This window comes from Citrobacter enshiensis, assembly GCF_029338175.1.
In the GTDB taxonomy this organism is placed as follows: Bacteria; Pseudomonadota; Gammaproteobacteria; order Enterobacterales; family Enterobacteriaceae; genus Citrobacter_D; species Citrobacter_D enshiensis.
Genome location: NZ_CP119862.1, coordinates 2,071,936 through 2,187,278 on the forward strand (window position 1 = coordinate 2,071,936; position 115,343 = coordinate 2,187,278).

Annotated in this window: 78 protein-coding genes, 3 tRNA genes, 3 other RNA genes and 34 pseudogenes (2 of these 118 only partly in view); 58 read left to right on the forward strand and 60 right to left on the reverse strand. The window is 50.9% G+C overall.

The features are described 5' to 3' along the window. From nagZ to P2W74_RS10095, 4 genes and pseudogenes are all read left to right on the forward strand, one after another. Positions 1-437: pseudogene (gene nagZ, locus P2W74_RS10080) on the forward strand (beta-N-acetylhexosaminidase) (it extends 589 nt beyond the left edge of the window). Between the two features lie 38 nt (positions 438-475). After that, positions 476-1,018, forward strand: a complete 543-nt coding sequence (ycfP, locus tag P2W74_RS10085) for an alpha/beta hydrolase YcfP (RefSeq protein ID WP_276294839.1) — start codon at positions 476-478, stop codon at positions 1,016-1,018. Between the two features lie 237 nt (positions 1,019-1,255). Further along, positions 1,256-2,562, forward strand: a pseudogene (gene ndh, locus P2W74_RS10090) (NADH-quinone dehydrogenase). A 321-nt stretch (positions 2,563-2,883) separates the two neighbouring features. After that, a pseudogene (locus tag P2W74_RS10095) lies at positions 2,884-3,424 on the forward strand (glycine zipper 2TM domain-containing protein). A gap of 124 nt (positions 3,425-3,548) precedes the next feature. Here the strand turns inward: P2W74_RS10095 and P2W74_RS10100 are convergent. Next, positions 3,549-4,181: pseudogene (locus P2W74_RS10100) on the reverse strand (TetR/AcrR family transcriptional regulator). 241 nt (positions 4,182-4,422) lie between these two features. Between P2W74_RS10100 and bhsA the strand changes: the two are divergent. Beyond that, positions 4,423-4,683: a multiple stress resistance protein BhsA gene (gene bhsA / locus P2W74_RS10105; RefSeq protein WP_276294840.1), complete on the forward strand. Its 261-nt coding sequence runs from the start codon at positions 4,423-4,425 to the stop codon at positions 4,681-4,683. 81 nt (positions 4,684-4,764) lie between these two features. Here bhsA and ldtC read toward each other — a convergent pair. The 3 pseudogenes from ldtC to P2W74_RS10120 form a co-directional block, all read right to left on the reverse strand. Next, a pseudogene (gene ldtC / locus P2W74_RS10110) lies at positions 4,765-5,731 on the reverse strand (L,D-transpeptidase LdtC). A gap of 147 nt (positions 5,732-5,878) precedes the next feature. Further along, positions 5,879-9,330: pseudogene (gene mfd / locus P2W74_RS10115) on the reverse strand (transcription-repair coupling factor). Between the two features lie 92 nt (positions 9,331-9,422). Next, a pseudogene (locus P2W74_RS10120) lies at positions 9,423-10,531 on the reverse strand (acyltransferase family protein). A gap of 260 nt (positions 10,532-10,791) precedes the next feature. Here P2W74_RS10120 and lolC point away from each other — a divergent pair. The 7 genes and pseudogenes from lolC to cobB all read left to right on the forward strand — a co-directional run bounded on the left by lolC (position 10,792) and on the right by cobB (position 15,715). After that, entirely contained in the window at positions 10,792-11,991 is a 1,200-nt protein-coding gene (gene lolC, locus P2W74_RS10125) for a lipoprotein-releasing ABC transporter permease subunit LolC (protein WP_276294841.1), read from the forward strand. Further along, positions 11,984-12,688 (forward strand): annotated as a pseudogene (lolD, locus tag P2W74_RS10130) (lipoprotein-releasing ABC transporter ATP-binding protein LolD). The gene lolC and the pseudogene lolD overlap by 8 nt, the downstream one beginning before the upstream one ends. Beyond that, positions 12,688-12,888: a hypothetical protein gene (locus tag P2W74_RS23550; RefSeq protein ID WP_412767224.1), complete on the forward strand. Its 201-nt coding sequence runs from the start codon at positions 12,688-12,690 to the stop codon at positions 12,886-12,888. Before lolD ends, P2W74_RS23550 begins: the two are co-directional and overlap by 1 nt. A 52-nt stretch (positions 12,889-12,940) precedes the next feature. After that, positions 12,941-13,345, forward strand: a pseudogene (locus tag P2W74_RS23555) (ABC transporter permease); the annotation flags it as partial. Between the two features lie 223 nt (positions 13,346-13,568). Beyond that, positions 13,569-13,938 (forward strand): annotated as a pseudogene (locus P2W74_RS23560) (FtsX-like permease family protein). Between the two features lie 28 nt (positions 13,939-13,966). Beyond that, complete coding sequence (nagK, locus tag P2W74_RS10140) at positions 13,967-14,878, forward strand: N-acetylglucosamine kinase (RefSeq protein ID WP_276294842.1); 912 nt, start codon at positions 13,967-13,969, stop codon at positions 14,876-14,878. 15 nt (positions 14,879-14,893) lie between these two features. Beyond that, positions 14,894-15,715, forward strand: a complete 822-nt coding sequence (gene cobB / locus P2W74_RS10145) for a Sir2 family NAD+-dependent deacetylase (protein WP_276294843.1) — start codon at positions 14,894-14,896, stop codon at positions 15,713-15,715. Between the two features lie 104 nt (positions 15,716-15,819). On the opposite strand, the pseudogene potD reads toward cobB, so the two are convergent. From potD to potA, 6 genes and pseudogenes are all read right to left on the reverse strand, one after another. Beyond that, a pseudogene (potD, locus tag P2W74_RS10150) lies at positions 15,820-16,868 on the reverse strand (spermidine/putrescine ABC transporter substrate-binding protein PotD). 24 nt (positions 16,869-16,892) lie between these two features. Further along, positions 16,893-17,672 (reverse strand): spermidine/putrescine ABC transporter permease PotC, encoded by a 780-nt coding sequence (gene potC / locus P2W74_RS10155; protein WP_192612477.1) that lies wholly within the window; start codon positions 17,670-17,672, stop codon positions 16,893-16,895. Between the two features lie 224 nt (positions 17,673-17,896). Continuing rightward, positions 17,897-18,301 (reverse strand): hypothetical protein, encoded by a 405-nt coding sequence (locus tag P2W74_RS10160; RefSeq protein WP_276294844.1) that lies wholly within the window; start codon positions 18,299-18,301, stop codon positions 17,897-17,899. Positions 18,302-18,493: 192 nt separating this feature from the next. Beyond that, positions 18,494-18,781, reverse strand: a complete 288-nt coding sequence (locus tag P2W74_RS10165) for a hypothetical protein (protein ID WP_276294845.1) — start codon at positions 18,779-18,781, stop codon at positions 18,494-18,496. A gap of 502 nt (positions 18,782-19,283) precedes the next feature. Continuing rightward, entirely contained in the window at positions 19,284-20,147 is an 864-nt protein-coding gene (gene potB / locus P2W74_RS10170; RefSeq protein ID WP_276294846.1) for a spermidine/putrescine ABC transporter permease PotB, read from the reverse strand. After that, positions 20,131-21,281, reverse strand: a pseudogene (gene potA / locus P2W74_RS10175) (spermidine/putrescine ABC transporter ATP-binding protein PotA). Before potA ends, potB begins: the two are co-directional and overlap by 17 nt. A gap of 244 nt (positions 21,282-21,525) precedes the next feature. Between potA and pepT the strand changes: the two are divergent. After that, positions 21,526-22,753 (forward strand): annotated as a pseudogene (pepT, locus tag P2W74_RS10180) (peptidase T). Between the two features lie 58 nt (positions 22,754-22,811). On the opposite strand, the gene roxA reads toward pepT, so the two are convergent. From roxA to rluE, 9 genes and pseudogenes are all read right to left on the reverse strand, one after another. Next, positions 22,812-23,933: a [50S ribosomal protein L16]-arginine 3-hydroxylase gene (gene roxA, locus P2W74_RS10185; RefSeq protein ID WP_276294847.1), complete on the reverse strand. Its 1,122-nt coding sequence runs from the start codon at positions 23,931-23,933 to the stop codon at positions 22,812-22,814. A 91-nt stretch (positions 23,934-24,024) separates the two neighbouring features. Continuing rightward, positions 24,025-25,492: pseudogene (gene phoQ / locus P2W74_RS10190) on the reverse strand (two-component system sensor histidine kinase PhoQ). Beyond that, positions 25,492-26,165, reverse strand: a pseudogene (gene phoP / locus P2W74_RS10195) (two-component system response regulator PhoP). Before phoP ends, phoQ begins: the two co-directional pseudogenes overlap by 1 nt. A 171-nt stretch (positions 26,166-26,336) precedes the next feature. After that, positions 26,337-27,709, reverse strand: a pseudogene (gene purB / locus P2W74_RS10200) (adenylosuccinate lyase). Between the two features lie 3 nt (positions 27,710-27,712). Next, positions 27,713-28,354 (reverse strand): high frequency lysogenization protein HflD, encoded by a 642-nt coding sequence (gene hflD / locus P2W74_RS10205; RefSeq protein WP_162380591.1) that lies wholly within the window; start codon positions 28,352-28,354, stop codon positions 27,713-27,715. A 35-nt stretch (positions 28,355-28,389) separates the two neighbouring features. Further along, positions 28,390-29,471, reverse strand: a pseudogene (gene mnmA, locus P2W74_RS10210) (tRNA 2-thiouridine(34) synthase MnmA). 88 nt (positions 29,472-29,559) lie between these two features. Next, on the reverse strand, positions 29,560-30,021 hold the full coding sequence (locus P2W74_RS10215; RefSeq protein ID WP_276294848.1) for an NUDIX hydrolase: 462 nt from the start codon (positions 30,019-30,021) through the stop codon (positions 29,560-29,562). Between the two features lie 11 nt (positions 30,022-30,032). Further along, entirely contained in the window at positions 30,033-30,956 is a 924-nt protein-coding gene (locus P2W74_RS10220) for a hypothetical protein (RefSeq protein WP_276294849.1), read from the reverse strand. A 38-nt stretch (positions 30,957-30,994) separates the two neighbouring features. Then, positions 30,995-31,660, reverse strand: a complete 666-nt coding sequence (rluE, locus tag P2W74_RS10225; protein WP_276294850.1) for a 23S rRNA pseudouridine(2457) synthase RluE — start codon at positions 31,658-31,660, stop codon at positions 30,995-30,997. A 171-nt stretch (positions 31,661-31,831) separates the two neighbouring features. Here rluE and icd point away from each other — a divergent pair. Further along, positions 31,832-33,102: pseudogene (icd, locus tag P2W74_RS10230) on the forward strand (NADP-dependent isocitrate dehydrogenase). Between the two features lie 346 nt (positions 33,103-33,448). Here the strand turns inward: icd and P2W74_RS10235 are convergent. Then, positions 33,449-33,820 carry a hypothetical protein gene (locus P2W74_RS10235; RefSeq protein ID WP_276294851.1) on the reverse strand — a complete coding sequence of 124 codons (372 nt, stop codon included), beginning with the start codon at positions 33,818-33,820 and terminating at the stop codon, positions 33,449-33,451. Positions 33,821-34,541: 721 nt separating this feature from the next. On the opposite strand from P2W74_RS10235, the gene P2W74_RS10240 reads away from it, so the two are divergent. Beyond that, positions 34,542-35,216 (forward strand): hypothetical protein, encoded by a 675-nt coding sequence (locus P2W74_RS10240; protein WP_276294852.1) that lies wholly within the window; start codon positions 34,542-34,544, stop codon positions 35,214-35,216. A gap of 1 nt (position 35,217) precedes the next feature. Beyond that, complete coding sequence (locus P2W74_RS10245; protein WP_276294853.1) at positions 35,218-36,048, forward strand: ATP-binding protein; 831 nt, start codon at positions 35,218-35,220, stop codon at positions 36,046-36,048. 225 nt (positions 36,049-36,273) lie between these two features. On the opposite strand, the pseudogene P2W74_RS10250 reads toward P2W74_RS10245, so the two are convergent. Beyond that, a pseudogene (locus P2W74_RS10250) lies at positions 36,274-36,957 on the reverse strand (tyrosine-type recombinase/integrase); the annotation flags it as partial. Between the two features lie 2 nt (positions 36,958-36,959). On the opposite strand from P2W74_RS10250, the pseudogene P2W74_RS10255 reads away from it, so the two are divergent. The 3 pseudogenes from P2W74_RS10255 to P2W74_RS10265 form a co-directional block, all read left to right on the forward strand. Beyond that, positions 36,960-37,201, forward strand: a pseudogene (locus P2W74_RS10255) (KilA-N domain-containing protein); the annotation flags it as partial. Between the two features lie 7 nt (positions 37,202-37,208). Next, a pseudogene (locus P2W74_RS10260) lies at positions 37,209-38,201 on the forward strand (DUF968 domain-containing protein). A gap of 13 nt (positions 38,202-38,214) precedes the next feature. Continuing rightward, positions 38,215-38,634 (forward strand): annotated as a pseudogene (locus P2W74_RS10265) (antiterminator Q family protein). A 399-nt stretch (positions 38,635-39,033) separates the two neighbouring features. Here P2W74_RS10265 and cspF read toward each other — a convergent pair. Further along, on the reverse strand, positions 39,034-39,246 hold the full coding sequence (cspF, locus tag P2W74_RS10270; protein WP_075261945.1) for a cold shock-like protein CspF: 213 nt from the start codon (positions 39,244-39,246) through the stop codon (positions 39,034-39,036). A 310-nt stretch (positions 39,247-39,556) separates the two neighbouring features. Here cspF and P2W74_RS10275 point away from each other — a divergent pair, with 310 nt between their 5' ends. Continuing rightward, positions 39,557-39,763: a cold shock domain-containing protein gene (locus P2W74_RS10275; protein WP_276294854.1), complete on the forward strand. Its 207-nt coding sequence runs from the start codon at positions 39,557-39,559 to the stop codon at positions 39,761-39,763. Positions 39,764-40,172: 409 nt separating this feature from the next. On the opposite strand, the gene P2W74_RS10280 is transcribed toward P2W74_RS10275, so the two are convergent. Next, on the reverse strand, positions 40,173-40,340 hold the full coding sequence (locus P2W74_RS10280; protein WP_276294855.1) for a YnfU family zinc-binding protein: 168 nt from the start codon (positions 40,338-40,340) through the stop codon (positions 40,173-40,175). Positions 40,341-40,748: 408 nt separating this feature from the next. Between P2W74_RS10280 and P2W74_RS10285 the strand changes: the two genes are divergently transcribed. From P2W74_RS10285 to P2W74_RS10335, 11 genes and pseudogenes are all read left to right on the forward strand, one after another. Further along, positions 40,749-40,827 (forward strand) — tRNA-Ile (locus tag P2W74_RS10285). 254 nt (positions 40,828-41,081) lie between these two features. After that, positions 41,082-41,258, forward strand: coding sequence for a DUF4222 domain-containing protein (locus P2W74_RS10290; RefSeq protein WP_276295167.1), 177 nt, complete (start codon positions 41,082-41,084; stop codon positions 41,256-41,258). Between the two features lie 880 nt (positions 41,259-42,138). Next, positions 42,139-42,524: pseudogene (locus tag P2W74_RS10295) on the forward strand (putative holin). Beyond that, positions 42,514-42,681, forward strand: a pseudogene (locus P2W74_RS10300) (phage holin family protein); the annotation flags it as partial. The pseudogenes P2W74_RS10295 and P2W74_RS10300, both read left to right, overlap by 11 nt. Next, positions 42,650-43,084: pseudogene (locus tag P2W74_RS10305) on the forward strand (phage minor tail protein L); the annotation flags it as partial. The pseudogenes P2W74_RS10300 and P2W74_RS10305, both read left to right, overlap by 32 nt. Continuing rightward, positions 43,072-43,605, forward strand: a pseudogene (locus tag P2W74_RS10310) (phage tail tip domain-containing protein); the annotation flags it as partial. The pseudogenes P2W74_RS10305 and P2W74_RS10310, both read left to right, overlap by 13 nt. Before the next feature lie 154 nt (positions 43,606-43,759). Next, entirely contained in the window at positions 43,760-44,851 is a 1,092-nt protein-coding gene (locus tag P2W74_RS10315) for a prophage tail fiber N-terminal domain-containing protein (RefSeq protein ID WP_276294857.1), read from the forward strand. Then, a pseudogene (locus tag P2W74_RS10320) lies at positions 44,814-44,924 on the forward strand (phage tail protein); the annotation flags it as partial. The gene P2W74_RS10315 and the pseudogene P2W74_RS10320, both read left to right, overlap by 38 nt. An 82-nt stretch (positions 44,925-45,006) precedes the next feature. Further along, the gene (locus tag P2W74_RS10325; RefSeq protein ID WP_276294858.1) at positions 45,007-45,843 is read left to right on the forward strand and encodes a hypothetical protein; all 837 of its coding nucleotides are present in this window, start codon (positions 45,007-45,009) and stop codon (positions 45,841-45,843) included. Then, complete coding sequence (locus P2W74_RS10330; RefSeq protein WP_276294859.1) at positions 45,843-46,406, forward strand: DUF4376 domain-containing protein; 564 nt, start codon at positions 45,843-45,845, stop codon at positions 46,404-46,406. Before P2W74_RS10325 ends, P2W74_RS10330 begins: the two co-directional genes overlap by 1 nt. After that, a pseudogene (locus P2W74_RS10335) lies at positions 46,403-46,781 on the forward strand (DUF1353 domain-containing protein). Before P2W74_RS10330 ends, P2W74_RS10335 begins: the two are co-directional and overlap by 4 nt. Before the next feature lie 216 nt (positions 46,782-46,997). Here P2W74_RS10335 and P2W74_RS23565 read toward each other — a convergent pair. The 4 genes from P2W74_RS23565 to P2W74_RS10350 all read right to left on the reverse strand — a co-directional run bounded on the left by P2W74_RS23565 (position 46,998) and on the right by P2W74_RS10350 (position 52,327). After that, positions 46,998-47,714, reverse strand: a complete 717-nt coding sequence (locus tag P2W74_RS23565) for an autotransporter outer membrane beta-barrel domain-containing protein (RefSeq protein ID WP_412767225.1) — start codon at positions 47,712-47,714, stop codon at positions 46,998-47,000. Next, positions 47,680-50,604, reverse strand: a complete 2,925-nt coding sequence (locus P2W74_RS10340; RefSeq protein ID WP_412767226.1) for an AIDA repeat-containing protein — start codon at positions 50,602-50,604, stop codon at positions 47,680-47,682. The genes P2W74_RS23565 and P2W74_RS10340 overlap by 35 nt, the downstream gene beginning before the upstream one ends. Next, positions 50,597-51,817, reverse strand: coding sequence for an autotransporter strand-loop-strand O-heptosyltransferase (locus tag P2W74_RS10345; RefSeq protein WP_276294860.1), 1,221 nt, complete (start codon positions 51,815-51,817; stop codon positions 50,597-50,599). Before P2W74_RS10345 ends, P2W74_RS10340 begins: the two co-directional genes overlap by 8 nt. Before the next feature lie 198 nt (positions 51,818-52,015). Next, a complete protein-coding gene (locus P2W74_RS10350; RefSeq protein ID WP_276294861.1) occupies positions 52,016-52,327 on the reverse strand; it encodes a PapB/FocB family fimbrial expression transcriptional regulator in 312 nt (103 codons plus the stop codon). A 750-nt stretch (positions 52,328-53,077) separates the two neighbouring features. Between P2W74_RS10350 and P2W74_RS10355 the strand changes: the two are divergent. Next, a pseudogene (locus P2W74_RS10355) lies at positions 53,078-53,248 on the forward strand (NADP-dependent isocitrate dehydrogenase); the annotation flags it as partial. Between the two features lie 202 nt (positions 53,249-53,450). On the opposite strand, the gene P2W74_RS10360 reads toward P2W74_RS10355, so the two are convergent. Next, complete coding sequence (locus P2W74_RS10360; protein ID WP_276294862.1) at positions 53,451-53,729, reverse strand: YdgH/BhsA/McbA family protein; 279 nt, start codon at positions 53,727-53,729, stop codon at positions 53,451-53,453. 357 nt (positions 53,730-54,086) lie between these two features. Here P2W74_RS10360 and P2W74_RS10365 point away from each other — a divergent pair. The 5 genes and pseudogenes from P2W74_RS10365 to P2W74_RS23570 all read left to right on the forward strand — a co-directional run. Further along, positions 54,087-54,248: pseudogene (locus P2W74_RS10365) on the forward strand (hypothetical protein); the annotation flags it as partial. 166 nt (positions 54,249-54,414) lie between these two features. Next, positions 54,415-54,660 carry a YmjA family protein gene (locus P2W74_RS10370; RefSeq protein WP_276294863.1) on the forward strand — a complete coding sequence of 82 codons (246 nt, stop codon included), beginning with the start codon at positions 54,415-54,417 and terminating at the stop codon, positions 54,658-54,660. Positions 54,661-54,864: 204 nt separating this feature from the next. Next, positions 54,865-55,161: a glycine zipper family protein gene (locus tag P2W74_RS10375; RefSeq protein ID WP_276295168.1), complete on the forward strand. Its 297-nt coding sequence runs from the start codon at positions 54,865-54,867 to the stop codon at positions 55,159-55,161. Between the two features lie 450 nt (positions 55,162-55,611). Further along, entirely contained in the window at positions 55,612-57,069 is a 1,458-nt protein-coding gene (locus P2W74_RS10380; protein ID WP_276295169.1) for a TrkH family potassium uptake protein, read from the forward strand. Positions 57,070-57,075: 6 nt separating this feature from the next. Then, positions 57,076-57,267: pseudogene (locus P2W74_RS23570) on the forward strand (SymE family type I addiction module toxin). A gap of 62 nt (positions 57,268-57,329) precedes the next feature. Here the strand turns inward: P2W74_RS23570 and P2W74_RS10385 are convergent. From P2W74_RS10385 to P2W74_RS10420, 9 genes and pseudogenes are all read right to left on the reverse strand, one after another. After that, the gene (locus P2W74_RS10385; protein ID WP_276294864.1) at positions 57,330-57,839 is read right to left on the reverse strand and encodes an SMI1/KNR4 family protein; all 510 of its coding nucleotides are present in this window, start codon (positions 57,837-57,839) and stop codon (positions 57,330-57,332) included. A 3-nt stretch (positions 57,840-57,842) separates the two neighbouring features. Beyond that, positions 57,843-57,923, reverse strand: coding sequence for a hypothetical protein (locus tag P2W74_RS23575; RefSeq protein ID WP_412767240.1), 81 nt, complete (start codon positions 57,921-57,923; stop codon positions 57,843-57,845). Positions 57,924-58,222: 299 nt separating this feature from the next. Continuing rightward, a pseudogene (locus tag P2W74_RS10390) lies at positions 58,223-58,711 on the reverse strand (RHS repeat-associated core domain-containing protein); the annotation flags it as partial. A gap of 148 nt (positions 58,712-58,859) precedes the next feature. Next, positions 58,860-59,402: an SMI1/KNR4 family protein gene (locus P2W74_RS10395; protein WP_276294865.1), complete on the reverse strand. Its 543-nt coding sequence runs from the start codon at positions 59,400-59,402 to the stop codon at positions 58,860-58,862. Beyond that, positions 59,396-60,377, reverse strand: a pseudogene (locus P2W74_RS10400) (RHS repeat-associated core domain-containing protein); the annotation flags it as partial. The pseudogene P2W74_RS10400 and the gene P2W74_RS10395, both read right to left, overlap by 7 nt. A gap of 61 nt (positions 60,378-60,438) precedes the next feature. Beyond that, the gene (locus P2W74_RS10405; protein ID WP_276294866.1) at positions 60,439-61,002 is read right to left on the reverse strand and encodes a hypothetical protein; all 564 of its coding nucleotides are present in this window, start codon (positions 61,000-61,002) and stop codon (positions 60,439-60,441) included. 461 nt (positions 61,003-61,463) lie between these two features. Beyond that, the gene (locus P2W74_RS10410) at positions 61,464-61,799 is read right to left on the reverse strand and encodes a DUF7716 domain-containing protein (protein WP_276294867.1); all 336 of its coding nucleotides are present in this window, start codon (positions 61,797-61,799) and stop codon (positions 61,464-61,466) included. 27 nt (positions 61,800-61,826) lie between these two features. Then, the gene (locus P2W74_RS10415; protein ID WP_276294868.1) at positions 61,827-66,044 is read right to left on the reverse strand and encodes an RHS repeat-associated core domain-containing protein; all 4,218 of its coding nucleotides are present in this window, start codon (positions 66,042-66,044) and stop codon (positions 61,827-61,829) included. 17 nt (positions 66,045-66,061) lie between these two features. Then, positions 66,062-66,499, reverse strand: coding sequence for a DUF1795 domain-containing protein (locus P2W74_RS10420; protein ID WP_276294869.1), 438 nt, complete (start codon positions 66,497-66,499; stop codon positions 66,062-66,064). Positions 66,500-67,294: 795 nt separating this feature from the next. Here P2W74_RS10420 and sinH point away from each other — a divergent pair. The 3 genes from sinH to P2W74_RS10435 all read left to right on the forward strand — a co-directional run bounded on the left by sinH (position 67,295) and on the right by P2W74_RS10435 (position 76,221). Continuing rightward, complete coding sequence (gene sinH, locus P2W74_RS10425) at positions 67,295-69,505, forward strand: intimin-like inverse autotransporter SinH (protein WP_276294870.1); 2,211 nt, start codon at positions 67,295-67,297, stop codon at positions 69,503-69,505. 63 nt (positions 69,506-69,568) lie between these two features. Then, positions 69,569-70,546, forward strand: a complete 978-nt coding sequence (locus P2W74_RS10430) for a SinI family autotransporter-associated protein (protein WP_276294871.1) — start codon at positions 69,569-69,571, stop codon at positions 70,544-70,546. A 125-nt stretch (positions 70,547-70,671) separates the two neighbouring features. Continuing rightward, the gene (locus tag P2W74_RS10435) at positions 70,672-76,221 is read left to right on the forward strand and encodes an adhesion domain-containing protein (protein ID WP_276294872.1); all 5,550 of its coding nucleotides are present in this window, start codon (positions 70,672-70,674) and stop codon (positions 76,219-76,221) included. A gap of 366 nt (positions 76,222-76,587) precedes the next feature. Here P2W74_RS10435 and P2W74_RS10440 read toward each other — a convergent pair whose 3' ends face one another. From P2W74_RS10440 to pth, 5 genes and pseudogenes are all read right to left on the reverse strand, one after another. After that, positions 76,588-77,034 carry a selenium binding protein gene (locus tag P2W74_RS10440; protein WP_276294873.1) on the reverse strand — a complete coding sequence of 149 codons (447 nt, stop codon included), beginning with the start codon at positions 77,032-77,034 and terminating at the stop codon, positions 76,588-76,590. Positions 77,035-77,163: 129 nt separating this feature from the next. Further along, on the reverse strand, positions 77,164-77,379 hold the full coding sequence (locus P2W74_RS10445; protein ID WP_276294874.1) for a hypothetical protein: 216 nt from the start codon (positions 77,377-77,379) through the stop codon (positions 77,164-77,166). A gap of 524 nt (positions 77,380-77,903) precedes the next feature. Beyond that, positions 77,904-78,381 (reverse strand): annotated as a pseudogene (locus P2W74_RS10450) (tyrosine-type recombinase/integrase); the annotation flags it as partial. Positions 78,382-78,595: 214 nt separating this feature from the next. Then, complete coding sequence (gene ychF, locus P2W74_RS10455) at positions 78,596-79,690, reverse strand: redox-regulated ATPase YchF (RefSeq protein WP_203360980.1); 1,095 nt, start codon at positions 79,688-79,690, stop codon at positions 78,596-78,598. Between the two features lie 116 nt (positions 79,691-79,806). Continuing rightward, positions 79,807-80,391 (reverse strand): aminoacyl-tRNA hydrolase, encoded by a 585-nt coding sequence (gene pth / locus P2W74_RS10460; protein ID WP_192612443.1) that lies wholly within the window; start codon positions 80,389-80,391, stop codon positions 79,807-79,809. Between the two features lie 275 nt (positions 80,392-80,666). Here pth and ychH point away from each other — a divergent pair, with 275 nt between their 5' ends. Then, positions 80,667-80,945 (forward strand): stress-induced protein YchH, encoded by a 279-nt coding sequence (gene ychH, locus P2W74_RS10465; RefSeq protein ID WP_192612442.1) that lies wholly within the window; start codon positions 80,667-80,669, stop codon positions 80,943-80,945. A 65-nt stretch (positions 80,946-81,010) separates the two neighbouring features. Here the strand turns inward: ychH and dauA are convergent, their stop codons facing one another. The 4 genes from dauA to lolB all read right to left on the reverse strand — a co-directional run bounded on the left by dauA (position 81,011) and on the right by lolB (position 85,500). Further along, the gene (dauA, locus tag P2W74_RS10470; protein WP_276294875.1) at positions 81,011-82,690 is read right to left on the reverse strand and encodes a C4-dicarboxylic acid transporter DauA; all 1,680 of its coding nucleotides are present in this window, start codon (positions 82,688-82,690) and stop codon (positions 81,011-81,013) included. 124 nt (positions 82,691-82,814) lie between these two features. After that, positions 82,815-83,762 carry a ribose-phosphate diphosphokinase gene (gene prs, locus P2W74_RS10475; protein WP_001298109.1) on the reverse strand — a complete coding sequence of 316 codons (948 nt, stop codon included), beginning with the start codon at positions 83,760-83,762 and terminating at the stop codon, positions 82,815-82,817. Positions 83,763-84,028: 266 nt separating this feature from the next. Further along, positions 84,029-84,880, reverse strand: a complete 852-nt coding sequence (gene ispE, locus P2W74_RS10480; RefSeq protein ID WP_276294876.1) for a 4-(cytidine 5'-diphospho)-2-C-methyl-D-erythritol kinase — start codon at positions 84,878-84,880, stop codon at positions 84,029-84,031. Beyond that, the gene (gene lolB / locus P2W74_RS10485) at positions 84,877-85,500 is read right to left on the reverse strand and encodes a lipoprotein insertase outer membrane protein LolB (RefSeq protein ID WP_203360983.1); all 624 of its coding nucleotides are present in this window, start codon (positions 85,498-85,500) and stop codon (positions 84,877-84,879) included. The genes ispE and lolB overlap by 4 nt, the downstream gene beginning before the upstream one ends. A 306-nt stretch (positions 85,501-85,806) precedes the next feature. On the opposite strand from lolB, the gene hemA reads away from it, so the two are divergent. From hemA to kdsA, 6 genes are read left to right on the forward strand one after another with little or no spacing between them, the layout of a single operon-like run. Then, entirely contained in the window at positions 85,807-87,063 is a 1,257-nt protein-coding gene (gene hemA / locus P2W74_RS10490) for a glutamyl-tRNA reductase (RefSeq protein ID WP_276294877.1), read from the forward strand. Positions 87,064-87,103: 40 nt separating this feature from the next. Further along, the gene (prfA, locus tag P2W74_RS10495) at positions 87,104-88,186 is read left to right on the forward strand and encodes a peptide chain release factor 1 (protein WP_276294878.1); all 1,083 of its coding nucleotides are present in this window, start codon (positions 87,104-87,106) and stop codon (positions 88,184-88,186) included. Continuing rightward, positions 88,186-89,019: a peptide chain release factor N(5)-glutamine methyltransferase gene (gene prmC, locus P2W74_RS10500; RefSeq protein WP_276294879.1), complete on the forward strand. Its 834-nt coding sequence runs from the start codon at positions 88,186-88,188 to the stop codon at positions 89,017-89,019. The genes prfA and prmC overlap by 1 nt, the downstream gene beginning before the upstream one ends. Continuing rightward, positions 89,016-89,408 carry an invasion regulator SirB2 gene (gene sirB2 / locus P2W74_RS10505; protein WP_276294880.1) on the forward strand — a complete coding sequence of 131 codons (393 nt, stop codon included), beginning with the start codon at positions 89,016-89,018 and terminating at the stop codon, positions 89,406-89,408. Before prmC ends, sirB2 begins: the two co-directional genes overlap by 4 nt. A gap of 3 nt (positions 89,409-89,411) precedes the next feature. Beyond that, positions 89,412-90,221 (forward strand): invasion regulator SirB1, encoded by an 810-nt coding sequence (gene sirB1 / locus P2W74_RS10510; RefSeq protein WP_276294881.1) that lies wholly within the window; start codon positions 89,412-89,414, stop codon positions 90,219-90,221. A gap of 36 nt (positions 90,222-90,257) precedes the next feature. Continuing rightward, positions 90,258-91,112 (forward strand): 3-deoxy-8-phosphooctulonate synthase, encoded by an 855-nt coding sequence (gene kdsA, locus P2W74_RS10515; RefSeq protein ID WP_003020772.1) that lies wholly within the window; start codon positions 90,258-90,260, stop codon positions 91,110-91,112. Positions 91,113-91,201: 89 nt separating this feature from the next. Here kdsA and chaA read toward each other — a convergent pair whose 3' ends face one another. After that, positions 91,202-92,302: a sodium-potassium/proton antiporter ChaA gene (chaA, locus tag P2W74_RS10520; protein ID WP_276294882.1), complete on the reverse strand. Its 1,101-nt coding sequence runs from the start codon at positions 92,300-92,302 to the stop codon at positions 91,202-91,204. 532 nt (positions 92,303-92,834) lie between these two features. Here chaA and P2W74_RS10525 point away from each other — a divergent pair. Next, a complete protein-coding gene (locus P2W74_RS10525; protein ID WP_276294883.1) occupies positions 92,835-93,530 on the forward strand; it encodes a gamma-glutamylcyclotransferase in 696 nt (231 codons plus the stop codon). A 30-nt stretch (positions 93,531-93,560) separates the two neighbouring features. Here P2W74_RS10525 and P2W74_RS10530 read toward each other — a convergent pair whose 3' ends face one another. Both P2W74_RS10530 and P2W74_RS10535 read right to left on the reverse strand, forming a co-directional pair. Then, entirely contained in the window at positions 93,561-93,806 is a 246-nt protein-coding gene (locus tag P2W74_RS10530; RefSeq protein ID WP_276294884.1) for a DUF1883 domain-containing protein, read from the reverse strand. 324 nt (positions 93,807-94,130) lie between these two features. Then, positions 94,131-94,484 (reverse strand): DsrE/DsrF/TusD sulfur relay family protein, encoded by a 354-nt coding sequence (locus P2W74_RS10535; protein WP_276294885.1) that lies wholly within the window; start codon positions 94,482-94,484, stop codon positions 94,131-94,133. Between the two features lie 213 nt (positions 94,485-94,697). On the opposite strand from P2W74_RS10535, the gene P2W74_RS10540 reads away from it, so the two are divergent. Then, positions 94,698-96,104, forward strand: coding sequence for a YchO/YchP family invasin (locus P2W74_RS10540; protein WP_276294886.1), 1,407 nt, complete (start codon positions 94,698-94,700; stop codon positions 96,102-96,104). Here the strand turns inward: P2W74_RS10540 and narL are convergent, their stop codons facing one another. Together narL and narX are read right to left on the reverse strand one after the other, a co-directional pair. Then, the gene (gene narL / locus P2W74_RS10545) at positions 96,105-96,755 is read right to left on the reverse strand and encodes a two-component system response regulator NarL (RefSeq protein ID WP_079804583.1); all 651 of its coding nucleotides are present in this window, start codon (positions 96,753-96,755) and stop codon (positions 96,105-96,107) included. After that, a complete protein-coding gene (gene narX, locus P2W74_RS10550) occupies positions 96,748-98,544 on the reverse strand; it encodes a nitrate/nitrite two-component system sensor histidine kinase NarX (protein ID WP_276294887.1) in 1,797 nt (598 codons plus the stop codon). The genes narL and narX overlap by 8 nt, the downstream gene beginning before the upstream one ends. Positions 98,545-98,897: 353 nt before the next feature. Between narX and P2W74_RS10555 the strand changes: the two genes are divergently transcribed. From P2W74_RS10555 to narI, 5 genes are all read left to right on the forward strand, one after another. Further along, positions 98,898-100,289 (forward strand): NarK family nitrate/nitrite MFS transporter, encoded by a 1,392-nt coding sequence (locus P2W74_RS10555; RefSeq protein ID WP_276294888.1) that lies wholly within the window; start codon positions 98,898-98,900, stop codon positions 100,287-100,289. A gap of 391 nt (positions 100,290-100,680) precedes the next feature. Next, complete coding sequence (locus P2W74_RS10560) at positions 100,681-104,424, forward strand: nitrate reductase subunit alpha (RefSeq protein ID WP_276294889.1); 3,744 nt, start codon at positions 100,681-100,683, stop codon at positions 104,422-104,424. Continuing rightward, the gene (narH, locus tag P2W74_RS10565; protein ID WP_276294890.1) at positions 104,421-105,959 is read left to right on the forward strand and encodes a nitrate reductase subunit beta; all 1,539 of its coding nucleotides are present in this window, start codon (positions 104,421-104,423) and stop codon (positions 105,957-105,959) included. The genes P2W74_RS10560 and narH overlap by 4 nt, the downstream gene beginning before the upstream one ends. Further along, a complete protein-coding gene (gene narJ, locus P2W74_RS10570; RefSeq protein ID WP_276294891.1) occupies positions 105,956-106,666 on the forward strand; it encodes a nitrate reductase molybdenum cofactor assembly chaperone in 711 nt (236 codons plus the stop codon). The genes narH and narJ overlap by 4 nt, the downstream gene beginning before the upstream one ends. Then, positions 106,666-107,343, forward strand: coding sequence for a respiratory nitrate reductase subunit gamma (gene narI, locus P2W74_RS10575; protein ID WP_276294892.1), 678 nt, complete (start codon positions 106,666-106,668; stop codon positions 107,341-107,343). Before narJ ends, narI begins: the two co-directional genes overlap by 1 nt. Positions 107,344-107,564: 221 nt before the next feature. Here narI and P2W74_RS10580 read toward each other — a convergent pair. The 7 genes from P2W74_RS10580 to P2W74_RS10610 form a co-directional block, all read right to left on the reverse strand. Then, a non-coding RNA gene (locus P2W74_RS10580) (RtT sRNA) lies at positions 107,565-107,695 on the reverse strand. Between the two features lie 41 nt (positions 107,696-107,736). After that, positions 107,737-107,867, reverse strand: a non-coding RNA gene (locus P2W74_RS10585) — RtT sRNA. Between the two features lie 46 nt (positions 107,868-107,913). Next, positions 107,914-107,998 (reverse strand) — tRNA-Tyr (locus P2W74_RS10590). A gap of 37 nt (positions 107,999-108,035) precedes the next feature. Next, positions 108,036-108,120, reverse strand: a tRNA-Tyr gene (locus P2W74_RS10595). Positions 108,121-108,149: 29 nt separating this feature from the next. Next, positions 108,150-108,294, reverse strand: a non-coding RNA gene (locus P2W74_RS10600) — RtT sRNA. A 167-nt stretch (positions 108,295-108,461) separates the two neighbouring features. Then, the gene (gene purU, locus P2W74_RS10605; RefSeq protein ID WP_276294893.1) at positions 108,462-109,304 is read right to left on the reverse strand and encodes a formyltetrahydrofolate deformylase; all 843 of its coding nucleotides are present in this window, start codon (positions 109,302-109,304) and stop codon (positions 108,462-108,464) included. Between the two features lie 53 nt (positions 109,305-109,357). Further along, complete coding sequence (locus P2W74_RS10610; protein ID WP_276295170.1) at positions 109,358-109,813, reverse strand: YchJ family protein; 456 nt, start codon at positions 109,811-109,813, stop codon at positions 109,358-109,360. Positions 109,814-109,925: 112 nt separating this feature from the next. Between P2W74_RS10610 and rssA the strand changes: the two genes are divergently transcribed. The 3 genes from rssA (at position 109,926) to galU (ending at position 113,045) form a co-directional block, all read left to right on the forward strand. After that, positions 109,926-110,831 carry a patatin-like phospholipase RssA gene (rssA, locus tag P2W74_RS10615; RefSeq protein ID WP_276295171.1) on the forward strand — a complete coding sequence of 302 codons (906 nt, stop codon included), beginning with the start codon at positions 109,926-109,928 and terminating at the stop codon, positions 110,829-110,831. Positions 110,832-110,921: 90 nt separating this feature from the next. After that, complete coding sequence (gene rssB, locus P2W74_RS10620; RefSeq protein ID WP_276294894.1) at positions 110,922-111,935, forward strand: two-component system response regulator RssB; 1,014 nt, start codon at positions 110,922-110,924, stop codon at positions 111,933-111,935. A gap of 201 nt (positions 111,936-112,136) precedes the next feature. Beyond that, positions 112,137-113,045 (forward strand): UTP--glucose-1-phosphate uridylyltransferase GalU, encoded by a 909-nt coding sequence (gene galU / locus P2W74_RS10625; RefSeq protein WP_192612419.1) that lies wholly within the window; start codon positions 112,137-112,139, stop codon positions 113,043-113,045. A 135-nt stretch (positions 113,046-113,180) separates the two neighbouring features. On the opposite strand, the gene hns is transcribed toward galU, so the two are convergent. Further along, positions 113,181-113,594: a histone-like nucleoid-structuring protein H-NS gene (gene hns, locus P2W74_RS10630; RefSeq protein WP_192612418.1), complete on the reverse strand. Its 414-nt coding sequence runs from the start codon at positions 113,592-113,594 to the stop codon at positions 113,181-113,183. Between the two features lie 880 nt (positions 113,595-114,474). Here hns and tdk point away from each other — a divergent pair. Next, positions 114,475-115,092, forward strand: coding sequence for a thymidine kinase (gene tdk / locus P2W74_RS10635; RefSeq protein ID WP_276294895.1), 618 nt, complete (start codon positions 114,475-114,477; stop codon positions 115,090-115,092). Between the two features lie 247 nt (positions 115,093-115,339). Here tdk and adhE read toward each other — a convergent pair whose 3' ends face one another. Further along, positions 115,340-115,343 carry the 3' end of a bifunctional acetaldehyde-CoA/alcohol dehydrogenase gene (gene adhE, locus P2W74_RS10640; RefSeq protein ID WP_276294896.1) on the reverse strand. 2,675 nt of this gene lie beyond the right edge of the window, so the window shows 4 of its 2,679 coding nt (coding positions 2,676-2,679); its start codon lies off the right edge, out of view — the gene reads right to left on this strand; it ends in the stop codon at positions 115,340-115,342.

Below are 115,343 nucleotides of genomic sequence, written 5' to 3' on the forward strand. Positions count from 1 at the left end.
CCAGGCGTTGATCACCGGGAACAAGCTCGATGCCATTATGCCAGCCCATGTGATTTACAGCGATGTAGATCCGCGTCCGGCGAGCGGCTCTGCGCACTGGCTGAAAACAGTACTGCGCGGTGAACTGGGATTTGACGGCGTGATTTTCTCCGACGACTTATCGATGGAAGGCGCGGCCATCATGGGCAGCTATGCAGAACGTGGTCAGGCTTCACTGGATGCAGGTTGCGATATGATCCTGGTCTGCAATAATCGTAAAGGTGCGGTCAGCGTGTTAGATAATCTGTCGCCGATCAATGCAGAACGTGTTACACGTTTGTATCATAAAGGTTCGTTTTCGCGCCAGGAACTCATGGATTCTGAGCGCTGGAAAACCGTCAGCGGCCCAGCTTGTCCAACTGCATGAACGCTGGCAGGAAGAGAAAGCAGGTCATTAACACTCCCGTCAGGGGAGTCGGGTTTTGGTGAGGATGCGATGATTATCTATTTACACGGTTTTGACTCTAACAGTCCGGGTAACCACGAGAAAGTGCTGCAACTGCAATTTATTGACCCGGATGTCAGGCTGATCAGCTACAGCACGAGGCATCCTAAACATGATATGCAGCATCTGCTTAAAGAAGTGGACAAAATGTTGCAGCTCAACGTGGACGAACGCCCGTTGATTTGTGGTGTGGGTCTTGGCGGCTACTGGGCGGAACGGATCGGTTTTCTCTGTGATATTCGCCAGGTGGTGTTTAATCCTAATCTGTTCCCCTATGAGAACATGGAAGGCAAAATCGATCGTCCTGAAGAGTACGCCGATATCGCCACCAAGTGCGTAACCAACTTTCGGGAAAAGAACCGCGATCGTTGCCTGGTGATCCTTTCTCGCCATGATGAAACCTTGAACAACCAACGTTCGTCAGAAGAGTTGCACCATTTCTACGAAATTGTGTGGGATGAGGAACAAACCCACAAGTTCAAGAATATCTCGTCTCATTTGCAGCGAATTAAAGCCTTTAAGACCCTGGGTTAACACGACCAAACTGTTTTACAAGACCAGCCTTCGGGCTGGTTTTTTTGTGCGTATTGCCAGTGTTGTCTAACTTTTCAGCGAGAAAACTTGATGCACATCAATTTTGGTATGACCAATGCACCGTTCGTGTTATTCTCATTGTTGAAGTCGCTTTTCATTGTCGTAACTTGTTGTTAATTAAAGGCTATGCCTATAACGTTTAATTAACAATTGGTTAATAAATTTAAGGGGGTCACCTTGACTACACCATTGAAAAAAATCGTGATTGTCGGCGGTGGTGCTGGCGGGTTGGAAATGGCGACGCAGTTGGGCAAAAAACTGGGCCGCAAGAAAAAAGCGAAAATCACGCTGGTGGACAGAAACCACAGCCATCTGTGGAAACCGCTGTTGCACGAAGTGGCGACCGGTTCGCTGGATGAAGGTGTTGATGCGCTGAGCTACCTGGCGCATGCGCGCAATCATGGCTTCCAGTTTCAGCTTGGGTCGGTGATGGATATCGATCGGGAAGCAAAAACGATAACCATTGCTGAACTGCGCGATGAAAAAGGGGGAGGCTGTTGGTGCCGGAGCGTAAAATCGCCTATGGCACGCTGGTGATGGCGCTGGGAAGTACCTCCAATGACTTCAATACGCCTGGCGTGAAAGAGCACTGCATTTTCCTCGATAACCCACATCAGGCGCGTCGTTTCCATCACGAAATGTTGAACCTGTTTTTGAAATACTCTGCTAACCTGGGGGCGAACGGTAAGGTTAACATCGCCATTGTGGGTGGTGGCGCAACCGGCGTTGAGCTCTCGGCAGAACTGCATAATGCGGTGAAACAACTGCACAGTTACGGCTACAAAGGGCTGACCAACGAAGCGCTGAATGTGACGCTGGTTGAGGCCGGAGAACGCATTCTGCCAGCACTGCCGCCGCGTATTTCTGGCGCAGCGCATAGCGAATTGACCAAGCTGGGTGTTCGTGTGTTGACGCAGACGATGGTGACCAGTGCTGATGAAGGCGGACTTCACACCAAAGATGGCGAATACATTGAAGCCGATCTGATGGTGTGGGCGGCAGGCATCAAAGCGCCAGACTTTATGAAAGATATCGGCGGTCTGGAAACCAACCGTATCAATCAACTGGTGGTGGAACCGACCCTGCAGACTACGCGTGACCCTGACGTGTATGCCATTGGCGACTGTGCATCCTGTGCGCGTCCGGAAGGGGGCTTTGTGCCGCCACGTGCTCAGGCAGCACACCAGATGGCGTCCTGTGCAATGAACAATATCCTGGCGCAGATGAACGGCAAACCGCTGAAAGCGTACCAGTACAAAGATCACGGCTCTTTGGTTTCGCTGTCCAACTTCTCTACTGTGGGGAGTCTGATGGGGAATCTGACGCGCGGATCAATGATGGTGGAAGGGCGCATCGCCCGCTTCGTTTATGTTTCGCTGTATCGTATGCACCAGATTGCGTTGCACGGCTACTTTAAAACCGGGTTGATGATGCTGGTTGGCAGCATTAACCGTGTGATTCGCCCACGTCTGAAACTGCATTAATGATCCCTCTACTCACCGGCCATATGTGCCGGTGAGTTTTTACAGAAAATCCTCCCATCTGTTAACACCGTTCATTTAAGCCAATGAATGAGGGGAAACACCGGGATTTGGTTCCCGGAGGGACGCCAAACCCGGTGGTCGCCCCGGATATCCCGGTTTTAAACTAACGGCGTTATCCCGCCAGTCCTTGTTATGCGCTTCGGAGTACTCCGAATCCTCCTGTTTCGCCGCTCAAACCCCTACTTTTCATCCGTTGTCTGATTTGCTTACTCCTCCACCCGTTGCAAAATTGTTACTAATAGCAAAAAAGGAGGAGTTCCCGTGAATAAATCAATGTTGGCGGGTATCGGGATTGGCGTAGCGGCTGCGCTGGGCGTCGCGGCTGTCGCCGGTCTTAATGTCTTAGAACGTGGCCCGCAGTATGCTCAGGTTGTTTCTGCAACACCGATTAAGGAATCGGTTAAAATCCCACGTCAGGAGTGCCATAACGTCACGGTCACGCACCGTAAACCCGTACAGGATGAAAACCGTGTCGCCGGTTCCGTACTTGGCGCGGTTGCCGGGGGGGTTATTGGTCATCAGTTTGGCGGTGGACGTGGTAAAGATGTGGCTACGGTGGTGGGTGCGCTGGGCGGCGGTTATGCAGGTAACCAGATCCAGGGCCTCAATGCAGAACAATGACACCTACACCTCAACCCAGCAGCGTTGCAAAACGGTGTATGACAAGTCTGAAAAAATGTTGGGTTATGATGTCACTTACAAAATTGGTGACCAGCAGGGCAAGATTCGCATGGACAAAGATCCGCGTGCGCAGATCCCTCTGGATAATAACGGCCAGCTCATTTTGACTAACAAAGCGTAAAAATAGCTCTACTCTGCACACTTGCCCCTCATTCGCTCAGGCTGAGGGGCTTTTTTATGTCTGCGATGACCATCAGGAATGGGCGATTGAGTGAATTCGATACGCCCAGCTCCGACAGACTATTTCAGCAGCTCAGCCACAGTTTTAGCGTGGTGTGCGTGATCTGCCATTAGCGTCCTCAAATGTTGCGCCTTTCGCGGGCGCCTTATCGACATCCCCTGCAATATACAGTTCAGATATTCCGCCAGACTCTGCGGATTGCAGTGCGCCGGAATCTCGCCCCGTTCTTGTCGTTGACGGAGGAATTGGGTCAGTGTCTGTTCCTGCATCGCATGGCGTGATTTGACCGTATGCGCAATATCACGAAGAAGAGGCTGCCAGCGTCGCGGAGGTATTAATCATAAAGCATCCGGCGGGAGTCTCTTTGCTGGTAAAGCAGGTCGCAACGGCGGTTGAAATAATCTTCGAGCGCCGATTCAACACTTTTTTCTTCGCAGAAAAGCTGAGCCTCGTGCTTTGCGGCAAAACGGCTAATGTAGCGATCCAGCACGGCGCGAAATAACCCTTCCTTATTGGTAATATCCGCATACAGCGTCGGCGCTTTCGCACCGGTTGCTTCTACGAGGTCGGAGAGCGATGTCGCTTCATAGCCATGTTGCCAGAAGAGTGTCATGGCCTTATCAAGCGCGGCTTCCCTGTCGAACACTTTTGGTCGGCCACGGCTTTTTTTTGCGCAACTTGTCGGGGTAGTTGTCATGGTGCCGTTGTACCTGGTTGGGTTTGTTGAACAACCATTATAAAAATAAACCCGCTCAGTCTCCAGCGTATTCAGAATAAAAATAATTTAATCTTACTGCTCTGAAAAATAAGATATTTATAATTAAACTAACGACCATTATAAAAATACATTGACGTGTGACCTGGATCACATCTATGATTTACCTATCGATCGTTAAGTTAATGCTAACGACATCATTCATCTGCTACAGGTCACTATCATGAAAAACGTAAAAACCCTTATCGCTGCCGCTGTTCTGAGGCTCAACTTTCATTTGCCAGCCTTTGCGGCCGTTGAAGTTCAGGCTACGCCCTGCCGGTCAACAAAAGTGGGCACCATCTCTGCGAATGCAGGGACTAACCTGGGTTCTCTGGAAGATCAACTGGCGCAGAAAGCGGATGAGATGGGGGCGAAATCCTTCCGTATTACTTCCGTTACCGGTCCTAACACTCTTCACGGAACGGCGGTTATTTACAAATAAGCATGACTCCCTCATCAATGCTCTCTTTAATTGCCACAAAAAAACCCGCGATGTTTGCGGGGTTTTTTATATGCTGAGTCTCTACATCGCCTGTGGTGTGGCATCCTGATGGCGGGTGACATCCACCGGCATACCGGAACGCACTTCCATAACATGCTCCATGACCGCCGCGTCCGTCTGCGCTGAGCTTTAAACGCCTGCATTGCGCTGTTCAGGTTAATGGGCAATACCTGCGGGTCATCGTTCAGATTCTTCGCAACGGCTGATGCACTTCCACCCAGACGCACACCTCCCGGTTCTACAGAGGCTTTGATTGGCGTATTGATGATATTCACTTTTGTCCCTGGCGTAACCTGGCGGAACAATGTCTCAATATCACCGTCACGTAAGCGAATACACCCTGAGCTGACGCGCATGCCTATACCAAAATTCGGCATTGGTGCCATGCAGGCAGAATAAACCCCGCGTAGGCGGCTAAGCGAATCGCATGATGCCCCATAGGATTATCCGGTCCGGCAGGGACCACGGCAGGGAGGTCAACGCCTTGCGCTTTGTAACGGGCGCGAATATTCGCCGTTGGAGTCCAGGTCGGGTTGGCGCGTTTGTCAGAGACGGTTGTCACCATCGTTGGCGTCAGCGTATCACCGCCTAGCTGACCGATGCCGATCGGGTAGACGGTGACCGCGTTTTTCCCCGGCGGGTAATAGTACAGACGTAACTCCGCCAGATTGATCACGATCCCTTCGCGCGGCGCATCTGGCAGGATAGTTTGCAAAGGGATGGTCAGCACGCTACCCGCGCGTGGAACGTAAGGATCAACGCCCGGGTTGGCCTGTAACAGCGCCAGAAAACCGACATTGTATTTCTTCGCGATCGATTCCAGCGAGCCGCCGTTGTTTTCAACGACGTGAAATTTGTTTTCGCCCACCAGGTTGCTGCCCGCCGGAGGCAGTGGCCAGGTGTTCGCTTTGGCAGGCAGCGCAACCGCCACGGTCGCGGCGAGGGCAAAAAATGCCAGCCAGCGAGAAAAACGTATGTGTAATCTCATCACTATAAATCCATGTAAATCACAGGGTTATTGTTGCGATAACGTAAACGAGGATTATGACGGCTGGCTATGTCGGGAAGTGCAGGGAAATGCAAAGAGTTTGTAAATCCTGCGCCGGGTGAAGATTGACCTCACCCGGAGCAGTTATTACGCGACGGCGTTTTCTTCCAGTTGCCGCATGAACTGACGTACCCACTCAATGCGGGTTTTACGTTCACCCAGTTCCTGAATAAATTTCAGTCGGGTTGGCCCGTCCAGACGGAAGTGCTGCGGTTGTTTCTGCAACAGACCGATAAGCCAGACGGGGTTGACGTGGTTTTTCTCCGCGAACTCGATGATGCCGCCTTTCTCGTTGCCTTCCAGCTTTTTAATGCCGAGTTTTTTGCGCCTGCTGGCGCAGACGGGCAATCTCCAGCAGCGTGCGGGCGGGATCAGGCAACAGACCAAAACGGTCGATCAGTTCAACTTTTATCTCTTCCAGTTCGTTTTCGCTTTTCGCACTGGCGATACGCTTGTAGAACGAGAGACGGGTGTTCACATCCGGGATAAAATCATCCGGCAACAGCGATGGCATACGCAGTTCGACTTCCGTCTGTTGGCTGGTAAGGTCTTCCAGCGACGGTTCGCGCCCGGCTTTCAGCGCATCGACGGCGTTTTCCAGCAATTCCATATACAGCGAGAAACCGATGGTTTCCATTGAGCCGCTCTGATCTTCGCCGAGTAATTCCCCCGCGCCACGAATTTCGAGATCGTGCGTTGCCAGCGCGAAGCCCGCCCCCAGATCCTCAAGCGACGCGATAGCCTCAAGGCGTTTTTGCGCATCGGTAGTCATGGCTTTTGGATGCGGCGTCAGCAGCCAGGCATACGCCTGATGGTGCGAGCGACCAACACGGCCACGCAACTGATGCAATTGCGCCAGACCGAAATGATCGGCGCGTTCGATAATGATGGTATTGGCGGTGGGAATGTCGATCCCGGTTTCGATAATCGTGGTGCACACCAGGACGTTAAAGCGCTGATGGTGGAAGTCATTCATCACGCGTTCCAACTCGCGTTCGCGCATCTGTCCGTGACCAATCGCGATACGGGCTTCGGGCACCAGTTCCGCCAGCCGGTCCGCCGCTTTCTGAATATTCTCCACATCGTTGTACAGGTAGTACACCTGGCCTCCACGCAGCACCTCACGCAGGATCGCTTCACGCACCACCAGGCTGTCGTATTCACGGACAAAGGTTTTGACCGCCAGACGACGAGCGGGCGGGGTGGCGATAATAGAGAGATCGCGCATACCGCTCATCGCCATATTCAGCGTACGCGGGATCGGCGTCGCCGTCAGCGTCAGAATGTCCACGTCGGCGCGCATGGCTTTGATGCGCTCTTTGTGGCGGACACCAAAACGGTGCTCTTCGTCGACAATCAGCAGGCCTAAATCTTTCAGTTTTACATCGCTTTGCAGCAGTTTGTGGGTGCCGATCAAAATATTCGATCTTACCTCGGCGACCTGCTCAAGGATTTGCGTCTGCTCTTTGGCGCTACGAAAGCGAGAGAGCATCTCAATACGCACCGGCCAGTTGGCAAAGCGATCGCGGAAGTTGTCGAAATGCTGCTGGGCAAGCAGGGTGGTCGGCACCAGTACCGCCACCTGTTTGTGGTTTTCCACCGCCAGAAACGCGGCGCGCATGGCCACTTCGGTTTTACCAAAACCGACATCACCGCAGACTAAACGGTCCATCGCCAGCGGCTGGCACATATCACTGAGGACCGCATTGATGGCCTGCGCCTGGTCAGGCGTGGTTTCAAACGGGAAGCTGTCGCAGAATAACTGGTATTGCTCACGATCGTGCTTAAAGGCGAAGCCCTGTTTAGCCGCGCGTTGGGCATAAATATCCAGTAATTCTGCCGCCACATCGCGCACTTTTTCCGCCGCTTTCTGCCGGGCGCGCGACCACGCGTCGCCGCCCAGTTTATGCAGCGGCGCATTGTCCTCCGCACCGCCTGCGTAACGGCTGATCAGGTGCAGCGACGAGACCGGTACATACAATTTGGCGTCATTGGCGTAGGTGAGCATCAGATATTCAGCGGTGATGCCGCCGGCTTCCAGCGTGGTCATCCCGGCATAGCGACCGACGCCATGCTCAAGGTGGACGACAGGCTGACCCGGATGCAACTCGGCCAGGTTGCGGATGAGCGTATCCGGGTTGATGGTCCGGCGGGTATCCTGACGACGCCGCGCGACGCGTTCACCGAGCAGATCGCTTTCGCAGATCAGCGCCAGATTACGCTGCGTGTCGATAAATCCATGTTCCGCAGCGCCAATCATCAGGTAACGGCCCGAATCGCTTCGCTTCATCCAGACGTAAAATTCGTTTAGGCGCAATTTTGATGCGGGCAAGCAGTTCACCGAGAGCTTCCCGGCGACCTTCGCTTTCTACGGAGAAAATAACCGGACCGGTAAAGGCTTCCAGGAACTTACGCAGGGCATCCAGCGGGGCTTTTTGCTGCGCCTGCACCGCCAGGTCGGGAAGTTTCTGGAAACCCAGATTGGTATTGGCGGCTTTATCCGGAAGATGTTCGGTTTTGAGCTGTACGCGGGGCCAACGTTTAAGCTCGGAAAAAAGTTCATCAACGCGTAGCCAGAGCGATTCCGGCGGTAAAAGCGGGCGCATTGGATCAATGCCGCGATTTTCGAAACGTGACAGGGTATCGGCCTGGAAGCGCTCTGCGCTGTTTTCCAGGTTCCCCGGTGTTCACCAGTAGCGTATTCGCCGGAAAGTAACTAAACAACGGCGGCAGCGGCTCGCTGAAGAACAGCGGCTGCCAGTATTCGATTCCCGCCGGTAACGTGCCTTTGCTGACCTGCTGATAAATATGTTCAGGATCGCGTTTCACCTCAAAGGTATCGCGCCACTGGCTACGGAACAGCTCAATGGCCGCTTTGTCCGTCGGGAATTCGTGCGCAGGCAGCAGGTTAATCGCCTCAACTTCTTCCAGCGTACGTTGGGTGTCGGTGTCGAACAGACGCAGGCTGTCTATCTCATCATCAAAGAAATCGAGGCGGTAAGGCTGCTCGCTGCCCATTGGGAACAGATCCAGTAACGCGCCGCGGGTGGCGTATTCTCCGTGCTCCATAACCTGATCAACATGACGATATCCGGCGCTCTCCAGTTGTGCGCGTAAGCATCGCGCGACAATCGCTGGCCCCTTTTTCATCACCAGCGCGTGACCATGCAGATAATTGTGCGGGCAGACGCGCTGCATCAGGGTATTGACCGGCACGATCAGTACGCCGCGTTGCATCGACGGCAACTGATACAGGGTAGAGAGACGCGAGGAGATGATCTCCTGGTGCGGCGAAAAACTGTCCGTAGGGGAGCGTTTCCAGTCCTGCCAGATTCATCCACCATCTGATCGGTGAACTGGCCAATTTCATCATGCAGACGCAGGGCGTTCTGCATATCCGGCGCAATGAGCACGATGGGGCCCGCGTGACGCTCGGCAATCTCCGCGACCTGTGTGGCGCAAGCAGCACCAGTAAGCTCACCCAACTGGCGCTGATCGCCGGCTTTCGTCGGCAGAGTATAACGTTGTTGTTCAGGCATTCGGTTGTCAGGATCTCTTTTGGGTATACACCACTCTATGGGGGCATATGACTGATAAGCAATGCTCTTTATTATCCTTGATCATCAACTCATTAGCAAATGATTCGCCCCCGTACAGGGGCGAAAAACTTACGCTGATGGGCTCGTGACGGCCAGGCGGGAAGGGGGGAGAACAAGAGATCGGCGAAGACGTTCTGCGATAGGGTACGCACGGCAAGCCCCGCCAGAGTACAAAGCAGCAGACTGAGGAAGGGATAGGTAAGCAACAGAGCGAGCTCAATCTGCGGTGACCATGACGCCTGATTCAGTTTCGGGATCAGGGTTAAGCTGAACGCTTCAACCAGAATTCGGTGGGTGGTGTAGATAGCAATGGTGTTAGAACCGATGACGTTGAGCGGACCGGAAGAACGCATGCCGTAACGCTGCTCGAACTGATAAAACGCTTTCATGATCAGTACAATTGAAACAAATGAAAGAAGTAGTGCGATGTTTGCCAGCCATGTGGCAACGGCTGCCAGGGCGAGAATACCCAGCGCGACGGGATGACGTCGCAGAGGTGTCTGTTTAATCCCCGCCATGAGCGGCGCGCCAAACCAGGCGCCGAGGCTGTACCAGGGGAGATTACGGATCACGCTGTTCATCCCCCACCACGGCGTCGGGAGAAAATTGATAGTGACGCTCAGTAAGACAAAAACGGCAAACAGCGGCTTTGCCCAGCGGGCGAAGAGTTTACACAGGACAAAATAGACTATCAGCGCATACAGATACCACAGGCTGGTACTGGCAGTGAACATCCCGCGCAGAAAGTGTTTACGCTGGTGGCGTAGGCCGCATTTGCGCTACTGCTGATATCCCGGTCAGGCGCCAGCCAGTGATTAAGCGAGGTTAATGCCAGCCATTGCACAACGCCCCACAGCGCGAAGACCCACAGAATGCTCCAGATGCGTTTTTCCACGCACCCCTTCCAGGGGACCGCATCAATATAACGGCGGATCAAATACCCAGAGATAAAGAAAAAAACGGGCATACGAAATGGCGCAAGGTAGAGATTGAAATAGATCCAACATTTAGACAGCGTCTGCGAAAACGGATGCTGGAAGGTGGTGAGGTGAGGGTAGAAGGTGATGACCGAGTGATAGACTACCACCAGACAAATACATAACCCTTTGATTTGGTTAATCCATAATTCTTTTTGTTTCATAAAGACAGCCTACCCGTATTGCTCGACATAGCCTGCGATCCTGCGGGTCATGCGCGTTGCTGTAATGGGTAACAATCTGCTTTTTGTATTTTTAAGATAAAGATCAGGTCGGGATGAGGGCGCGTAGCGGGTCACTTTAGTAAGTTGATTTGTGGATACTTTTAGGAATAACACTGACGAACACTTGCGGCTCAGTCATTTACCCATTCCGCTTTCGCTTATATACTCGTGACTTTGCTAACCGCAACCAGACGGATTTCATGTATCAACCTGTCGCTCTATTCATCGGCCTGCGCTACATGCGTGGGCGTGCAGCAGATCGCTTCGGCCGCTTTGTCTCCTGGCTTTCCACCATTGGCATTACCCTTGGGGTGATGGCGCTGGTGACGGTATTGTCGGTCATGAACGGTTTTGAACGTGAACTGCAAAACAACATCCTTGGCCTGATGCCTCAGGCAATTCTCTCGTCTGAGCAGGGTTCCCTCAATCCTCAACAATTACCGGAAAAAGCCGTTGCCTTAAGTGGCGTGAATCGTATTGCGCCTCTGACGACGGGAGATGTCGTCCTGCAAAGTGCGCGCAGTGTGGCGGTTGGGGTCATGCTGGGCATCGATCCGGCGCAAAAAGATCCATTAACGCCGTATCTGGTCAATGTGAAGCAAACCTCCCTCGAAGCGGGCAAGTATAATGTCATCCTTGGCGAGCAGCTCGCCGGGCAATTGGGGGTGAATCGCGGCGATCAAATTCGCGTGATGGTGCCTTCCGCCAGCCAGTTTACCCCGATGGGACGCCTGCCAAGCCAGCGCTTATTTACGGTGATTGGCACGTTCGCGGCGAACAGCGAGGTCGATGGCTACCAGATGCTGGTCAATATTCAGGATGCCTCGCGTCTGATGCGCTACCCGGCGGGGAATATCACCGGCTGGCGTTTGTGGCTGAATGAACCGCTGAAAGTCGACACCCTCAGCCAGCAAACATTGCCGGCAGGGACAAAATGGCAGGACTGGCGTGAGCGTAAAGGCGAGCTGTTCCAGGCGGTAAGAATGGAAAAGAACATGATGGGGCTGTTGTTGAGCCTGATCGTGGCGGTCGCCGCATTCAATATTATTACCTCGCTGGGCTTGATGGTGATGGAGAAGCAAGGGGAAGTGGCTATTTTGCAAACGCAGGGGCTGACGCCGCGCCAAATCATGATGGTCTTTATGGTTCAGGGCGCGAGTGCCGGTATTATCGGCGCGCTGCTGGGGGCGGCGTTGGGCGCATTACTTGCCAGTCAGTTGAATAACCTGATGCCGGTGATCGGCGCGATACTGGACGGCGCCGCGCTGCCTGTGGCCATCGAGCCGCTGCAGGTTATTGTCATCGCGCTGGTGGCAATGGCCATCGCACTGCTTTCTACGCTTTATCCTTCCTGGCGCGCTGCCGCCACTCAACCCGCTGAGGCTTTACGTTATGAATAAGATCCTGTTGCAATGCGACAACCTGTGCAAACGCTATCAGGAAGCACGGTGAAACACGAACGTGCTGCATGATGTTCAGCTTTAGACCGTAGGTGAAGGCGAAATGATGGCGAATCGTGGCAGCTCCGGTTCGGGCAAAAGTACCTTGCTGCATCTGCTGGGCGGACTGGATACGCCGACCTCGGGCGATGTGATATTTAGCGGCCAACCGATGAGTAAGCTCTCCTCGACCGCAAAAGCGGAGCTGCGCAATCAGAAGCTCGGTTTTATCTATCAGTTCCACCATCTGCTGCCGGATTTCAGCGCGCTGGAAAACGTTGCCATGCCGTTACTGATCGGCAAAAAGAAACCGGCGGAAATCAGCGAACGCGCACGTGAAATGCTGAAAGCGGTGGGACTGGATCATCGCGCCAGTCACCGTCCTTCTGAGCTTTCCGGCGGCGAGCGCCAGCGTGTGGCGATTGCGCGTGCGCTGGTCAACAAACCACGACTGGTGCTGGCGGATGAACCCACGGGGAACCTGGATGCGCGTAACGCCGACAGTATTTTCCAGCTTTTGGGCGAGTTGAACCGTTCTCAGGGCACCGCATTTTTGGTCGTCACCCACGATCTGCAACTGGCGAAACGGATGAACCGTCAGCTTGAAATGCGTGACGGTCGCCTGACGGCGGAATTGAGCCTGATGGGAGCAGAGTAATGGCTTCGCCTTTATCGTTATTGATTGGGCTGCGTTTTAGCCGTGGTCGTCGGCGCGGCGGCATGGTCTCGCTGATCTCTGTGATTTCTACTATCGGCATTGCGCTGGGAGTGGCGGTCCTGATCGTCGGTTTAAGCGCGATGAACGGTTTCGAACGTGAGCTGAACAACCGTATTCTGGCGGTGGGTTCCGCACGGTGAAATCGAAGCGGTTAATCAGCCCTGGACCAACTGGCGTGAAGCGCTGGAGAACGTGCAGAAGGTACCGGGTATTGCGGCGGCAGCGCCGTACATCAACTTTACCGGACTGGTAGAGAGCGGCGCTAATCTGCGCGCCATTCAGGTGAAAGGGGTAGATCCTAAACAGGAACAGCAGTTGAGCGCGCTTCCCTCGTTTGTGCAGAACCATGCCTGGGATAACTTTAAGGCCGGTGAACAGCAAATTATTATCGGCAAAGGCGTGGCAGATGCCCTGAAAGTCAAACAGGGCGACTGGGTCTCGATCATGATCCCAAATTCGAATGCGGATCATAAACTGATGCAGCCCAAACGCATACGCTTGCATGTCGCGGGGATTTTGCACCTGAGCGGCCAGCTTGATCACAGCTTTGCGATGAATCCCGATGACCGATGTCTACAACAGTACTCTGGAGATGGGATCCAGTGTTTCGGTATTGCGATCAAAGTTAACGATGTCTTTAACGCCAACAAACTGGTGCGTGACGCGGGCGAAGTCACCAATAGCTATGTTTACATTAAAAGCTGGATTGGGACTTACGGCTATATGTACCGCGATATTCAGATGATCCGCGCCATTATGTATCTGGCGATGGTGCTGGTGATCGGCGTGGCCTGTTTTAAATATCGTGTCGACTTTAGTGATGGCGGTAAAAGACAAGAGTGGCGATATTGCCGTATTAAGAACGCTGGGCGCCAAAGACGGTTTGATTCGCGCCATTTTCGTCTGGTATGGATTACTGGCGGGTCTGTTTGGCAGCCTGTGTGGGGTGGTTATCGGCGTTGTCGTTTCATTGGCAACTGACCCCATCATCGAAGGTATTGAGACGATTATCGGGTCATCAGTTCTTGTCCGGGGATATCTATTTTATCGACTTCCTGCCATCCGAATTACACTGGCTGGATGTCCTTTACGTGCTGGTCACGGCATTGTTGCTGAGTTTGTTAGCCAGTTGGTATCCGGCGCGGCGCGCCAGTAATATCGATCCAGCGCGGGTTCTCAGCGGCCAGTAACTGCGGTACACAGAAACAAGGAGCGGCGATGTATTACGGGTTTGACATTGGCGGGACCAAAATTGCGTTAGGTGTGTTTGATAACAAACGGCATTTGCAGTGGGAAAAGCGTGTGCCAACCCCCCGCGACAGCTATGAGGCTTTTCTGAATGCCGTGTGTGATTTGGTCGCTGAGGCCGATGCGCGATTTGGCGAGAAAGGCAGCGTCGGCATCGGTATTCCCGGCATGCCAGAGACGGCGGACGGCACGTTGTACGCCGCTAATGTGCCTGCCGCCAGCGGCAAACCTCTGCGTGCCGATCTTAGCGCTCGCCTGGATCGCGATGTTCGCCTGGATAACGACGCCAACTGTTTTGCCCTCTCCGAAGCCTGGGACGATGAATTTACGCAGTATCCGCTGGTGATGGGGCTGATCCTCGGCACCGGTGTTGGCGGCGGTCTGGTCACCAATGGAAAATCGATCGCCGGACACAGCTACATTACCGGTGAGTTTGGTCATATCCGCTTACCGGTGGATGCGCTCACGCTGATGGGGTTTGACTTCCCGTTGCGCCGCTGCGGCTGTGGGCAACTGGGCTGTATCGAAAACTATCTTTCCGGCCGTGGATTTGCATGGCTGTATCAGCATTACTATCATCAACCTTTGCAGGCTCCTGAAATCATTACGCTGTGGGAGCAGGGTGATGTTCAGGCGCGAGCCCACGTTGAACGCTATCTGGATTTATTAGCGGTCTGTCTGGGCAATATCCTGACTATTGTCGATCCCGACCTGGTCGTGATCGGCGGCGGTTTATCGAATTTCACAGCGATAACAACGCAGTTGGCGGACCGATTGCCACAACATCTCTTGCCCGTCGCCCGGGTGCCGCGTATTGAACGAGCACGACATGGGGATGCGGGGGGAATGCGCGGCGCCGCCTTCTTACATCTTACCGACTAATCAAAAGAGGTTGTTATGCAGTCGCGTCGGGGTCATCGATTAACTCGTTTTCGTAAAAACAAACGCCATTTACGCGAACGCCTGCGTCAACGGATCTTTTTCAGAGACAGAGTGGTGCCGGAAGTGATGGAAAAACCAAGAGTATTAGTACTTACAGGGGCAGGGATCTCAGCAGAATCCGGCATTCGTACGTTTCGTGCCGCCGATGGTCTCTGGGAAGAGCATCGCGTGGAAGATGTGGCGACCCCGGAAGGATTTGCGCGCAACCCTACACTGGTCCAGTCATTTTATAACGCGCGTCGAAAGCAACTGCAGCAATCCGAAATTCAGCCTAATGCGGCACATATTGCACTGGCAAAACTGGAAGAGGCCCTCGGCGATCGCTTCTTACTGGTGACGCAGAATATCGACAATCTCCATGAGCGTGCGGGCAGCGAGAATATTATCCACATGCATGGTGAGTTGTTGAAGGTGCGCTGTTCCCAGAGCGGGCAGATCCTTGAGTGGACAGGCGATGTCACCCCCGACGATAAGTGTCACTGTTGCCAGTTCCCGGCGCCGTTGCGCCCGCATGTAGTGTGGTTTGGCGAAATGCCGCTGGGGATGGATGACATCTATATGGCGCTGGCGATGGCAGATATTTTTATCGCGATTGGCACCTCGGGCCACGTTTATCCGGCTGCAGGTTTTGTTCATGAAGCGCGACTGCACGGCGCACATACGATCGAACTAAACCTTGAACCGAGCCAGGTAGGCAGCGAATTTGAAGAGAAGTATTACGGCCCGGCGAGTCAGGTGGTGCCGGAGTTTGTCGAGAAGTTGTTGAAAGACTTGTAATGTGAGTTGTTGCCGGGTGGTGACTTCGCCTTACCCGGCCTGCAATCGCGCGGACAGAATGCCTGATAAGCGAAACGCTATCAGGCATTCACGCATTAACTGAATTAGCGTCCTGCTTTCAGCTTCTGGTAATACTCTTCATAAAGGGCGCTGGCCGCGCCAACGTCATTCTGCCATTCCCCTTTTTTGATGGTTTCTGCATCAGGGTACAGCGATTTATCGTTAGCGACGTCCGGGCTTAACAGTTTACGGGCCGCCAGGTTAGGCGTCGGGTACCCGATGGTTTCCGCCACTTGCTTTGCGACATCCGGGCGCAGCAGGAAGTTAATCAGCTTCAGCGCGCCTTCCTTTGTTTTTGGCATTTGCCGGAATCGACAGGCTGTCCATCCAGAAGATCCCGCCTTCTTTCGGCCAAACCACTTCCAGCGGCGTACCGGCCTGACGCGCAACCCAGGCAGAACCGTTCCACACCATTCCCAGATTCACTTCGCCTTCCATATACGGGTTAGCCGGGTTATCAGAGTTAAACGCCGCCACGTTTGGCATCAGCTTTTTCAGCTCGTTGTAGGCCGCTTCAATCTCTTTCGGATCGGTCGTGTTGCCTGAATAGCCCAGTTTACGCAGCGCCACCTGGAACACTTCACGCGCATCATCCGTCAGTAACAGACTGCCTTTGTACTCCGGCTTCCACAGATCGGCCCAGCTGGTGATGGTTTTCGGGTCGATCGTCTCACTGTTGACGCCAATCGCCGTGGCACCCCAGATGTAGGGGACTGAGTAGTCGTTGTTCGGGTCAAACGGCTTGTTGAGCATCTCAGGGTCGAGATTGTTGAAGTTGGTTAACGCCGACTTATCGATCTTCTGGATCATGCCCTCTTTACGCATTTTTGTCGACGTAGTAGGTGGAAGGAACCACCAGGTCGTAGGCACCGTCTTTGTACGTTTTGAGCTTGGCGTACATGGTCTCATTCGACTCGTAGGTCGAATAGATAACCTTAATGCCAGTCTCTTTGGTGAACTGCTCAAGCAGTCCTGGCGGAACATACTCGGTCCAGTTGTAGAAATAGAGTGTGTTGTTATCAGCGGCGTGAGCAGTGCTCATGCCCAGTGCCAGAGCACCCGCGGCAAGCAGGTGGCGTGACCATTTTTTCATTTAACGTCCCCTGAATTACGGGCCTTAACGGCCCTTCGTTTTATCACGAGCAATAAGCTGGCTGGCAATGACCATCACCAGCGACAGAACTAACAATATCGTGGCCAGCGCATTCACCTCGGGTGATACGCCCACTTTCACCATCGAATAGATCTTCAACGGTAAAATCTCATACCCCGGTCCGGTCACGAATGACGACACCACGACGTCATCCATCGACAAGGTAAAACTCAGTAACCAACCGGCCGCCACGGCGGGCATGGCCAGCGGCAAAATGATCTTGCGCAGAATGGTGACTTCGCTGGCGCCCAGATCTTTTGCGGCTTCCAGCATCCGTACATCGAAGCCTTTCAGACGTGAATAGACGGTCACGACGACAAACGGCAGGCAGAACGTGATGTGGGAGAAGAGCAGCGACCAGAACCCCAGTTGAATGCCAAGCAGCATAAACAGCACCAGCAGGGAAATGGCCATGACGATGTCCGGCGACATCATGACGACAAACAGCATGCCGCTGACGAAAGGTTTGCCGCGAAAACGGTAGCGATACAGTGCGACGGCGGTGAGCGAACCAATGAGCGTGGCAAAGGTTGCCGAGACAACGGCCATCGTGAGTGAATGCTGTGCAGCCTGAAGCAGACTGTCGTTGTTGAGCAATAAGCTGTACCAGTTAGTGGTAAACCCTTGCCAGTTGATGCCAAAGCGCGAGCTGTTAAAGGAGTTCACAATCAAGATGATGATTGGAATATACAGATAAGCATAAATGGTGGTCATAAAACCACCGCGAAGCAGTCTACCGATCATTCGAGACCCACCTCCTTGCGTTGCAGAAGGGACAGTTTCAGAGTATTGAAATTATTCAATTTTTCCTTTATCTCCAAAACTCGTTGATTAAATAGCGCGCAAAAAAACGCGGCCATCACATGAGGCCGCGCATTTTACAACAATTTTCCCGGCTATCGGGAAAAAATGGCTGATTTAATGACGGGCGTTATACGTTTTGCCTACCAATGCAGCCTGACGGAGGATTACTGTACGATGACCCCCATCACCTTTCCGTTACTCTGGTTCATATCGAATTTGGCGGTCAAGCCGGATTTGCGCCAGTGGGTGCGTTCTTCGTTTTGCGATTGCCATCCCTGGGCCTCCATATAATCTACCGCTTCCCCCTGATACTTTCCGGCAATGTGGCGGTCAATTGTGCGGGCGACGTCAGCCGCGGCGTCGGGATCTGCCTGGTGGTGGCGGTTCGCTTGTGCGGCATTCTGTTGCTTAGAATGATGAGGGTTGCATGTTCCGTTTGTTTCACTAACCTGTGTACAACCCGAATTTTCCAGTTGTGCCCGATAAGACTCACTGATAGCAAAAGCACTATGAAAATAGAGTCCCCCGAACACCATAATGAGTGCTGCTGTAATCTGTTTACTTTTCATCTTTTTAACTCTCAATTTTTGATCTGCCAAAAGAAAAATAACGACAGGATTTTTCGTTTTCGGCAGTGTTAATATTCGTGTTGCTCAGGGAAATATTATTCCGCCATCTTTATTCATGCTGCTTGCACAAATAAATTGATGAATGGCAGGGCGATAAAAATGCGGTGAGACGGTGAATCTCATGTAACGCCATTAATACCAGCAGCGGGAACCATTATCGGCCTGGCTTGCGTCGGGGATGTCTGCGCATGCGGGTAGTGTGATGCCATCGCGGGTAATCATGTTTTTATCCTGATGGTGATGTTTGTGGTGGTGTTGCGGATTATTACCACAGGTGCCATTGGCATCTTCTACCTGCGTGCAACCTTGCTGCTCAAGGTTTTTGGCATATGCTTCGTGGCCTTGCGGAGGTGCAATTACACACCCGGATAACAAGACCGACAAACTACCGATGGCTAACAACATTGATACTTTATTCATTATTTTACTCTCAGGTTATATGACTCAGAAAACTATCTCCTTCCTTCGTTTTTACGCAGTGGTTGTACTTGCATCCCTATGCAAAGATAGTTTTATGAGTGGTCTGATGAGATTATTCTATTAAAGTTGTCGGTTGTTCAACAAATAAATATAGCATTATATATTTTTTTAAATTCTTGTTTTCCCAAGGCATTATACTCATGACGGCTATTGTGTTACCGGCTTGTTTTAAGGATATTGGTTTTTGGTATGCAGCAGTTAATTTTTACTGTTAATTAATTGATGAGCAATTTTTCATTGTTGTCTGAGAATTATCTTATGTCGAAAGAGGTATTATTCTGCGTCTGTGTGCAATATTGCATAAAATTTTCAGATGAAACCTTGGCAATATTAAAATGCTGCACGGCAAGTCAGAGTGGTAATAGAAGGCGAGTAAATAATAAAAAACCGGCGACCTTACGGTGCCGGTTTTTGCCATCGTTAATGCAATGAACGTGGCGGTTTAATCGCCGAGCTCGCTTGCTTTTCTGTTCAGCAGACGCGATGCACGCCAGTAAACCAGCAGCATCAGCCCCATCACAATGGTCAGCGTAATGCTGGTGGCCGCGCCAAACGGCCAGTCGCGGATGTTCAGGAACTGCACCTTAATGACGTTACCAATCAGCAGGTTTTTTGCGCCGCCCATCAGGTCTGAGACATAGAACAGTCCCATCGCTGGCAGCATCACCAGCAGACAGCCCGCGATGATCCCCGGCATGGTCAGCGGAAGGATAATGCGGATAAAGGTCTGCAACTTGTTGGCACCCAAATCACGCGCCGCTTCTAACAGCGGCTTATCCAGCTTTTCAATGCTGGAGTAGAGCGGCATCACCATAAACGGCAACAGGATATAGACCAGACCAATAATGACCGCGCTGGGGGTAAACATGATGCGAATCGGGGTGTCGATAACGCCCAGCCAGAGCAGGAACTCGTTGAGATAGCCTTTGGTGCTAAGGAAAATTTTCAGCCCGTAGATGCGGATCAGTGAGTTTGTCCAGAAGGGGACGATCAGCAAGAACAGCAATAGCGGACGGACTTTTTCCGGCAATTTTGCCAGAAACCAGGCGAACGGATAACCGAGTACCAGACAGGCGAGGGTGGCAATCAACGCCATATTGAGCGAGTGCAGCAGCACCTCAAAATAGAGCGGATCGAGCAGACGCGCATAGTTTTCCAGCGTAAAGACCATTTTGACGAAGTTGGCGTCATCACGGGTCAAAAAACTGGTACCAATGATCATCAGGTTGGGCAAAAAGACAAACAACACAAGCCAACCGACGATGGTGACAATCACCATATTCTGGAACTTACTCGTGTTCTTCATCAGCCAGTACGACCTCCCAGCTTTCTACCCAATTAATGGCCATCTTTTGGTCGAGCGAGTGATCAAAATCCGGATCGTCTTCATTGAAGAATTCGCTCACCATCACCATTTTGCGGTTTTCCAGCTCGACGACAGATTCCAGCGTCATCCCTTTGTAGTTGCGCTCGCGAACGTAACCAATCAGTCCCTCAATATGGTTATCGTCATTGATTTCATCAACGCGCAGATCTTCCGGGCGCAGCAAGACATGTAACTTTTGCCCTGGAATAACGGCAAAATTGACGTAAATGTTGCATTCGCGACCTTCCACATTCGCACGAACGCGCTGCTCGTCAAGACGCTCGATCACGGTGCGTTAAACATATTGATTCTCGCCGATAAAACCGGCCCACGAAGAGGTTTTTCGGTTCTTCGTAAATTTCGCGCGGGGTGCCGTCCTGTTCAATAACGCCGTCGCGCATCACCACGATACGGTCAGACATGGTCAACGCTTCTTCTTGATCGTGGGTGACGAACACAAAAGTGATGCCGAGTTTACGCTGCAACGCTTTCAGTTCGTTCTGCATCTGCTTGCGCAACTTGTAATCCAGCGCAGAAAGCGATTCGTCCAGCAGAAGCAAACGCGGTTTATTCACCACGGCACGGGCGATCGCCACGCGTTGTTGTTGTCCGCCGGAGAGTTGATGGGGTTTACGCTGGGCAAATTCTTCGAGTTGCACCATGCGCAGCGCGTCGTTAACGCGGGGCGTGATTTCGGCGGCGGGGGTTTTCTGCATGCGTAACCCGAAAGCCACATTTTCAAACACCGTCATGTGAGGGAATAACGCATAACTTTGGAACACCGTGTGTACATAGCGGTTTTCTGCCGAACATCGGTAATGTACCTGGTTATCCAGCATGATATGACCGGAATCCACATTTTCCAGACCGGCTATCAGGCGTAGAACGGTTGTTTTTACCGCAGCCAGAGGGGCCAAGTAGCGTGAGAAATTCACCATTGTTAATGGTCAAATTCAGGTTAGAAATGACCTCTTTGCCATCAAAACTTTTGCGAATTCCCGCCAATTGCACCAGCGGTGAAAGCGAACGCGGTTGTTTATTCAATTTTTTTACTCTGTCCCATGTAGGACGCAACGGATGGCTGACCCGATGCGGGGTTTGTGGGTTGGACCACCTTGGTGGACTCTTAAAGAGGGCGGTTATTCTAACGGCAAACCACTGAAATGCGCCAATCCTTGTGCGAATTGCGGGGTTAGCTTTATATTCAGGGAGGGCAGCGGAGCGAAATATTCTCGTTTACGGGATAAAAGTGACCTGACGCAATATTTGTCTTTTCTGGCTTATTGATAATGTTGTCACAAAAAGTGAGGGTGACTGCATGGATAAACTACTTGAGCGTTTTTTGCACTATGTGTCGTTGGATACCCAGTCAAAACCGGGTGTACGACAAGTTCCCAGCACCGAGGGACAGTGGAAGCTATTACAGTTACTCAAACAACAGCTCGAAGAGATGGGGCTGGTTGACGTTACGTTAAGTGATAAAGGGACCGTGATGGCGACGCTGCCAGCCAATGTCCCTGGTGATATTCCTGCCATCGGTTTTATTTCCCATGTGGATACCTCACCGGATTTCAGTGGCAAAAACGTGAATCCGCAGATTGTGGAAAACTATCGCGGTGGCGACATCGCGTTGGGCATTGGAGATGAAGTGTTATCGCCGGTGATGTTCCCGGTGTTGCACCAACTGCTGGGGCAAACGCTGATCACCACTGACGGTAAAACGCTGCTCGGCGCGGATGATAAAGCGGGTGTGGCGGAAATCATGACCGCACTGGCGGTACTGAAACAAAAAGAGATTCCGCACGGCGATATTCGTGTCGCTTTCACGCCGGATGAAGAGGTTGGCAAAGGGGCGAAACACTTCGATGTCGCCGCCTTTAATGCGCAATGGGCCTACACCGTTGATGGTGGCGGCGTTGGCGAGCTGGAGTTTGAGAACTTCAACGCTGCCTCCGTCAATATCAAAATCGTGGGTAACAACGTGCATCCGGGCACCGCAAAAGGCGTGATGGTGAATGCGTTGTCGTTGGCTGCGCGAATTCATGCGGAAGTTCCGGCGGATGAAAGTCCTGAAACCACAGACGGTTACGAAGGTTTTTATCATCTTGCCAGCATGAAAGGCACCGTTGATCGGGCCGATATGCACTACATTATTCGCGATTTTGACCGCAAGCAGTTTGAAGCGCGTAAGCGTAAAATCATGGATATAGCCAAGAAGGTCGGCAAGGGGCTGCATCCGGACTGCTACATTGAGCTGGTGATCGAAGACAGTTATTACAACATGCACGAAAAGGTTGTTGATGCATCCACATATTCTGAATATCGCTCAGCAGGCAATGCGTGATTGTGACATAGAGCCGGTAATGAAACCGATTCGCGGCGGTACCGATGGGGCGCAGCTGTCGTTCATGGGATTACCGTGTCCGAATATTTTCACCGGGGGTTACAACTATCATGGCAAGCATGAGTTTGTGACGCTGGAAGGGATGGAAAAAGCGGTGCAGGTGATTGTGCGTATCGCAGAACTGACGGCAAAGCAAAAGTAATGGGTATTGGTAGATGCCGGATGGTGGCTTACGCCTTATCCGGCAACTAACGCAATAATTACCCTTCGAAGAACCAGTATCCGCTGTTGACCAACGCGGCCAGCATCGCAAGGAACGACGGATCGTCCAGCGCGTCCTCAAAGTTTTCGGCGGTCAGCACGATATGGCTGGCGAGCGCTTCCAGTGCCGGACGGTGTGGGGAATCAATCTTCTCGCCGTTTGCGTATATATCGTCACCAATGCGCAGTACACGCAATCCGCCAAGACGAACCAGCACATCGCCTTGCTTCAGAGCATCATAAATCTCATCGGGCTGATACGGCGGCTCTGGCGGCGCGATGTCCAGCTCGTGGCGAGACTGGGAAATAAACTCACCAAACCACTGTTTGAAATGCTCCGGCTGATTGATTAACCCGAGCATCATTTCGCGCAGTGTATCCATCTCCTGCGGCAGAACGTCGGCAGGGTGATCGCGAGGCGGCATATCGGGGTCGCTGTAATACGTGCTTCCCAGTTCACGCTGCAGAACATAATCGGCAAAACCGCTGATCAGTTCGCGGGCGTTTGGCGCGCGGAACCCGACGGAGTAGTTCATGGCATTTTCCAGCGCATAACCCTCGTGTGGGAATCCTGGTGGAATATACAGAATATCGCCAGGCTCCAGTCTCTCATCAATAATGGCGTCGAAAGGATCAACCTGTAACAGATCGGGATGCGGGCAATGCTGCTTCATCTGCAGTTTTTCGCCCACCCGCCAGCGACGACGGCCAGTTCCCTGAATAATAAAGACATCATACTGATCCAGATGGGGGCCTACGCCGCCGCCGGGAACGGAAAAAGAGACCATCAGGTCGTCGATACGCCAGTCAGGTAATGCACGGAAAGGGCGCATCAGCGCGGCGGTCGGTTCATGCCAGTGGTTTACGGCCTGTACCAGCAGCGACCAGTTGTTCTCGCCGAGATGGTCGTAGCTTTCGAAGGGACCGTGGCTCACCTGCCATTTGCCGTCCTGATGACTGACAAGACGGCTGTCGACTTCACTTTCCATTGCCAGTCCCGCCAGTTCGTCAGGAGAGAGCGGATCAATAAAGTTGGTGAACCCACGCTTCAACACCACCGGACGTTTTTGCCAGTGGCGTTCGAGAAATTCGGGCCAGTTGAGGGTTAATTGGTATTCCATATTGAGTATCCGCAGGCTGGTATCTGACACCGATTATAACGGATGCGTAACCCGATGCGGTGAACTATATACACAAATATTACATGCCGCGTTATTCGTCTTTCTGGCCTGGATGCTGGCGACCGAAAATAACCTCCATGCGCGCACCACCCAGCAGACTGTCGTTGGCGATAATTTGCCCGTCATATTGCTCGGTAATTTCACGTGCTACCGCCAGTCCGACGCCTTGCCCGGGTCGCAGGGTATCAACACGCTGGCCACGATCAAAGACCAGCGCGCGCTTACTGTGCGGGATCCCCGGTCCGTCATCCTCAACCAAAATATGCAGATGATCGTCGGTCTGACGGGCGGAGATTTCGACGAACTCAAGGCAGTATTTACAGGCATTATCCAGCACGTTGCCCATCACTTCGACAAAGTCGTTCTGTTCACCGACAAAACTGATTTCTGGCGAGATATCGAGACTGATATTGACCCCTTTACGCTGGTAAACCTTATTCAGGGCAGAGGTCAGATTATCGAGGAGCGGTGCGACAGGATGCAGTTCGCGGCTGAGCAAAACACCGCTGCCGCGCATGCTGGCGCGGTGCAGGTAATAACCGATCTGTTGCGAAATACGGCTGATTTGTTCCAGCAATCACCGGTTCGGCTTCGTTAACGCTCATCTTTTCGCTGCGCAGGGAACGCAGTGTACTTTGCAGCACCGCCAGCGGGGTTTTCAGGCTGTGTGTGAGGTCGGTCAGGGTCGTGCGATATTTGTCGTAACGTTCGCGCTCACTTTTCAGCAGTCGGTTGAGGTTACGCACAAGGCTGGTTAGTTCGCGCGTCGTTTCAGGGTTAAGCATTTCGCGGTGATGATCTTCCAGCTCACGCACTTCTCGCGCCAGCGCCTCAATAGGGCGCAGGCTCCACCAGGCGGCGACCCAGAGCAGGGGAATCACTAACAGCAGGTTGGCAGCCAGCAACATAGATAAACCAACTCCACACCATATAAGAGCGTTTTCAGCTCTATTGGAATAGTATCAACAACGACGATAGTGAGCTGCGGCATGCGCGCGGTAGCAGGGTAAACATTCACTGCCACCGAGTGGGTCATTTCAGCATCGTCGTCATCCTCCCGCACTTCTTTAAGTTGCTGCTGGACAGAATGATCGTCACTCAGCAATGCGCTGGTGGCGTCCGACATTGGCCTCAATTTCGTGGAAGCCATTGGTTTTCAGCCAGTCAGCGTGAACCCGTTTGACCAGCCATGGCACGTCGCGCTGCGCCCATAACAGTTTACCGTTCTCGTCATAAATCAACGACATGGTTGGGCTTTGCATATCGAGATGTTCAGGGAGTTCTACCTGAAGTTTGTCGTTTTCCCATTTTGCGAGGGTATAGAAAAGATTGCTTTCGCCGCGCAGCAGGCGGAAGGTTGTCTTATCGAAGCTCACGCTGTAACCGACCAGCGCCACCATGCCGTAAGCCAGGGAAAGGACCAGCACAACGCCCGCCGTCGCCAGTAAAAAACGGACCCGCAGCGACAGGGGAAAAAAGTGACGCAGTAATTTATTCATTAGCGCAGTTCGAAAAGATATCCCTGACCACGCACGGTGGTGATCACGTCGGTTAGGGGTACTGGGCCTGGATTTTTTTGCGCAGACGCCCCATGAGTACATCGATAGTATGACTTTCGCGGAGTTCGGCATCCGGATAAAGCTGCAGCATCAAAGAATCTTTACTGACGACTTTGCCGCTATTGCGGATCAGCGTTTCCATAATGGTGTACTCAAACGCCGTCAGTTTAATCACTTCGTCATTGACCGACAGCTCGCGGCGGGAGAGATCGACCTGGAAAGGGGGGAGTGAAATGACCTGGGACGCCAGGCCGCTGTTGCGGCGCATCAATGCCTGCATACGCGCCATCACCTCTTCAATATGAAAGGGTTTGGTCACGTAGTCGTCAGCCCCGGCACTGAGCACTTCGACTTTGTCCTGCCAGCCTTCACGCGCGGTTAATACGAGGACGGGCAGAGAAACCTCACTGCTGCGCCAGCGGCGGATAAGAGAAAGCCCATCTTCGTCCGGGAGACCTAAATCGACAATCGCAATATCAGGCAGATGTTCGTTAAGGTAATAATCGGCTTCCTTTGCGTCTTCTGCGTCATCCACCTGGTGCCCTAAATCCTGCAGTTGAACCTTCAGGTGGTGGCGTAACAATGCATTATCCTCAACAACCAGTACGCGCATTCTCTTTTCTCCCTAAGTAAATGGTATGAATAGTCTAACGCTGATTATGTTGTTGTGGGGATAAACATTTAGTAAACCGGGGAGTGGGAAGTGCCGGATGGCGGCGCGAGCGCCTTATCCGGCCTACGCGATCGTAGGCCCGGTAAGCGTTAGCGCCACCGGGCAAGGTATTTACTTCAGCTCGTCAACCATGGTGATGGCGCGACCAATTGTAGTTAGCCGGGGTCATGGCTTTCAGGCGAACTTTCTCTTCTTCCGGCAGTGCCAGACCGTCGATAAACTGCTTCATGCCTTCGGCATCAACGCGTTTACCGCGGGGTCAGTTCTTTCAGTTTCTCATACGGTTTTTCAATGCCGTAACGACGCATGACGGTCTGGATCGGCTCCGCCAGCACTTCCCAGTTGTGATCCAGTTCGTCCAGCAGACGATCGCGGTTCACTTCCAGTTTGCTCACGCCTTTCAGGGTGGACTGGTAGGCGATCAGCGCATAGCCGATACCGACACCCAGGTTACGCAGTACGGTAGAGTCCGTCAGGTCACGCTGCCAGCGGGATACCGGCAGTTTGCTCGCCAGATGTTGCAGTACCGCGTTAGACAGGCCCAGGTTGCCTTCGGAGTTTTCAAAGTCAATCGGGTTAACCTTGTGCGGCATGGTAGAGGAACCAATTTCACCGGCGATAGTTTTCTGTTTGAAGTGATTGAGGGCAACGTAACCCCAGACATCACGGTCAAAGTCGATCAGAATGGTGTTAAAGCGGGCAATGCAATCAAACAGCTCGGCGATGTAATCATGCGGCTCGATCTGCGTGGTGTACGGGTTCCACTGGATCCCCAGCGAAGTGACAAACTCTTCGCTGAACTGGTGCCAGTCAACCTCCGGGTACGCGGCGATGTGCGCGTTATAGTTGCCGACCGCACCGTTGATTTTACCGAGAATTTCTACCTGATTTAACTGGCGGAACTGGCGCTCCATACGGTACGCCACGTTAGCCATCTCTTTACCGATGGTCGACGGCGTGGCTGGCTGACCGTGGGTGCGCGACAGCAGCGGAATATCGCGATACTGCACTGCCAGATCTTTAATGCCATCAATCAGTTGACGCCAGTACGGAAGGATCACTTCATCACGGGCGGTTTTCAGCATCAATGCGTGAGACAGGTTGTTGATGTCTTCAGAGGTGCAGGCGAAGTGGATGAATTCAGAAACCGCATGCAGTTCCGGGTTTCCGGCCACTTTTTCTTTCAGGAAATACTCTACTGCCTTCACGTCGTGGTTTGTCGTGCGCTCAATGGTTTTGATGCGAGTGGCATCATCTTCATTGAAGTTCGCCACGATGGTATCAAGGAAACCGTTTGCGTCGGCAGCAAAAGCAGGAACTTCCTTGATCGCTGCGTGCGCGGCCAGTTTCTGCAGCCAGCGTACTTCAACTTGTACACGGAATTTCAGCAAACCGTATTCGCTGAAAATCCCGCGCAGCGCGCTGACTTTATCGCCGTAGCGTCCATCGACAGGGGAAACGGCGGTCAGTGAGGATAATTCCATAGATCATAACTCCGGGGTTAAATGAGCAAGAATTTGTTTGGCCTGAGTGGTCAGACGATTGCGAGAAAACATGAGTTGCAGACGGCCTCCGCCAACCTGATGCCAGAGCACGGCTGCACGGATACCTGCAAGGAGAGAGGCGCGAACTTTTGCCTGAACCTGAGGACTTTGCAGAACAGCAGGAGAACCGGTCACCTGAATGCGCGGCCCCAGAGGGCTAATGACGTCAACATAGATGCCCGCCATGGCGCTCATCAGCGTTTCCGACTGCAAATCAAAATGGTCGAGCTGGCGCTGTAAACCGTTAATTCGTTCACCCAGCGTATCCATCGCCCCTTTTGCTGCCGACAGTTTGCGCTCCAGCACCATCAGGCTCAGGGTGTAACGGGTGAGTTCTGCGTTTAAGCCCTGACGGCTGCTGGCGTTGAGCACGCCGAGCAGGGTCTCCAGTCCGAGGCGCAGATTGGCCTCGCTGCCACCGAACACGCCCAGCGTTGAGCTGGGGTTCATATCGATGACGCTGTTCAGTGAAACGTGTAGCGCATCGGCATCACAGTGTCCCTGGTGCGCCAGTTCTTGCACCAGGCGTGCCGACTGGCAAATACCGGCCAGCGCGAGGGTGATGTCATAAAAATTCTTTGCCACGATCACTGCTTCCTTGTATCAGTCTAAGAGAATAATTATACCGGCAGGGGCAGGCGCTGCTCGATAATGCCGCCGCCGAGACACACTTCACCCATGTAAAAGACCGCTGACTGACCCGGCGTAACGGCGGCAACCGGCTCATCGAAGACAACTTCAATGCGATCGTCGTCCAGGGCGTTAACGGTGCAAGGGATGTCGGTTTGACGGTAACGGGTTTTCACCGTGCAGCGCAGGGTTCCGCTGAACGGCTCGCGATCAACCCAGTGCAATTGTTGCGCGATCAGCCCGACAGACATCAGACGCGGGTGTTCATGACCCTGAGCAACAACCAGAATGTTGTTCTCAACATCTTTGTCGACGACATACCACTGGATTCTTCAGAACCTTCTTTGGTTCCGCCAATCCCCAGACCTTTGCGCTGGCCAAGGGTGTGGTACATCAACCCCTGATGCTGGCCAATTTCGTCGCCGTCAACAGTGATGATTTTGCCCGGTTGCGCCGGGAGGTAACGACCTAAGAATTCACGGAATTTACGTTCACCGATAAAGCAAATACCGGTGGAATCTTTTTTCTTCGCGGTGATGAGCCCCAGATCTTCGGCAATTTTGCGTACCTGCGGTTTCTCAAGTTCACCTACAGGAAACAGACTTTGCGCGATCTGCTCATGGCCGAGCGTATAGAGGAAATAGCTCTGGTCTTTATTGCCGTCAAGGCCACGCAGCAGGCGGCTTTTACCGTCTACATCGGCACGGCGCACGTAGTGACCGGTGGCGATGTAATCGGCACCTAAATCTTCAGCGGCAAATTCGAGGAAGGCTTTAAATTTGATTTCTTTATTGCACAGGAATATCCGGGTTCGGCGTACGACCGGCTTTGTACTCTTCGAGGAAAGAGTTCGAAAAACGTTGTCCCAGATATTCTGCGGCAAAGTTTACGGTATGCAGTTCAATGCCGAGCTTATCGCAGACGGCCTGAGCATCCGCAAGATCGGCGGCCCGCTGTGCAATATTCCTCACCGTCGTCCTCTTCCCAGTTCTTCATGAACAGGCCTTCTACCTGATAACCCTGTTGCAGCAACAGCCAGGCAGAAACGGAGGAATCGACACCGCCGGGACATGCCGACGATCACTTTTTTTTGGGGCTTTCAGACATTGGAATACTCACGACATTGAACTTCAAGGCGGCATATTCTATCACGCAGCCATTTACTTGACACCCTCTGTAAACGGCCAGTTAAATTCACCGATCATCGCCAGTGGATAACGTTGCCCGCTCTGGTAACAGCGCACACTCTCGGCAACCAGCGGAGAACGCAGGTTTGGCGCATTGAGTATCTCTTGTGCGCTCACCCAGTGGCAGCAATCTATATCGCTGTCATGGGGTTCGGTATCGCACATATTGGCAAGCTCAATGCAAAACAGAAAACGTAAGAACGGCGTTTTATCGGGGGCTATCCACTGGTGCATACGAATAAAGTGCTGAGGCTGCGCGCTGATGCCGGTCTCTTCCCACAGTTCACGCGCAACGGCTTCTGCTAATGTCTCATCCGCTTCCAGATGTCCGGCGGGCTGGTTCCATAGCGCTTTGCCGTTGATGGTTTCCTCAACGACTAAAAATTTGTTCTCTGCATGCACAATGCAGGCAACGGTGACGTGCGGTTTAAACATCGGTGACCTCTTTATTCTTCTTCAAATCCTTCAGCGACATCTGGCCAGCTAATCTCGCCGCTGGTCTTATCAATACTAATGTAGGCCGTTGGAGGGGAGGTTGCTGGATCGGCGCCCCCACGGCACAACGCGGCCTGGTGGTCTTCGCGCACGATAATCTCGATGGCCTTTTTAGCGTTCCAGCTCTCATAAAAGATACATTGATAGTCGTGACGCAAATTGAGCGTGGCAATCCGTGTCGCCTTGTCCGTAGATAACGGATTGATATCATCGCGATAACGATCACCGCTGTTGACAGGCTGCAGCTGCGATTTTTTTAACCAGCCGCGCACGATGCGGCGATCGACGGTGTAATACGTCACTTCAAGAAAATCATCTTCTGATTGTTCTTGTGCGGAAACAACGTCGCCGGGGATCAGGAATAGGGAGGTACTGCGACACTGTTCATCCGGCATCGTATAAAAAGAGGCGCGTCCGCTACCCTGAACCCGGTAATGGTTATCCTTCGCCGGTGCGTTCCTGATTCGCCCGGGCATTGCTTTATTCGCCCACTGTTGACAGGTTTCATTTACAGGCAAGGGATTCGCCACGGGAGCCAGACCTTCTGCGGTGACCCATCCGGTCGCAAACAAGCCTTTAGCATCACGATAACGGACGTAGCGGAAAGTCTGGATGGGGGCATCTTTTGATTGCGCGATTCGCTGGCTTCTCAGGACTTCCACCGTGTCGCCGTTGATCAAATGGGCGGGGAGTCGGCACTCCTCGTGCGGCGCAGAATAGAAATGCAGTCGAGAGTTCGTTTTCACCTCGGCGGTTTCATAAAGATATTCCGCCGCACCTGCGCTATCGCCCGCAATGGCTTCGCAGTCCTGCTTTGCAACGCAAAATGGCGATACTGCTGATAACACTAACGCGGCGATAACACGGGTATCCATAATTCTTCTTCCATGATGATGTTGGGTAATGTGCTTCGTCAGACACTTTGCGACGACGGATGTTCCCGCCATTCGCCGTTCGCCAGTCCGTCGAGCGTATAGTCGCCCATAGCGTAGCGGATCAACCGCAGCGTCGGATGCCCGACATGGGCGGTCATTCGGCGAACCTGGCGATTACGCCCTTCATATAACGTGATTTTAAGCCAGGTGGTAGGAATGTTTTTGCGTTCGCGAATCGGCGGGTTTCTTGGCCACAGCCACTCCGGTTCAGCCACAATATCCACCCCTGCGGGTAGGGTAGGACCATCATTCAGCGTGATGCCGTTACGCAGGGCGTTCAGCGCTTCACTGTCTGGCTCCCCCTCAACCTGCACATAATAAATTTTGCCGGTACGTTTGCCTGGCTGCGTGAGTCGTGCCTGCAATGCACCGTCGTTGGTGAGCACCAGAAGCCCTTCGCTGTCCCTGTCGAGACGGCCAGCGGCATAGACACCCTGCACGGGAATAAAATCTTTCAACGTGCTGCGGCCCGCTTCATCGGTAAATTGCGGCAAAACATCGTAAGGTTTATTGAACAAAACCACGCGTTTTGGCTGGTTTTCTTTGCGCTGCCTGGTGGTTTGTCGTGAGCTGAATCGCTCAAGGCGGTGATTTCTAAAAGATGTTTTTTGCATGGTATTTTCAGGCCTTATCAATTGACGCATTATAGCCTAATAACGAGTGTCTTTCATGGCGACAAACAATAGGGTAGTATTGACACGCTCATTACAAAACATTAACAAAAAATTGCTCTAACGCATCCGTGTAGCAGGACGCAATTGCACATGCAGCGTGATGACAGACGAGCAAACCAGAAGCGCTCGAAGGAGAGGTGAATGGAAAGTAAAGTAGTTGTTCCGGCTGAAGGCAAAAAGATCACCCTGCAAAACGGCAAACTGAACGTGCCGCACAATCCGATTATCCCATTCATTGAAGGCGACGGCATCGGTGTTGATGTAACCCCTCCGATGATCAATAGTTGTGAATGGCTGCAGTCGAGAAAGCCTATAAAGGGAGAGCGTAAAATCTCCTGGATGGAAATCTACACCCGTTGTAGAAATCCACCCAGGTTTACGGTCAAGGACGTCTGGGCTGCGACTGAGAACCCTGGATCTGATTCGTGATTACCGCGTCGCCATTAAAGGTCCCCTGACGACCCCGGTCGGTGGCGGTATTCGCTTCTCTGAACGTTAGCAGGGCTGCGTCAGGAACTTGACCTGTACGTCTGTCTGCGCCCGGTTCGTTATTATCAGGGCACCCCAAGCCCGGTTAAACATCCTGAACTGACCGACATGGTCATCTTCCGTGAAAACTCTGAAGACATCTACGCGGGTATCGAATGGAAAGCTGACTCTGCTGATGCAGAGAAAGTGATTAAATTCCTGCGTGAAGAGATGGGCGTGAAGAAAATTCGCTTCCCGGAACATTGTGGCATTGGTATCAAACCGTGCTCCGAAGAAGGAACGAAACGTCTGGTGCGTGCGGCGATTGAATACGCAATCACTAACGATCGCGATTCTCTGACCCTGGTGCACAAAGGCAACATCATGAAGTTCACGAAGGCGCGTTCAAGAGGGCTGGGGTTACCAGTTAGCGCGTGAAGAGTTCGGCGGCGAACTGATCGATGGCGGCCCGTGGGTTAAAATCAAGAACCCGAACACCGGCAAAGAGATCGTGGTTAAAGGACGTGATCGCCCGATGCGTTCCTGCAGCAGATCCTGCTGCGTTCCGGCTGAGTATGACGTTATCGCGTGTATGAACCTGAACGGTGACTACATCTCCGATGCTTCTGGCCGCTCAGGTTGGCGGTATTGGTATCGCGGCCGGGGGGCAAACAATCGGTGACGAATGTGCACTGTTTGAAGCTACCCACGGTACTGCACCGAAATATGCAGGTCAGGATAAAGTGAACCCGGGTTCAATTATTCTGTCTGCCGAGATGATGCTGCGCCACATGGGTTGGACCGAAGCGGCTGATTAATTGTTAAGAGGTATGGAAGGCGCGATCAACGCCAAGACCGTAACTTACGATTTCGAACGTCTGATGGACGGCGCTAAGCTGCTGAAATGTAGCGAGTTTGGTGACGCGATCATCGAAAACATGTAATTTCTGCATGTGTTAAAAACTGTAACGGGCGTATAACACGCCCGTTGTTTTTTGTTAGTCTGCTAACGGTTATCAAAATTTTATCAAAACAGAGTTATCAAAACCCCCCTAGTAGTTTTGGGGGGGCAGACGGTAGTTCTATCGTTAGGTTTCAACTAGGCATACCATAGCTTTTTATGATTAAAGCTTGGGACACTCGTTGATGAGTGAGGTCTTTACGTGCCTTTAAACTAAGATCGCGTTAATAAACGTTGGAGACGATTCTCATCAAAGCACTTAAGGATTTAAACTCCGAAAGTGCCTCTCATTATTTTTTTACAAAACAAGTTTAATTGTTATGCCGGAGTTAGGGCCAGTGAGGTACGCCTAATGCCGTATCTACGCCAGGGTTATTACGTAAATCTTCAAGAATTGCTTCCGGTCGGAATTTTTTCCCAATTATAGCTTGAGATTCAGCGCGAGGGTTTTCTGAATGTCTTGCTCGATAAGCTTCAACGAATTCAATTCCTTCTGCTTTTGCTCGCGCACTTAGTCCTCGGGCATATAAACGATTGAATTCTCCTCCAGCTAAAGTTTGAGCAGCATTGTGGGGGACTTTAGCCTGTATCATCTCAGTGCTATTAGGCTTTCTTCGGGGATAATGGGTAGCAAGCAACCCTCTATTTAAGATTTCTTGCTCAAGCCAGGCATCATCATTTTGAGATGCTTCTTCTAACAAAGATGGCCATACAGACTTTTCCTTGAGAAGTGAGAAAGTTACTCAAATAAAAACTATCGTTTTCTTGGTCAAACTTAATTTCTTTAAGCATGAATTTTTTGGTTGCAATCATACTAAATCAATATAATTCTAAAGACATAAAAACCTCAGCCTATATGTAGAACATAAAAAGAAACTCTAATTAGTGAGTTTGACGGTAAATCATGTTAAGCAACCATCTCTTTTGATGCAAAGGAAAAATTTATATTTTTTATTATCCCCTGAAGTCCGCTGCTCTAGCCCTACTCATTAAAATAGAGTTTATATAACGTCATGTTTTATCAGTTATGGAGCACTGCAAACGAACATCGCTCACGCTTGATTTCAACTGAGAGGTGAAATACGTTGTCTGGTGACCTATGACCCAGTCTTACAAGCCAGAATGACTTTGGCCTTACTCATGCCCTTACTGATTCTTTGCTGCTACTCTACACCCCCCCTAAAATTGGTGGGATTCTGCGTCAATCAGCCCCTCTTTAAATTTACGTGCCATAATGCCAAAATTCATTGGTGTGTATCGGTAATTTTTGGAAAAATCAAAAACGGACTAAAACATTACCGTAATCCTGATGCTGGCAAAGTGTACTGTCAACAGTTGCGTGTTTACTAAGCAATTTTTGATTTTGGAGAATTTGTGAACGTTAGTGGCTTTTTTCTTTTTAAATTCTTAAGGAGAATAGGAATGTTTAACAGAAAAAAAAAGGATGTAGTACATAAACTTAGTGATATAGCTGTAACTGTAAAAAATAATGACTCTCTTAGAAGGAACTGCGACATTGCGGTGATTGACGATCAGTCATTTCTAAGTGCGGAAAAGTTAAAGGTTGCAGGTTTTTCAATACACGAAGTCGGTGATATTGATAATTTAAAAAAAATAGAATCGTATCCTATAGTTGTTTGTGACATAGAAGGAGTCGGTAAAGCTTTCGGTGCTAAAGCTGAAGGGGCGTTTGTTGTTAGCGAAATAAGGAAAAGATATCCAGATAAGTACATTATAGCTTACAGCACAAAGTCCTTTGAATTTTCCTATCAGTCTTATATAAACAAAGCTGACATTGCAATGCCAAAGGTTAGTTCTGTAGAACAATGGACAGAGGTATTAGATCGGGCTATAGCTATAGTTTCTGATCCTAAAACAAGATGGGTAAGAATAAGGCAAAAACTCATTGATTCTAATGTTGAGCTTTATGATGTCTTTAAGTTGGAGCAAGCTTATATATTGTCAATTCTGAAAAAAAATGATTCCTTGTTAACTGATGCAAATCAGTCAAGTGGATTGGATAGCTCAACTAAAGATATTATAAGCATATTCGTAACGACGTCTTTGCGAGAGATAATAAAAAGCATAAAGGATTGACATGGCTGGGATTAACTATAATAGAATTGAAAGATTAAAAGAGTCTTTCAAGAGGGAAGTTGAAAACTTTCATAAAGAAAAATCAGTTGAAATTGATTTTCTAAATAATAAAGTTGAAGATTTATCACGTAAAGTTCTAATTCTTGAAGAATTGAAACATGATATTGGAAGGCTAGCTATGGAGTCACTGTCTTTCTCAGAGGATCTAAATAATCTTATATCTAGGGGAGAAACTAAAGAGAGGATAGAAAATGCAGCATTAACAATACATCATTCACTCACTATGGTTTCTCCTAGAATTGTATACAGTGATATGGAATTAGCTAATGGACAAGTTGGTAATGGTGCTAAGTTTAATGCTGTAGTGTATAAAAAATTCGATAAGGCAAGGAAAATATTAAAAAGTAAATGTTATAAAAAAAAGGTAGATTTACAGTTCAATGGTAACTCCACCTTTACAATAAGAGCTATGAACTCATTCGATATAGTTCCATTTTTAATATTGGATAACGCTATAAAATATTCACCCAAAGATAATGAAATAAATGTATATTTTGACTCCCTAGACGGTTCCCAGTCTAAACTAGATGTAGTTATCACATCCATTGGTCCTTTTGTTGATTCAAAAGATTTAATGCGCCTTACTGATAGGGGGTTTAGATGTGATAATACATTAATAAAAAAAACAGAAGGACAAGGATTGGGTCTATATATAGTTAAAAATATATGCGCATACCATGGTGTTTCTATCAGATTCAATTCTGAATACACGTGTGATATAAGTAATATAAAATATGGTGTTTTCACCGTCACCCTTTCATTTGAGATTTGATTCTAATAAATCCGTTAATTAATAGTGCCATCCATTTTTAAATCATATATGGATGGCTATTTCAATTTTATGGCATCTCATATATGAATTTCGTTAACTTTAAAAACTTATTGCATACAGTTTTTTACTATATAAGTCAAAGGGCTGCTCCTTGCTCCAAGCGGACCGTTTGGATCTTTTTCATGTGTGTTGAGAAAATCAAGATGGCGGTGAAACGTTTAAATTTCACAACGCTACTTTGTTCCACCCTTTGCCTCGATCGTCATGATAACGGTCAGTTTGCCGTTGTGTTTTATGGCCAAGTAGTTTTTGTGTATCTACCCCCTGTTCTTTATATAGACGTTCAGATAAAGATCGTTGTTCATGGAATGTTGCGGGCGAACCTTTGCTCCAGTCAATTCTTGCTAAATCTCTCGCTTTACTAAAATTCATCGTCAATGTATTGGCTTTAACCTGTGCTCCGCGCTCTGCTTGTGAAGTTGAACGGAAAAAAATGTACTAAGTATGGACTGACTGCATAGTCACGGCAGCGGGTTACTACATCGCGTAAACTCCAGTTAATCGCATTGAGGTGAAGAGAAAGAGGAATTGCGATTTTGCTCCCGGTCTTTCCTGAATGACATGGAGATGATCATCCCAAATATCACTAAATTTCATACGCGAGATATCACCTAACAGCTGGCCAGTAACCAGTGCTAACAGCATGGCATTCCCCATATAACGATGACTGGCATCTGCGATATCAAAGATTTTTTGCCATTCTTCTAGGCTGAGGCGTTGACGGGTAATTTCCCTTCTGGGTTGCTTCGTCGCAAGAGCAGGGTTATACCCTGGTGGAACTTCGCCATAATGTTGTGCTTCCTTAAACACATCGATCAATACAGACCTTACGACTTGCGCCATTCTCGGCTATTCGCATAACGGCAAACCAGGTGTATATCTACCAGTTGGCGAAGCTGGGGATTGTTGTAACATCGTGAGCGATACAGCACGAACAGGAATCAACGGCATTAAAAAATTTTGGTCACTTACGGCGAAGGGCTGCATGTTCGGCAAGAACATCACCAGTCCGGCAAACCCGCGCGAGACTCAGCCGCATTTCTTCGAGTCCAGATTCCCTGAGCTGTTAAAGCTGCTTGAGACCGTTCATTGAGGTGGCCGTGAGAGCGTTACTGACTCCTGAAATTGCCCCACGAATGGGGATCGTATTGTTCAGGCCAGGTTCCGAGTTGATGCCCCTGTTTATGCAGGGGCGTGTCCTGCTGGAGCCAGAGCCGGAACGTTATTCATCTTTTGCCAGTGGCGTCGTTCCGGCGTCATCACAACCATTAGCGGAAGATCCCGGTATTCGGGATGTTTTCCGCAATGAATCTGTTATTCGTCGTGCTGGTGGAGTAGAGAGCCTTGAAAGCTGGTTACTTCGGGAAAAAGGTTGTCAGTGGCCTCATTCTGACTGGCACAGCGAACACGTAACAACAATGCGCCACGCTCCGGGGGCGATCCGCTTGTGCTGGCATTGCGATAACCAGCTGCGCGATCAGTTCAACGAACGGCTGGAATCAATGGCAACGGATAACTGTGCACGCTGGGTGCTGTCTGTTGTTCGCCGGGATCTCGGTTTTGATGATAACCATGTCGTTACGCTACCGGAGCTGTGCTGGTGGCTGGTTCGTTATGAACTGGCTGATGTTCTGCCGGAAAGCGCAGCCTGTAAGGCCCTGAGAATGCCAGAGCCAGTAGTCCAATCGGTAACCCGTGAAAGTGACCTGGTTCCCTCGGTCCCGGCCACCAGCATTGTCCATGACAAAGTGAAAAAGGTGCTCCGCGCTTAAGGTTGACCCCGGAATCACCGGAGTCTTTTATGCTGCGCCCCAAACGCCGTCGATGGGTTAACGAGAAGTACACGCGCTGGGTTAAGACACAGCCGTGTGCATGTTGTGGAAAGCCCGCCGATGATCCTCATCACCTGATAGGCCACGGTCAGGGGGGAGTGGGTACAAAAAGCGCATGACCTCTTTGTGTTGCCTTTGTGCAGAAAGCATCACAACGAGCTACATGCGGACACCGTGGCATTTGAAGAAAAGTATGGCTCCCAACTGGAGCTGATATTTCGTTTTATCGATCGTGCGTTGGCAATTGGCGTGCTGGCGTAAGTGGGGAAGAATAATGCGTGATATACAGAAGGTTTTAGATTTATGGGGAGCCTGGGCTGCGAGTGATTCACATCGCATTAACTAATCCTCAATTGCAGCCTGGCTTTAAAGGTCTATTGCCTTATACAAACAAAGCTCGCCCTCAATGTTGTGATGATGACGGACTGATTATTGAAAGTTGCTTGGCCAGGCTTCGTAAGAGGAGTCATTACGATTATGAACTGTTAGTGGCTCATTACGTTCTCAGAGTGTCCAAGAGGGGTATGGCAAAGCGACATAAGAATGTGAAAAAAAACAGATCCGGATAGAAATGCAATTAGCGGAAGGATTCGTCGAGGGATGTTTGTCTATGCTGGATCTTCGGCTGGAGATGGATCCGATTGTTTGCGTAGAAAACCATAAAAAAAGCACTAGTGCGGTCCGCATTTTTTGATGTAAGGTGTTAAGAGTAGTTGTTATTCAGCTGTTCTTAATCATTGAAAACAATTACTTACAGCGAATGTGAGATGTTGGCAAAGGTCGCGCTGTTGCATGGCGGGGATGGCGGAACGTCATGCTTGATTATGGCATTCAGGATAAGCGTTCATATCAACATTCTGGATGCAAAAGCAATGCGTTGAGTCTTTTATATTTTGCCCCTGTTATAAGATAGGGGCTTCAGTACTCGATGATCTTTAGGCTAAATAAATAGCAGCATAGTCATTGCTATAGTACTGCATAAGCTCTTAAGACCAGTCAGTCAGTTGCTGAGATAGACAGTCTGATTCATGTAAACTATCCTTGTTCTGAAGCTCTGCTTAATGATTACCAAAAGTAAAGGTGGCATTTCAAGTCATGAGAGATAAACGTTCGCTGCCGAAGGACCACGAAGGCCATTTATTCGACAAAACTCAACGCGCAACCCGGGAATGAGTGCTTCTGAATCGCGGAGGCTTAGTGCTGAAATGTGAAGCTGTACGTCTATGCGGCCATCGGAGGGGGTGATAAGACCTTTACCGCTTTTGCAGTCAAAGGTTTTGACAATTCCTGTCATTTTACGGGACAAACAAATTCCTTAATGTTTGAAACACGGTGCACTATACACGTGCTTAAAAATAACGCAGAAATACTTCCTGGGCTGTAAGGGGACCTGGACGGCTAAAATAAACATTGATTAATATGTATGCCCATGCGTTAATGATTGCGTCGGTTTGAAGAACAGACGTGTACAAGGTAGTTTATTAAAGCAGTTCTCATTTCAGGTATTATATATTTATCCCTTCTTTGAGTCTCTCCACTAAGCACGAAGTAGTTTCTGTAATAAAACCATCTATGCCGAAAGGCTCAAAATTAAGGAATAAAAAATATGTCTAATAATGATGACTGGTTTAGTAAAATGGTTTAATGCTGATAAGGGTTTCGGATTTATCTCGCCTGTTGATGGCAGTAAAGATGTGTTTGTTCATTTCTCTGCTATCCAGAGTGATAATTATCGCACCCTGTTTGAAGGACAAAAAGTAACATTCTCTATTGAGAATGGTTCTAAAGGTCCGGTTGCTGCTAACGTAGTTACCACAGAGTAAAAATCCAAAAAATTGTCTCTATGCGATAACGAAGAAGGCTAATGCCTGAGTGGTCATATTGACAGAAATAATGGATGTATTGTTGGGTTAGTTGAATTAAATTCTTACTGATCCGGCATTTCATGATAACGGTGAGCATATTTCATCATATCTCCTGAAGGAGAAAGTACGCTGACCGTTGTTGTGACGTGCAACTTTTCTGCTCGAATAGTCGAACCGCAGAAGCTAGCTGCTGTCCTTACAAAACGTGCGTAAGGGAGCGGCTGTTCCGAAAAAGTCACAATTGAAATTAATTAAAGTTGAAAATATTAAACCCGCATGCAGCGGGTTTTTTATTATCTTTAATAAGATAATCTCACATAATAGTTGTGGCTATTATATGTGGCATGAATACGTTAAAATTTATTTGTTATGCAGCGCTGAGGGTTGTCTGGAATAACTTATTACAATGAGGGCAGATTAACAGAGCACCTTTTTGTACTCTCGAAAAACTGTGTTCAGAATGTTGGGTGCAGTTCGGGCAGGCGCATTTGACAAGATAATTACGGCGTGATTTAGAGTCTTTACGTTCTGACATAGGCTTTTTCCTGAGTAAATGAACGTTCACATTACACTAATTTGTCGAAAATATCTTTAATTTATTTTTTGATTGATACAGATATCAGTTATTGGATTGAGATTGTACCCGTAAATCGCCCTTTGGGCGTGTTTGTGAAGAGCCTCTCTAAGTGTAGGTAATAGCGTCTGGGAGGATGTTGCAATGCGCCTGGATTGTGATGATTTGTGCGCTGAGGACTCAGACAACATACCTTGATTTTTGTTTAGGGCTTAAATTAAGCAAAAGCAAAACATATCTTTACTTATCTTTAAGGATTTTCGGGTTTTTTGTGTGGGAGTGAATTTTTTCTCCGTTATTATGCCTTCCGGTTCCGAAGGGGATGACTTTTATTGCTCGGTCAAGCCTGGCCCTGAGGAACCAATTAATGCCGACTCTAGCTCAGTTGGCTAGAGCGATTGACTTATAATCAGTGGGGTCAGCCGTTTGCTTCCGGTAGTCGGCACCAAGCTCGGCATAATTTTGAGGTGTTCCCAAGTGCGGGATGGCTAGGACAGCTTCAGCCGAAGGCCATTGACATATTAGATCTTGAGGCAGGCAATATGTTTCGGGAGGCACCCGACACCTCAACCCTGTAACGCTTATCACATGTGGTAGGCGATACGACCAATAATAATAAAATATTTTTCATGCGTTGACCTCCACCTCCTGTGAGGTGGTTTTTTTTCAAATGTATATTGTGTTGTATGTTTAACTCGAACGATTTTTCCGAGCCCTCAGCAACGTTATAAAGACGACCGTGGCACACTGGTAACAATAATCAGCGTTGATGAGAGGCGCGTTGTTTTCATGCGGGAGGGATACCCTCATCCCTGTATGAGACCAATGTACAACTTCCTGGCAAAGTTTAAGAAGATTTCTGAAAGACAGTCTGCTTGATTAGCAAACGGATGATCTATATTTAATTTGTTTTTATACAATGGATGGGCGGTTATTCAGGGCTTCATCCAACAACCAGGGATTGGAAGTGTTGCTAACAGTTGTCTTGTTTAGCAGCATCAATAGATAAGGAGAGAATCTATGGGGATATGGTTTGTATTAAGCGGGATGCTTTGCTTCTTTATTGCGCATCTGGCAGATAAGCACTCGAAAAAACTGGTAGCAGACGTAACGATTTTTACGGGAGTATTCATGATAGCACTTGCCACTTTATTCTGAGAGTAAGTTGCTCCAATCCCTGGGGATATGGAGAACTAATGTCATATCTTGCAACTAAGTTTAATTGTATAGAATTCGAATGGGCCATTTCCGAAAGAGTGGCTGAGGCGAGCATAGGGAAATCCTTCGGGGATGGTCCATCCGAATTTATTATGTAGATATTAATGTAGTGTATGTTTGTCAGAACCCGCCATCGTGCGGGTTTTGTCGTTTCTGTCTGCTGCTTTTTCCAGGATAAAAAAAGGCACGACCAAATGAAACTGGCCGCGGGACAAAGTCCGAGAATAACTACGATGAAAACGAGTACAAAAAAGAGCGCGGCTGTCGGATTAGAAGCCGCGGGACAAGGTCCGTGATACTTAAAGAATTTCCTCTCTTTTAACTTCCCGCCTCGGGAAGTAACAAGAGTATATAAATTAAATTTTCTGGTTTAAATGCAAATATTAACCTGAATTACCGGTAAGCCTTATTCCTCCGCGTTTCACCTGACATACGCATTAATAACCACTAGATAATCCCTACTCAAAGGTGACTGCAGGCGCCTTTGAGTGGGTGTTATCAGTGGGCCACAGGCGGCCCTTTTTATTTACAGGAGAAAATCATGTCTGAACCCTTATCCGGGACGGGCACGGCTGCGGCGCTCGGAGGGGCGACGGCATTCGGTCTGTTTACCAATACGGATTTCGGGATAGTGTTTGGCGCATTTGCCGGGCACTGTTTGTGGCCACGATGCCACAGGCACTGTCTGCCTGGCGGGTGGCGGCTCATTTTCTGGTGTCATTCATCATTGGTGTGCTGGGGGCAAAGGCGCTGGCGTCATATCTTGCAACTAAAACAGGTTATAACGGAGCCTCTGCTGAAGCATTGTGTGCGGTACTGGTATCTGTGGTGTCAGTAAAAATTCTGTCGTTTATCCATCAACAAGATATCGGTTCGTTGATATCGGGGTTGTTTTCCCGCCTGTGGGGAGGTGGTAATGGCAGGTAATATTCCAGGACTGCTGAATGTGGCGTTATGCACGGTCATCGTGCTGACGCTTTTTTTTTACCGCAGAAAAGACGCCACACATAAACCGCTGGTGTCGTGGCTGGCCTGGTTGCTGATGTTGGTGTATGCGGTTGCACCGCTCAGTTATCCGGCAGGAAACACTGAATGAATGCACCCGTGCGGAGCAGTCGGCCAGCGTGGTGTTCTGGGAAATTGACCTGACAGAGGTCGGTGGTGAACGCTATTTTTTCTGTAATGAGCAGAATGAAAAAGGTGAACCAGTCACCTGGCAGGGGCGGCAGTATCAGGCGTATCCCATTCAGGGGAGTGGTTTTGAACTGAATGGCAAAGGCACCAGTACGCGTCCCACGCTGACGGTCTCTAACCTGTACGGCATGGTCACCGGTATGGTGGAGGATTTGCAGAGTCTGGTCGGCGGAACGGTGGTCCGGCGTAAGGTTTACGCCCGTTTTCTGGATGCGGTGAACTTCGTCAACGGAAACAGCGAAGCCGATCCGGAGCAGGAGGTAATTAGCCGATGGCGTACCCGCCAGCATTCTCACTGACAGCGGATGGAAAGCTGACAGCTAAAAATGCGGATATCAGCGGCAATATTAATGCCAGCTCCGGTACGCTGGACAATATCACGAACAATCAGAACTGCCGGATCCTTGGAAAACTTTCAGCGAATCAGATTGACGGGGATATTGTTAAAGCTGTTGCAAAAAGTTTTCCGCGTGCAGGCGTGGATCCGCAACACCATTACAACGGATGGCCGTCAGGAACCCTGACCCTGACAGTATTTGATGATCAGGCGTTTGACAGGCAGATCATCATTCCACCTGTTATGTTCCGCGGTGCCAGCCGTACATACAATATCAGTGATGGTGCGGACGGCTCCTGGTCGACGACCTGTACCCTGGATATCCGTAAAAATGGTGTGCAGATATTTAATGACAGTGTGACGGACAAAACGTCGACTTACTCCGGGGTGATTGATATGCCCGCCGGAAGGGGGCATGTCACGATGACATTTTCGGTTTCTTCCAGAAGCAGTAATAAATGGAACCCTTCAGCCTAGATAAGCGACCTGGTTGTCATGGTGGTTAAAAAATCATCCGCAGGTATCACTCTTGCCTGAGTGTGTCCTTGCATCCTTCCCGTTCTTCAGCGAGGGGAAGGATATCAGTTCAGTTATTTGCCCCGCACTGTCGGGGTTTTTTTATGGAGTCATTATGCCAGTACAGATTTCTGGTGTGCTTAAAGATGGCACGGGAAAACCGATACAGAACTGCACTATTCAACTGAAAGCGAAACGGAACAGCACCACGGTGGTCGTGAATACAGTCGCCTCGGAAAATCCGGATGAGGCTGGACGTTATGGTATGAGTGTTGAATATGGCCAGTACTATGTGACTCTGCTTGTCGAGGGTTATCCTCCTGCTCATGCAGGTATGATAACGGTCTATGAGGACTCTAAGCCCGGAACGCTCAATGATTTTCTTGGCGCGCCTTCTGAGGATGATGTGCGTCCTGAGGCACTCCGCCGTTTTGAACAAATGGTGGAAGAGGTCTCCCGACAGGCTGCTGAAGTTGAGAATAATGCGACACTTGCAACGGAAGCCGCCAGAGAGGCTGCAGATTCTGCCGCCAGGTCGGAAAAAAATGCAGAATCAGCAGAAGGGGCCGCGCAACGGGCTGAAGCTTCGGCGGAAAAAGCCGCAGCGTCAGCACAGGCGGCATCAGAAAGTGCTGACAGTGCGGCATCAGACGCCGGGGTGGCGTCTGAAAGTGCAAAAAGCGCCCAGTCTGCTGAATTCGCTGCTGCTGCCAGTGCAGAACTGGCAGGAAAGCATGAGAGCAACGCAGCAGCCAGCGCACTGTCAGCATCACAGGCCGAAGCCAGCGCCGCGGAGTCTGCCAGAGTGGCAACCGACAAAGCCGAAGACGCGTCGAACCATGAGCAGGAAGCAAAGTCAGCGGCACAGGCAGCGAAGCAGTCGGAAACAGAGGCTGCCAGGTCAGAGGCGAATGCCGCATTGTCTGCTGATGGTGCTGAACAATCTGCAATAAGGGCTGAAGCGTTTTCTGTTCAGGCAGCCAGTTCAGCAAATGAGGTTAAACAACACGTTGCGGAAGCGGCGCTTCATGCTTCAGTTGCGACGCAGAAAGCGGAGGAAGCAGCGGCAAGTGCTGTGGCGGCTGACCGGAATAAACAAGCCTCAGAAGCCCTCGCTATCCGGGCTGAATCAGCCGCAGAACGCGCAGAAGACATAGCCTCTGCGGTAGATCAGTCTTACCAGAAAAGGCGTTGTCCGACTCAGTAACGCAACCGACAGCGACAGTGAGCGTGAAGCTGCCACCCCCAAAGCGGTGAAAGAGGTCATGGATGAAACACGGAGACTGAAATGAATCGCTTGCCGGGAAACAGCCGTTAAACGAAAAGCTCACCGCATTAAGCGCTCTGGATACCTCTGAGGATATGCTGGCGTATTTCAGTGGCGAGAACACATTCTCGGTAACGCCTCTGACGGAGAAAGCGCGCGCGTGGTTAGGACAGACTGAATCCGCGGAGATGCGCGGAATACTTGAACTGGGCTCCTCGGCAGTGAGGAATATCCAGAGCAATATTCATGACCGTACGGAAGGGGTGGTGGCGATCCCGGGGGCTCTGGGATACGGGAGCTATTTTAGCTTTAATGAGAGAGTGGTTTTCAGAGGACCAGATGGCCCTGCCGAGTTTATTTCCTGGGTTGTCAGTACACCGCCCGGTCGGTACTGCGTGGATGATCTCATTTTTGCTTCAAATGACAGCATTCCGATCATAGATTCGAAGATTCGCTTATCAGGCATGGTTGAAATAATCATTCCGGAATCTGCGTCCAGTTTTACGCAATCCAGCGCCAGAAAACTCATTATCTTTATGAGCAATAAAGGTGAAATCTTCACCAATATGCTGAGCAAAAGTGGCGGGGTATTCAGTCTGGCTGGCTGGGGGGGGCTCCGGGCGAGCGCATTACGTTCTGCGGATTTCTGGGGGAGCCCGGGTATTGATGGCGTCACACTTGCCGCGATATCTGTGGCTGATCTTGCCTCACATAAGCGCGGGGACAGGATTTCAGGAGAAAAGTTACGGCATGTCTCGCTTATGTTCGAGAACAACGGCAACCCGTGTGCAGCGGCATCGGTTTACAACGTATCGATGATGTATGGGTTATTGCCGGGATCCTATTTTATTCTGAATGGCTCCAGTCAGGGCCTGAATTGTGGGAATAAGGCTAATGCCTGGTGGGTTTGCCTGGTGATGAGGACAGAATAATGAAAATAATCGACATAAAGGCGATGAAATACCTGGAAGATGGTTCTGTTTCCTGTGAAGTGATGTTTGAAGGGGCATCCGGTTATATACCTTATCGCGCAGTGGAGAATGATTCAGCCGCAACGGGGCGTGCAGTATGGATATCCCTGATGCGTGGCGAGTTCGGTGAAATCAGCCCATTTACGGTAACGCTGGATATGTTAGCCACTGCCAGAGAGGTTAAAAAGCAGGAGATTAATGCCTGGCGTGATAAGCAGGAGAACGGCAGTGTCATTTTTGAATTTAATGGGCATGCGTGGGACGGCGGCAAAGCGTCTCAATCCCGTTTGTCTCCGGTTATTGCGGCAGCACAGGCAGGCACGTTGCCTCCCGGTTTTTTCTGGACGGATGCAGACAACCATGATGTTGAGTTAACGACTGAAGAGCTTGTACAGCTTGCGGGGGCAATGACGCAGGCGATGGTCGTTGAGGGGTTTCGGATCCACGAACGCCAGCGACAGATGAAGGAAGAGGTTGCTGTGCTGCAGTACATACCCGGTGGGATGGCCGGAGGTGGAAAGTGAGTAAATTTACGACCCCTGCCGTGCTGGAAATGCTCGATGATTATCGCTGGCGTCTGGTTGAGCGTTTGGAATTCTGGCTGACGGACAGCCCGGATGATGTGATACTTGTCCCCGCAGGATACGTTACCGACGCTGGCCAGCGTACCGCGCCTTCTCTGGTCAGTGTTCCCGCCACATGGTCGTTATGCGAAAGCGGCAATTATTCACGACTGGCTGTATGACAATGCGTTGAGCACGAAGAAAGAAGCAGACAGGATATTTCTGGATGCGATGAAGGTACTTAAAGTACCTGCCTGGCGGCGTCTGATGATGTACTGCGCTGTACGTCTCTTCGGGCGGGGTAACTACGAACTGGCACATCAAAAGACAATGTGAGATCGACAGATCACAAATCCAGTATATGCGTGTCCCAGTAAGTCTGGGCCAGCGTTTCATGGAAGTGTTCACTCAAATTTAAAGTGAACGACCATTCATTTCGCCATGCTTCATTCTTCTGGAAAAAAGAGCGGCGCCTAACCTGCACCGCTCATTGCGTGAATGTTCAACTAAAGGGGAGACAGCCACAGATATGGCTGTCGTTTCCATCCCAGGTTAGAAGTTGATGCGGAAACCGACGCTACCGGTCACCGGAGACTCGATATTCCCTCCTTTCTGGTAGTTTGCCTCAGCCCACACCTCTGCATTCGGTGTCAACTGGGCACTTACCCCGGCACCGTATTTACCCGTCGTGCCTGAGATATCGTTGTTAAAGTCATAGCGGTTATTGATCCGCACCTTGTTGCTGTCCGAAAACTCATGGCTGACTGCCGCCTTGAGGTACGGTTTGACTGTCTTACCGGCAACGTCAAGGTTCATACCCAGGTTCACCCCGGCCTCGGCCTGCAGGGACTTCGTCGCCCCCAGGCTGGCTTTCATGCCGTTATTCAGGCTGATATCCTTCGCATCTGCGCGGAACGCCGTTGTCCGGACGTATGGCTGAGTCCATACGTTGTCATTCAGACTGAAGGTCTTGCCCGCTTCGAGACTGCCGCCGAAACCGTTCTGGCTGTAATCGCCTTTAACTGCCGTACCGTCACTCATCCGGGTGCGCAGCTCATTGCTGAAGCGGTTGTATTTCAGCACACCGTCTACGTAGTAGCCGTCATTATCTGACCATGTGGCATAGAGACCGCCGCCGGTACTGCCGATCGTACTGTCTCCACCCCGGTTATGGCTAATGCTGTTGTCGGTGTAAGAGACGAATGCACCCACAGCTAAACGGCTTTCACCCAGATCAAAGACCCTTGTCACCACCAGTTTCGAAACCATTCTGGGTCAGGGAGTAACCCGAGCTCGCTCCGCCACTGATGCGATTATCAGACCCGGTATAACGGCCCCATACACCTCCTGGCGAACGGGTGCTCTGCATGAAATCGCCGTGACGGAAACGCAGATTCTGCAGTTCGCTGTTAAAGACGTATGCCGGTGCTGTTGCCATGCCCAGTACCGCGTCGGCAGATTTTGTCGTGCGACGCACCGGAGACGGGGTACCTGCATCCGGGTTACCTGCATCCGGGGTACCTGTATCCGGTTTACCTGCATCCGGGGTACCTGTATCCGGGTTACCTGTATCCGGGTTACCTGCATCCGGGGTACCTGTATCCGGTTTACCTGCATCCGGGGTACCTGTATCCGGTTTACCTGTATCCGGTTTACCTGTATCCGGGGTACCTGTATCAGGGTTACCTGTATCCGGTTTACCTGTATCCGGTTTACCTGCATCCGGGGTACCTGTATCCGGTTTACCTGTATCCGGGTTACCTGTATCCGGATTAGTTGGCGGAGTAACCGGAGGTGAGGTGTCAGCCTTCAGATACCAGTTAGTATTTTCCTTACTCAGGACGTATTCCCAGGTCCCGGCATCTACTTTTCCGCCGTTCAGGGTAAACGCGGCATCACCGCCACCGGTCTGCACAACCTGAAGTGGTGCACCCGCGGATACTGGCTCCCGGCCGGTGTTTTTGATATCCAGCACAAAATTACCGCTGGCATTACCGGCAACTTTCAGCATATCGCCGGTATGCGACGCGATATCGGTGTTCATCCGGAACGTCCCGCTACCCGACAGGCTCCCGAGCGTCAGCGAAACCGCCTGGAAGGCTGGCGTCAGACGCGTGGTTGTTGACGGACGGAAATCAACGGTACCGTTATCCATCGTTAATGCACCGACAGTCGAGTCACCGTCGAGATGCCAGACTGATGAACCTTTAACCGCCACGTCACCCGCGCCAGTGCTGTCTCCGGCAATGTTCCCCGTCAGGGTGGTGCCGTTATCCAGAGTCAGGGGGGTGCCTGACTGTGTCGTCACATTAGCTTTCGCCGTGAGGGCATCCATCGTCATGGCACCGCCACTCTTAAGGGTAATCCCACCGTCCTGAGACAACAGACCGCTGAAGCGGGTGCTTCCCCCTTCCTGTGTCAGGGTACCAGTACCCGTCAGGCTGCCAGCAAAAGTTGCATCACTGTTATTGAGGAAATACAGGTTTCCTTCATTTGTGACTACATCACCGACTAGCGTCCCTTTATCAGTCAGGGTGGTGGTGTCATGGAGCACACCGCCGCTGTGGATATACAGCGTCCCGTTGCTGCCAACGGTTGTATCGCTGGCTTCATGACCGCTGAATACCGTCAGATAGCCGCCGTTCTCCAGCAGCATATTGGCTGCATTGCCGCTAACGATGCTGAAGCTGCCTTTATCGTTGGTACCGCTCAGGACTGCACTGGTATTGGTGACGACTGCTCCCCCACTGTTCTGTGTAACCAGTGAGGCAGAACCGCCGGCACTCACCTGCAGCACACCGCCACTGTGGACCGTAGTACTGGTGGCTCTACCGCCAGAAATTACAGCCTGAAGTCCACCACTGTTAATGGTTGTATCAGTGGCACTACCGGCGACATACTGCATCCCGGCGTTAATGGTGGTGCCCGAGGCACTACCAGTGTAGAAGACCTCCTGAAGCCCACCACTGTTAATGGTTGTATCAGTGGCGCTACCGGAGACATGCTGCTCCCCGACGTTAATGGTGGTGCCCGAGGCACTACCATTGCTGTAGACATACTGATGCCCACCACCGTTAATGGTTGTATCAGTGGCTCTAGCGCCGCCGGAGACATGCTGCTCCCCGACGTTAATGGTGGTGCCCGAGGCACTACCATTGCTGTAGACATACTGATGCCCACCACCGTTAATGGTTGTATCAGTGGCTCTAGCGCCGCCGGAGACATTCTGCGTCCCGGCGTTAATGGTGGTGCCCGAGGCGCTACCGCCGCTGAGGACATACTGAAGCCCACCATTATTAATGGTTGTATCTGTGGCACTACCACCGCTGGAGACATTCTGACGCCCACTACTGTTAATGGTTGTATCAGTGGCGCTACCGCCGCTGAGGACATACTGAAGCCCACCATTGTTAATGGTTGTATCAGTGGCACTACCACCGCTGGAGACATACTGACGCCCACTACTGTTAATGGTTGTATCAGTGGCGCTACCGCCGCTGGAGACAAACTGAGCACCATTATTAATGGTTGTATCAGTGGCGCTACCACCACTGAAGACATACTGGTAGCCAGTGGTGTTAATGACGGTGCCCGAGGCGCTACCACCGCTGTAAACATTCTGGGTACCGTTGTTGCTGAGGGTGGTACTGGTGGCACTACCGTAGACTGTTTGCTTCCCAGAAGCGCTAACAACGGTGTTCGTGGCACTGCCACCGATGTAGACCGTTTGATTACTTATCGAACCGCTGATGTTGGTGTTCGTGGCGCTCCCCCCGCTGGAAACGTACTGGTTCCCATATTTAATGGTGGTGTCTGTGGCACTGCCACCGTTGGAAACATGCTGCGCCCCGGCCGCGTTAATAGTAGTACTCGTGGCACTGCCGCCGCTGGAGATATGCTGCTGCCCACCATTGTTAATGGTCGTGTTTGTTGCCGTGTCGCCTGCACCCAGATACATTGTACCTCCTTTCCCCAGCGTCTGATTGTCATAGGCTGCAGCCAGTACAGGCTGTGACGGCAGAAGCAGACCGGCAATCAGTCCTGCCAGCGCGGTACGCTTGATTTTCCGGGGGCGCAGGCCCCCTTTACGGGTCAGTTCGGAGGTAACGACCCACATCCCTTTGGATTCATTCCAGACAGTGTTATAAACCTTATTCATTGCCTACTCCTTTCTCCAGGGGGGCCTCAATACCCTGCTCAGTTAATGAGCAGTGAAGTTTATTTATAACGCCATTAACCTGGGCGCCGGTTATCAGTCGGGTACATTCAAATTGCCGGTCAGTGTTTTTATGTCTCGGGCACCACAGGAAATCCTGGTGGTCAAAATTGAGTGACGTGTCGTCCCAGCACCCATAACAGCCATGGGAGTTAAATACCCGCCACGGGGTATAAAACTCACTGTTGGGAAGACTGAAGCCACTTATCAGCACCACCGGAATACGGGTAGCCCATGCCAGCCATGACAGGCCGCTTGACAGACCAATGAAGAAGCTGGCATGCCGCAGCAGGTTGACCCGCTCCTGCAGGGGAAGCTTGCCGGTAAAGTCTTCGGCTCCCCAGGGGATGTGATTCCAGACAAAGCCCTGGCCATAATGGGCGTCCCGGTCAATGCACAGCACCCGGTAACCCAGTGATTTCAGGTGAGCAATGACCTCACTCCAGCCGGTGCCGTTGTTCCAGTATTTCGCCTGACAGGTGGACTGTGTGGCGATACATACATAAGGCTCCTGGATAACCCGGGGCGCAGACAGGTCAAGCCGGACGGGGGCTTCACGCGGATCAACGCCCAGAATGTAGCCCGCAGAGCGGTGGAAACCGACCTTGCGGAAATCCACTGGCTGGTTGTCTGTATCACCACCGAAATAGAGCCCAACGCGATAGGTGGCATAAGGCGCGACCGTGCGCGGCTTATCCGGCGTGGAAAACTGTATCTGTGGATACTGAGGAGCCAGCAGGTCGATAATGTCCTGCGCCATCGTGCATTCCAGCTGACACTTATGCAGGGCCTGGAATCGTTCTGCATAAGGGAACCAGCCGAGCAAATCGCCCAGCGTACCGGTCGGGAATGAAATCAGCACAGGCCGGTCTTTTAATTTCAGGGTTTCATCCAGCAGGGGCGTCTCTTCACCCTGACAGAACACCTGAATGCGGAAACGCACAAAATATTTCTTGCTGCTGGTCACCCAGCCTTTATCCACATCGCAGCAGAAAAGAATATTTTCTGAATCCGCATCCAGCAGACGGACGTGCCATTTCCCTTCAGGAAGCAGCACACGGGCGCCATCATTAAAGTCATAAAAGATATTTTCAGGTCCGGCCTGTGTTGGGATGTCAGGCGGTGGGATAAAAAATGTATTCTTCAGTGTTGACATATTCTCACCTTCAAAAATATATAAGCGTTGAAAAACACATAAACCATTTAATGTCAGTTGCAGAAAGTTGACAAAGTATCCGCATACCTCATGCATTCAGGAGGTATAATGATTTCGTCGCTTCCGCTTGTTACAAGCTGGAAATGCTGTTAAAGCTCACTGCATTGCCCTGAAATACCTAATGATTTTTTCAGAAAGTCACTCGGGCATTTCCCTTTTTGACATCTTATAATAATTAAATAGCGTATTAACAACCTGAATGATATGTTCAAACCTGCCGATACATGCCCCAAAGTAGCCATTATTAACACCATGTTCATTGCAACAATGAATTCGAGGGTGATTCAATACAAAATAATCGTGCAATGCCCTAATGATATTATCGCTGCGGATAGGTGTGAGTTCAATCAGGCACCAGAACTCATCGTCAGACATGCTTCCTGATGGAAAGATGTGATTCTTTTTTTCCAAGAAGGAACTCTGCTGAGGTTGCCGGTGATGCTCTTTCATGTATTTCACCTTCGTCTCCATTAAGCATTATCTAATTCATAACAAGAGAGTCATCATTAAAAACAATACCATCCGAAGTGGATGGCAGTATAACAAAGTGAAATTTAGATGAAAACAAAGGGGCTGGAATTAAATTCTGGTTAAATACATTGTTTTGCATAATTAAACCAAATGTGAGTATGTTGCCAGATGATTAAATCATAAAAAAACATTTTATTGGATTAATATACTTTTTTTAAACAATCTTGTGTTTGTTTTTTTAGATTAGCAAAATTTCAGATATAACATATTTATAAATGTGGTAAGCGATGTAATTAATGATTGAGGTATTATCAGATACTTAATTTTCTCAAAGATCAATACTGTGTTACAGCCAGAGTGACGTTTATTATCTTCGGTTGGCTGCGGCTTCGACGAGAACGTCAATCAGGGCGCTTGTTTTTGCTCCCCGACGATGGACTGGAGAGGTTTAAATAACTTCATGGGAACTGCATCAACTCTGGAGTTAACAGGAGATGAATCTTAGGGAGCAGCACTTAACTTAATGAAATATAGGAATGGGATGAGGGCATAAAAGCTTTTTGCATTTGTCATTTTCACAAAGAGGTAATTGCTGATGTAGAAAAGTGGTTATCAAAATAAAAAATTTGTTTAATCTAATTAATGGCTTATGTGATGGTCAAAAGAGTGTGGTGAAAACGCAAATTATGAGTTTTTCGATTAAAAACAATGCATTATGAATGATTAAATCAAATACTGCTGCGCCACATGCAGTGGTTCGAAGCTGCTGATTTAATTGTTAAAGGTATGGAAGGCGCAATTGCCGCGAAGACCGTAACCTATGACTTCGAACGTCTGATGGACGGCGCTAAACTGCTGAAATGTTCAGAGTTTGGTGACGCGATCATCGAAAACATGTAATCCAGTTTCTGGGTTGTGTGAGAACGGGAGCCAGTTGGTTCCCGTTTTTTTATTATTAGGATTCAAACGGTTATCAAAATGAGCTGAGTATGATGACCCTGTCCAAAATCAGTGCATTGCGAAATCAGAGGTCTTCGTCGAGGAGAGCACTCACATCACTCGTTAACGACTCCCCTCAGAGGAAGCCGTTAACGTATAAGGGTTATTTGTAGAGGATTGCAGTTCCGTATATCTGGTCTCCAAAGGTTCTCTCCGAAATTATTTTATAACTTGTCGCACCTTTATGAGTGGCTTCTTTACTAATGAAATCCTCTACATCATTAGAGGAATCTCCCCAGACAGAGATAGTACCTATCTGTTGCTGATGTGTCGTTCCTGGTGCTAATTCTTTGGCTGGCGTAACTGTGGCTGCAGCCATGGTCACTATCGGAAGTGCCATAAGAGCCGCTACTACAGAGAAACACAGTAGTCTTTTCATCATTGCATCCTCGTAAGCCACAAGCTGCTGAGAGCTCGGAATCAATTGGCACTTTAAAGTGTAGTTGCTAAGAGAAGGGAGTGAAGAAACTATGGATTTATGCTCACTGTTGTCAATATCTGCAAAGTCCCGCACTGAATAGCTATGTAACGCACTAACTCTGCGTGGAGTTTAAAATCCCTATCGTTGAAGTGAACTCCTGATTAGTGTTAGCTGTCGACTTTGACCAAAAAGTGGTTATCAAAACACCTCAGAACATATTGAAAATCAGTTGGTTAAGAAAGTTTTAATTGTCAGTCAGTCAAGTGCAACTTGGTAGAATTGTGCTCTATATCAAATGGTTGGTATTCGTCTTTCTAACTAATGTTGTGTCACATGCAATGGTTCGAAGCGGCTGATGTAATTGTGAAAGGTATGGCAGGCGCGATCGCCGCGAAGACCGTAGCCTATGACTTCGAACGTCTGATGGACGGTGCTAATTTGCTGATATTTGAATATTTATTAATGTGGTGCCAAAACTGATTTTGAAAATAAGTAGATAATGGCGCCTAAAACACAGATTATTGCTGGGTTGATCTTTTTGGATGATGTTGAAGCTTGCCGTGTGTGCAACCCAACAGAATGACATTATCTAAGTCAGACAACGTAGACACCCACTGACATAAACGTAAACCCCCAGGATCAATTTATGAACAATGAAATACCGCTTAAATATTATGACATCGTGGATGAGTATTCGACGGAATGTGCAAAGCCGGTAAGCGAATCAGAACGTGACGCTCTGGCACGCTATTTCCAGTTGCTGATCACACGCTTAATGAATAATGAAGAAATCAGTGAGGAGGCGCAGAAAGAGATGGCCAGTGAAGCGGGTATCGACGGACAGCGTATTGATGATATAGCCACGTTTCTGAACCAATGGGGTAACGAGTAGTCCAGGTGGCGACCACCAACCCGGCGGCAATTGATAGTGAATATTCTGATACTGGCGGTACTGTTGTAGGTTGTTAACGCTTTTAACTTGAGGTTTGCTTTCGGGTCAGTAAAATTCACTGGAAAGATTAATTGCTCTAAAAAATGAGATGTACACATGAAAAATTTTGCTAAAGGCACATTGTTGGTTGTTTGTGCTCTATCAATGGTTCCTGTTTTTTCAGCCCAGGCAATGGATAAAACTTCAGGTGGCGCAGTTGCGGGTGCCGCAGTTGGCGCGCTGACAGGCAAAAGCGTTAGCTCTACCGTTAAAGGCGCCGTCGTCGGCGGGGGCGTTGGCGCCATGACTGAACACGGTAAAGAGGGGAAGTCTGCGCGTAAAGGCGGTGCCGTCGGAGCTGCTGTCGGCGCTGGGGCTGCTGCAATGACGGGTCGTAGCATGGTTCAGGGTGCCGCAGTGGGTGCTGGTGCCGGCGCTATGATTGGCAAAGCAACCAACTAATTCACCTTTTACCCTTTTGCGGTGATTCCCCCTGGTGACAAGGGAATACCCGCAACAAGCATGAAGTCGTCCTGCAAGGCGCTACACTCCTCCTTAAAGTCCCGGTAGTCTCTGGGACTTTTAAATCTTCCTGTTTATACGCTAACTCGCCAATATCCTGGTATCGGCAGGCTTAATCCGTTGACCAAAGCATTGCCTTGTATCGCACTCATGCGCGGTATTGACTCAAAATCGATCATACTGTGACAAAGACCTTTGCCGACTGCCGTGCAATAAATGCGACAGATAAATCTGCTGCATCCAGAAAGTGAACTGATTGCAAAGTAGGCACAAAGTATGAATGGGGATGCCGTAGGCAGGTGATTCATCGCGAGAAGAGATATACTAACGCGATAAAAATGACGAATCTTCGCTTTAAGTCCGGGGTGTTGTTTGAAAACCTACTATTCCCTGAATACATCTCAGCTTCGAGTTGTTACTCATATGTGCGGTTTTTTGGTATGGCTTTACAGTTTTTCTATGTTGCCGCCGATGATAATCGCAATAGTTAACAAGGAAAGGAGCTTTTTTGTTTTTCTGGAAACGTTCATCGCATGTTTCATCCTCGGTGGTGCTGCGTGGATGGCAACAAAAAGAACAGGTATTCAACTGCGGACGCGCGATGGATTTATCATTATCGTCCTATTTTGGCTTTTGTTTTCAACGATCAGCGCGTTTCCTTTATGGCTGGATGACGTGCTTCATTTAACCTTCGCCGACGCGTTATTCGAAGGCGTTTCTGGCATCACAACCACCGGCGCGACCGTGATCGGTGATGTTAATGCGTTACCCCGATCCTACCTTTACTATCGTGCCCAGCTTAATTTCATTGGCGGATTAGGGGTCATCGTGCTGGCAGTCGCCGTTCTGCCATTGCTGGGAATTGGTGGTTCAAAACTGTATCAATCAGAAATGCCTGGCCCATTTAAAGAAGAGAAACTGACACCGCGGCTTGCTGATACCTCTCGCACGCTTTGGCTAACCTATCTGCTGCTAGGGGTCGTATGTAGTCTTGCGTACGTCATTGCAGGAATGCCGGTTTTTGATGCCATTTGTCACGGGTTGTCGACGGTATCGTTGGGGGGATTCTCAACGCACACAGAGAGCATAGGATTTTATAACAGCAATGCTATTGAGTTTGTTGCTGGTCTGTTTTCATTATTATCAGCGTTCAACTTTACGCTGTGGTACGTGGTCATTATCAGGCGCACTCTCAAACCTCTGCTTCGCAACGCAGAGTTGCATTTCTTTCTGTTGACCGCGTTAATTGTCATTCTGATTACGGCATGGCAAGTCTGGCATGCAGGTATGTACAACATCCCTGAAAGCCTTGTGCATTCGTTCTTCCTCGCAAGTTCGATGATGACGGATAATGGTCTGGCGCCGTTGGATTATGCGGACTGGCCGACGCATACAATCATCTTTTTGCTGTTAGTGAGTTTTTTTGGCGGCTGTGTTGGTTCGACGTGCGGTGGTATTAAGGCGCTCAGATTTCTTATTCTCTTCAAGCAAAGCCGACATGAATTGCATCAGTTAGCCCATCCAAGAGCCTTGATAAGTATTAAGATTGGCGGAAGTGTCGTCACTGACCGTGTGATGCGCTCGGTCTGGAGTTTCTTTTTCCTCTATATTCTGTTTACCGTTTTTTTCATCTGGCTACTTAATATGATGGGTTATGATTTATTAACCTCATTTGCAACCGTTGCGGCCTGTATTAACAATATGGGACTGGGATTTGGTGAAACCGTTTCAACATTCGGCACCCTTAACGAAGGGGCAAAGTACCTGATGTGCGTCGCGATGATACTGGGACGCCTTGAAATATATCCAGTGCTCATCCTTTTTTCTCGTTTCTTCTGGCGAGTGTAGGTTGGATTGATTTTGCAAGAGGCGGGACAAAATTCAATTTTGATATTGGGATCGGTTACCGTAAAAACCTCAGAAGGCAGCCTAATCCTGCTCGCGGATTGTAACGAAGTACAGGAGTTGCGAAAGTAACTTTATCAGGCTAAACAGGCTATTAAGGGAATGCGCGGCGGGATGTTTAATGTGTTGAATGAATGTTAAATAATAAAAGCTGGGAGATATATTAAACTCTCCTGGTTTTTGTACGTTAATGAGAGGTTTTTCTAAAACGCCACTTTAATTATATTGTTATCGCCACCTACATTTGACATTATTGCATCATAAAAATCGGAAAAATTTTCAAATGTCATATAACTATTCCCTTCCTCATTAACTTCATGATAATCAAAACCATCCCCAAAATGAATATGAGTCCTGTCCCAATAATAAATAGCACTATCATTTTTATTGCCAGAGAACAAGAAAAAATTACCCCCAGGGTCAGCGCCAATGATAAATGGGTTTTCAAATGCAACTATTTCATCTCTGAAATTATTAACTTTGGTCAAATCAAACAACGGACTCGATGTATCAATACCATATAATTCCTGGAATTCTATCTCCCCATTATCAACTTTTAAACAAGGAATCGTACAGTAAGAATTAGAACCTATAAACAATCCATTATAGTTAGATAAAAAATTGATATAGCTCTCAGGAAAAATTATACCATATAGATTGGATATCTTACCAATATCTAAGTTAGATATACCATGATGAATTTCTATTGCCATGCTTTACGCTCCTCCACATTTTATATTAGAAATCCCGCCTTTATGCGTAAATTCACCATGTATACTTTTCGGAACTTCTTGCATTGTTGTACCATTTTGATGATGGTGCCATGTATTATTTCTATAATCTGCTGATCCATTCGGTGCTAAAGCATCCGCCTTACCAAAATCACCGCCTGGATTTTTTCGTGATTTCGTTTCAAATCAGGGGCATTTGTTTCCTGAATAGCATAAGGAGAAAAATCTGGATAACCATTTGGGTAGCGAACAACCGCACCATCTTTATTTCTATAAACCCATGTGCCATCCATTTCTGTCCATACAGATCCTCCTTTGTTAAGCCATTTATCCATATCAGGTAAATTTGATGGTTTCTCACCTTTTAAACCTAGAGGATCAATATGACTTAATGGATTAGGCGCATACTGATAGAGATTCCACCCGCTGTTTAACCCTATCGGATCCTGAACAATAAACCGTCCGACCTGCGGATCGTAGTAGCGGACCAGATTATAGTGAAGTCCGGTTTCGCTGTCAGCAAACTGCCCGGCGTAGCGCAGGGGCTGATGGGCGAGGGCGGTGTGCTGCAACGCGCCGCTGAAGCCTGCCGTCTGATGCCGTCCTTCGCCAAAACTGCCGTAATGACCGCTCCAGCACACGTTTCCATGCTGGTCGGTGACTTCCAGCGGTGCGCCGTTCAGGTCAGTGCTGAACCAGTAAATCTCCCCACGCCTGTCGTCGCGCAGATGGTCGATTCGCGCCAGCGGACTCCAGGCTTCGTTCGGGTCATAAAGGTATGTGCTGCACTGTCCGCCTTCGTGCTGCTCCTGCAACAGGCGGTATCCCTGCCAGAGGAAGCGGGTTTCGTGGCGCCGTGTATACTACTGGCGGGTACGATTAAACCGGTACTGTGCTCCGTCACTGTTAGTTTGATTGATAATGAATTCTTACGAGATGTACATCATCCCCAACATATCGAAACACATTGTTGATAGATATATTATATCAATGACTTTAATATTAAAAATCCAGATAACCCCCTATAGCTTTTGAAGGCGAAGAATCTTCATTTATTGCAAGCTTTCCAATAAAGCTCTTGAAGTCATATGCAATCAATGTTAACCCCACAATAATTTTCTCCGTATCAAACGTAGGGTCAGTCTCATGATCCCAAAACCAGATACTTCCTTTTTGTTTCTCGTCCAAACAAAGACATATCTGGTTTCCTCCAGATGAGAAACCAATTGGGATAAATTTCATTTTGAAATCATCCCTATAAGTATTTATAGCTTCAAAAACAGTATAACCTGTATTTGTATTAATCAATCCGTAAAAGTATTCAATCGCATCAAACCCTTTTTTATCCGCCCATGGGGATGGCACAATGCTTTTGAATGACACCATAGCATCAAATTGCACATTACTACCAAAATGAAATAGGAATTCACGATAGTCATTTGGTAATGTGCCAGTTATTTTTTCAAGATCACCTAATAGTTTGTTTTTTTTATTTATCTCAATAGAAGAAAATCTTGCCCCAAGAAATTTAATTTTATTCAACATGAACCGCCTCCTCTTGAATTTCGCATGTCTGATGCAGAGCCTATATGTGGCACATTTCCGTGAAGGTCTGACTGCACCAAAATGATTTCCGTCGAACTGAGATGATGTGGGGTAATTTTGTTTTCTGATAAAATATTTTTCGCCGCACTTGGAGTTATGCCTTTCTTTTCAGAAATATATTTATATACTTCCGTAAAATCGTTTCTACTGCCATCCAAAACACCTTCCTGAAATATAACCGATCCTTTCGACCAAGGTGAGAAATCAGGTCTGCCATTTGAAAATGCTATAGGTTTGTTGCCGGTAACAGCATTTACAAGTTTATTACTGGAATGCCAATTACTCTCACCAGCTACACCATCCCAATAACCACCTGTTCGAGGAAGACGGGTTCCAGCTAACCCCCATGGATCGATATAATTGAGCGGATTCGGCGCATACTGATAAAGATTCCACCCGCCGCTTAACCCAATCGGATCCTGAACAATAAACCGTCCGACCTGCGGGTCGTAGTAGCGGAACAGATTATAGTGAAGTCCGGTTTCGCTGTCAGCATACTGCCCGGCGTAGCGCAGGGGCTGATGGGCGAGGGCGGTGTGCTGCAACGCGCCGGTGAAGCCTGCCGTCTGATGCCGTACTTCGCCAAAACTGCCGTAATGACCACTCCAGCGCACGTTTCCATGCTGGTCGGTAACTTCCAGCGGTGCGCCGTTCAGGTCAGTGCTGAACCAGTAAATCTCCCCACGCCTGTCGTCCGGCAGATGGTCGATTCGCGCCAGCGGACTCCAGGCTTCGTTCGGGTCATAAAGGTATGTACTGCATTGCCCACCTTCGTGCTGCTCCTGCAACAGGCGGTATCCCTGCCAGAGGAAGCGGGTTTCGGTGGTACCGTGGGTGGTGATGACGTGTTTTCAGGGTACGTATGCCCAGCGCATCATAGTGATATCGACCTTCAAACTTGCCTTCTAGCCCGCTTGTAAGCGGATCCATGTAATCCATACTTCACATTTGCATTGTGGCAAAATTTAAGAGGAACTTACCCGTAAAAATAATCATAAAAAGCAATGAAGTTTTCAGTTCCTATAAGTGGTACAATCCTTTTCTTCAATTCATCTATAAAATCTTTATTTACTTCGTCATTGTCATCGGCAATATCAAAAATGTTATAATCACCATACACCAAATCAATAAGTTCTGTTAATGACAATATAAAGCTTGAGAAGCTATCAGCTATTTTCAATGGTACGCCAACGTCATAATTTGCGTAGATGGTGGTGAGTTCGCCATCTACAATAGCAATTATTGGTTTACCGCCTCTATAATCATCTCCAATAACAATGTAATTTACAGGAAAATAAGTGTAACCACTCTGAGCTTTTGCTAATTCAGTGACGGAGTAAATTTTAATTGGCGTAAACCCAGTTTCAATTTTTAGTTTCTCGGGGTTATATTTTTTGTAGAAATAATCCATCTCAGTAGAGTGAGGTAAGTTAGCTGGGAATAAATTGTCTAAGTCGTCAATAGCGCCGAAACGCCCAGAAATAGCATGCTTTTTGCAGGTGCTAACAAATTTTCTCAATGATTTCTCTATCTCGATCATACGATAACCTCATAATATTTGACGCATGTACAATATCAGGAGCGAGCAACCTGGAGTGCATGCACTACCGCCACACCCTGATAAATTACCTGTCTGTACAATGGTTCTTTTGCTACTTAATAAAAAGGTTAAATGCCAAAATATAAAATAAATGACTCAATGGTATTATCAGATAAGCTATTTCAGAACCTTCCACGATAAGAATAAAATAGGTGTGCTATACCCAGTCTGTAGCTTAAAGTCGACTGGCTGAAGTGGTATTTGATACCTAAACTGGCGTTACCGTGAAGGTCTCGGAAGAGTGTCTGGTTCTGCTCGGAGAGAGCAATGAAGTAGTTACGGGATAAATTTTATCAGAATAAACAGGAAATTAATGGTACAAAAGTGGGGCTGGGTATACCAAAAGACGATTAAATATTAAAAGGCCGTGAAAGCTTGAAGTCTCCCGGCCTTTCATAAAACTAAAAATCAAGAAAGTTATCGTTCTTCGAATAATAATTTAGTGCGTTCACAAATTCATCTAGTGAAGCTAGTGGTTTCTGTTCAACAACTGAATCAATGACATCTGCAAATTGTTGACCTGAATATAAATAATGTAACCCTTTAGAGCGTACTATTTGAGGGTATATTTCATTGTCATAATCATCAACATCTGGATAATCCGCAATATAATAGCATCCATCTGATTTTAGAATATCATCTGATTCACCATATAAACAAAAATTATCGTTCCGTAATTCTATTTTTTTCATATAAGAAATAATGTCTGCCAAACTATATTGATGGTCTTTATTCATGATTTTTCCTCAAGCAATGTATGTAAATTATTTGCAAGATATTCCTGTTACACCGTTTAACTTCCCTTGGCGACCGGGTTCACCGCCTCCCCATATATCCCTGCCGCCCTTTCCCGTAGGATGATACAAACCATGATTAGATTTATGATCCAATCTATCAACTAAAACAAGTCTATTTACGTCCTCATGGTGATGCCATGTGAACCCAGATGGACTGCTGCTTCTGCTGCCATTTTTCAGCCAGTCGGACAATTCAGGATGACGTCCTAATATATCTCGCCTGAATGCCGGATCATTATTCATGCTTTTAATTAAAGCATCATTAGCTCTTTTGAATTGAACTGCATCACTTGAAAATCTATTAGACGGAGCCACTGAATGATCAAAGAAGATATTATACTCGCCATTATTAGGTCTATTTGCTAAGCCCCACGGATCAATCCACCCCAGCGGATTCGGCGCATACTGGTAAAGGTTCCACCCGCCGCTTAACCCAATCGGATCCTGAACAATAAACCGTCCGACCTGCGGGTCGTAGTAGCGGAACAGATTATAGTGAAGTCCGGTTTCGCTGTCAGCATACTGCCCGGCGTAGCGCAGGGGCTGATGGGCGAGGGCGGTGTGCTGCAACGCGCCGGTGAAGCCTGCCGTCTGATGCCGTACTTCGCCAAAACTGCCGTAATGACCACTCCAGCGCACGTTTCCATACTGGTCGGTGACTTCCAGCGGTGCGCCGTTCAGGTCAGTGCTGAACCAGTAAATCTCCCCACGCCTGTCGTCGCGCAGATGGTCGATTCGCGCCAGCGGACTCCAGGCTTCGTTCGGGTCATAAAGGTATGTGCTGCACTGTCCGCCTTCGTGCTGCTCCTGCAACAGGCGGTATCCCTGCCAGAGGAAGCGGGTTTCGGTGGTACCGTGGGTGGTAGCGACCTGTTTTCGCGTGCGCCTGCCGAGAGCATCATACTGATAATGCGCCTGAAAACGTCCCTCCGGACCGGTTCCCTGCGCCGAAATCAGGCGGTTCTCGGCATCCCAGGCATAGTGCTGTTCATACAGGCCGCTGCGGCGGCGGACCAGGTTGCCCCAGGCGTCGTACTGCATAAACAGGTTTTGCCAGTGCTGCAGCCGGTTATCGGTGACCGGCGCATCGTCGTCACTGGCGGCGAGGTTGTCTGCGGCGTCATAACGAAAATGCGCACTGCTGTGCCCCTGCCGGGCCTCGTAGTGTTTCAGCAGGCGGCCTTCGGCGTCGTAGCCGTAATTCACTTCGCCACGCAGGCTGTCGCTGACGCCAGAAAGCTCGCCACGGGCGGTATAGCGATAAAGACGCCCGAGTATCGCCTGTTCTGGCAGGGTGACGTCGGCGTTTATTTCACTGCGCTGCTCGGTACGTCTCCCGAGGCTGTCATACCGGCGGATCTGGCCGCGTGCGCCCTGAGTACGGTGCGTTTCACGGTGCAGACGGTCACGGGTGAATTCGGTGACCAGTTGTTGGCCAAAACGGATGGCGCTGACGTGGCCGGAGCCATAGTGCAGCCAGGAAATCTGCTGCTCACCGGGCAAGGTCAGGGAAGTCAGATTATTCAGCGCATCCCACTGGTAACCAACCTCTCCATTCACCCCGGATTCGCTTAGCATGCGTCCGGCTGCATCACGGATCAGGGCAATTTCATCGTTTTCGATACCCAGCGCGACACCTTCGGCCGTGGGGGTGCGCAGTATGCGAGTGAGTTGACCACTCAGATCGCGGAAATAACGATATTCAGCATGGTGGTGGCTGCGCCCGGTCATCAGACCGCTGTCGTCATAACTGAACTGCTGTAAACGCCGGGCGATGCCCCTGTCGGCGGCAGGTCTGCCGTTTTCCTGGAGGGCGCAGAGAAAACCCCGGGCATCCCATTCCATCTGGCGGGATGTATCATCCGGGCGCGTTTCACTGAGCGGGCGACCCACGGCGTCATAGGTAAACCGGTATTCACCGCCGTTGCCATTCTCCAGTCGCAGCAGGTTGCCGCGCGGGTCGTAGCGCCAGCGACGGGTGCGACCAATACGATCGGTGAGGCTGATCGGCAAGCCGAGCACGTCATACGTCCAGCTGACTTCGCTTTCCAGCGGGTCACGCCAGGCGGCGAGTTGCCCGCGTTCGTTCCACAGCAGCGATTCGCGGCTGCCGTCCGGGTGAATCACCGCGCTGAGTTGCCCGGCCTCGTTCCATTCGCGACGCGTGATATTGCCTGCTGCATCTTCACTGGCAACCAGTTGTCCGAAGCGGTCATAGCTAAAACAGGTGACGCTGCCGGAGCAGTCGGTGCGTTGTGTCAGCCGCCCCTGGCTGTTCCACCCCAGCCGCACCACGCCGCCAGTGGCATCCGTGATGCTGTCCGGCAGTATTTCGTCTTCTGCAGGGTAGTGATACGTGGTTTTGTTGCCGGAGACATCATCTTCCGACAGCAGGCGACCCTTCAGATCATAAATGTTCTGTGATGACGTTCCGTCCGGGTAAACCGTACGGGCGATACGGTCCGTCAGGCGGTACCAGTAATATTCGGTACAACGGCCTGCCGGGTCCGTCTCCTGCGTCATCCGGCCATATTTGTCCCATAAACTGCGGCGGATGGCGCCGCCGGGCAGGATAACATCGCAGAGCTCGCCGTCGCGGTAAACAAAAGCGGTCTGGCGGCCGTCAAAATCCGTAAAACGCGCGACATTGTCATCGTCGTCAATCAGCCAGTGCGCCTGCGCGCCGTCATCACGAATGGCACGGCGCGTGCCGTTGTCAAAATCGTATTCGAACGTTAGCCGTTCGCCACCGTTGTGTCGGAACGCGACCACGCGCGGCAGGCCGTCGATCTCCTGCCAGCGGTATTCACTCAGCAGCCCGTTCGCATCCTCGTGGGCGCTCATCAGACCATCCCGCCAGTGGAAACGTCTGCGCACGCTACCGCCCCGGCCCGTTACTGAAACGAGCTGGCGCTGTTCATCATACGCATAGCTGACCAGACAGATTGTATCATCCAGCCAGACACTGGCGAGGCGCTCATTATCATAGCGGCAGACCACTCGCTGTCCGGCGCTGTCGGTCAGCGCATGCAGGGTGTGATTATCGTTCCATTCAAACAGAATATCATTGCCGCAGGGGTCAGACAGTCGCTGTAACAGGGAAGGCGATGCTTCGCCCAGTGGGGCATAGTGCCAGCGCTCGCCGCTGATGTCATACACCGACCAACTGTTATCAGGGTGATGTTCCAGCCAGCATTTTTCATCTGCGCAGTATGTCCGCAAGCCTTTCGGCACCCTCGGGAAGGAGACGTAATCCCCGGAAGGCGCGCGCCAGACCAGTCCATCCTGATAGCGTTCCAGTCGGGTTTCCCAGAACAGGCTCCACCCCCGGCCAAGAACGCTGTCGCCAGGGTTACCGCTACGCCAGTAACGCTGCCAGCGGACGGGCAAGCGGGAAGGGAGGATGAAATCCAGCTCGTCATCGCCGCTAAGAAACTTCTGCCCGCTGACCATATCCACCGGGCGGGCAACGATCCCTGCGGCCGCCACACCGGTCATCAACGTGCCTGCACGACAGGCAATACGGCTAAGTTTGTTAATACCGGGAATTTTGTCAAGCAGCTTAGCCAGCGCCCCCACTTTACCCGCAGCGCCGCCCCAGCCCCCGAACAATCCGGTAAACAGTAGGGTGAGATCTGAGGCTTTATATACCCATTCCGGGACTTCGGACTGGATAGGCAGTGTCTGTTTCGGGCTACCCCCAATGCGGACATTGTCCGAACCGGTCATGATCTTTGCGTCACAGGTGGTGCGATCCCCCAGACGGGACGCAGGCAGGCCATTGATAGACACCCGCGAGGAGCCTTCCGCCATCTGCTGAGAGCCGTCGTCAGAGCACGCCACCATGCTGTTGGTGGCAAGTGCTGCGGGTTTACTGTTGATAAAAACGTCAGGCGAACCGACGGTGATGACGCCTTTTTTCGTCATGCTGGATGCCCCGGCATCCGCAATGCTGTCTCTTGCGGCAGTTGCCAGTTCACTGGTGAGATAACCGACCGCAAGGCTGGCGCCGATGAGCAGCACGCCTACGCCAATACAGGATGCCCCAAGGCCAGCAATAAACATCGCACCCGCCGCGATCCCCCCCACGGCAGCTATCAGGCCGCCAACGACGGTTCCGGCAATCATCCCGGCCAGCGCGCCGGAGTGTCCAATATCATCACCCGCGCGAGCAGCTTCAAACATAACAATAATCCTTATCGTTAAGCGTGGAGGCGAAAACTCCCGAGCAATGAAAGAAACAGATCGCTGTCGCGGTCTGTCAGCGTTGTGGCGGAGGTCATGGTAAAGACCAGAATATGCGCATCATGCGTGTTAAATACCGCCTGCTGCTGACAGATACGTTTCCCGTCGCGCAGGTAGCTGGCGTGCACATTTTCGCCCTGTAAAAGGTTATCGCCCAGCACGACAGCATGGCGTTCGCTCTGTTTCCAGCCTTTAAGATGTTTTTCCATCAGTACCAGCTGACGATTGATATAAGCCGAAAGATTTTCATCGGCGTTCAGCGTGTCGCGGGAAATATTGAACGCCGGGGCGCCAGCGCCTGGCTGGGTGAAAATATTGACTGAGCGGTCCTGATAACCTTCAGGAAGCGTGACCTGTCCTTCATTAAACAGGCTGGATTGGGAATGTTCTGACATCAAGCGGGTCCTACCACATTTTGCAGAATTGTTAATACTGTCACAGGAGTGTGATACAGGCTACTACAACATATAGTAGCTTCCGCTTAAATCAGACACTTCTTAAGGGTATGTGTATCTATATGTTTAATAAGTGGTTTATGCGGGGCGTCGATGCGAGAACTAATGAATATAAGCGATGCCGGTAGACTCACCGGTGTCCCAATTCTGGCGGCGCCTGCACGACAACACCAGAGACGCTATGAAATAAAAATCCACATAATGACGTGGGTTTTATGATGTCTTCCGGTCTCCATGAAATTCAATAAAACCTCATGAGACAGCAGAAGCGCTTTAGATGTTGAATTGTGATTTATTATTTATATTTTTTATTTTATTGTTATTTAATAGTAACGAATTATTCCTTACTTTTATACTCACGTGCGTAAAAATGATAACCCGGGCACTATGGCATTCACCATTTTGATCGAAAACGGGGCATGAAACCCGTTTGTCGGTGATTAAACATAGCCCATTGCAAAAATTAAAATCCATAAAGATCATCGTTATCAGACCAGGATGGTTTATACCATGCTGATGCTGAAAAGTTGCAAAAACGTTGTATTGAAGATTTAGAGAGTCCAAAAATAGACAAATTAATACTGAAACATGTAACAGGTATCAGATATAATCTCCTGAAAATATCCAGAAGTAAAAAGCAGCTAAAATAAGCTTTATTTTTTATATGGAATATATCTTTATTTGAATGGGAATTATTTATAAACATATAAGTATAATGTTATGGTAGGTTCTGGAATGTATCGTATTATGTTGTTCCTTTTTTTCATGGTTATAATACCCAGAACATTATTAGCCGCGAATCAATCTATCGAAAACCAGCCTCCTTCTAAAGGGAAAAATGAATCTGGCGTAACAGCAGAACTGCCGGATTTAGGCAGTGATGCCGCACAGAAAGCAGAAAAAGAAAAGAGTGGTGACTCTTTTAAAGAGCAATCAGAAAGTTATATGACAAATTCGGCCGCTCAGGGGTTTGAAAACCTGACGCCGGAGGCGCTGGAATCACAGGCCAAAAGCTACTTACAAAATAAAATTACCTCTTCAACACAATCCTATATCGAAGGGCTGATGTCGCCTTATGGCACCGTGCGCACTAATTTGTCTGTTGATCAGGAGGGTTCTCTGGAAGGCAGTTCTCTGGACTACTTCATTCCCTGGTTTGACGACCAGCAGACGGTCCTGTTCAGCCAGTTTTCTACCCAGCGTAAGGAAGATCGTACTATCAGTAATGCGGGGTTAGGCATCCGCCATAATATTGGGCGCTGGATGCTCGGCGGCAATACTTTTTATGATTATGATTTTACCCGCAATCATCGTCGCCTGGGACTTGGCGTCGAATCCTGGACCGATTTCCTGCGATTCTCTGGCAACTATTATCATCCGCTCTCCGGCTGGAAAAATTCGCAGGATTTAGATTTTTATGAAGAGCGCCCGGCACGTGGCTGGGATGTTCGCATGGAGACATGGCTGCCGTTTTACCCACAGGTAGGCGGTAAGCTGGTCTATGAACACTATTACGGTGATGAGGTGGCGCTGTTTGGTGAAGATAACCTGGAGCGTAACCCACAGGCCGTCACGCTCGGGCTGAATTATACCCCTGTACCGTTGCTCACGTTCAGTACGGATTATAAAGCCGGGACGGGCGATAACACGGATGTGAACGTGACAGCAACGCTAAATTATCAGTTTGGCACACCGCTTAAAGCACAGCTCGATCCGGAAAATGTCAAAATTCAGCATTCACTGGAAGGCAGTCGCCATGATTTTGTGGACCGCAATAACTTTATCGTTCTCGAATATCGCGAAAAAGATCCGCTGGACGTGACGCTGTTTCTGAAAGCCGATACGACCAATGAACATCCGGAATGTGTGATCAGCGATACGCCGGAAGCGGGCGTGGGCCTGGAAAAATGTAAGTGGACGATCAACGCACTGGTGAGTCATCACTACAAAATAGCGGCGGCCTCATGGCAGGCAAAGAATAATGCTAACCGTACGCTGGTCATGCCCGTGGTTAAAGCGAACACGCTGACGGAAGGTAATAACAACAGCTGGAATCTGGTATTGCCTACATGGGAAAACGCGGCAACGGATGCTGAACGTCTTGCGTTGAATACATGGAAAGTCAGGATCACGCTGGTGGATGAAGAAGGTAATCAGCAGAACTCCGGCATCGTGGAGTTGACGGTACAGCAGCACCGCAAAATTGAACTGGTTGTTGATACCCTCGCGGGGGCCGATCTCAGTCAGCATAAACACGAGGCTAGCGCACAGGCGGATGGCGTCGACGGCGTCGTGATGGCACTGCTGCTGACAGATGCTTACGGCGATGATAACGACAGCAAAGGCGACAAACTGACGGATGACGCCATGGTGCCTGAGCTGTACGACAGTAATGACAAAAAGGTCACGCTCTCGGCCAAACCCTGCACGAACGTAACACCCTGCGTGTTTATCGCCAGCCGCGATAAACAGGCGGGAACCCTCACGCTCTCCAGTACGCAACCGGGCACTTTCCGCTGGAAGGCGAAAACGGATGCCTACGATGACAGTAATTATGTGGACATCACTTTTCTGGGCCAAAACATCAACGATGTTAATGCCGCTATTTACCTGACTCATGTCGCTAACCCGGTGAATTTAATTGGAGATAAGAATGGGCACCCGCCGTTGAATAGCACATATCGATTTATGTTATGGCGCGATAAAAACAAGGATGGTGTTTTCCAGATGTCGGAGCAGCTCAGCGCTGAGGAAATGGCGCAGTACGACTACAAATGGGAATTTATCGGGAAAAGCGTCAGCGGTGATTCGGGGGCGCAAGCCAATACCGAGAACCAGGATTTGGTGCTTCCCGTGACGAACCGTGAAGCGAAGCAAAAATTTGGCGCCAGCGAAAAAAGCGGCGTCCAGGGGTATGGGATACGTGTCACGTATCACAAAAAGTAACGTGTTATTGGCGTGATGGTTAACAAGGGCCAGTCGCTGATAGTGGAAATAAGAGGAATATTAATGAAACCAGCAACAACACAGCGTCTGACCAAAATCGCTTTAGCGTTAGCCATCGCCGGATATTGCTCCGTACCTGCCGCACTTGCAGCGAATAAAGTGAGTAAAGTGGGCAGTCTAAAAGAGGGATCTGGCTGGCTGACGAGCGGCAACACGGGCAGCATTGTCGGTACGGCACCTAAAATTAAACTACCGAGCGCGGCAGAGACCGATGACGGCCTGCACGTCAAGGTGCAAATTGATCGCTCGGGTCGTACGGGCGGTACAACGGCGGCGACGGATGGCGAGAAGCAATTTCATGTCGGCGATAAGTTAACCGTGTCCTGGGAGATCAACGATATCGAAGGCGATACGGATGCTACAGGGTTAACTAAAAAGAGCATCAAGTGGATGTGTTACAAGGATCAGAGCAAAAAGGATGGTCGGACCCTTCAGGGCAACGGCACGAATGGCTCGGACTCTTATACCATCCTGGCCGCAGACGAGAACTGCTATATCGGGATGCAGATTACCCCGGCAACGGAGACTGGCGATCCCCGCACTGGCGTGCTGGTTGATATGGCCGATTTGTCCACCGCGGCTGGCGGCGGTAGCGACAGTGATGATATTCCGGAAGGGCCGGTGGTGGATGACGATCTGCAGGTGACGATTTATGACGCCGCCGACACCACGGTTAACCTGCTCAAGAACACCACCGTTAAATTGCATACCGGTCATACCTATAAGGTCAAACTGTGGCGCGATACCAACGGCAACGGTACCTACGATTCCGGCACGGATACCGATGTCACCAGCTACTATGACTATATGTGGGTGTTCACCGGAACGAGCGCGACGGCAAATACGTCCGGCGATTCCAGCGTACAGAACCAGGATCTGGTGCTCCCGGCAACCAATACTGCCGCAACCGGTGTTCTCTCTGGCGCAGGTGTGGATGGCGTGCAGGGCAATACGCTGGCCGTCAAATACAAACGTAAATAGTTTTTTATCTCTTATGCCATTCCCTGCGGGGGATGGCATTTTTGCAGATGCAGTTTTTGCTGAGTACAACACTGAGCAAAAAGAACGAAGCCAGCCAGGAATGATTTATGCGCGGATATCGGAAAATGAAGAAGATATTGAGTATCTTATTGCTGCTGGCGATGACGTTCGGAATACCCGCATTTTCAGTCCAGGGGGCGCTTAAAGGCGGGACCTGGCAGACAACGCCCACCTCCACGGGTGAAATTAGCGGTACCAGCCCGCAGGCTGACAGCGCAGCGATCGCGGTTTATCAGGGCAGCATACAGCTGGATCCCGCTAAAACATACACCGTACCCTTCAGCGCAACGCCCGGCGATTTCAGTGCGGATACTGCCGCCAGTCATCTTATCCTGACGAATCCCCATGACACCGAAGGCGACCTGTTTGCCGCGCCGCCAGCGTTACAGTGGGAAAACCAGCAGCCGCCCGGCGCGGATCTGGTTTGGGCCGATGCCGCCACGCCGGATACGTTGCTTGACCCGCAGCCGGTAGACGATGAAAGTTTTTGTGCACAAAATCTGGCCGGGCGTCATCTGGTGACGTGGCCGCAGGTGGATTCGTCCACGCCGCTGCCGCTGCTGTACCTCTCCACTCTCACCGGCTCGCCCACCACCGGCACCGTGGCGCTGCAGGATAAGCGGGTGGCGATTGATATCGCACCGTCGCAGAATGCGCCGCTGACGGTCAGCGCCAGCCACTATGACGATACGCTGAAAGCCGCGAAGGTGAAGGCAGGCGAGAGTATTGTCCTGACCATTACCACCCATGACTGCGCGGGAAGTGTGCTGAGTAACGTACCCTTTGTCATTACCCGCAGCGATGCGCTTGGCCGACGGGGCGATGTTAAAAACGACGCACCGGTGCATATCGGTAATACCGAACTGACCACCGTCGACACCGAATATCATGGTGTCACGGACGCTAACGGTACGGCGACCGTGACGGTGACTCAGGATGGCGGACCGGGGGTGAAAACCACGCTAAAGGTGAAGCCGTCACAAAGCAGCGTGGTGGAAGAGGATGTGGATGTGATATTCACCACGCTGACCAGCCCGAACAGCGATAAAGCCGCGATGTGGGGCCATATGGCGGAGAGTACCACGGTAGGCGATTTTACCTTTAGCCGTCCTAAACTGGCAGGGGAGGCCACTGGAACGAATGGCGCAGTGACCGACCATAACGAAGTCTGGGCGCTGTTTGACTGGAACAACGCGGACAGCCACTGCAATTCCCTGCTGCCGGATCTCCGGCGGTTAGTGGCGCTGGACGTTGCTCAGGGTGCGCAAACCATTCAGGAAACATTGGGCTGGCCGATACAGGGTAATGATTACTGGTCGGCTTCGCCCGGTGAATCAGGGCGACACTTCGCGGTGGATATGAATGGTCAGGAGAGCGCATCCCGCAATGACAGTGAGCACTACCTTGTCAGTTGCGTGGATCACGCTATGCCGGTGGTTACGCCCAAAATAACGCTGACGCCTGATCATTACGACACCACGCTGACTGCGGCGAAAGCGATGACTGGTGAATCCATCACCATGACGGTCATGATAACCGACAGCGTGACCGGGGAACCGCTTCCTCACATGTATTACTCCCTGGCGTTGGGCGAGGTGCATAACCGCGCCAATGAAACCAGTTCAGCATGGGAAACCTCTCCCGTGGTGCTCACTGGCGAGCACATTCAAGCCAGCGATCCACACCTTTATGAGGGGGTTACCGATGCCAACGGTGCCGCAACCGTGGTATTGACCCAGCCCCAGGGCGCTGGTGTGCGCACCACCATCACGGCCGAAATGCGCGAAGGGTATACCGCCACTGACAGTAAAGATGTGATTTTTACCGTCATCACCAGTCCGGACAGCGACAAAGCCCGCATGTGGGGCCATATGAAGGATGCGGCAATGGCAGAAGGCAGTCTGTTCGTCCGCCCGCTGCTGGCGGCTGAATCCGGCAATGAAACGGGCAATTACCGGGAAAACAACGAGGACTGGGCGACATTTGCTCAGCTCAGCAAGGCGGAAAGTCAGTGCGGTGACGGACAGGTACCGTTGGCAAGTTCACTGGAAAAACTGTATGCCGGGCACAGCGCAAACCTGATCGCTACGGATCTGGGCTGGCCGACGGAAAGCTACAGCTATCTGTCGGCAGACACGGATGGCACCACTTACCACAACGTCAGCCTGAAAAACGGCGACCAGGGCAGCTTCACCGGTAGTTCGCCGAACTATCTCTCGTGTGCTGCCACGGAGCTGGTGGCGCAACTTCAGGTTACCACCAACGGCGACGCCAGCCAGCGTCTGGCGAAAGCGAAAGCGGGAGAACCTATCACGCTGACGGTGCAGACAACCAACGCGGCAAACGGGTTGCCTGCGCCGAACGTGGCGTTCACGGTGACGTCCGAAGCGTCGACTAACCGGCAGGGGAGCGCCACCGGGTTTACATCCGGCGGCCCGTTGATGGTGAACGGACAGTCGTTTGGCACCAACAGCGGCATGACCGGTACTTACCAGGGGATAACGGATGCTCAGGGGCAGGCGCAACTGGTCATTGAGCAACCGAAAGGGCCTGGGGTCAAAACGCCGCTGACCATCAAACTGGATGACTCGCGGGTCGCCGACGCGATTAACTATGAGGTTATTTTTACCGCCGTCACCAGCCCGGATACGGACAAAGCGCAGATGTGGGGGCATATGGATGACAGCCTGACGGTGGGCGCTGATACGTTTTATCGTCCCAAACTGGCGAGTGAGTTTACTCCCCCTCCAAGCGGCTCAACGCGTGCACTGGATAACGAGGTGTGGGGACTGCTGACGAACGCTGGTGTACAGAGCAGCGCGGGGGGAGGATGTGAAACCGGCCACCTCCCCAGTACTAACCAGATGAAGGCGCTGTATAACGCGAACAAAGACAACAAAATGAATACTGAACACGGCTGGCAGACTACCTACAGCTACTGGACGTCGACGCTGTCTTCAGGAGGCCCCACCGCCGGTTGGGATGTTATCAATATGACGTCCGGCTCCACGGGCGCCAGCGGCGCTGGCATGTTCGTGGTCTCCTGCCTGAAAGACGCCAACCCGGTAGCGGCACAGATAACCCTGGAGACGGTGGATAAAACTCAGTGGTCAGAGACGCTGAACGCCGCACGAGTGAAAAAAGGCGATACCCTGCGATTAAAACTGATGACAAAGGACAGTGCGGGCAATCCGGTACCGGATACGTCGGTCGTAATCTCGCGCGGAGACGATTATTCTCGCCAGGAAGTCAAAGAGAGTGCCCCCGCATCCATGGTGATTAACGGGCAGGCATTAGCCAATACATCCTCTTTGCTGTATGCGTCAACCGGCGCTGACGGTAGTCTGATTCTGGAGATCACCAGGGCAAACACCAAAGGCACAAAAGCGACGCTTACCGCAAAGCTCTCTGATAACACCAGCGTCACGGCTGGCATAGACACCCTTTTTACCGTTGTCACCAGCCCGGACTCGGCGAAAGCGACTTACTGGGGGCATATGCCCGAAACGCTGACGGCGGCGGAGGGTACCGTCTTTAAACGCCCAATACTCTTTAATGAACTGGCTCAGACGAGCGGGTATAAATCTGCTTCGGAAAATTATGAGACGTGGGCTGTCTTAACGTATCCGCAGGCACAGGATAATACTTCCTCAGGATGCGATGAGGCACATATCCCGACCAGAGATTCACTCAATTCGCTCTACAGCGCCTATCCGGGCGGCAAAATAGAATCTGAACAAGGATGGCCCACCTACACCTACTACTGGAGTAATACGGCTGATAATTCTGTTACCGCCAGCCGCAATTATTATACCGTTAGCCTGTATTCGGACAGCAGTTCGGGGATGGCACAAAATCAAACAAAGTATCTGACTTGTCTTGATAAAGCGCGACCAAAGGGGAATGTCGCTCAAATTGAACTGACGTCTGCGCAATATGTACCCGAACTGCATGCCGCCAAAGTGAAAAAAGGTGAGAAAATTACGTGGCAGATAAAATTCAAAGACGCACAGGGGAATGAAGTACCAGATGTCGCTTTTTCTATTCTCGGTGCCCAGGGAACAAAACGTAATGGCGAGCCGTACTCCGCTTACCTGTACGCAGGATATCCCGGAGGGTCTACGACATATTTATCAGGGAGTACCCGTTTCTATGGTACGACTGACAGCAATGGGCAGGTGCTGGTAGAGGTTTCCGGTGGTGCAGGGTTTGAGGCATTACTCTCTGTTTCACCCGATGAAAACAGCGCATTAGCTGAAAATATGCCCTCTATTTTTACGATAGTAACCAGTCCGGACAGTGATAAAGCCGCGATGTGGGGACATATGCCAGATACCATCACGGTAGATGATATCGTTTTTGAGCGGCCAAAACTGGCGGCGGAGGCCCCATCAGCAAGTGGTCACTCGACGATAAACAACGAATCCTGGGCAACCGTGAGGGATCATAACGTAGCCTTCAACAACCCAGAGGCGGGAGGATGTGCGGCAAACCATTTACCGCAGATTGCTCAAATGAGTGCGTTATATGCTGCGCACAGCGGCAACAAGATCAGTACCGAATTCGGTTGGCCGGTCACCTCAAGTTATAATTACTGGACCTCCACGTATTATTATCCAGACAGACTTTCGGCCTGGTATTCAATCGAATTAAAAAGCGGATATACGTATTCTGCGAGTGGATCATCGTGGATGATGATTACGTGCCTGAAGGACGCCAACCCTGCGCCATCGAAGATCGTGATTAAACCCGTCGATAGCACACAATGGGATGCCTCACTGAATGTTGCGAAGGCAAAAAGCGGTGAGACGCTTCATCTCAACGTGACCGTCGAAGATGCCAGCGGTAAGCCAATACCCGCAACAATGCTGACCATTTCCCGCGGCAATGATTATAACCGTCAGGCAGTCCAGGAATCAGCACAAGCGATGACGGTTAACGGCTCCACATTGCCTTCACCGGGGTCAACAAGTAATTTGTCTACGGATGACGCCGGTAACCTGCTTCTGGACGTGACGCGTCCATCCACCGTCAAAGGTACAAAAGCACCGATTACTCTCGCGGTTACCGACATTCCCGGCGTAACGTCCAGTCTGGACACTGTTTTTACCGTGCTGACGAGTCCTGACTCCAGTAAAGCCCAGTACTGGGGTCATATGCCAGAGACAGTAACCAGCAGTGATGGCGTTGTTTTTCGTCGGCCAATGCTTCAGGCAGAGATCGGTGTGGGTTCCTACAGTTCGGCTAATAACGAAAAATGGTCTGCGATAACTTACCCACAGGCTTCTTCGGTGAATATCGAGGGATGTTCCGTCGATAAAATACCGCTGCTCAGTGAGTGGCAAACACTCTACGGTGATCATCCAGGTGGTGCGGTGGCAACGCTTTATGGATGGCCGACCAATTATGTCTATTGGGGTGCCGATCTGACGGCAGACAATAAGGCGCAATCTATCAACCTGGCTTCAGGAAGTACGCAAGCGACAATGTCAGCGTCTACGACAGATTATGCCCTGCTGGTTTGCCTGACGCAGTCACACACCAGGTCTGGGGCTGCCAGCGCCGCGCTGAATTCTCCCGGATACCCATTGGGGACTGCGTCTATCAGGCGATAAATTGAGAGAGTGCGAAAAGAAAAATCCACGCAATTGCGTGGATTTTTTCGGGTTTGTTGGTTGCCATGAGATTCAATAAAACCTCATGAGACAACAAAAACGATTTAGACGCTTAATCGTGAATTATTTTATATCTTTTTGATTTAATTGTGTTTTGAATTGATATTCTTTGGTTTGTACTCACTTCTATATTCATTTTGGTAAAGGCGGCAATTTGGGAAGCACTGCATTCACTTTTGACCGAAAACGGGTCAAAAAATCCATGCATTGGCGATCAAATTCATTAAACCACTTCAAATGTAGTTACATATGGTGACCAGTCAGACAGTTTTGGCCCTACACGCGAAATGTTGATGACTGAATGTTTCAGTAACCTCTGAGTTCATGAAGTTTAGAAGAAAGCTCGTCATTCTTGCGTATAAAATCCATTATATATTCTTCTGTAATTATGTCTGTTTTGTCGCTGTTTTTATGTTTCGTTGATAAAATTTGGTCATCTCCGTCAGATGACATACCTTCTGGTGCCGTGATTCTGAAACTATGAACTATTCTATTACGGACTTCGACAAGCTCTGAAAATAATTGTGAGATACTATCTCCCACAGCGTTAGAAATTGTATTTTTAATAGGATTTAAAAGACGGCCAGATGTCCTGTCCGTAAGTTCATACCAGCTGTAGTTTTCATCGGTATCTATTCTTAGAATATTTTCAATAATGAACCCGTTATTGGAATTAAAAACGCAAACGGCAGTGCCAATTAACTCTCTGTATTTTTTAGACGGTACTGATTGATGTGAGTAATCTTCATACATGATATTGTCTCCTTATATATCATCTGCGTTTTTAGCCTATCAGCAGTATTGCATACTATCAGTCCAGATTACACGTTAATAACAGAACTGGACGGAATAACCGCTTTGCCCAGGTTGAAGCTAAGATGGTTAATTCTCAGATATCTCTTCTATTTTTGTGTATGAATATGAAATATAGTCATCATCACACATCAGATCATCGAGCGAAGGCTTACGTGGTCGGGTTAGGTGATTGTAATAATCATCACGCTCGGCCTCGGTGTCGAACCATTTTTTCGTGTAGTCAGTACTGCGAAATCCGGGGGTGCTGTCCTGTTCCTTAGTCTCAATTCCGTATTTTTTCATTTAATTAGTTCTCCTTAAAATAATTATCGCAATATCTTCTCTGTGTATTAAATTCAATATCCTTGATTCCATGGAAAAGATTTAAGTAAACACAATTTGAAAATATTTTATCATTTATCAATGAGCTAGCAACGTCAATCTTAATATCTTATCATCCTTATTGTTATCACAAGCGCACACTAAAAATGAAGATAATAGAGCAATTTTCCTGATCATAATGAACCACCATATTAAACGTATGGAAATATTAACGTATAATACATCTTTTGGGGGGAGGATAAAAAGTCTGAAAATACACAAGCAGGAACACCTACAACAATGCCCTTAGGATTCTCACTTTCTGGGTGGATGGCGACACCATTCAGGCGTGGCACGAATCTGCCCCTTTTACCACGGGGACGAGTTCCTCGCTATTCCGACCTTGCAATTACCACTGCTCAGTCCAGATTACAACAGGGTCAGTTTGGATAGATGTGGTCCAAATTTTTTTGGTGAACATTCTACTGAAACCACTTAAACCAAACAGGCCATGCAGTGTTCACACCTTCCTGAAGAATTTTAAGGATATGGTGTGGCGTGATCTCTCTGATAGGAAGTTTACCGATGGTGGGGGAAACCATACGTTCAAGCATATCCAGTCGGCGCGTTTTGGTGATTTCGGCCTAGTCTTTCACCTGCAACCACTCTTTGGCGATCAGCTCAAAGGTGTTAGATCCGTCATTGATCTTGCTACTCTTATCTAACTGACGAGCCTGTGTCGGGCTAACTCCATCTGCGACTTGCTTACGCGCTTGCTCGCATTTCTGGCGAGCTTCGGCGAGTTTTACCGCTGGATACTCACCCAACGCAAACATGCTGGATTGACCGTTGAGTTTAAACCGATAGCGCCATGCCTTTTTGCCATTGGGTTCACTTCAAGGTAGAGAAGAGACCGTTGAAGTCATTTAGGTGGTACAGCTTTTTTTTAGGTTTAGCATTACGGCATTGAGTATCAGTGAGCATAATGAGCTATTATTCATTTTTTATACCGTTGTTGTACTCACTTAAAATGAAGATGGAAGAGTGTTGTACTCATCTATGTGCTCACTTTTGAGTGCGTTGTTACGAGATGAATTGAGACTTTATGAAAAGAAAAATCCACGCAATTGCGTGGATTTTATCGGGTTTGTTGGTTGCCACGAGATTCAATAAAACCTCATGAGACAACAAATTTTATTTAGACGTTGAACAGGAAATTCATTACGTCGCCGTCTTTAACGATATAGTCCTTACCTTCGGCGCGCATCTTACCGGCTTCTTTCGCACCTTGTTCACCTTTATAAGTGATGAAATCTTCGAATGCGATGGTCTGGGCACGGATAAACCCTTTTTCGAAGTCGGTATGGATTTTACCTGCCGCTTGCGGTGCAGTAGCGCCTACCGGGATGGTCCATGCACGAACTTCTTTCACGCCTGCGGTGAAGTACGTCTGCAGGTTCAGCAGTTCGTAACCGGCACGAATAACGCGGTTCAGGCCCGGCTCTTCGATTCCCAGTTCTGCCATAAACTCTTCGCGATCGGCATCGTCGAGTTCAGCGATATCGGATTCAACGGCGGCACACACGGCAACCACGACAGAACCTTCCGCAGCCGCGATTTCACGCACTTTATCGAGGTACGGGTTATTTTCAAAACCGTCTTCGTTCACGTTGGCGATATACATGGTTGGCTTCAGGGTCAGGAAGCTCAGGTATTTGATTGCCGCTTTGTCTTCGTCGGTCAGATTTTTAAGCGCACGCAGCATACCGGCGTTTTCCAGTTGCGGCAGACATTTTTCCAGCGCGGCCTGTTCGGCTTTGGCGTCTTTATCGCCACCTTTGGCTTTCTTCTGCACGCGGTGCAGGGCACGTTCGCAGGTGTCGAGATCTGACAGCGCCAGTTCGGTATTGATAACGTCAATATCGTCAGCCGGATCGACTTTGTTATTCACGTGGATGATGTTGTCGTTTTCAAAGCAGCGAACAACGTGGCCGATGGCTTCGGTTTCACGAATGTTGGTCAGGAACTGGTTACCCAGACCTTCACCTTTGGACGCCCCTTTGACCAGACCAGCGATGTCGACGAATTCCATAGTGGTAGGGAGAATGCGCTGCGGCTTAACGATCTCTGCCAGTTGGTCCAGACGAGGATCGGGCATTGGTACGACACCGGTATTCGGCTCGATAGTGCAGAACGGGAAGTTTGCCGCTTCAATACCGGCTTTGGTCAGCGCATTGAACAGGGTAGATTTCCCGACGTTGGGCAAACCGACGATACCGCATTTGAATCCCATGATTTAAATCACCTTAATATCTTGATAATCAACCTGTTATAGAAAACAGATTGTAGAAAAGTAAATAACTTTGCCTATTATACACAGCGTACGGCAAAAATGCCGCATATCCCTGCTTATTGCGCTTTAAAGGTATGCAGCCGGCTCGTCGCTTTGGTCAGGCCATCTTTGAACCAAATCTCCGTGCAACGGGCCGCTTCGTCAATGGCTTCATCAATTAACTTCTGTTCAGAAACAGGCGGTTTGCCTAACACGAAGCCCACAACTTTGTTTTTATCGCCGGGATGCCCGATTCCGACACGTAAGCGATGAAAGTTAGGGTTATTGCCCAACTTGCTAATGATATCTTTCAGCCCGTTATGTCCGCCGTGTCCGCCCCCCAGTTTAAACTTCGCCACGCCGGGAGGGAGATCCAGTTCGTCGTGAGCGACCAGAATTTCATCGGGATTAATACGGTAAAAGCTGGCCATTGCACCAACCGCTTTGCCACTCAGATTCATAAATGTGGTCGGTACTAAAAGGCGAACGTCTTCGCCCTCCAGCGTCACTCGGGAGGTATAACCAAAGAATTTAGGCTCATCGCGCAGAGGGGCGCGCAACCTCTCTGCCAGTAAATCAACGAACCATGCGCCTGCATTGTGTCGCGTTGCTGCGTATTCAGCGCCGGGGTTTGCCAGGCCGACAATCAATTTAATCGTCACGCTATTTGTCCTGAGTATGTCTATCACTGGCGCGTAGTGTACTGTCTGCGGCGTCGCTTGACAAAAAACAGCGTGCGTTGAGAGAGGAACTGAATAATTTCCCTTGTGGACTATTGAAATGTCAAGGTGTTCAGAGGGTTATTTGTAAAGTTTTGTTGAACAGATGTTTGTAATTGTGATCGTTCCCGCACATGCAAAGATAACTGTTGTCTATACTTTACACATAAGGATTAGGGGTATTCCCTGCAGCAACCCAAAAGTTCCGGAGGTGACACATGAAACGCAAAAACGCTTCGCTACTCGGCAATGTGCTCATGGGGTTGGGTTTAGTGGTGATGGTTGTTGGTGTTGGTTATTCTATTTTAAATCAGTTACCGCAGTTTAACCTGCCGCAGTTTTTCGCACACGGCGCCGTGCTCAGTATCTTTGTCGGCGCGATCCTCTGGCTGGCAGGGGCGCGTGTTGGCGGGCATGAGCAGGTAAGTGACAGATACTGGTGGGTTCGCCACTACGATAAACGTTGTCGTCGCAGCGATAATCGTCGTCACAGCTAAGTTTATCTTGCCTGTCACTTTTTAATTACCGGTCCGCAAAGGCGCAGACCGGTAATTGATAGTGATTACAAATCAGCCAGTGCGGCTTCGCGATTAGGGAAGAACGCCAGGCGACCAGGAATCGGTTGGATGCCTGCGCGCGCCATGGTGCGTAATGGCTGGAACTCCAGATTACTGATTCGCAGTTCGCATCCTTCGGGTAAACGCTTCACAAAGCGCTGGAAGGCATCCAGACCTCCTGCATCCAGCACCGGTACCGCATCCCACTTCAGAACAACGATACGTTTGCCTTCAATACGTGATTCCAGATCGGTAAAGAGTCCTTCAGCCGCCGCAAAGAACAGTGGCCCAATCACGCGCAGCACCAGCACGTCATCCGGAACGTCGACGTTCACTGCCGCCAGACGCGTCATACGCGCGATGCGACGCATGAAGAGCAGGGACGCGAGAACAATCCCCACGCTAATAGCAATCACCATATCAAACAGTACCGTCAGTGACATACACATCAGCATGACGATGATGTCGTCCTTTGGCGCATGGCGCAGCAGGTCTACGACTTTGTGGGCTTCGCTCATATTCCAGGCGACCATCAGCAGCAGGGCCGCCATCGCGGAAAGCGGCAGCCAGGAAAGCAGCGGTGCCAGTACCAGAAGGGCAAGGATGACCAGGATGGCGTGGATCACCGCAGAGACAGGTGAGGTCGCTCCGGCGCGTACGTTAGCCGCAGAGCGGGCAATCGCCGCCGTCGCGGTAATGCCGCCAAAGAACGGTGCGACGATGTTACCCAGCCCCTGACCGATCAGTTCGCTATTGGCCTTATGCTTGGTGCCGGTCATACCGTCAAGCACCACGGCGCACAGCAGGGATTCAATCGCCCCAAGCATTGCCATTGAGAACGCCGCTGGAAGCAGAGCGCGCAGAGAGGCCCAACTGAGTGTGAAATCGGAATCAGGCAGATTCCACGGCAGCACTAACTGCGGCAACAGTTGCGGAATGCCGTTGCCCTGTGAACCATCGGCGAGAATATAGTGGAACTGGGAACCGATGGTGGCGACGTGCCCTCCCGTCAGATTGACGATCCCCATGACCGCACAGCCTGCCAACAGCGCCGGAAGGTGTCCTGGCAGACGGATCCCCAAACGGGGCCACAAAATCAGGGTTCCCAGGGTGACGACGCCAATAGCGGCATCGCCCAGGTTGATTGTCGGCAGCGCCATAAACAAAGCGCCGACTTTCTGCAAATAATGCTCCGGAACATGGGCCAGTTGCAGACCAAGAAAATCTTTAATTTGCATGGTCCCAATGGTGATACCAATACCGGACGTAAAGCCCAGGGTCACGGAGACAGGAATGTATTCGATCAGGCGACCAAAACGGGCCAGGCCAAAAAGGATCAGAAAAATACCGGACATCAGGGTCGCGACCAGCAGACCGGCCAGCCCAAACTGCTGCGACACCGGGTAGAGAATCACCACAAATGCGGCGGTGGGGCCGGAGACGCTAAAGCGCGAACCGCCGGTCAGGGCAATGACAATCCCGGCCACGGCAGAGGTGTAAAGGCCGTACTGCGGCGCGACGCCACTGCCGATGGCCAGGGCCATGGCCAATGGAATGGCAATGATCCCAACGGTTATCCCGGCGATCAGATCTCGAGTAAATCGAGAGGCGGTGTATTTTTCTTTCCAACAAGCGTCGATGAGGGCGCGGAAAGGCATCACATGTGAGGAAAATAATCTGTTCACAATAATGTTTCATCCATGAGCGCATCATCTGTCAACTAAATGGCAGGTGAAGGAGGCATAAGTCATACAAATAAGGACTACAGACAAAAAAACCCGCCGCAGCGGGTCTTTGAGCCGGGTTCGATTAATGTTCGAACATAGCAGAGATTGATTCTTCGTTGCTGATACGACGAATCGCTTCGGCCAGCATACCCGACAGGGTCAACGTACGCACGTTCGGCAGTGATTTGATTTCATCGCTCAGTGGAATGGTGTCACAGACAACGACTTCATCAATCACAGAATTACGCAGGTTGTTTGCCGCATTACCGGAGAAGATCGGGTGAGTTGCGTAGGCGAATACACGCTTGGCTCCACGTTCTTTCAGCGCTTCTGCAGCTTTGCACAGCGTACCACCGGTATCGATCATATCATCAACCAGCACGCAGTCACGACCTGCGACGTCACCGATGATGTGCATCACCTGAGAAACGTTAGCACGCGGACGGCGTTTGTCGATGATAGCCATATCGGTATCATTCAGCAGCTTAGCGATAGCGCGGGCACGCACGACGCCACCAATATCCGGAGAAACCACAATCGGGTTGTCCAGGTTCAGCTGCAGCATGTCTTCTAACAGAATTGGGCTACCGAATACGTTATCAACCGGTACGTCAAAGAAGCCCTGGATCTGTTCAGCATGCAGGTCAACGGTCAGTACACGGTCAACGCCGACGCTGGACAAGAAGTCCGCGACGACTTTTGCCGTAATCGGCACACGAGCGGAACGTACACGACGATCCTGACGCGCATAGCCAAAGTAAGGGATAACGGCGGTGATACGGCCTGCGGAAGCACGGCGCAGAGCATCGACCATAACGACCAATTCCATCAGGTTGTCGTTCGTTGGGGCACAAGTGGACTGGATGATGAAAATATCACCACCGCGTACATTTTCATTAATTTGTACGCTGACTTCGCCGTCGCTAAAGCGACCTACAGCGGCGTCGCCGAGAGAAGTGTACAGGCGGTTGGCAATACGTTGTGCTAGTTCCGGGGTGGCGTTACCAGCAAAAAGCTTCATATCAGGCACGAGAAGAACCTCAGGCATGCGTCCATTGGTGGATAGAATCTGCCAAAAACTGTGCGGGCCAGGCAATATCCTATCCAGGCGGTGTATTAAAGAGCGCGATGCAACGTCTGGAACAAGGTGACGTTGTCACCGAAACTCAGCTTGCCCGGCTTACTCCTCATCATTCACGTTTCGTGTGTGCTGGCATCGTGTACTCGCACCAGGCACATACTGCTGTATGCTCCTGGCGATGGGTAAATTCGCCAACTTACTGAAACGCGGACAATTTAGAGTAACGTTTTATGCAATGGGGAGAGGTTGACACCCTTCGCCACAAAGCCGTTAAACCATTCCGGGGCTTGCTCAAGCACCTGGCGTGCATGGGACTCTGTATCGAATTCAGCAAAGACACAGGCCCCTGTACCAGTCAGGCGCGACGGCGCGTATTCTAACAGCCAGGAAAGCGCCGCATCAACCTCGCGAAAACGTTTTCTTGCGATAACCTCGCAATCGTTGCTGAATTCACATTTTAATAACGTTTCTATTGACCTTTTTGGCGTGTTACGTGGAAGTTGCGGATCTTTGAAAATAGTGGGAGTTGGGATGCTTACGCCAGGATGCACCACCAGATACCATTTCTCAGGTGGCGTGACCGGCGTCAGGATTTCTCCCACGCCTTCAGCAAACGCCGCATGCCCACGAACAAAGACCGGCACGTCCGCGCCCAGCGTTAAGCCCATTTCTGCCAGTTCATCGACCGAGAGCGCGCACTGCCACAGATGATTCAGCGCCACCAGGACGGTGGCTGCATTGGAAGAGCCGCCTCCCAGACCGCCGCCCATTGGCAAACGTTTCTCAATGCGAATATCCGCACCGCTTCCCGCAGGCAGTTGTCCACGCGCAGAGGCGGTTTTCATCAGCAAACGCGCGGCGCGAACGATTAGGTTATCGTCGTTCTCAACGCCCTCGACAGGCGTTAGCAGATGGAGTTCACCATCGTCGCGTGTTTCAATGCTGATGGTGTCGCCATAGTCCAGAAACTGGAACAGCGTTTGCAACGTGTGATAACCGTCCGCACGCTGTCCGGTGATGTATAAAAAGAGATTCAGTTTTGCAGGGGATGGCCAGTGGGTCATCATTTCACAATCCAGTTATCCATTTTCAGCTTGATACGCTGACTTCCGTCAGACAGTTCCATATTCGCAGGCATCGCAGGCTGCGTTTTGCTGTCATAGCCGCCGTAGACCACCTTCCAGTTTTTCCCGTCCTGGCGGTATTTCAGTTCGCTCAGACGGTACTTGTCGTCCAGGGTGTAATCGGTGGCATCGCCCGGTAGCCCCAGAATCCACTGGCGCAGGCTATTGAGCGGAATGGGCATCCCGGTCAGCTTGCCAATCATCTCTTCTGCATCGTCGGCGGTATAGTGCTTACCTTTGTTGTCGACAAGCTCCACATTGCCGGGTTGGACATTCAGCTCCAGCTCCGTGCTGCCCAGCGGGTTCGTTAATAGCAGGCGATAGCGGTCCTGTCCCGTTTGTTGCCAGAAGAAGCGGGCGTAAACCTTCTGTTGGTCAGAAATATAGGCAAATGCGCCGCGCGTCTGATATTGGTGCAGGTTGCGCACCTCCTGCTGATGCTGACGCCATTGCGGGGAATCCGGGCTTTGACCGGGGCCTTTCGGGGCGTTGATGGTACAGGCGGTGAGGACCAGGCTCGCCAGCGGCAGCAGGCGGATCAGGCGAAAATCAGGCAGGGTCATAGTGATGACAAATCCTTGTAGTACGGTGCAAAAATTGCCTGACGGCGCTACGCTTAAATCAGGCCTACAAACTCAACCCGTAGGCCGGAGCAGGCGAATGCGCCGCCATCCGGCAACATCTTGCCATCGGTTGCAGTTATAACCCTTAATGCTAGCGCCGCCACAGGGTATCGTCTATGGTCAAGTTATCTTAATTTGTGCGGTAAGCTATTACTCCAAAAGGGGGGACTCTCTTTTATTGACCTCGCGCATCCTGTATGATGCACCCAGTCTAACCTTATCAACGCTGGTACTATTCCCGCACACATGACCCTTTTAGCGCTTGGTATTAACCATAAAACAGCACCTGTATCGCTGCGAGAACGTGTCACGTTTTCGCCGGATACGCTCGATCAGGCGCTGGAAAGCCTGCAGGCGCTGCCCATGGTGCGAGGCGGAGTGGTGTTGTCCACGTGTAACCGTACCGAGCTGTACCTTAGCGTTGAAGAACAAGAAAACCTGCAAGAAGCGCTGATTCGTTGGTTATGCAATTACCATAACCTGAACGAAGAAGACCTGCGCAACAGCCTCTACTGGCATCAGGATAACGACGCCGTAAGCCATCTGATGCGCGTTGCCAGCGGTCTGGATTCACTGGTGCTGGGCGAGCCGCAAATCCTGGGACAGGTGAAAAAAGCGTTTGCTGATTCAAGCCGGGGCCACCTGAACGCCAGCGATCTGGAGCGCATGTTCCAGAAGTCGTTTTCTGTGGCGAAACGCGTTCGTACGGAAACAGAAATTGGCGCCAGCGCTGTCTCTGTGGCATTTGCTGCCTGTACGCTGGCGCGGCAAATCTTTGAATCGCTGTCCACCGTGACCGTGTTGCTGGTCGGGGCGGGGGAGACCATCGAACTGGTTGCGCGCCATCTGCGCGAACACAAAGTGAAGAAAATGATCATCGCCAACCGTACCCGCGAACGTGCGCAGGTATTGGCAGATGAAGTAGGCGCTGATGTTATCTCGCTCAGCGAGATCGACGAACGTTTGCCGGATGCGGATATTATTATCAGTTCGACGGCCAGTCCGTTGCCGATAATCGGTAAAGGGATGGTCGAACGGGCGTTGAAAAATCGCCGCAACCAACCGATATTGCTGGTCGATATCGCCGTTCCGCGCGATGTTGAACCGGAAGTTGGGAAGCTGGCGAACGCTTATCTTTACAGTGTTGATGACCTGCAAAGCATTATTTCCCACAACCTGGCGCAGCGTAAAGCGGCGGCCGTGGAAGCGGAAACCATTGTTGAACAGGAAACCAGCGAATTTATGGCCTGGCTGCGCGCTCAAAGCGCCAGTGAGACTATTCGCGAATATCGCAGCCAGTCAGAACATGTTCGTGATGAATTAACCGCAAAAGCGTTAGCCTCCCTTGAACAGGGCGGAGACCCGCAGGCTATTATTCAGGATCTGGCGTGGAAACTGACCAACCGCCTGATTCATGCGCCAACCAAATCTCTTCAGCAGGCCGCCCGTGACGGGGATGACGAACGCCTGAATATTCTGCGCGACAGCCTCGGGCTGGAGTAGCAGCACACCAATCTATTTTTTACAGGGTGCATTTACGCCTATGAAGCCTTCTATCGTTGCCAAACTGGAAGCCCTGCATGAACGCCATGAAGAAGTTCAGGCATTGTTGGGTGATGCGGGAACCATCGCAGATCAGGAACGCTTTCGCGCATTGTCGCGTGAGTATGCGCAATTAAGCGATGTTTCTCGCTGTTTTACGGACTGGCAACAGATTCAGGACGATATTGAAACAGCACAGATGATGCTCGACGATCCTGAAATGCGTGAAATGGCGCAGGATGAACTGCGCGAAGCAAAAGATAAATGTGAACAACTGGAGCAACAGCTGCAGGTTCTGCTGTTGCCACAAGATCCGGACGACGAACGTAACGCATTCCTCGAAGTGCGTGCCGGGACCGGTGGTGATGAGGCGGCGTTGTTTGCCGGCGATCTGTTCCGTATGTACAGCCGCTATGCCGAAGCTCGCCGTTGGCGGGTGGAGATCATGAGCGCTAACGAAGGCGAGCATGGCGGTTATAAAGAGATCATTGCCAAAGTGAGCGGCGACGGCGTTTACGGCAGACTGAAATTCGAATCTGGCGGCCATCGTGTGCAGCGTGTACCGGCGACGGAGTCACAGGGGCGTATCCATACTTCCGCCTGTACCGTAGCGGTGATGCCGGAAGTACCCGAAGCGGAACTGCCGGATATCAACCCGGCTGACCTGCGTATTGATACCTTCCGTTCATCAGGGGCGGGTGGTCAGCACGTTAACACCACCGATTCTGCAATCCGTATTACCCACTTGCCGACCGGCATTGTCGTCGAGTGTCAGGACGAACGTTCACAGCATAAGAACAAAGCCAAAGCGATGTCGGTGCTGGGGTCGCGTATTCGTGCAGCCGAAGTGGCAAGACGTCAGCAGGCGGAAGCGTCTGAGCGTCGTAACCTGTTGGGCAGCGGCGATCGCAGCGATCGTAACCGCACCTATAACTTCCCGCAGGGGCGCGTCACCGATCACCGCATCAACCTGACGCTTTACCGTCTGGATGAAACAATGGAAGGTAAACTGGACATGCTCATTGAGCCGATTGTCCAGGAGTATCAGGCCGACCAACTGGCAGCGTTGTCCGAGCAGGAATAATGGATTACCAGCACTGGCTGCGTGACGCGATAAGCCAATTAGCGCAGAGCGAAAGCCCGCGTCGCGATGCCGAGATCCTTCTGGCGCATGTGACCGGCAAAACGCGTACCTTTATCCTGGCGTTTGGCGAGACGGCGTTAACCGATGCGCAGTGCGATCAACTGGCTGAGTTACTCGCTCGCCGCCAGCGGGGAGAACCCATTGCCCATTTGATTGGGGTGCGTGAATTCTGGTCGCTGCCGCTGTTTGTCTCACCGGCTACGCTGATCCCGCGACCTGATACCGAGTGTCTGGTCGAGCAGGCGCTGGCGCGTTTGCCTGCCACCGCATGTCGCATTCTTGATTTGGGAACCGGTACTGGCGCCATTGCGCTGGCGCTGGCGAGCGAACGCCCGGACTGCGATGTGGTTGCGGTCGATCGCATGGCCGACGCGGTCGCGCTGGCATTGCGTAATAAAGCGCATCTGGCGATCCCCAATGTACATATCCTGCAGAGCGACTGGTTCAGCGCATTGCAGGGGCAGTCGTTTGAGATGATCGTCAGTAATCCGCCGTATATTGATGCGCAGGACCCGCACCTTTATCAGGGCGATGTGCGATTCGAACCGTTGTCGGCGCTGGTTGCCAGTGATCAAGGGATGGCGGATATTGCGCACATTATTGCGCAGGCGCGTCATGCGCTGACCCCCGGCGGCTTTCTGCTACTGGAGCACGGCTGGCAGCAGGGGGCATTGGTCAGAGACGCATTCAGTCAGGCGGGGTATACGCAGATTGAGACCTGTCGTGATTATGGCGATAACGAGCGTATCACGCTTGGGTGTATCGCGTTATGACGACGTTTAACCTGCTTCTTGGTGTTCATCTCATCAGTATTGCGCTTTCAGTCAGTCTGCTGACGCTACGTTACTGGTGGCGTTACAGCGGAAATCCGCGGGCAACCGCCCGCTGGACACGGATTGTGCCGCCGGTTATTGATACCGTATTGCTGCTGAGCGGCGTGGCGTTAATCCTTAAAACGCACGTCCTGCCATTCACCGAACAAGGTACATGGCTGACTGAGAAGTTGTTTGGAGTTATCATTTACATCGTTTTGGGTTTTATTGCGCTTGATTATCGTCAGGCGCGCAGTCAGCAGGCGCGTGTGATCGCTTTCCCGCTGGCGCTGGTGGTGCTGTACATCATCATTAAACTCGCCACCACAAAAATACCGTTACTGGGGTAAGTCATGAAGTCGTTAGCTGATTTCGAATTTAATAACGCGCCATTGTGCGATGGGATGATCCTGGCATCGGAGTCGATCCGTCTGGATTTCCCGACGCAATCTGTCTACGACGAGCTGGAACGACTGGCCAGTCTGGCGCACGAAGAAATTAGCCAGCTCCTGTCTCAGGATGAGCAACTGGAAAAACTGCTGGCACTGTTTTATGGCGAATGGGGATTTACGGATACCCAGGGCGTCTACCGTCTTTCTGATGCACTATGGCTCGATCAGGTTCTGAAGAACCGGCAGGGCAGCGCAGTCTCGCTGGGGGCTATCTTACTGTGGGTGGCTAACCGCCTGGATCTCCCTCTGGTTCCGGTGATTTTTCCGACGCAGCTGATTCTGCGAATTGAATCACTGGAAGGGGAAATGTGGCTGATTAACCCGTTCAACGGTGAAACGCTTGATGAACATACGCTGGAAGTCTGGCTGAAGGGGAACATCAGCCCGGTGGCGGAACTGTTCAACGAGGATTTAGATGAAGCCGATAACGCTGAAGTAATCCGTAAATTGTTGGACACCCTGAAGTCATCATTAATGGAAGAGCGGCAGATGGAGCTGGCATTGCGTGCCAGTGAAGCGTTACTGCAATTTAATCCAGAAGATCCGTATGAGATACGTGACCGCGGATTGATTTACGCGCAGCTGGAATGTGAACATGTTGCGCTGACCGATTTAAGCTATTTCGTTGAACAGTGTCCGGAAGACCCGATCAGCGAAATGATTCGTGCGCAGATTAATACTATTTCGCACAAGCAAATTGTACTGCATTAATTTATCGACATTCTTACTCATCACTAAGGCGATCCTATGAAACAAAAAGTGGTTAGCATTGGCGACATCAACGTGGCAAATGACCTGCCGTTCGTGCTGTTTGGCGGTATGAACGTGCTGGAATCCCGCGATCTTGCGATGCGCATTTGTGAGCACTATGTGACTGTTACTCAGAAACTGGGTATTCCTTATGTGTTCAAGGCCTCTTTTGATAAAGCCAACCGTTCCTCGATTCACTCTTACCGTGGCCCAGGCCTGGAAGAAGGGATGAAAATCTTCCAGGAACTGAAGCAGACGTTTGGCGTGAAAGTGATCACCGACGTTCATGAAGCCAGCCAGGCGCAGCCTGTTGCGGATGTCGTTGACGTGATTCAGTTGCCAGCGTTCCTCGCGCGTCAAACCGACCTGGTTGAAGCGATGGCGAAAACCGGTGCCGTTATCAACGTGAAAAAACCCCAGTTCGTCAGCCCGGGTCAGATGGGTAACATCGTCGACAAATTCCACGAAGGCGGTAACGACAAGGTTATTCTGTGCGACCGCGGCGCTAACTTTGGTTACGACAACCTGGTTGTCGATATGCTGGGCTTTAGCGTGATGAAGAAAGTCTCCGGTAACTCTCCGGTTATTTTCGACGTCACCCACGCACTGCAGTGCCGCGATCCGTTTGGCGCAGCCTCTGGCGGTCGTCGTGCTCAGGTTACCGAACTGGCGCGTGCCGGTATGGCGGTGGGTCTGGCGGGTCTGTTTATTGAAGCGCATCCGGATCCGGCCAACGCAAAATGTGACGGTCCGTCAGCGCTGCCGCTGGCCAAACTGGAGCAATTCCTGACCCAGATTAAAGCGATTGATGATTTGGTGAAAAGCTTCGACGAGCTCGACACCGAGAACTAAGTTGTCCCGTTACTACGTCGACTGGCGTTTAAGCGCCCGATGTAACGACATAAAAAAACCCGCAGCGCGGGTTTTTTTACATTTGTGGCTCAGGCAAATATTGTCATCAAATAGGCGACAAACAATGCCAGATGCGCAGCGCCGTTCAGGACGTTAGTACGTCCCGTTGAGAATGAGATATGGCAGAGGACTAACGATGCCACCATTACCACCATTTCGGGTGCGCCTAACCCAAAGACCAGATCGTTGCCGGTTGCCCATGCAATCAGCGTAACGACCGGTACGGTCAGGGAAATGGTCGCCAGTACGGAACCAAAGAACAGGTTCATGGCGCGCTGTACCTGGTTACTCAATACCGCTTTCAGTGCTCCTAATCCCTCAGGGGAGAGAATCAACAGCGCCACCAGGAAACCGGTAAATGCCACGGGGGCATTCATTTCGGTCAATAACATTTCCAGCGGGTTGGCGTTCATTTTTGTCACGGCAATGACGGCAATCAGATGTACGATCAGCCATATTGCGTGCCACATATTGCTGTGTGCTGAAGGTTTGCCGTGATGCGGGTCATCGTCGTCACCCTCATCCTCATGCTCGTAGATAAAAAGGTTTTGGTGCGTTCTGGTTTGAATCAGTAAAAATACGCCATACATTGCTGCGGAAATCGCGGCAACCAACAGTGCCTGACCGGTGGAAAAATCCGCACCCGGCAACGCCATTGGAAAGACCAGAACGATAATCGCCAGCGGAAACAGAGCAATAAGATATTGCTTAATACCAAACAAATTCACATATTGCGTGGCAAATTTACGGCCGCCTAACAGTAAAGAAAAGCCGACCAGACCACCCGTCACGATCATAATGATCGAATAGAGCGTGTCGCGCATCAGGGTTGGCGCAGCATCGCCGGTTGCCATCAGGGCAGAAATTAAACTGACTTCGAGAATAACCACCGAAAGGCTTAAAATCAGTGAGCCATAGGGTTCGCCGAGGCGATGGGCTAATACATCCGCGTGACGGACAACGCTGAACGCGCTGCTTAAAATACCAACAAGGGCAAGAATATTAATTCCGATGACCGCTGGTAGTGACTGACTGCCTCCCCACAGGAACAGTACCACCAGGGCTACAACCGGGAAAATAAGCGAAGACTCCTTGTGGCGGGTTTTTACCGCCTCATGCGCATGCGTCATTATGATTCTCCATCTGTGCAGGTGCTTTTAATTATAAATGTAACAAAGATTGTGAAAAGTAACAGAAAACGCAGCCTGACCAGAGTGGTTTTACGAAATTTTACCGCATTGCCGCCTGGTGCAGGCAAAGTGAATAAAAGCATCTATCTTGTTTATAGAGTATTTAAATAACAGCAGATTAGTATTTAGATAAAACAAAAAATAAGCGCAGCAAATTAATATGTGCGATGCGCTGTACATCATTTCACTCCCGGAAAAGACGTTGTGTGCAGACGAAAGGGGCGTGAGAAAAGAGTACGAAAATGTAACGATGCCAGATGAGGAGAAAAACCGAATAGTATCGTTTCCAGAGAGTTAGTGATTCCTGCGATACGCGCGATGAGCAATTGGTGCGCCGCAGCAGGGCAGTTGTCTTGCATGCGGCCGGTGAATTGCATATTGTCCTGTTATTGGTTTCAGAATGAACAGCAAAAATGCCCGGAAGGCGTCAAAAAAAGTGTCACAGGGAAGTATGCAGTGGCGGAGGTGTAAGGTGTTAACGCGTGATTTTTTATTAAATGCCGACTGTAAGACGGCATTTGGTGCTATTGAAGAATCACTATTCTGGTCAGCAGAACAACGGGCAGCCTCACTGGCGGCCACGCTTGCAGGTAGACCAGATGATGGACCGGTGTGGATCTTTGGTTATGGATCGTTGATTTGGAATCCGGCGTTAGAGTTTGATGAGTCCTGTACCGGCACCTTAGTCGGCTGGCATCGGGCATTTTGTCTTCGTCTGACGGCGGGGCGCGGTACGGCGTGTCGGCCTGGCCGCATGCTGGCGCTGAAAGAGGGCGGGCGCACCACCGGCGTTGCCTACCGGCTACCTGACGACACGCTTGAACAGGAGCTCACGCTCTTGTGGAAGCGAGAGATGATCACCGGGTGCTATCTGCCGACATGGTGTCAGTTAGCGCTTGATGATGGCCGGACGGTGAATGCGCTGGTCTTTATTATGGACCCCCGTCATCCGTTGTTTGAATCCGATACCCGGGCGCAAATCATTGCGCCATTGATTGCCCGCGCCAGCGGCCCCTTAGGCAGCAACGCGCAATACCTGTTCTCCCTTGAACAGGCGCTGGTTAAGTTGGGTATGCAGGATGATTGCCTGAACGAGCTGGTGGCGAATGTCAAAGCGCTGCTGGGGGATGCGCCATCAGAAGGCGTTCTCAGACCCGGTTTTGCCTAAACCAGGCCCCTGCAATCAGGGGCCAGATTATCAGGCTGCAATATAACTGATCGAGTGCTCCAGCGATTGACTGTGGGCGTCGATCAGCACATTCCATACACCGGTGTACGGTACGGTCAGCCAGGCGTTGTCACGATCCTGCACGCTTAAAATATCGGTCTGCGTGTCTTTGGCGTGTGTGCTGTCACTCATTAAATGAATGTGGCAGCGCCCGGAACAGCGCACCACCACGGTATCCCCGCCAAACAATTTCAAACTTGTTTTCACTAATGCCATTTTTCACCCCGTCCTGAAATCAACTGACTTCCTTGCGGAAGAACTGCGTGATGTTGTTCACATTTCGCTCATTGCATAACACCAAAGGGGAGGGTTGCCGATGCTGATTTTGATCAAAAAATGGCATGACGATTCAACAAAGCTGATAAAATTTCTCAGAAACGTTTCAGAGGCGTGATAACTTTTGGTGAATAGATGTCTGTATAAGATTAAATTCGAAAATGCCGTACATTTTCAGCGAGCTTGCCTGTCGACGACCACTGGCAGGCAAGTTCGGGTAATGAAAAGTTCGCTGAAATAGGCAGGTCATTCCAGCGACGAACCTCAGAAGGTGAGCACCTTATCGGCTGCCAGCGTCCACTGCGCCAGTTCGACAAGCGTGCCGACTTCCACGCCATCAATGAGTGGCAGGGCAGTAATCCCGCGACCGTCGGCGCAGGTCTTACATAATTTCACCGGTACGTTCTGGGCGGTCAGAATTTCCAGCATTTGCTGAATATTGTAGCCTTCAGCAGGTTTCTGCCCGCGCAGACCCGCTGTCACCGCATCAGACATCAGAAACAGACGCAGATCCAGGTCGCTGGTCTGTTCGCGCAGTGCGATGGCCAGACGCAAACTGTTGAATAACGACTCACTGCCGTAAGCCGCGCCGTTGGCGACGATCACTATCTTTTGCATTTTGACTCCTGTTCTCCGGGATAAGCTAATCTTCCTTTGGGTATGTTACCGCGCAAGCGGAGCATTACCAATGAAAGTCTGGGAGAATTACCACCCCGGTAAAGCGTAAGGATATTCCTGAAAGCGTGAGAAAAAGCTGCAAAATGGACGTTGAGCAGGTATCTTTTAACGTTGTGACGTCTGAATTCACTGATGTAAGAAGCCGCTGACGATTTGAGCCGTATTGTTTTTCGTTTACTCCCCCTCCCGTTACTCTTGCTGCTGGCAGGCGGTATTGCCAGCGCCCAGTCTTCGTATATCCAGCAGGCGGAAAACCCCTTTGACAACAATCATGATGGCCTGCCTGATTTAGGCATGGCGGCAGAATCCCGTGACGGCGAAAAACACTTCGCTGAGGTGGTCAAAGCGTTTGGCGAAGCCAGCATGACGGATAACGGTCTGGACACGGGCGAACAGGCGCGCCAGTTCGCGCTCGGGCAGGTACGCGATGTGGTCAGCGAAGAGGTGAATCATCAGCTGGAAACCTGGCTTTCGCCGTGGGGCAATGCCAGTGTGGATATGCAAATAGACAACGAGGGGAAATTCAACGGCAGCCGCGGCAGCTGGTTTATCCCCTGGCAGGATAACGCGCGTTACCTCACCTGGAGTCAACTGGGGTTCACCCAACAGGATGATGGACTGGTCAGCAATGTCGGTATCGGACAGCGCTGGGCGCACGATGGCTGGCTACTGGGGTACAACACCTTTTACGACAATTTGTTGGATGAGAATTTGCAGCGTGCCGGCGTTGGAGCAGAAGCATGGGGAGAAAATCTGCGGCTTTCTGCCAACTACTATCAACCCTTTGCCTCCTGGCGCGAGGATACACCGACCGTCGAACAGCGTATGGCGCCGGGATACGATATTACGGCGCAAATGCGCATGCCGTTTTATCAGTATCTCAACACCAGCGTTAGCGTTGAGCAGTACTTTGGCGACAGTGTGGATCTCTTCGATTCCGGTACGGGCTACCATAATCCGGTGGCGGTAAAACTGGGATTAAATTACACACCTGTGCCGTTGGTGACCGTGACGGCACAGCATAAACAGGGTGAAAGTGGGGTGAGTCAAAATAATCTTGGACTGAACCTCAACTATCGCTTTGGCGTACCGCTCAAAAAACAACTGGCGGCCAGCGAAGTGGCAGAGAGTAAATCGCTGCGTGGAAGCCGTTATGATACGCCGCAGCGTAATAATCTGCCGACGATGGAGTACCGGCAGCGCAAAACGTTGACCGTGTTCCTGGCGACGCCGCCCTGGGATCTTCAGTCGGGCGAAACGGTGCCGCTCAAACTGCAGGTGCGCAGCCTGCACGGGATTCGGCATGTGACGTGGCAGGGAGACACGCATGCGCTGAGCCTGACGGCGGGCGCCAGTGCCGACAGTACAGACGGCTGGACCATCATTATGCCTGCGTGGGACAGTCGTGATGGAGCGACAAACCGCTGGCGGTTGTCGGTGGTCATTGAGGACGAGCAGGGCCAGCGCGTCTCTTCCAATGAGGTCACGCTATCACTGACCGAGCCGTTTATGGCAATGCCGGAGAATGACCCTCGCTGGCAACTGCTCCCGGAGGAGTAATCAGAAAATACGTTCCTGATGCACCCATACGGCGGCTTCAACGCGAGATTTCAGTTTCATCTTCTTCAACATATGCTTCACATGCACTTTTACCGTACTTTCGGTAATGTCGAGGCGACGGGCAATCATCTTGTTTGGCAAACCCTGGGCGATCAGTTTCAGAATATCGCGTTCACGTGGCGTCAGTTGGGTCACGTCACGATCGGACGTTGCGCGATTGGCGCGCAGGCTGGCCGCCAGCACCGGGGTCAGGGCTTCGCTTAGCACCATTTCGCCTGCCGCCGCTTGTTGCAGGGCTTTTAACAGATCTTCCGGCTCCATGTCTTTGAGCAGATAACCGTCCGCACCGCGTTTCAGCGCCGTCACGACATCTTCTTCATGGTTGGAAACGCTAAACACCACGATTCGCCCGGAAAGCGCTTTTTCACGCAGTTTGTCGAGTGTCTCCAGCCCGTTCATCCCCGGCATATTCAGGTCAAGCAGGATCAGATCGGGATCGAGTGATTCCGCCAGTTCGATACCCTGTTCGCCGTTGCTGGCTTCGCCCACCACGCTAATATCGGGCGCCATACTGACAAGCTGCTTTACACCGGTACGCAGCATCGGATGATCGTCGATCAACAGAATGGTTGCAGGTTCCTGATTATTCATGGGTATCTCCTTGAACTTCTTTGAAGTGTGTTTCGGGAATAAAGATGACAGAAACTTCTGTACCGCCAGTCTCACGGCGGCGTACACGACAATCGCCGCGCAAACTTTGGGCGCGATCGCGCATAATAATCATGCCATAGTGATTACTGCGTTCTGCATTTTCCGGTACGCCGCAGCCGTTATCCCGGACGGTCAGTTTAACCTGATTGCCATTTTGCTCCACCGTCACCACCACCTCGTCCGCCTGTGAATGTTTGAGGGCATTACTGAGCGCTTCGCGGGCAATTTGCAACAGGTGAATGGCCTGATGTGAAGGCACCAGCCGGGGCGGCAACTGGTAATCAAGCTTGACCGTAAAGCCAAACCGGGCGCTGTACTCCTGGCAGCTGGACTCCAGTGCGGGCCGAAGCCCGGCTTCCGTCAGTTGTAAACGGAAGGTGGTTAACAGCTCACGTAACTGTGCCCACGAGGCATTCAGCTCGTTGCGGATCTGACTGAGCAGCTCCCGGCTGCTCTCTGGCAATGCATCGCCCTGCATCTGCAGACAACTGACCTGCATTTTCATACAGGAGAGCGATTGTGCAATCGAATCATGCAATTCGCGGGCAATGGTGGCACGCTCTTCCATGACAATCAATTGCTGCTGGCGCTCCTGTTGCCTGTCCAGCGCCAGCGTGGCGGTGAGTTGCTCGACCAGCGTATCGACCAGTTGCTGTTGATCGTGACTCAGATGGCGACCCTGCGGCAACGTGGCCAGCAGAATTCCGTACTGGGTATGGGCGTCGGTCAGTCGCCATTTCAGGGGCGTTCCCCCTTCAATGCCCGGAAGGACGCCGCGAGGGCAGAGATGACAGCCCTTATCGTCACAACTGATGTCAGACTGACAGGTGAATTCCTGATGATTGTCTTCATCTTCGAAGTCATAAACGCGCAGCTCAATATCGTGCAGCAGCGTTAAATTTTGCAAACCATTGAGGACTGGCGACAGCCGCTCACACAGCGGCGCCTGTGAATGCAGACGGCGGTTAGCCTGCCACAGGAAGGAGAGGATCTGGTTTTTGTGCTCCAGACCGGCTGTTTTCTCCTGGACTCTCTGCTCCAGCACCGCATAACTTTCGGCCAGCTCTTCCGACATATTGTTGAGGGCGGTTCCTAGCGCGGCCATCTCATTGCGACCGCTAATGTGGGCGCGCTGTGTAAAATCGCGCTGACTGACGGCGCGGGCCATCGACAGTAACTGTTTCCACGGCTGAAGCAGACGGGCGCGCAGCCAGAGGATCGTGAAGACCAGCAGCAGCGCCATAAACACCGCCATTACCCGGTGCACCATGACCACGCGTTCAATACGCATTTCCGTGGTATGGTCGAAGGCCGTCACCAGTTTATCCAGCCCGGTGACGAAGCGGCTGACATCCTCCGCGACGGCATGCGCGCTCTGCGCTTTTTGTAATCCTGGCGACAGCTCGTCGTGCCAGTAATTCTGTAGCGCTTTAAGCTGTTCCTGTTGTCCGTCGCGTTCTGCCGCACGGGTTAGCTCCGGGCTGAATGCCGTTTTGTCCATCTCATCGAGCCATTTTTGATCGCTGGCATCCAACGGTATCGCCGCCAACAGGCGATAGCTTTGCATACGTAGCGACCCGGCTTTGTTGATGGCGTGAGCACTGCCTTGAACCCCCTGAACCAGCCAGCCGGAGACCGCCATACCGGCGAGGCCAATAGCGGTGGAGAGCATGACGATGAGCGCTACCTGGTTAACCAGCGTGAGCGGGGAGAGACAACGTTTAAACATGGTGACTGCGTCCTTCGGGCCTTCGCTTCCTGTCAGTGGAAAGCCTTAATGAATGATGATGTTGCCGGGATACAGCGGCAGTGGCGTTATTCTCGGCTATCCCCTGGAGTATACCCATACCCATAACGGGTTACCTCTTAATTGCCGTGGGTGGGGGAGTGATCGGCAGGGGAGGACGAGGGGCAGACAGGGCCGTGAAAAACCACATCTTTTTTGTCGAAAAAGCCTACTCACTTCGGGTAATGATGATTTTTGGGCGGCGATAATGACGCATTTTCCTTTGATTTATATCAACTTACCCTCGGCTGTAAACCCTAATGTGGTAGACATCGAATCGAGTATCAGAGGTGTCTATGAGTCACTCATCCGCCCCGGAAGGGGCATCAGGCGCAGTCATTACCGAATGGCGACCGGAAGATCCAGCATTCTGGGAACAGCGTGGTCAGGGGATTGCCAGTCGAAACCTGTGGATTTCCGTTCCCTGCTTGCTGCTGGCGTTTTGTGTATGGATGTTGTTCAGTGCTGTTGCGGTAAATTTGCCGAAGGTGGGCTTTAACTTCACCACCGATCAGCTCTTTATGTTAACGGCATTACCCTCCGTTTCGGGTGCGTTATTACGCGTGCCATACTCCTTTATGGTGCCGTTATTTGGCGGTCGCCGTTGGACGGCGTTCAGCACCGGGATCCTGATCATCCCCTGCGTGTGGTTAGGTTTTGCGGTACAGGATACCTCTACGCCGTTCAGTACGTTCATTGTGATTTCGCTGCTGTGTGGTTTTGCCGGGGCAAACTTTGCGTCCAGCATGGCCAACATCAGCTTCTTTTTTCCGAAGCAAAAGCAGGGTGGCGCGCTGGGTTTGAACGGCGGGCTGGGTAATATGGGCGTCAGTGTGATGCAGCTGGTTGCACCGCTGGTGGTTTCCCTCTCTATCTTTGCCGTGTTTGGCAGCCACGGCGTGGAACAGCCGGACGGCTCTCAGCTGTATCTGGCGAATGCGGCGTGGATTTGGGTGCCGTTCCTCGCCATTTTCACCCTTGCTGCCTGGTTCGGCATGAATGAACTGGCGACCTCAAAAGCCTCTCTCAAGGCGCAGTTACCGGTACTCAAACGGGGTCATCTGTGGATTATGAGCCTGCTGTATCTGGCGACTTTTGGCTCCTTTATCGGTTTTTCGGCCGGGTTTGCCATGCTGTCGAAAACGCAGTTCCCGGACGTACAGATCCTGCATTATGCCTTCTTCGGTCCGTTTATTGGCGCGCTGGCGCGTTCCGCTGGGGGCGCTATCTCCGATCGTTTAGGCGGGACGCGCGTTACGCTGGTTAACTTTGTATTGATGGCCCTCTTTAGCGCGCTGCTGTTCCTGACCCTGCCGACGAACGGCACCGGGGGCAGTTTTATCGCCTTCTTCGTTGTGTTCCTGGCGTTGTTCATGACGGCCGGGCTCGGGAGTGGGTCAACTTTCCAGATGATCTCCGTTATTTTCCGTAAGCTGACGATGGATCGTGTCAAAGCCGAAGGGGGAACGGAAGAGAAAGCGATGCGTGAAGCGGCGACCGATACTGCGGCAGCGCTGGGCTTTATCTCGGCGATTGGCGCCATTGGCGGCTTCTTTATCCCGAAAGCATTTGGCACTTCGCTGGCGCTAACCGGCACGCCCGTCGGTGCGATGAAAGTGTTCCTCATCTTCTATATCGCCTGCGTGGTCATCACCTGGGTGGTATACGGACGTCATTCTAAAAAATAAAAAACTCGCAGTTGATTATCCTTTGCGCGGCGTTAGACCGCGCTTTTTTTTGCCCTTAATTAGTTACAACATACTAATGTGTTTAAACAATGGGAGCAGAGAAGCGGCATGATCATGCGTTGTGCCTGGCAGGGGCATACCCCTTAATACCCACCTGTAAAGAAACTTGCCTGCAATAATCTTTGGTGTTCAATAATTTTCTTTAATTTCAATTCGTTACTCTGAATTTCGTTATCCCACTTTGGGAGTAGTCATTGATTTCACTCTGATTTTCAACCCCGCCAGCCTTGATCGTTATCAATTCTGACGCCCTTTCAGAGCGTTACCTTCGCTGTTAATCAAGCAATGTCGATTTATCAGAGAGCCGTCAGGCTCCCACAGGAGAGAACCGATGAGTAAATTCCTGGACCGGTTTCGCTACTTCAAACAGAAGGGCGAAACCTTTGCCGATGGGCACGGCCAGCTTCTCGAAACCAACCGGGACTGGGAGGATGGATACCGCCAACGTTGGCAGCACGACAAAGTGGTGCGTTCAACCCACGGGGTAAACTGCACCGGCTCATGCAGCTGGAAAATTTATGTGAAAAACGGTCTGGTGACCTGGGAAACCCAGCAAACCGACTACCCGCGTACCCGTCCGGATATGCCAAACCACGAACCGCGCGGCTGTCCTCGCGGCGCGAGCTACTCCTGGTATCTCTACAGCGCTAACCGCCTTAAATATCCGCTGATGCGTAAACGCCTGATGAAGATGTGGCGTGAAGCGAAGAAACTGCACAGCGATCCGGTTGACGCATGGGCCTCTATCATTGAAGACGCCGATAAAGCCAAAAGTTTCAAACAAGCGCGTGGTCGCGGTGGATTTGTTCGCTCCTCCTGGCAGGAAGTGAATGAGCTGATTGCGGCATCCAACGTCTATACCGTGAAAACCTACGGCCCGGATCGCGTGGCAGGCTTCTCGCCAATTCCGGCGATGTCGATGGTCTCTTACGCGTCTGGCGCACGTTACCTCTCTCTGATTGGTGGTACCTGCCTGAGCTTCTACGACTGGTACTGCGATCTGCCGCCCGCCTCACCGCAGACCTGGGGCGAACAGACCGACGTACCGGAATCGGCTGACTGGTACAACTCCAGCTATATCATCGCCTGGGGCTCTAACGTTCCTCAGACCCGTACCCCGGACGCCCACTTCTTCACCGAAGTTCGCTACAAAGGGACGAAAACCGTTGCGGTAACGCCGGATTACGCCGAAATCGCCAAACTGTGCGATCTGTGGCTGGCGCCGAAGCAGGGGACCGATGCGGCAATGGCGCTGGCAATGGGCCACGTGATGCTGCGCGAATTCCACCTCGACAACCCAAGCCAGTACTTCACGGATTACGTCCGCCGCTACACCGATATGCCAATGCTGGTGATGCTGGAACAGCGTGACGGGTATTACGCGGCGGGTCGTATGCTGCGTGCCGCCGATCTGGTGGATTCGCTCGGTCAGGAAAATAACCCGGAATGGAAAACCGTCGCCATCAACAACAACGGCGACATGGTGGCACCGAACGGCTCTATCGGTTTCCGCTGGGGCGAAAAAGGCAAATGGAACCTCGAACAGCGCGACGGGACAACGGGCCAGGAAACGGAACTGCAGCTCAGCCTGTTGGGCAGCCAGGACGAGATTGCTGACGTCGGCTTCCCGTACTTTGGCGGCGAGGGCACCGAACACTTCAATAAAGTGGAGCTGGAAAATGTTTTGCTGCACAAACTGCCGGTAAAACGCCTGCAGCTGGCGGACGGCACCAGCGCGCTGGTCACCACCGTTTATGACCTGACAATGGCCAACTACGGTCTGGAACGTGGCCTGAACGACGAAAACTGCGCGACCAGCTACGACGATATTAAAGCGTACACCCCGGCGTGGGCAGAACAGATAACCGGCGTGCCGCGTGCGCAGATCACCCGTATCGCCCGTGAGTTCGCCGACAACGCAGACAAAACGCATGGCCGCTCGATGATTATCGTCGGTGCCGGTCTGAACCACTGGTATCACCTCGATATGAACTATCGCGGGCTGATTAACATGCTGGTGTTCTGTGGTTGTATCGGCCAGAGCGGCGGCGGTTGGGCGCACTATGTCGGCCAGGAAAAACTGCGTCCGCAGACCGGCTGGCAGCCGCTGGCATTTGCTCTCGACTGGCAGCGCCCGGCGCGTCATATGAACAGTACGTCTTACTTCTATAACCACTCCAGCCAGTGGCGCTATGAGACGGTCACCGCGCAGGAGTTGTTGTCGCCGATGGCGGATAAATCCCGCTACAGCGGTCATCTGATCGACTTTAACGTTCGCGCTGAACGCATGGGCTGGTTACCGTCCGCACCACAGTTAGGTACTAACCCGCTGACTATCGCTGAAGACGCGAAGAAAGCCGGGATGACGCCGGTGGATTACACCGTTAAATCCCTGAAAGACGGTTCGATTCGCTTTGCGGCGGAACAGCCGGAAAACGGCAAAAACCATCCGCGTAACCTGTTCATCTGGCGCTCTAACCTGCTCGGTTCTTCCGGTAAGGGCCACGAGTACATGCTCAAATATCTGCTGGGTACCGAGCACGGTATTCAGGGGAAAGATCTCGGTCAGCAGGGTGGCGTAAAACCCGAAGAGGTGGAATGGCAGGATAACGGTCTCGACGGCAAACTGGATTTGGTGGTGACGCTGGACTTCCGTCTTTCAAGCACCTGTCTCTATTCCGACATCGTGCTGCCAACCGCCACCTGGTATGAAAAAGACGACATGAATACCTCGGATATGCATCCGTTTATTCATCCGCTCTCCGCCGCCGTTGATCCGGCCTGGGAGTCAAAAAGCGACTGGGACATCTACAAAGCCATCGCGAAGAAATTCTCAGAAGTGTGCGTAGGCCATTTAGGTAAAGAAACCGACGTCGTGACGCTGCCAATTCAGCACGACTCGGCCGCCGAACTGGCGCAGCCGCTGGACGTGAAGGACTGGAAAAAAGGCGAATGCGACCTGATTCCGGGTAAAACCGCCCCGCACATCATGACCGTTGAACGTGACTATCCGGCGACCTATGAGCGTTTTACCTCTATCGGTCCGTTGATGGAGAAAATCGGTAACGGCGGTAAAGGGATTGCCTGGAACACCCAGAGCGAAATGGATCTGCTGCGTAAGCTCAATTACACCAAGGCAGAAGGACCGGCGAAAGGCCAGCCGATGCTGAATACGGCAATTGATGCAGCCGAGATGATCCTGACGCTGGCCCCGGAAACTAATGGTCAGGTGGCCGTTAAGGCCTGGGCGGCACTGAGTGAATTTACCGGTCGTGATCACACGCATCTGGCGCTGAATAAAGAAGACGAGAAAATTCGCTTCCGTGATATTCAGGCGCAGCCACGCAAAATTATCTCCAGCCCGACCTGGTCAGGTCTGGAAGATGAACATGTTTCTTACAACGCCGGTTACACCAACGTTCACGAGCTGATCCCTTGGCGTACGCTGTCTGGTCGCCAGCAGCTGTATCAGGATCACCAGTGGATGCGCGACTTCGGTGAAAGTTTGCTGGTGTACCGTCCGCCCATTGACACCCGTTCGGTGAAAGCCGTGATGGGCGAGAAATCCAATGGCAACCCGGAGAAAGCGCTTAACTTCCTGACGCCGCACCAGAAGTGGGGGATCCACTCCACCTACAGCGACAACCTGCTGATGCTGACGTTAGGTCGCGGCGGTCCGATCGTGTGGATGAGCGAAGCTGATGCGAAAGATCTGGGTATCGAAGATAACGACTGGATCGAAGTCTTTAACAGTAACGGTGCGCTAACTGCCCGTGCCGTGGTGAGTCAGCGCGTTCCGGCCGGGATGACCATGATGTACCACGCGCAGGAACGTATCGTGAACCTGCCGGGTTCCGAAATTACCCAGCAGCGCGGGGGGATCCATAACTCGGTCACCCGTATTACGCCGAAGCCAACCCATATGATAGGTGGCTATGCGCACCTGGCCTACGGCTTTAACTACTACGGCACCGTCGGGTCGAACCGTGATGAGTTCGTGGTGGTACGTAAGATGAAGAACATTGACTGGTTGGATGGCGAAGGCAATGACCAGGTACAGGAGAGCGTAAAATGAAAATTCGTTCACAAGTCGGCATGGTGCTGAATCTCGATAAGTGCATCGGTTGCCACACCTGTTCAGTCACCTGCAAAAATGTCTGGACCAGCCGTGAAGGGACCGAGTATGCCTGGTTCAACAACGTTGAAACTAAGCCAGGTACCGGTTTCCCGACCGACTGGGAAAACCAGGAAAAATGGAAGGGCGGCTGGGTTCGTAAGATCAACGGCAAACTGCAGCCGCGCATGGGTAACCGTGCCATGTTGCTCGGTAAAATCTTTGCTAACCCGCATCTGCCGGGCATTGATGATTACTACGAGCCGTTTGATTTCGACTACCAGACGCTGCACAACGCACCGGCTGACAGCAAAGCGCAGCCGATTGCGCGTCCGCGATCGCTTATCACCGGTCAGCGTATGGCTAAAATCACCAAAGGGCCGAACTGGGAAGACGACCTCGGCGGTGAGTTCGAGAAACTGGCCAAAGACCAGAACTTCGAAAACATGCAGAAGGCAATGTACGGTCAGTTTGAAAACACCTTCATGATGTATCTGCCGCGTCTGTGTGAACACTGCCTCAACCCGGCGTGCGTGGCGACCTGTCCGAGCGGCGCTATCTATAAGCGTGAAGAAGATGGCATTGTGCTTATCGATCAGGACAAATGCCGCGGCTGGCGTATGTGCATCACCGGCTGCCCGTACAAAAAAATCTACTTCAACTGGAAAAGCGGTAAGTCGGAGAAGTGCATCTTCTGCTATCCGCGTATCGAGGCCGGTCAGCCGACCGTATGCTCTGAAACCTGCGTCGGCCGTATCCGCTACCTTGGCGTGCTGTTGTACGACGCCGATGCGATCGAAAGCGCAGCCAGCACCGAGAACGAGAAAGATCTGTATCAGCGTCAACTGGATGTGTTCCTCGATCCGAACGATCCGGCGGTCATCGAACAGGCACTGAAAGACGGTATTCCGCTGAGCGTGATTGACGCGGCGCAGCAGTCTCCGGTCTACAAAATGGCGATGGACTGGAAGCTGGCGCTGCCGCTGCATCCGGAATACCGCACGCTGCCGATGGTCTGGTACGTACCGCCGCTGTCACCGATTCAGTCTGCGGCGGATGCAGGAGAACTGGGCAGTAACGGCATTCTGCCGGACGTGGACAGCCTGCGTATTCCGGTTCAGTACCTGGCAAACCTGCTGACCGCAGGCGATACCCAGCCGGTGCTGTTGGCGCTGAAACGGATGCTGGCGATGCGTCACTATAAACGTGCGGAAACCGTTGACGGCAAAGTGGATACCCGTGCGCTGGAAGAGGTGGGTTTAAGCGAAGCGCAAGCCCAGGAGATGTACCGTTATCTGGCGATTGCCAACTACGAAGATCGTTTTGTAGTGCCGAGCAGCCATCGTGAGCTGGCGCGTGATGCGTTCCCGGAGAAAAGCGGTTGTGGCTTTACCTTCGGCGACGGTTGCCACGGTTCCGACACCAAACTTAACTTGTTCAACAGCCGCCGCATCGATGCTGTCGATGTGACCCGCAAAACGGAGCCGCACCAATGATTGAACTCGTCATTGTTTCGCGTCTGCTCGAGTACCCGGATGCTGCCCTCTGGCAGCATCAGCAGGAACTTTTCGATGCACTCGCGTCATCTGAAAACCTGGATAAAGAGGATGCCCACGCTCTGGGCGTCTTCCTGCGCGATGTAACCGCACAGGACATGCTGGACGCTCAGTCCAGCTACAGCGAACTGTTCGACCGTGGTCGTGCCACGTCTCTGCTGCTGTTTGAACATGTGCACGGGGAATCCCGCGATCGTGGTCAGGCGATGGTTGATCTGCTGAATCAGTACGAGCAGCACGGTCTACAGCTCGACAGCCGCGAGTTGCCGGACCATCTGCCGCTGTATCTGGAGTATCTGGCACAGCTGCCGAAACACGAAGCGCTGGGCGGTTTGCAGGATATCGCGCCGATTCTGGCGTTACTCAGCGCACGCCTGCAACAGCGTGAAAGCCGTTATGCGGTGCTGTTCGATCTGCTGCTGAAGCTGGCAAACACGACGATCGACAGCGGCAAAGTGGCCGAAAAAATTGCGGATGAAGTTCGCGACGATACCCCACAAGCGCTTGATGCGGTCTGGGAAGAAGAGCAGGTGAAATTCTTTGCCGATCAGGGCTGCGGCGAATCTGAAATCTCCGCTCACCAGCGTCGTTTTGCCGGAGCCGTTGCACCGCAATATCTGAATATTACCACCGGAGGACAGCAATAATGCACTTCCTGAATATGTTCTTCTTTGATATCTACCCGTACATTGCCGGGTCGGTGTTCCTGATTGGCAGTTGGCTGCGGTATGACTACGGTCAGTACACCTGGCGCGCGGCGTCCAGTCAGATGCTGGATCGCAAAGGCATGAACATGGCCTCCAACCTGTTCCACTTCGGGATCCTGGGCATTTTTGCCGGTCACTTCCTCGGCATGCTGACGCCGCACTGGATGTATGAAGCCTGGCTGCCCATTGAAGTGAAACAGAAGATGGCGATGATTGGCGGCGGTGCGGCGGGCCTGATGTGCCTCGTCGGCGGTGTGCTGCTGCTCAAACGCCGTCTGTTCAGCCCACGTGTACGGGCGACCACCACCGGTGCGGATATTTTGATCCTCTCCCTGCTGGTGATTCAGTGTGCGTTGGGTCTGTTGACCATCCCGTTCTCCGCTCAGCATATGGACGGTAGCGAGATGATGAAACTGGTCGGCTGGGCGCAGTCTGTGGTGACCTTCCACGGTGGGGCATCCGCGTATCTGAACGGTGTGGCGTTTATTTTCCGTCTGCATCTGGTGCTGGGGATGACGCTGTTCCTGTTATTCCCGTTCTCGCGTCTGGTACACATCTGGAGCGCACCAGTCGAGTATCTGACGCGCAAATATCAGATTGTTCGCGCGCGCCGTTGATCGGTGAGTGGTTAAGGTTAAACCCTGCTTCGGCGGGGTTTTTTTATGGGGTGGGGCTACCTGAATTGTCGGATGGCGCTACGCTTATCCGACCTACGAGGGCGATTTTGTAGTTTGTAGGCACGGTAAACGAAGTGCCATCGGGCAAAGATGATGTTTTCTGCATGGGCAGAATATAGAGCACAGGAATTTGGTTTGGCTGAAGTGCAACAGAGAAGTGATGGTGGCGGGGGAAGGATGACTCAGCGCTACGCGCTTCGCCCTTCGGGTCGTTGCCTGCGGCAACGCTTTCTCGCTGCGCTCGAATCGAACCTTAGTCGAAGCTTCTCATCCTTCCCCAGTGGGAATATGAAATATCGCGTAAGTATGGATGTCTGGATTTTTTCTGGAAGATGGTGGCGGGGGAAGGATTACTCAGCGCTACGCGCTTCGCCCTTCGGGTCGTTGCCTGCGGCAACGCTTTCTCGCTACGCTCGAATCGAACCTTGGTCGAAGCTTCTCATCCTTCCCTGCATGGGCAGAATATAGAGCACAGGAATTTGGTTTGGCTGAAGTGCAACAGAGAAGTGATGGTGGCGGGGGAAGGATTCGAACCTTCGAAGTCGATGACGGCAGATTTACAGTCTGCTCCCTTTGGCCGCTCGGGAACCCCGCCAGGGGTATGATAATTATTGAGAACTTACCAGAATGAATGGTGGTGGGGGAAGGATTCGAACCTTCGAAGTCGATGACGGCAGATTTACAGTCTGCTCCCTTTGGCCGCTCGGGAACCCCACCACGGGGTAAATTCATTGTGCTGCATGCATTCAATAGTCAGGAAGGATTATTCGGAGCTAAAGCTCCTCACCCTTCGGGCCGTTGCCTGCGGCAACGTTCTCTCACTATCGCTCGAGTCGAACCTTGAAGTCGATGACGGCAGATTTGCAGTCAGCTCCCTTATGATCGCTCGGGAACCCCACCACGGGGTAATGCTGGTTACTGGCCTGCTTCCTTGTGGGAAGCGGGGCGCATCATATCAAATGACGCGCCACTGTAAAGCATTCCGTTGATAAAAATAAACCGGTTGCCTGATTTTTACGCGTTAAGCCGTAAAGGTAACCAATTAATTTATCTGTCGATTAAAGAATAATCGTTCGGTTGCCATAAACAAACACGCGCTGAGCCAGCACCTGATACAGCGCGCGGCTTAATACGTTCTTCTCTACGTCGCGTCCGGCGCGCATCATGTCTTCTGCCGTGTAGGTGTGATCCACATGAATCACGTCCTGCATGATGATGGGACCTTCATCCAGATTGTCATTTACATAATGCGCGGTTGCGCCAATGATTTTGACGCCACGCTCATAGGCCTGGTGATAAGGTCGCGCGCCAATAAAGGCGGGCAGGAACGAATGATGAATGTTGATGATCTTATTCGGGAAACGTGAAACAAACTCAGCCGTCAAAACGCGCATATACTTCGCCAGCACCACATAGTCAGGTTGGTGCGCGTCAATGGCATCCGCCATTTTCTGATCGTGTTCCTCGCGCGTTAACCCCTCATGGCTCACCAACTCGAACGGGATCTCAAAACGTTCAACCAGCGAGCGCAACGTTTCGTGGTTGCCAATGACGGCGGCGATCTCAACATCCAGCCCACCATAGTTGGCTTTCATTAACAGGTCGCCCAGACAATGTGCTTCCTTGGTGACCAGAATAACAACGCGGCGACGTCCGGCCAGATTCAGTTCGCGAACGGAACCTTCCGGTAAGGCGCCGTCCAAATCGGCAAGCAGCGTGGAGTCATTAAAAATGCCTTCCAGTTCGGTGCGCATGAAAAAGCGACCGGTACGGTGGTCAACAAATTCATTGTTTTGCACAATATTTAATTCATGCTTGTAGCAAATGTTAGTGATACGCGCAATGAGGCCCTTTTGATCAGGGCAGATAGTACGCAAAACTTTTCGTTGTAGTGAATGCATTGCCTGGAAAATCCTGTTGAGAGTGTTTGCTGTTTCGTTGCTGTCAGATGTGTTTAACCACAGCACTTTTTGAATTTTTTACCTGACCCGCAAGGGCAGGGATCATTTCGACCAAACTGAGGACGTGTACCATCAATATAATACCATTGGCCGTTTTCTTTTAAGAAACGTGAGCGCTCAATGATGGCACCTGTTTTTCCTTGCTCGGAAAAGCGGGCTACGAAGCTCACATAGCCGGTATTGTCCGTTTCAGACCAACAATGTTCAAAAACGGTCAGACCCAGCCACTCCGTGTGGGCAAATCCTGCGCTGATATCGTCGCGAAACGCTGCCGCGCCACAGGAGGGATGCCAGGTTCTGATTAAATAATCTGCGTCTTTCATCACAAAAGCGCAGTAGCGAGAACGCATGAGTTGTGACGGATCGAGTGCAACTTGCTCGCCAGACACAACAGGGCGGCAACATAGGCTATACTCGACATCGCTGCCGCAGGGACAAAGCTGAGACACAATCATCTCCCTGGAATAAAAAAAACGGCGTACAAACGCCTGGGTGGCACTATGTTAACTGAGCCGTGGCGATGTTGCCATGTCTTGAAGCCATGGGAAGTCTTTCGTGACAATGAGAAAAATTAAAATAGGGCTGGCGCTAGGTTCCGGCGCAGCACGAGGGTGGTCCCATATCGGTGTTATCAAGGCGCTAAAGCACATGGGCATTGATATCGATATAGTCGCGGGATGCTCTATTGGGTCGCTTGTTGGCGCCGCTTATGCCTGTAATAAATTGACCGCGCTTGAGCAGTGGGTTTGCTCATTCAGCTACTGGGATGTTCTACGCCTGATGGATTTTTCCTGGCGCAGAGGCGGACTTTTGCGGGGTGAACGCGTATTCAATCAATACCGCGAGATCATGCCCGCCGACGATTTCGAACACTGTTCGCGCCGTTTTGGAACCATTGCAACCAATCTCAGCACTGGCCGGGAGTTGTGGTTTACTGAGGGCGATTTGCACCTGGCTGTGCGCGCTTCCTGCAGTATGCCTGGCCTGATGTCTCCGGTTTCACATAATGGTTACTGGCTGGTCGATGGCGCGGTGGTTAACCCCGTTCCTGTTTCTCTGACTCGCGCGATGGGGGCCGACATTGTCATTGCCGTCGACCTTCAGCACGATGCGCACCTCATGCAGCAAGACCTTCTCTCCTTAAATGTCAGCAATGACGATGATGACAGTGAGGATTCTCTTTCCTGGCATGCCCGTTTGAAAGAGCGCCTGAGCAACATGACCTCCCGACGCGTCGAAAGCGCGCCAACGGCCATGGAGATCATGACAACCTCTATTCAGGTTCTGGAAAACAGACTTAAGCGCAACCGAATGGCGGGCGACCCGCCGGATATTCTGATCCAGCCGTTTTGTCCGCAGATCTCCACACTGGACTTTCATCGTGCCAGTGCCGCCATTGCGGCAGGGCAGTTGGCGGTCGAGAAAAAGATGGACGAGCTTTTACCCTTGGTGCGTACCGACGTTTGACACACCTTTTATGAACACTTAAGCAAAATCTGACAGGCACGAGTGGCAATAGCATGCCACTATTGATTAAAGCCAGTCAGGGGAGAGAACATGACGCAGCCATTGGTCGGAAAACAGATTCTTATTGTTGAAGATGAGCCTGTTTTTCGCTCGCTTCTCGATTCCTGGTTTTCCTCATTGGGAGCGACGACAGCGGTAGCCGCAGACGGTCTGGATGCGCTGGAGTTACTCAGTGCGTTCACCCCCGACCTGATGATTTGCGACATCGCCATGCCGAGAATGAACGGACTCAAGCTGGTTGAGCATATGCGAAACCGTGGCGACCAGACGCCGATTCTGGTTATTTCTGCGACAGAAAATATGGCTGATATTGCTAAAGCGCTACGCCTTGGCGTTGAGGACGTGTTGCTTAAGCCAGTGAAAGATCTTAACCGTCTGAAGCAAGCTGTTTTCGCCTGCCTCTATCCCAATATGTTTAATTCCAGAGTAGAGGAAGAGGAACGTCTGTTTCGCGACTGGGATGCGCTGGTCGATAATCCACCGGCAGCGGCAAAATTACTGCAGGAACTACAGCCGCCGGTTCAGCAGGTTATTTCTCATTGTCGGATAAATTATCGTCAACTTGTTGCCGCCGACCAACCGGGCCTGGTGCTCGATATTGCGCCGTTATCTGACAGTGACCTGGCCTTTTATTGTCTCGATGTCACGCGTGCGGGCGATAATGGCGTATTGGCGGCATTGCTGCTGCGGGCGTTATTTAATGGTCTGTTGCAGGAACAGTTGGCGCATCAGGATCATCGCTTACCCGAATTAGGTACACTGCTCAAACAAGTTAATCATCTGCTACGGCAAGCCAATTTACCGGGACAGTTTCCGCTATTAGTCGGCTATTACCATAGTGGACTTAAAAATCTGACACTGGTCTCTGCCGGACTGAACGCGACGTTAAATACACAAACACATCAGGTTCAGATCAGTAATGGCGTTCCGTTAGGGACGTTAGGTAATACTTACCTAAACCAATTAAGCCAGCACTGTGAATCCTGGCAGTGTCAAATTTGGGGGGCGGGAGGACGGCTTCGCCTTATGTTGTCTGCAGAATGAGCAAACGAGAAGGCGGACTGAAATTGACATATCTGCTTTACTCCGTGGGTGCTACTATCTGCGCCAGGTTTTTGCGAATTTATCTTAATTATACGAACGCGCGTCCTTTTCGGAGTTGGGGTTTGTTCCACGACTGATATACTCGGATGCGATACAGATTGATGAACACGTTCAATACATGAACAGTCCAGGAGAATTTAAATGGCTGCCCTTAATACGAAAGTCAGAAAAGCCGTTATCCCGGTTGCGGGTTTAGGAACCAGGATGTTGCCGGCGACGAAAGCCATCCCGAAAGAGATGTTGCCGCTGGTTGATAAGCCATTAATTCAGTATGTCGTAAACGAATGTATTGCTGCTGGCATCACTGAAATTGTGCTGGTGACCCACTCTTCCAAAAATTCAATTGAAAACCATTTCGATACCAGTTTTGAGCTGGAAGCGATGCTGGAAAAACGCGTTAAGCGCCAGTTACTGGAAGAAGTGCAATCTATTTGCCCGCCGCATGTGACTATTATGCAGGTCCGTCAGGGGCTGGCGAAAGGTTTGGGCCATGCCGTATTGTGCGCGCATCCGGTGGTTGGCGATGAACCTGTTGCGGTCATTCTGCCGGACGTGATTCTGGATGAGTTTGAATCTGATTTGTCCCAGGATAACCTGGCTGAAATGATTCGTCGCTATGACGAAACCGGTAGCAGCCAGATCATGGTAGAGCCCGTTGCTGACGTTACCGCGTACGGCGTGGTCGATTGCAAGGGCGTAGAGTTAGCGCCGGGCGAGAGCGTGCCAATGGTCGGTGTTGTTGAAAAACCGAAAGCTGACGTTGCGCCGTCCAATCTGGCCGTTGTGGGACGTTATGTCCTGAGCGCTGATATTTGGCCACTGCTGGCGAAAACGCCTCCAGGTGCCGGGGATGAAATTCAGCTGACCGACGCGATTGATATGCTGATCGAAAAAGAGACGGTTGAAGCTTACCATATGAAAGGCAAAAGCCATGACTGCGGTAATAAATTAGGTTACATGCAGGCATTCGTTGAATATGGCATTCGCCATAATACGCTTGGTGCTGAATTTAAAGCATGGCTTGAAGAAGAAATGGGTATTAAGAAGTAAGCCAGACGGTATAAATCCCGACAAACGGCGCCGATCACCTCGCGCCGTTTTTTTTCGCCAGTAAGGTGAGAACTGACGAAGTACCCATAAAAAAAATCCCGCCATTGGCGGGATTTTAAGCAAACAGGTTACGAATTATTCCTGAATCAGGAAATCGTCCAGTTGTTTACCTTGTTCTTCCATTGCTTTTTTGATCACTGCCGGTGTACGACCCTGGCCAGTCCAGGTTTTAGTTTCACCGTTCTCGTCAACATAGCTATATTTAGCAGGACGAGCAGCACGCTTAGCTTTGGTGCCAGTTTTAACAGCAGCCATGCTATTCAGCAGTTCGTTCGGGTCAATACCGTCAGCGATCAGCATTTCACGATACTGTTGCAGTTTACGGGTACGCTCTTCAACTTCAGCAGCGGCAGCGCTTTCTTCTTCGCGGCGCTCGTTAACAACAACTTCTAATTTCTCCAGCATTTCTTCAAGCGTCTCAAGGGTACATTCTCTTGCCTGCGCACGAAGAGTACGGATGTTGTTCAGAATTTTAAGTGCTTCGCTCATTTTTGTAATCTCAAACTTATATTGGGGTGGTTTGTTGAGCTAATAATAGAGCGATAAATTCAGATGTGCAATAGCCAGTAATGTAAGGAATTCAAAATTGCCCTTTATTTACGACAGCCTTTAAATATCCGAACTTAAATTTTTCTTGAAGGGACGCACAAAAAAGAGCTTATTGGTTGCGATGTTACTCCGGGCAGGGGGCTAAACTTCAGCGATTAGAGTCACATTTTATCGTGTTGGAATAGTATCGCATTGCAGTAATTTCAACCTTTTGTATTAGTTTTGCTTACCGAATTCACCTATTACTTTGGGGTAGATATGAGGAACAGTAACAATAAGTACAGGGTTTAGATAATGAAGCGGATGTTAAGTAAAGTTGATGAATGTCTAAAGCACAAATTGTAAAGGTGGCGTATAACCTAAATAATTCGGGTTACAGGAAGTCAACGGCGTGCGTCAAATTCGTCAGAATGAATCTTAACAACCAGAGGTTGGCTCGGATGAGCGGTGTCTTACTCATTCATCCCCAGACGCTGAATTCAGTATGCTCTAGGAGATACTGGCATTGTCGATTTACGCATCGAGAACGCTCTCCTGGGTGGGGTATTGCTGACGAACAGGTAACCTGACGTATGATGGGTATATCGTTGGGCAATGTTTGTTAGCGCTTATATATACCTCAATTTATTCACCTGCTGCATGTCGACAACACGGAAAGTCGCGTGAGACCAATATCTGTACGTGCCTGCAATGAATGTGGGCAGCCATCCGAACAAGACTGTGACGTCAGGCGGGTATGCAACGCCTGACGCCGACAGGCTCGAAAATTATGATAGAATCCCCCGGATTTTTATTTCTCTCAGGTGAGGGCCTGCGGTTAATGGCACAGCTATATTTCTACTATTCGGCAATGAATGCGGGTAAGTCGACTGCATTGCTGCAATCTTCATACAATTACCAGGAAAGAGGGATGCGTTCCGTCGTATATACGGCGGAAATTGATGACCGCTACGGTGCCGGAAAAGTCAGCTCACGTATTGGGCTTTCCTCACCCGCAAAGTTGTTTAACCAGAATTCATCATTGTTTGAAGAGATTCGTGCGGAGAATGCGCAACAGCCAATACACTGCGTGCTGGTTGATGAGTGTCAGTTTCTGACCCGCCAGCAGGTCTACGAATTATCAGAGGTCGTTGACCAACTTGATATTCCGGTTCTGTGTTATGGATTACGTACTGATTTTCGTGGTGAGTTGTTTGGCGGTAGCCAATACCTGCTTGCCTGGTCGGACAAACTGGTGGAATTAAAAACCATCTGTTTTTGTGGCCGTAAAGCGAGCATGGTTTTACGCCTTGATCAGGCAGGCAGACCTTATAATGAAGGTGAGCAGGTGGTTATTGGCGGCAATGAACGCTACGTCTCCGTGTGTCGTAAGCATTACAAAGAAGCGCTTGAAGTAGGGTCTTTGACCTCTATTCAGGAAAAGCATCGCTACGACTAATGCGGGCCCCCTGTACGCGATGAAACAAACAGGGTAGGTCGTTGGCTATCACAAGTCACTTCTGCCCTGAAACCTCTTCTGTCGTTGTTCCCTGACATTCCTCAGAAAGATCCTGCGCAGTGCTCGTACATGACGGTATCTGTCTTCATGCGCGTTGTGCATCTGGCTACCATGGATAAAAAATCGACATAAAAAAACGGTCCCAGAGGGACCGTTTTAGGTATTTGCTAATACTTACGTGAGTAAATTAA

What these genes read in the sequence shown, in the direction of transcription:
- ycfP (WP_276294839.1), top strand. Translation starts at nt 476, where the DNA reads ATGATTATCTATTTACACGGTTTTGACTCTAACAGTCCGGGTAACCAC.
- bhsA (WP_276294840.1), top strand. Translation starts at nt 4,423, where the DNA reads ATGAAAAACGTAAAAACCCTTATCGCTGCCGCTGTTCTGAGGCTCAAC.
- lolC (WP_276294841.1), top strand. Translation starts at nt 10,792, where the DNA reads ATGTATCAACCTGTCGCTCTATTCATCGGCCTGCGCTACATGCGTGGG.
- P2W74_RS23550 (WP_412767224.1), top strand. Translation starts at nt 12,688, where the DNA reads ATGGCTTCGCCTTTATCGTTATTGATTGGGCTGCGTTTTAGCCGTGGT.
- nagK (WP_276294842.1), top strand. Translation starts at nt 13,967, where the DNA reads ATGTATTACGGGTTTGACATTGGCGGGACCAAAATTGCGTTAGGTGTG.
- cobB (WP_276294843.1), top strand. Translation starts at nt 14,894, where the DNA reads ATGCAGTCGCGTCGGGGTCATCGATTAACTCGTTTTCGTAAAAACAAA.
- potC (WP_192612477.1), bottom strand. Translation starts at nt 17,672, where the DNA reads ATGATCGGTAGACTGCTTCGCGGTGGTTTTATGACCACCATTTATGCT.
- P2W74_RS10160 (WP_276294844.1), bottom strand. Translation starts at nt 18,301, where the DNA reads ATGAAAAGTAAACAGATTACAGCAGCACTCATTATGGTGTTCGGGGGA.
- P2W74_RS10165 (WP_276294845.1), bottom strand. Translation starts at nt 18,781, where the DNA reads ATGAATAAAGTATCAATGTTGTTAGCCATCGGTAGTTTGTCGGTCTTG.
- potB (WP_276294846.1), bottom strand. Translation starts at nt 20,147, where the DNA reads ATGAAGAACACGAGTAAGTTCCAGAATATGGTGATTGTCACCATCGTC.
- roxA (WP_276294847.1), bottom strand. Translation starts at nt 23,933, where the DNA reads ATGGAATACCAATTAACCCTCAACTGGCCCGAATTTCTCGAACGCCAC.
- P2W74_RS10215 (WP_276294848.1), bottom strand. Translation starts at nt 30,021, where the DNA reads ATGTTTAAACCGCACGTCACCGTTGCCTGCATTGTGCATGCAGAGAAC.
- P2W74_RS10220 (WP_276294849.1), bottom strand. Translation starts at nt 30,956, where the DNA reads ATGGATACCCGTGTTATCGCCGCGTTAGTGTTATCAGCAGTATCGCCA.
- rluE (WP_276294850.1), bottom strand. Translation starts at nt 31,660, where the DNA reads ATGCGTCAATTGATAAGGCCTGAAAATACCATGCAAAAAACATCTTTT.
- P2W74_RS10240 (WP_276294852.1), top strand. Translation starts at nt 34,542, where the DNA reads ATGTTTAACAGAAAAAAAAAGGATGTAGTACATAAACTTAGTGATATA.
- P2W74_RS10245 (WP_276294853.1), top strand. Translation starts at nt 35,218, where the DNA reads ATGGCTGGGATTAACTATAATAGAATTGAAAGATTAAAAGAGTCTTTC.
- P2W74_RS10275 (WP_276294854.1), top strand. Translation starts at nt 39,557, where the DNA reads ATGATGACTGGTTTAGTAAAATGGTTTAATGCTGATAAGGGTTTCGGA.
- P2W74_RS10280 (WP_276294855.1), bottom strand. Translation starts at nt 40,340, where the DNA reads ATGTCAGAACGTAAAGACTCTAAATCACGCCGTAATTATCTTGTCAAA.
- P2W74_RS10315 (WP_276294857.1), top strand. Translation starts at nt 43,760, where the DNA reads ATGCCAGTACAGATTTCTGGTGTGCTTAAAGATGGCACGGGAAAACCG.
- P2W74_RS10325 (WP_276294858.1), top strand. Translation starts at nt 45,007, where the DNA reads ATGCTGGCGTATTTCAGTGGCGAGAACACATTCTCGGTAACGCCTCTG.
- P2W74_RS10330 (WP_276294859.1), top strand. Translation starts at nt 45,843, where the DNA reads ATGAAAATAATCGACATAAAGGCGATGAAATACCTGGAAGATGGTTCT.
- P2W74_RS23565 (WP_412767225.1), bottom strand. Translation starts at nt 47,714, where the DNA reads ATGGTTTCGAAACTGGTGGTGACAAGGGTCTTTGATCTGGGTGAAAGC.
- P2W74_RS10340 (WP_412767226.1), bottom strand. Translation starts at nt 50,604, where the DNA reads ATGAATAAGGTTTATAACACTGTCTGGAATGAATCCAAAGGGATGTGG.
- P2W74_RS10345 (WP_276294860.1), bottom strand. Translation starts at nt 51,817, where the DNA reads ATGTCAACACTGAAGAATACATTTTTTATCCCACCGCCTGACATCCCA.
- P2W74_RS10350 (WP_276294861.1), bottom strand. Translation starts at nt 52,327, where the DNA reads ATGAAAGAGCATCACCGGCAACCTCAGCAGAGTTCCTTCTTGGAAAAA.
- P2W74_RS10360 (WP_276294862.1), bottom strand. Translation starts at nt 53,729, where the DNA reads ATGATGAAAAGACTACTGTGTTTCTCTGTAGTAGCGGCTCTTATGGCA.
- P2W74_RS10370 (WP_276294863.1), top strand. Translation starts at nt 54,415, where the DNA reads ATGAACAATGAAATACCGCTTAAATATTATGACATCGTGGATGAGTAT.
- P2W74_RS10375 (WP_276295168.1), top strand. Translation starts at nt 54,865, where the DNA reads ATGGTTCCTGTTTTTTCAGCCCAGGCAATGGATAAAACTTCAGGTGGC.
- P2W74_RS10385 (WP_276294864.1), bottom strand. Translation starts at nt 57,839, where the DNA reads ATGGCAATAGAAATTCATCATGGTATATCTAACTTAGATATTGGTAAG.
- P2W74_RS23575 (WP_412767240.1), bottom strand. Translation starts at nt 57,923, where the DNA reads ATGCAAGAAGTTCCGAAAAGTATACATGGTGAATTTACGCATAAAGGC.
- P2W74_RS10395 (WP_276294865.1), bottom strand. Translation starts at nt 59,402, where the DNA reads ATGTTGAATAAAATTAAATTTCTTGGGGCAAGATTTTCTTCTATTGAG.
- P2W74_RS10405 (WP_276294866.1), bottom strand. Translation starts at nt 61,002, where the DNA reads ATGATCGAGATAGAGAAATCATTGAGAAAATTTGTTAGCACCTGCAAA.
- P2W74_RS10410 (WP_276294867.1), bottom strand. Translation starts at nt 61,799, where the DNA reads ATGAATAAAGACCATCAATATAGTTTGGCAGACATTATTTCTTATATG.
- P2W74_RS10415 (WP_276294868.1), bottom strand. Translation starts at nt 66,044, where the DNA reads ATGTTTGAAGCTGCTCGCGCGGGTGATGATATTGGACACTCCGGCGCG.
- P2W74_RS10420 (WP_276294869.1), bottom strand. Translation starts at nt 66,499, where the DNA reads ATGTCAGAACATTCCCAATCCAGCCTGTTTAATGAAGGACAGGTCACG.
- sinH (WP_276294870.1), top strand. Translation starts at nt 67,295, where the DNA reads ATGTATCGTATTATGTTGTTCCTTTTTTTCATGGTTATAATACCCAGA.
- P2W74_RS10430 (WP_276294871.1), top strand. Translation starts at nt 69,569, where the DNA reads ATGAAACCAGCAACAACACAGCGTCTGACCAAAATCGCTTTAGCGTTA.
- P2W74_RS10435 (WP_276294872.1), top strand. Translation starts at nt 70,672, where the DNA reads ATGAAGAAGATATTGAGTATCTTATTGCTGCTGGCGATGACGTTCGGA.
- P2W74_RS10440 (WP_276294873.1), bottom strand. Translation starts at nt 77,034, where the DNA reads ATGTATGAAGATTACTCACATCAATCAGTACCGTCTAAAAAATACAGA.
- P2W74_RS10445 (WP_276294874.1), bottom strand. Translation starts at nt 77,379, where the DNA reads ATGAAAAAATACGGAATTGAGACTAAGGAACAGGACAGCACCCCCGGA.
- ychF (WP_203360980.1), bottom strand. Translation starts at nt 79,690, where the DNA reads ATGGGATTCAAATGCGGTATCGTCGGTTTGCCCAACGTCGGGAAATCT.
- ychH (WP_192612442.1), top strand. Translation starts at nt 80,667, where the DNA reads ATGAAACGCAAAAACGCTTCGCTACTCGGCAATGTGCTCATGGGGTTG.
- ispE (WP_276294876.1), bottom strand. Translation starts at nt 84,880, where the DNA reads ATGATGACCCACTGGCCATCCCCTGCAAAACTGAATCTCTTTTTATAC.
- lolB (WP_203360983.1), bottom strand. Translation starts at nt 85,500, where the DNA reads ATGACCCTGCCTGATTTTCGCCTGATCCGCCTGCTGCCGCTGGCGAGC.
- hemA (WP_276294877.1), top strand. Translation starts at nt 85,807, where the DNA reads ATGACCCTTTTAGCGCTTGGTATTAACCATAAAACAGCACCTGTATCG.
- prfA (WP_276294878.1), top strand. Translation starts at nt 87,104, where the DNA reads ATGAAGCCTTCTATCGTTGCCAAACTGGAAGCCCTGCATGAACGCCAT.
- prmC (WP_276294879.1), top strand. Translation starts at nt 88,186, where the DNA reads ATGGATTACCAGCACTGGCTGCGTGACGCGATAAGCCAATTAGCGCAG.
- sirB2 (WP_276294880.1), top strand. Translation starts at nt 89,016, where the DNA reads ATGACGACGTTTAACCTGCTTCTTGGTGTTCATCTCATCAGTATTGCG.
- sirB1 (WP_276294881.1), top strand. Translation starts at nt 89,412, where the DNA reads ATGAAGTCGTTAGCTGATTTCGAATTTAATAACGCGCCATTGTGCGAT.
- kdsA (WP_003020772.1), top strand. Translation starts at nt 90,258, where the DNA reads ATGAAACAAAAAGTGGTTAGCATTGGCGACATCAACGTGGCAAATGAC.
- chaA (WP_276294882.1), bottom strand. Translation starts at nt 92,302, where the DNA reads ATGACGCATGCGCATGAGGCGGTAAAAACCCGCCACAAGGAGTCTTCG.
- P2W74_RS10530 (WP_276294884.1), bottom strand. Translation starts at nt 93,806, where the DNA reads ATGGCATTAGTGAAAACAAGTTTGAAATTGTTTGGCGGGGATACCGTG.
- P2W74_RS10535 (WP_276294885.1), bottom strand. Translation starts at nt 94,484, where the DNA reads ATGCAAAAGATAGTGATCGTCGCCAACGGCGCGGCTTACGGCAGTGAG.
- narL (WP_079804583.1), bottom strand. Translation starts at nt 96,755, where the DNA reads ATGAATAATCAGGAACCTGCAACCATTCTGTTGATCGACGATCATCCG.
- narX (WP_276294887.1), bottom strand. Translation starts at nt 98,544, where the DNA reads ATGTTTAAACGTTGTCTCTCCCCGCTCACGCTGGTTAACCAGGTAGCG.
- P2W74_RS10555 (WP_276294888.1), top strand. Translation starts at nt 98,898, where the DNA reads ATGAGTCACTCATCCGCCCCGGAAGGGGCATCAGGCGCAGTCATTACC.
- P2W74_RS10560 (WP_276294889.1), top strand. Translation starts at nt 100,681, where the DNA reads ATGAGTAAATTCCTGGACCGGTTTCGCTACTTCAAACAGAAGGGCGAA.
- narH (WP_276294890.1), top strand. Translation starts at nt 104,421, where the DNA reads ATGAAAATTCGTTCACAAGTCGGCATGGTGCTGAATCTCGATAAGTGC.
- narJ (WP_276294891.1), top strand. Translation starts at nt 105,956, where the DNA reads ATGATTGAACTCGTCATTGTTTCGCGTCTGCTCGAGTACCCGGATGCT.
- narI (WP_276294892.1), top strand. Translation starts at nt 106,666, where the DNA reads ATGCACTTCCTGAATATGTTCTTCTTTGATATCTACCCGTACATTGCC.
- purU (WP_276294893.1), bottom strand. Translation starts at nt 109,304, where the DNA reads ATGCATTCACTACAACGAAAAGTTTTGCGTACTATCTGCCCTGATCAA.
- rssA (WP_276295171.1), top strand. Translation starts at nt 109,926, where the DNA reads ATGAGAAAAATTAAAATAGGGCTGGCGCTAGGTTCCGGCGCAGCACGA.
- rssB (WP_276294894.1), top strand. Translation starts at nt 110,922, where the DNA reads ATGACGCAGCCATTGGTCGGAAAACAGATTCTTATTGTTGAAGATGAG.
- galU (WP_192612419.1), top strand. Translation starts at nt 112,137, where the DNA reads ATGGCTGCCCTTAATACGAAAGTCAGAAAAGCCGTTATCCCGGTTGCG.
- hns (WP_192612418.1), bottom strand. Translation starts at nt 113,594, where the DNA reads ATGAGCGAAGCACTTAAAATTCTGAACAACATCCGTACTCTTCGTGCG.
- tdk (WP_276294895.1), top strand. Translation starts at nt 114,475, where the DNA reads ATGGCACAGCTATATTTCTACTATTCGGCAATGAATGCGGGTAAGTCG.